Genomic DNA, 112,978 nt, shown 5'->3' with positions numbered 1-112,978 from the left:
TCGACCTTCGAGCTGTCGCTGGTGACCTCGGCCTATTTCCTCGGGTTCCTGGGCGGGTCGCGCGCGACGCCGGAAATGATCCGCCGGGTCGGCCATGTGCGGGTCTTCGCGGCGCTGGGGTCGTTCATCTCGGCGGTACTGATCCTGTTCCCGACGGTGACGGAGCCGTGGGCCTGGACGATCCTGCGGGTGGTGATCGGGTTCTGCTTTTCCGGCGTCTACGTCACTGCCGAGAGCTGGCTGAACAACGCCGCCACCAACGAGACCCGCGGGCAGACGCTGTCGATGTACATGGTGGTGCAGATGATGGGGATCATCGCCGCGCAGATGATTCTCGGCGCCGGCGATCCGGGCGGGTTCGTGATCTTCATCATTCCCTCGGTGCTGGTTTCCATCGCATTCGCGCCCATTCTTTTGTCGATCTCGCCGACACCGGCCTTCGGGACGACAAAGGCGATGAAACTCACGGAATTGTTCCACGCGTCGCCGCTGAGCTTCGTGGGGATGACCCTGATGGGTGGCGTGTTCGCGTCGATCTTCGGCATGTCCTCGGTCTATGCCTCGGAAATCGGGATGGAAGTGCGCGAAGTTTCCATCTTCGTCGCGTCGTTCTTCGTCGGCTCGCTGGTGATGCAGTATCCCATCGGCTGGGTGTCGGACCGGATGGACCGGCGCCAGCTGATCATGGTCGTGGCCGCGGTGGGGGGCGTGTTCGCACTGGGCGGTTACTTTCTGGCCGACAGCTTCCTGGTTCTGATCGTGGTGGCCTTTGCGATCGGTGGGTCTGCCAACCCTTTGTATTCATTGCTTATTGCTTATCTGAATGATTACATGGAACCCGACGACATGGCGGCGGCTTCGGGCGGGCTGATCTTCCTGAACGGGTTGGGCGCCATCGTCGGGCCGCTGCTGACCGGCTACCTGATGGGCCAGCTCGGGAACCATATCTTCTGGCTGTTCAATGCTACGCTGATGCTCGCGGTGGCGGCCTATTCGCTGTACCGGATGACGCAACGTCCGGCCACGCCGGTGGACGAAACGGTTGCCTATGTCGGTGTCATGCCTACCTCGTCCCTCGTCGCGGTCGAAGCGGCGCAGGAATGGGCGCACGAGCAGAGTGAGGCGGAAGAGGAACAGCAGGCGATATAACCAAAAGGTAAGGAATCGACTGCTTGTCAGAATGTAAGAATTTTGTAACGATTCCGGTTACCGAGGGGACGACCGGGTGAGGAGGTGCCGATGGCGAACCCTGAAGACATACTGGCCTACTGGCTGGACGAGGTAGGGCCCGAGGGCTGGTACCGGGGCGGCGAAGAGCTTGACGCGGAAATACGCGAACGGTTCGAGGCCGACTGGCACAACGCGATGGAAGGCTCCTACGCGATGTGGCTGACCTATCCGAGCGGGTCGCTGGCCTACATCATCCTGACCGATCAGTTTCCGCGCAACATGTTCCGCGACACCAAGCAGTCGTTCGCAAGCGACTCCGTGGCGTTGGCGGCGGCGAAACTGTCGATCAATCACGGCTTCGACATGAAAATCGACGAGCCGGCGCGGCAGTTCTTCTACATGCCGCTGATGCATTCGGAATGCCTGACCGATCAGGATCGCTGTGTGCGGCTGATGAAGACCCGGATGCCCGAGACCGGCGAGAACAACCTTCTGCATGCCCAGGCGCATCGCGAGGTGATCCGCAAGTTCGGACGGTTCCCGACGCGCAACGCGGCGCTGGAGCGGGCGTATTGCGGGGCCGAGGCGGCATATGTCGACGAAGGCGGCTATCGCAAGACGCTGGAAGCCTTGTCCGACCAGCCGGTGGCAGCGGAGTAAGAGCCGCAGTGAAAGGTGGCCGGGCAGGATGCCGCCCGGCCGGTCCGCCCTGTCAGAGCGACAGCGTGCGGGTGACCTCGACACCTTTGCCCAGCATCTCGATCCGGTCGTCGTAGACTTCCAGCGTCGAATAGGCGGTGGTGTCGGCCGTCTCGACCATCCCCCGGAAATTCACGAAGTGCTGGCTGCCGATCTGGCCGTAGTTGCCGGCGTGGTTGTGGCCATTCATGTAGAGCGCGAAGTTGTCGTGGCTGGTGAACAGGTCCACGAGGCGCGCGTCGTCCCACAGATTGTGCTCGTTGGCGGGGTAGACCGGATAGTGGCCCATCACGATGACCCGCTCTCCGGCGGATTGCGCATCCTTCAGCTCGCTTTCCAGCCAGCCGAACTGCGCGTCCGAGATGCCGCCGTTCCAGGTCTGCGCGTTGGCGGCGCCAGCCTCGTTCAGTTTGGCGAGACGTTCCTCGGCCAGCGCGTAATTCTCGCTGTCCTTCGGGTTGGCGAACAGGCTGATCTCGTTCCCGTCGAGCACGAGGAAGCGGTGGCCGCCGCCGGGGAAGGCGTAATAGGCGCGTTCCAGCCCGGTGGCGCGGAGGACAGAGCCGAGGTAATCGGAGGCGACCGAGAAGTCGTGGTTGCCGAGGATGAAGAAGTTCGGCACCGCTAGCTTGTCATAAAGCGGCAGGATGTGGCCGAAGCTTTCCCAGTGCCGGTCGATGATGTCGCCGAGGGTGACGACGAACTCGATCTCCTGCGTGTTGAAGTCCGCGATGGCGTCGCTGAGTTTCCACAGCGAGTTTGAATAGAAACGCGTGTTGCGCGGCGGGACCGGCGCATATTGCGGGTCGGCCACCACGCCGAAGCGGAACAGCGGCCCGCCGGACTGGGCGCGGGCGGGGCCGAAGCCGGCAAAAGGAGTCACGAGGGCAGCCGCGCCGGCGGCGCGGAGGAAGGAACGGCGGCTGAGCATGGTGCGCTCTCCATCTGTAATATTCCGGGACGTGAAGGGAATGCGGGGTTGCTGGCCCGCACGCGGATAGGGTGAAAGGTCCGGATGACATCGGCGCGACGCTTCGGTGAAGTTTGCGAGACCGGGAACCTGGCTGCGCTGCGTGGCGTTGGTCGGGCAGGAGGACCTTACCCATGACACGCATGCTTCCCTGGGTGATCGTGCTGCTGGCTGGGCTGGCCGTGATCGCCGTTTATCCGCTGATCCCGCAATCCGCCGAACCGATGGGCACCGGCATGTTCCCGGAATACCTGGTTCCTGCCGCCTATGCCGTCGCGGGCATCGGCGCCACAGGCATGTTCATTGCCTGGATCGTCCGGCGCGAGAAGAAGCGCGGTTAGCCGCGCGCGCCTGCATCCGAACACTGCGGTATCGGTCGCACCGTGTCCCGTGCTAAGGCATGCAACGCGGGCAACCCCGCAATTCGCCCGGCGGCATTGGATAATGACGCCGGGTCGGATATGTAGAAAATGGTTGAACGTTAAACAATCTGCCGGGCGGAGGAGTACATGGCGGCCAAATCCTTTGACATGATCGTAGTCGGTGCGGGCCCGGGCGGCTATGTCGCCGCGATCCGTGGCGCGCAGCTGGGGCTGAACGTCGCCATCGTCGAGCGCGAGCACATGGGCGGCATCTGCCTGAACTGGGGCTGCATCCCGACCAAGGCGCTGCTGCGCTCGTCGGAAGTGTTCCACCTGATGGAGCGCGCCAGTGAGTTCGGGCTGAAGGCCGAGAACATCGGCTACGACCTCGACGCGGTGGTCAAGCGCTCGCGGCAGGTGGCGAAGCAGCTGAATTCGGGCGTGAAGGGCCTGATGAAGAAGAACAAGATCACCACCTTCATGGGCGCGGCGACGCTGCCTGCGAAGGGCAAGGTCTCGGTCAAGATGGAAGACGGAAGCACCGAGGAGCTGGAAGCGAAGAACATCGTTCTCGCCACCGGCGCGCGGGCGCGGGAACTGCCGGGGCTGGAGGCCGACGGCGATCTGGTCTGGACCTACAAGCACGCGCTGCAGCCGCCGCGGATGCCGAAGAAGCTGCTGGTGATCGGCTCCGGCGCCATCGGGATCGAGTTCGCGTCCTTCTACAACACGCTCGGCGCCGAGACGACGGTGGTCGAGGTGATGGACCGGATCCTGCCGGTCGAGGATGTCGAGATCTCGAAATTCGCCAAGAAACAGTTCCAGAAGCAGGGCATGACCATCATGGAGAAGGCCGGGGTCAAGCAGCTGGACCGCGGCAAGGGCAAGGTCACCGCGCATATCGAAAGCGGCGGCAAGGTCGAGAAGGTCGACTTCGACACCGTGATCTCCGCCGTGGGGATTGTCGGCAATGTCGAGAACCTCGGGCTGGAAGCTCTCGGCGTGAAGGTCGACCGGACCCACGTGGTGGTGGACGAATACTGCCGCACCGGCGTCGACGGGCTGTACGCCATCGGTGACATCGCGGGCGCACCCTGGCTGGCGCACAAGGCGTCGCACGAGGGCGTCGTGGTGGCCGAACTTGTCGCGGGCAAGAACAAGGTGCACCCGGTGCGCCCCGAAAGCATCGCGGGCTGCACCTATTGCCAGCCGCAGATCGCGTCGGTGGGGTACACCGAGGCGAAGGCCAAAGACCTAGGCTACGACATCAGGGTCGGCCACTTCCCGTTCATCGGCAACGGCAAGGCTATCGCGCTGGGCGAGGCGGAGGGGATGGTGAAGACCGTTTTCGACGCCAAGACCGGCGAGCTGCTGGGCGCGCATATGGTTGGCGCCGAGGTGACCGAACTGATCCAAGGCTATGTGGTGGGCCGCACGCTGGAAACCACCGAGGAAGAGCTGATGGAGACGGTCTTCCCGCACCCGACGCTCAGCGAGATGATGCACGAGTCGGTGCTCGATGCCTATGACCGGGTGATCCATATCTAGGCAGATGCCCTGCGGCCCGGTCGTTTCCGGGCCGCTCACCTCGTTTCGCCCCTGACATTCCGGCGTCACATCGGCAGCGTTCGATGGGACGGGGGAATCGGGGTGACGCGATGAAGCTTCTGAAATGGGTGGCGTTTCTGTGGGCCGCCGCGGCCGGGATGGCGGCGGCGGACCCGATGGAAATCTGCCGGGCGAACAATCCGCAATATCCGCAGAGCTGCGGCTGTACCATCGAGACGGCGCGCGCACAGGGGATCGACGGGCCGGTGCTGGACAAGCTTCTGGCCAACGATACCGCCGGCGTTCCGATGGCGACATTCCAGGCCTACGGGCTGATCTTCGTGCAGTGCATCCAGCAGGTGGTGATGCAGGGAGTGCCGGGGGCAGCACCCGCCGCGCCTGCTGCGCCGCCGGTTGTCGCGGCGCCTGCCGCGCCTGCGCCGGGCTTGCCGGTGATCCCGTTGCCGGAAGTCCCGGCGGATGCACCCGCTGCGGGAACCTGGAGCAACGGCGCGCTGGCGCTGATGTATGGCGGGCGGATCGAGACGGCGGAGGTAACCGGCGCGGAGGGGCGGACACTCTACGCGATGTGTCATCCCGGCGGCGGGCTGCATGTGCTGGTGGACGGAATCTCGGCCGGGCCGGGCACCGCCTATGAAGGCACGTTCGAGGTGACGCGCGGCAACGGTGCATCGTTGTACAAGCGCATTCCCTACGTCTACTTCATCGAGGGCGACAAGCTGCGGACCGATCTGGACCAGTCGGGCGTCGACGCGCTGCAGGCGGGGGCGGAGGTGCTGTTCGAAAGCCCGGAACACGGGCTGTCGGCGCGGTTTACCCTGAAGGGATCGTCAAAGGCGCTGGACGCGCTTGACTGCCCGGCACGGCCGTATCCGGCGCCGCCGCTGGTGTTCTACCAGACCGGCGACTGGACGGTCTGGCCGGCGGAACCCTCGGCGGGCGGTATGCTGGGCGGGATCGATACCGCATCGCTGGGCGAACTGGGCGTGGCCTGCGACGGGTTCGTCTGGTCGGGCGAGTATCGCGGCACCGACCCTTCGCAGCCATACGAGTCGGTCTGGACATTCGATGACGATCCGGCGGAGCGGTTCCGGCTGGTGTTCGGCTTCAATCGCGGGTCCGCGGTTCTGTGGCAGGACGGGCTGGAGGCGGACCTCGCGAAACTGTGGGAGACGATGTGGCGGGCCGAGCGGCTGCAGGTCTGGGATAGCGCGCGGTCCTACGGGAACCGGCAGGTCTATGACCTGTCGAAGCTGCCGGAGGTGCTGCAGCGGATCGGCTGTGACCAGCCCGAAGCGCGCGGGGATCGCAAGGTGGCGACTGGCTGGCATGCTGCGGAGGGCAAGCTGATGAACGGCGAGTCCTTCCCGGTGGTCGAGACGGCGCTGCCCGGCGGGCGGACGCTGCAGGTGTCCTGTTACTTCGGCAACGAGATGCGGCTGTCCTACGGGCCGGTGGCGCGGCCCGAGGCGATGGTGGCGCCGGTGGCGTTCAGTGCTGGGGCGGGGGAAGTGGAACTGCCCGGGCGGTACCAGGAGCATGACGGGCGGATCGACATTCCCGGCGCCACGTCGTTGCAGCCGCTGCTTGCGGGCGGACCGCTGACCGTATCGGCGCCCGCCTTCGGGCTGGAGGCTGAGATCGCGATGGACGGCGCGGGGATCGCGGCGCTGGGCTGCCAGCCCGCGCCGGACCCGGTGGTGGTGAGCGATGGCGGCGAAGTGTTTTACGACGGCGTGATCGAACCACGCTGGGCGGTGGAGGTAGACGTGCCGGGGCTGGGGCCGGTGGCGGGCGAGGCGGGCGCCGGTCCGGCGGACTGGCTAGCGCATGTCGGCTGCGGCGGCTTTGCCTTTGGCGCCGGGGTGTTTCACACGCCGGAGGAAGAAGTACAGGTGCAGGTCTCGCTGGACGCCAACACCTATCCGCTGGGCGTGGTGACCTTCCGGCGCGCGGGCGACTGGTACGTGGCGGAGGCGCCGGAACTGGTAGCACATTTGCTGGAGGCGCGGATCGCGGGGTTCGAGGCGCTGCCGCCGGCGCGATTGAGCCAGACGCTGGCGCTCAACGGGCTGCCGGCGGTGCTGGGGGGCTGTGCCCGGTAACGTTCTGAAAACCGGGGAATCGTGCTAGGCTGCCGGAAACATTTTCAGGGAGGGACAGATGCCGGATCCATTTTCCGACATGAGCGCGGCTGGCGCTGATTTCATCGAACTGGCGGTAGAGGTGCTGGAGACGCGCGCGGCGGAACCGGCGATGTCCGAGGGCGTGGCGCGGTATCTCGCGGCGCTGCCGAAGGACGAGATTCGCAAGGCCGTGGAGGTCGGCGCAGGTTCCGGCCCGATTGCCCGGCAGGTGGCGGCCTGGGCGCCGGAGGCAGAAGTACTCGCGACGGAGCCAGCCGCCGAGTTCCTGCCGCATGCGCGGCGGCTGGCCGAAGGCATTCCGAACGTGACATTCGAGGCGCAGGACGGCACCGCGCTGGAGCTGGAGGACGGATCGGTCGATCTGGTGATCCAGCACACGGTGCTGAGCCATGTGCCCGATCCGGTGCCGCTGCTTGCCGAGGCGTTCCGCGTGCTGCGGCCGGGCGGCTGGCTGGTGGTGTTCGACGGCGACTTCTCGAAGGGCAGCCTGTCGGGTTTTCCCGGCGACCCGCTGTCGGCCTGCGAGACCTATTTCAAACAGAACTTCGTCGTCGATCCCCATGTGTGCAGCAAACTTGCCGGGCTGAGCGGCGCGGCGGGGTTCGAGGTCGCCGACTTCTGGATGATCCCGCGGCTGATCCGCAAGGATGACGGGATGCTGGCCTGGGTGAAGTTCACCACCGACATGATGCTGAAGAAGGGCGAGATCGGGCCGGAACTGGCCGCCGGGCTGCTGGCGGAATACGCGCGCCGGCGCGATGCCGGGACGCTGTTCGGCTTTCAGGCCTATGGCACGCTGATCGCGCGCAAGCCGGGTTAGATCCGGCTGCCCTGCACGGTGACCGTGGCGCTGCCGCCCGTCGGCACCCTGCGAAAGTTCATCTGGATCAGCTTGATGGCCCGCACCACGCCGGGAAGAAAGATCGGGTCGGTCTGGCCCCCGGCGGGAATGGCGGTGTTGACGGCGAGGGTCGACTGTTCGCCGCTCACGAAGTTGACCACCAGCGAGTTGATGAAGACCGGGCTGCCCGAGACCTGCAGCCTGAGGCTGGTGAACAGGCCCTGCTGCACCGTCACCGGGATGATGGTGAAGGTGTTGCGCAGGTTGACCTGCGCCGTGCCGAGGGTGACCCATTGCTGTTCGACGGCGCAGGCCGCGAGGGCAAGCGCGCTGGTCGAGAGCATGCCGGCGAGGAAGGTTCGGCGCGTGATCGGCATGGGCATCCTTTCGGGTCATCGTGATTCCGGTTGTGGCTGCCAGCTTTCCCGAAACCGGGGCGGATAGGAAGCCGCCATCGCCGGGGCGGCGGTTGGCGGCTTGACCCTGCCGGTGCTTGCGGCTCTACCGGCGGCATGGAACGCGAGGGAACCGACTGGCGGCTGGTTATGCTGCTCTGGGCCGCCGGTCTGGGGGCGGCCGCGCAATACGGCAAGATCAGCGTGATCTTCGACCGGCTGCCCGAGGTCTATCCGGACGCTGGCGCGTCACTGGGCTTCGCGGTGTCGCTGGTCGGGTTCCTCGGCATCCTGCTGGGCGTGATCGCGGGCGTGCTGGTAGCGCGGATCGGGTACCGGCGGGCGCTGCTGTCGGCGCTGGTACTGGGGGCGGGGATCTCGGTGTTCCAGGGGCTCTTTCCGGCGCTACCGCTGTTTCTGGGATCGCGCGTGCTGGAAGGTGCTGCACATCTGGCAATTGTGGTGGCGGGGCCTACGATGATCGCCGAGTTCAGCGACGCCAAGGGGCGCGGGCTGGCGCTGACGATCTGGAGCAGCTTCTTCGCGGTGGCCTTCGCGGTGCTGGCCTGGGTCGGGATACCGCTGGCACAGGCCTTCGGTCTGCGCAGCCTGATGTGGGCGCATGCGGTCTACATGGCGGTGATGGCGGCGGTGCTGTGGCCGATCCTGCCGAAGGTCTCGGGCGAGCGGCCGCGCCCGCCGCGCCTGGCAGAGCTTGTAACGGCGCACCGGCGTATCTATTTCGATCCATTCGTGGGGGCGGCGGCCTGGGGCTGGCTGTTCTACACGACCTGTTTCGTGGCCGTGCTGACGGTTCTGCCACCCTATCTGCCAGAAGGCAGCCGGGCGCTGGTGCTGGGCCTGATGCCGCTGATGTCGCTGGGCAGTTCGCTGACGCTGGGCGTCCTGCTGCTCCGGCGGGTGGAGGCGGTGAAGGTCAGCATCGCGGGCTTCGTGTGCTGCGCGGTTGCGTCGGTGGGGTTGTGGGTGTTGCCGGGCAACCCGGTGCTGTTCCTGGCGCTGGGCGCCGCACTGGGGCTGGTTCAGGGCTCTGGCTTTGCGCTGGTGCCGCAGCTGAATCAGGTGGCAGAGGACCGGGCGCTGGCCAATGGCGGCATGGCGCAGACCGGGAATCTCGGGAACACCGTCGGCACGCCTTTGCTGGTGGCGGTGATCGGGTTGGCGGGATATGGCGGGCTGCCGGTGGTGCTGGCGCTGCTGTTTGTGGGAGGTGCCGTGGCGCATCTGGTCCTGAAGCGCCGCCGCGGTGGGCATTATGCCTGACACGCCCTGACAGAACAGGGCCAAACGAGGCAATTAGCTGCGGATGTTCGCGTAATGTTCCATTTTTCGATTGGAGACTCGCGGGGCATGGGTTATTTCTTAACCGCTGGTGAAGAGGGCTTTGCATGGCGGATCTGAAGAAGATCGAAGTTCGCGGCGCGCGCGAGCACAATCTCAAGGACATCGACGTGGATATTCCGCGCGACGAGCTGGTGGTGATCACCGGTCTGTCGGGGTCGGGCAAGTCCTCTCTGGCCTTCGACACGATCTATGCCGAGGGGCAGCGCCGCTATGTCGAGTCGCTCTCGGCCTATGCACGGCAGTTCCTCGACATGATGGAAAAGCCGGATGTCGATCACATCTCGGGCCTGTCGCCGGCGATCTCAATCGAGCAGAAGACAACGTCAAAGAACCCGCGCTCCACCGTCGGAACGGTGACCGAGATCTACGACTATCTGCGGCTTCTGTTCGCGCGGGCTGGGACGCCCTATTCGCCGGCCACCGGGCTGCCCATCGAGGCGCAGCAGGTGCAGGACATGGTCGACCGGGTGATGGCGATGGAGGAGGGCACGCGCGGCTATCTCCTGGCGCCGATCATCCGGGACCGGAAGGGCGAGTACAAGAAAGAGTTCATTGAACTGCGCAAGCAGGGCTTCCAGCGGGTCAAGGTGGACGGCGCGTTTTACGAGCTGGACGAACCGCCCACGCTGGACAAGCGGTTCCGCCACGACATCGACGTCGTGGTCGACCGGATCGTCGTGCGCGAGGGGCTGGAGACGCGGCTGGCGGATTCGTTCCGCACCGCGCTGGACCTCGCCGACGGGATCGCCATTCTGGAAACCGCGCCGTCGGAAGGCGAGCCGGAGCGGATCACGTTCTCCGAGAATTTCGCCTGTCCTGTCAGCGGCTTCACCATCCCCGAGATCGAGCCACGGCTGTTCTCGTTCAACGCGCCCTTCGGCGCCTGCCCGAAATGCGACGGGCTGGGGGTGGAGCTGTTCTTCGACGAGCGCCTCGTGGTGCCCGACCTGAACCTGACCGTCTATAACGGCGCGCTGGCGCCGTGGCGGAAGGGCAAGTCGCCCTATTTCCTGCAGACCATCGAGTCCATCGCCAAGCACTACGGCTTTGACAAGAACATGAAGTGGAAGGACCTGCCGGAAGACGTGCAGCAGGTGTTCCTCTATGGCTCCGGCAAGGAGGAGATCCAGTTCCGCTATGACGAGGGCGGGCGGGTCTATCAGGTGTCGCGGCCGTTCGAGGGGGTGATCCCCAACATGGAACGGCGCTATCGCGAGACCGACAGCTCCTGGATCCGCGAGGAGTTCGAGCGCTACCAGAACAACCGGCCCTGCGGCGCCTGCAACGGCTTTCGCCTGCGTGAAGAGGCGCTGGCGGTAAAGATCGCGGGGCTGCATATCGGCGAAGTGGTGCAGATGTCGATCCGGGAGGCATATGCCTGGATCGAGACGGTGCCGGAGCAGCTGAGCCAGCAGAAGAACGAGATCGCGCGCGCGATCCTGAAGGAGATCCGCGAGCGGCTGGGCTTCCTGAACAATGTCGGCCTCGAATACCTGACGATGTCGCGGAATTCCGGCACCCTGTCCGGCGGCGAAAGCCAGCGGATCCGGCTGGCTTCGCAGATCGGGTCGGGGCTGACCGGCGTGCTCTACGTGCTGGACGAGCCGTCCATCGGCCTGCACCAGCGCGACAACGACCGGCTGCTGCTGACGCTGAAGAACCTGCGCGACCAGGGCAACACCGTCATCGTGGTCGAGCATGACGAGGAAGCGATCCGCGAGGCGGATTACGTGCTCGATATCGGGCCGGGCGCGGGCGTGCATGGCGGGTCGGTCGTGGCGCACGGAACCCCGGCGGAGATCGCGGCGAACCCGGCCTCTATCACCGGGCAGTACCTGACCGGCGCGCGGGAGATCCCGGTACCGGCCGAGCGGCGCAAGGGCAACAAGAAGGCGGTGACGGTGGTCAATGCCACCGGCAACAACCTCAAGAACATGACGGCGAAGTTCCCGCTGGGCAAATTCGTCTGCGTCACCGGGGTATCGGGCGGCGGCAAGTCCACCCTGACCATCGAGACACTGTTCAAGACCGCGTCCATGCGGCTCAACGGGGCGCGCCAGACGCCGTCGCTCTGCGAGACGATCAAGGGGCTGGAGCATCTCGACAAGGTGATCGACATCGACCAGCGCCCCATCGGGCGGACGCCGCGTTCGAACCCGGCGACCTATACCGGGGCCTTCACCCCGATCCGCGACTGGTTCGCCGGGCTGCCCGAGGCCAAGGCGCGGGGCTACAAGCCGGGCCGGTTTTCCTTCAACGTGAAGGGCGGCCGCTGCGAGGCGTGCCAGGGCGACGGGCTGATCAAGATCGAGATGCACTTCCTGCCCGACGTTTACGTGACCTGCGAGACCTGCGGCGGCGCGCGGTACAACCGCGAAACGCTGGAGGTGAAGTTCAAGGGCAAGTCCATCGCCGACGTGCTGGACATGACCGTCGAGGAGGCGCGCGAATTCTTCAAGGCGGTGCCGTCGATCCGCGACAAGATGGACGCGCTGCACCGGGTCGGGCTCGACTACATCAAGGTGGGCCAGCAGGCGACGACGCTCTCGGGCGGCGAGGCGCAGCGGGTGAAGCTGTCGAAAGAGCTGTCAAAGCGGTCCACGGGGCGGACGCTGTATATTCTCGACGAACCGACGACGGGGCTGCACTTCGAGGATGTGAAGAAGCTGTTGGAAGTGCTGCACGAATTGGTGGATCAGGGGAATTCGGTCGTGGTGATCGAGCACAACCTGGACGTGATTAAGACCGCCGACTGGCTGATCGATATCGGGCCGGAAGGCGGCGACGGCGGCGGTACCATCGTCGCCGAGGGCACGCCCGAGGACGTGGCGAAGGTCGAGGCGAGCCATACCGGTCGATATCTCAAGGATATGCTGAATCCGAAGCGGCGGGTCGCGGCGGAGTAGCTCTTGGCCAAGGATTTCATGGCCGGCGGGAGACCGCCGGCCGTGCCTTTTTGCAAAGGCAACATTCCGCGAAGATTGAATTGGTTCGCTTGACACGCATAAGTTGTGGCGAACGATTCGTCGCGCGGGGAGATAAAGCGGGCATTCCGTGCCTGTTAAACTACTGTAAATTTTGGGAAAGATTTCTAGTTACAGAAAGCATGCAATCGGGTAATGTGTTCACATGATTTCGAGCTGTGGGGGCTATTTGTGAAACTGATACGAAATATAATTGCGTCGGCAGCCATGTTGGCTGGCCTCGCAGGTGCGGCCAGTGCCACGACGTTTACGGGCAACTTCAGCATCAGCGGAAGCGCGTTCACCGATCCGGGCCTGGTGCTGCAGACGAGCACGACCTCGGGTGGCGGAAGCTTCGATCTGGAAGTCGGCGAATGGGCCTACTTCGAACTGTTCACCGTCTGGACGGAAGAGACGACGGTTAACGCGGACGACTTGGTCGGACAGTCCATCAACGTGGATTTCGTCTTTACCGATCCGGCTGTATCCGGCGGGCTCAGCGGGTCCTCGACCGGTGTGATCAGCTGCTTCGGCTTCTGCGAATACGGCGTGATCGACTGGGCAAACCCGCTCATCCTGACATTTGGCGGCACCGGCAAACTTCTGCTTTCGCTGTCTGATGTGACCTTCAACTTTGGCATCCTGGGCCTGCACGAAGGCGAAAAGCACGGTGCCTCGGTCAAGCTCAAGGTCAAATACCTTGAAGCGCCGTCTCAGGTACCGCTGCCGGCTGGCGGTGTTCTTCTGATCGGTGCGCTTGGTGGCCTTGCCATGGTGCGTCGTCGCCGGAAGAGCTGACGCTCTGAATACCCAAGGATAGATGAAGGGCGGCCCGTGGCCGCCCTTTTGCTTTTGGGTTCGCGGATATCTGCCTCCGGGACTAGTCCAGCAGGTCCGACAATGCCCCGACGAAGGCGAGCACTTCACGGGTCGTTTCGTTGACCTGATAGAAGCGGTCGCCAACGCGGTAGTAGCGCTGATGCGGATCGAGGCCGTAGCGGGCCGGGTCGTTGACCGCGCTGTAACCGTCCGGGATCCGTTCCCCTTTGTTGTAGACGTGGTCGGCCGGTTGCGGCTTCGGCGCGGGCGCTGCCTGCGCGCGTGCGGGCTGGTTGAGCGCACCCTGGCCGTTGTTGCCGCCCTGCGCCACGCACTTGCCGTCACGCTCTACCTGGTTCGGCGCGCAATGCGCCGCGGCGGGGGCGGGCTGACCGGGGGATGCCTTCGGTCCGCCGCCGCCCTGGGCGAGGGCGCCTGTCGCCGCCACCATCATGATCGCCGCGAGGGTGAGTTTGCCTGTTTTCATATCTGCCTCCTGCGCTGAACGAAGGGGTTTTCCTTCGCTTTCAGGAGTTCAACGGTTGCGCGTGCGGCTTCCGGCGGAATCAGTCGGGTGACATCACGTCAACGCTGCCGGGACGCTGCAGCGGTCGGGTTCGAACAAAAAGGGCGGCCGCGTGGCCGCCCCAGCACCGGTTGACGTGACCGTTCAGTTCAGCAGGTCGTTCAGTGCGCCAACAAACGCCAGCACTTCGCGCGTGTCTTCGTCCACCATGTAGAACCGGTCGCCGACGCGGTAGTAGCGATCGTACGGGTTCAGGCCGAAGCGCGTGGGGTTCTCCACCACGATATAGTCGCGCTGGATGACGTCGCCGGGCTGGTAGATGACGACACTGCCGTCGTTCAGACCGTCGCGATAGCCTTCGGCGTATCCGCCGTCATCATGGCGTCTGTCGGGAGCTGGCGTACGCGCCAGACCCGGCGGGACACAGGGCGGGTTCTTCTTGGCGAGGCCGGGAGGGCAGTTCGCCTGGACGACGATGTTTCCGCCATGGCCGGGCTTGCCGGCATGCGCGGATTTGCCGTGGCCCTTGCCCCCGGCGAAGCCAGCGGTGGCCATGCCGATCAGGGCGGCGGATAAAACAAGGGAACTCTTTTTCATAACCATCTCCGTTGGCCCGAAAACGCGCGGGGTAAAGACATGGTTCCTCGATTTCCGCGAAGCGGCGACTGTCCGCCTTTGTGGGCCGGGGGCGCGGCGCTATTCCGCCGCGCGGACGGGCAGGGTGCTGATCTCTGACGGATCGCGCGGTTTCTCCTGGCCAGGCTCCGCCGTGGGAGCATCGTCTGCCGCCTCCACGTCCCACAGGATCTCCGGCACCTCGGTCTTGCGCGCGGCCCGGCGCAGGGCCCAGTCGCGGGTCACGGCGCTGGAGCGCGACATCGACAGAACGCCGAGCAGCCGCGACAGGCCAAGCGCATAACGGTGGACCCAGACGCGGACGGCCAGCATCGAGGGCGTGAAGACCAGGGTCAGCATGGTTGCGATGCCGAGGCCGAAAACCACAGCGGTGGCGAGCTGCTTCCACCAGAGCGAGGTGGGCGAGTTCAGCGAGTACCCGCCGCCGATGAAGTCGAGCGACAGGCCCAGCATCATCGGCGTGAGGCCGGCCATGGTGGTCAGCGTGGTCAGGACCACCGGCCGCAGGCGCGCCTCGGCGGTGCGCGTGATCGCCTCGATCCGAGGCATGTAGCGGGAATACTCCTGATAGGTGTCGATCAGGACAATGTTGTTGTTCACCACGATCCCCGCCAGCGCGACGATCCCGGTCCCCGTCATGATGATCGAGAACGGCTGCTGCATGACCAGCATGCCGATCAGAACGCCCGCAGTGGACAGCACCACCGCCATCAGCACCAGCACGGAGTCGTAGAACGAATTGAACTGCGCCAGCAGGATGATGAACATCAGCGCCAGCGCGCCGCCGAAAGCCTGCACCAGGAAGGCCTGGCTGTCTGCCTGTTCCTCCTGGTCGCCGGTCCATTCCCAGGTGATGTCGGCGGGAAGGTCGACCTCGTCCTGCAGCCAATCGGTCAGGCTGGCGATGCGTTCAGTGGGCGTGATCAGAGCATAGTTGACACGTTCGTCCGCCACGGCCTCGCGCACCGAGGCAAGGTCGTGCCCGTTCTCGAACCGGTCGACGGCATAAAGCTTGTTGCCATCCTCGAACCCGGCAAGACGGCCGGCCTCGATATCGGCCGCCATCGTCGCACGCTCTTCGTCTGAGGTGGGGCTGCGCAGGTAGGCGGCGGTTTCCGGGCCGTTGTCGCCGCCGGTCACGTGCAGTGCCGTCAGCCCGGGCGCCACGCCGGCCTTGACGTCGTAAAAGCGTTTCTGGTCGACACGGTCGATCTGGGCGAGCTTTTCCACCGGGTGGCGGGTGACGAAGTTCGACAGCGGCACCAGCCCGTCGCTGGTGCGGACCTTGAGGGTGTCCAGTGTCGACAGCACCCGGTCCTCTTCCGGGAAGCGGACGCGGATCTCGATCTCTTCGTCCGAGGAGGGCACGCGCATTGTGTCGAGCAGCAGGCCGCGGGTGACAAGCTGCACCATGCCGCCGACGGTGGCGACGTCGGCGCCGTAGCGTCCGGCGGCCTCGACATCGACGTCGATCTGCCAGTCGATGCCGGGCAGGGGAAGCGTGTCCTCGATGTCGATCAGGCCCTCGGTTTCCTCGAACCGGGTGCGAACCATCTCTGTCGCCGCCTGCAACTCGTCAAAGTCCTCGCCCTTCAGGCGCAGGTGGACCGGCTTGGCAGAGGCCGGGCCCATCGACAGGTCGAGGATCTCGGCCTTGATGCCGGGCAGTTCCGCAAGGCGGCGCTCGATCTCGGCCAGCACGTTGTTGCCGTCGTATTCCTCGGCCACCGTTTCGGTCGGGATCAGGCCCAGGAAACTGTCACCGTGATCGCGCGGGCGCTGCTCCCACCGGGTCAGTTCGATCTGCACCTGGCCGACGGTGTCGCGCGGGCCCTGGCTGCCGCCGGTGTTCGTGTTCAGCCCGCCGGCACCGGCGAAGGCGAAAATGTTGTCGACGCCAGGCACCGACATGATCACGTCCTCGACCTGGCGCACGATCTCGTCCTTCTCGGCCAGCGACAGGTTGCCGCGCGCGCGGACATAGACGATGGCCTGTTCCGGTTCGCTTTCCGCGAAGAATTCGACGCCCAGGTTGTTCTCGCCGAAATAGGCGAAGGTGCCGACGACGAAGGCGATCACGCCGCCGATGGCGACCAGCGGCATGATCGGGTTGCCGACGATGAAATGGATGAACCAGCCGAAGGGCGTGTGATGGCGCCCGGTGCGGATGTGGTTCGGTTTCCGATCGATCCGGACCGACTGCATCGTGATGCCGGTCAGGATCGCGCCGAGGATGAACAGGATCGCGCCGGGCAGCACTGCCATGACGCCGGACATCGGGCTGGAGCCGCCAAAGAGATAGCCGGGATTCAGCGTCTGCATCGCGCCGAGGAAGACGAGATATGCGGCCGGGATCACCAGCGCGGCGCGGATCCACCAGCTGGGGATGGCGCTGCGCAGGCGCTGGCTGGAATGCTCGAACTTGCGGCTGATGCGGCCGGCGATGCCGCCCATGATAGGCAGGTAGATCAGCGCGACGATCAGCGAGGCCGACAGCACGAAGATCAGCGTCACGGGAAGCATCCCCATGAACTCGCCGGCGACGCCGGGCCAGAACAGCATCGGCAGGAAGGCGCAGAGCGTCGTGGCTGTGGAGGCGATGATCGGCCAGAACATCCGCTGCGCCGCCTCGACATAGGCATGCATCGGGCCGGTGCCTTCCTGGATGCGCTTGTCGGCGTATTCCACCACGACGATGGCGCCGTCCACCAGCATGCCGACGGCGAGGATCAGGCCGAACATGACGATGTTGGATACCGTCACGCCCATCATGCCCAGCAGCACGAAGCACAGCAGGAACGAGGTGGGGATCGCGAAGCCCACCAGCAGCGCCGAGCGGATGCCGAGCGCGGCCAGCACCACGATCATCACCAGCGAGATCGCGGTCAGGACCGAACCTTCAAGCTGGCTGACCATGGATTTCACGGTGAAGCTCTGGTCGTTCGAGGTGCCGACATGAATCGCGGCCTGCAGTTCCTCGGGCCAGTTCTCGCGGGCGGCATCGACCTCTGCCCGCACCAGTTCGGCGGTGTCGATGAGGTTGTAGCCCTTCTTCTTCACCACCTGCAGCGCGACTGTGGCTTCGCCGTTGAAGCGCGCGGTGCCCTCGCGGTCCTCGAAGGTCAGGCGGATATCGGCAAGGTCGCCCAGCGTGACCGAGCGGTCGCCGTCGCCGAGGACCTTGATATTGTAGATGTCCTGCTGGTTCTGCAGCGTCGCCGGGATCTTGACGGAGAACGCGCCCTGCGCGCTTTCCACCTCGCCGGCGGCGATCAGCAGGTTGTTCTGGGTCACCGCGCTGATCAGCTCGCCCGCGGTGACGTTGTAGGCTTCCAGCCGCAGCGGGTCGATCACGACCTCGAGCATCTCGTCGCGATGTCCGGCCAGCGCCGCTTCGAGCACGGGTTCAAGGCTTTCGAGCCTGTCCTGCAGATCCTTGGCGACCCGCAGCAGGGTACGTTCCGGCACCGGGCCGGTCAGGTCGACGATGACGATCGGGAATTCGGAGAAATTGATCTCGGAAATGGTGTACTGGTCGGCGCCGTCCGGGAAATTGCCCTCGGCCGCGTTCATCGCGTCGCGAACGTCGGCCAGCGTCTTGGTCTTGTCCCAGCCGAATTCGAATTCCAGCGCGATCCCGGCATAGCCCTCGGCCGCGGTGGAGGTCATCTTGTCGAGCCCGTCGAGATCGGACAGCTCCGTTTCCATCGGCTTGATCAGCAGCTTCTCGCTGTCCTCGGCCGAGATGCCGGCGAAGGGGACAGAGATAAAGACCGCCGGGATCTCGATATCCGGTTCGCCTTCCTTCGGGAGCGTGGCATAGGCGACCGCGCCGGCGGCGATGGACAGCACGATGAACGCGATAACCATCCGCGCGCGCGTCGCGGCGACGCCGACGATGCCGGTGAAGCCGCCGCTCATTTCGATGTATCCCTGAAGGTCGGTGCGACAGTCACACCCTCGGTCACGTATTCCTGGCCGACGATGATCACGTCCGCTTCCTCACCCAGACCGGAGACATAGACACCTTCGGGCGCGTCGCGCAGAATCTCGACGTGATGGAAGCCGACGACGTTGCCGTCCTCGACGGTACGCACGCCCAGCACACCCTCGTCATCCAGCGTCAGTGCGCTTTGCGGGATCAGGTGCGCGACCTGCCTATCGGCCTGGATGGCGATCTGTACGGTCTGGCCGTCGCGGATCTTGAGGTCGGCATTCGGCACCTCGATCTCGACCCGGAAGGTGCGGGTGGTGCTGTCGGCGGACCGCGACAGGAAGGCGACCTTGCCGATCACCTCGGTTCCGCCGGAGGCAAGGCGCGCCCCGGCCATGGCGCCCAGTTCCACCTTGTCGACCTGGGTTTCAGGGATGAAGGCCACCAGCTTGATCGGATCAAGCTGGATCACCGTGGCGCAGAGACCGCCGTTCTGCAGCAGGCTGCCAAGCTCTGCCGTGTCGGTTTCAAGCAGGCCGGCAAAGGGCGCGTGGATCGTCAGCCGGTCGATTTCCTTCTGGGCGGAGGCGACGGCGGTTTCGGCACTGCCGATCCCGGCCAGAGCGCTTTCAACGCCGGACTTGGCGGATTCGACCGCGGCCTTGGCGCTTTCCTGCGCCGAGAGGGCAGAAGCGACCCCGGCACTGGCCGATTCCACGCCGGATTTCGCCGACTGCACCGCCGCCTTGGCGCTTTCCACTTGGCCCTTGGCCGACTGCACCGAGGCCTTGGCGCTTTCGATCTGCTGCTTCGCGGATTCCACGGCGGCCTTGGCGCTCTCGACCTGGCCGCGGGCGGACACGACAGCGGCCTTGGCGCTCTCGACCTGGCCCTTGGCGGCCTGAACGCTCGCCTTGGCGCCTTCGACGGCGGAGAGGGCGTTCTGAACCGACGCTTTCGCGCCTTCGAGCGCGGAGAGGGCGCTTTGCAGCCCGGCCTTGGCAGATTCGGATGTGGCCACCGCACCGGCGACGCGGGTCTGCGAGGCAAAGCCGTTATCCGACAGCCGGCGCGCGGCTTCGAGGTTGATTTCCGCCTCTTCGATGCGGGCGCGGGCCTCCACGACTGCCGCCTCGGCGGCCGGCAGACCGGCGCGCGCCTGGGCTAGGCTGGCTTCGGCGGCGGGAACAGAGGCTTCCGCCTGGGCGAGATTGGCCTCGGCGGTCGGGACCGAGGCAAGCGCCTCCGCCAGCCGCGCCTCGGCGGTCGGAACACCGGCCTTGGCCTGCGCAAGGTTCGCCTCCGCGGCCGGGATACTGGCCTGGGCCTGGGCCAGATTGGCCTCGGCGGTGGGCACGCCGGCTTCTGCCTGCAGCAGGTTCGCCTTGGCCTCGGGCACGCGGGCGCGGGCTTCGAGGATCGCCGCTTCGGCGGCGGGAAGCTGCGCCTCGGCCTGCGCCTGCGACGCGCGGGCGGCGGGCAGGGCGGCGCGCGCCTCGGCCAGCCGCGCCTCTGCCTCGGAAAGGCTGACATTCCGGGTGCCCGGATCGATCTCGCACAGCGCGTCGCCGGCGGTGACGAAGGCGCCCTTGCGAAGCGGGTCGGAAACGACGGACCCCGCCGTCTCGGCGCGAACCTCGACGGTACGGGCGGCCTCGGTCCGGCCACGCAGCAGCACGATCTGTTCGATTTCCTTCGACAACGAGCTCATGGCCACGACGGGAACACCGGTCGGCGCCTCGGAGTCTTCGGCCGGGGCTTCGGTCTCCGCAGAGGCCAGAACCGTTTCTTCGCCTGTTTCCTGAGAGTTGTCGCCGGCGGCAAAAGCCAACAGTTCCTCCCGTTGAAAGATCAGGAGGTACAATGTCACCGTAACCAGGACTGCGATTACAATGGAAGAAAACCGCATAGCCGTCCTCAATAATCCATAACTATTGGCGTTTCGCGCCGGGGGTCAGATACGCATTGGGCTGGCCCATAACAAGATCTACGCGGGCGGTACGCGACTAAACTGTTCGGTTCAGTTTATAACTTTCCGCAGTGCAGAGCAAGCAAGACTGACATCAACGTCAGTTGGTGTCAGGAACGCGGGCGGGAAACCGCCCTATGCCCCCCTTTGCACCGCGCGCACGCATGTGTAAAAGCGGGCAGACTTTCGACTGGGGTGGAGACGCGCGTGAGCGACAGCGACAATTTCATCGACGAGGTGACCGAAGCGGTTCGCCGGGATCAGCTGTTCGGCTATTTCCGCCGTTATGGCTGGATCGCGCTGGCCGTGGTTCTACTGATCGTCGGCGGTGCGGCCTATAACGAATGGACCAAGGCGCAGCGGCGGGCCGCGGCCGAGGCCCGCGGCGACGCGATCCTGACGGCGCTGGACGCCGGCGACCCGGCGGCCCGCATGGAGGCGCTGGAAGCGGTCGATGCCGAAGGCGGCGCTCGTGCGGTGACGGGGATGCTCGAGGCGCAACAGGCGCTGGAGGCCGGCGACGATGACGCAGCAGTGGTGGCGCTGCGCGCTGTCGAGGAGGATGCGGAAATGCCCGCCCTCTACCGCCAGATGGCCACGCTGAAGCGGGTGATTCTGACATCGGACAGCACCACCCCCGCGGATCGAATCGCGGAACTGGAGCCGTTGGCGACGCCCGGCGCACCGTTCCGGGTGCTGGCGGAAGAGCAGATCGCCCTTGCAGAGCTGGAATCCGGCGACGTTGCGGGGGCGCTGGACCGGCTGCGCGCGCTGTCCGAGGATACCGAGGCGAGCGCGGGCTTGCGCCAGCGCGCATCTCAGTTGATCATGGCACTGGGTGGCGCGGCCGACGCGGCGTAAGTGTTTGACGCAGATGGGGACCATCCTGCAAAACACGGGCATCAGACCCGAGACGACGACGAGGAGTTGCAAGCCGTGCGGATGACCAGACAGTGGGTGTTTGCCCTCGGGATGACCGGCCTGCTTGCCGCCTGCGGCGAGCCGGAAGTGATCCTGCCGGGCGAACGGCTGGATCTGCGCGGCGGGCTGACCCCCGGAGAAGCGGCGCTGCCGATCGAAGAGGATCTGCCGGTCAGCCGCGCCTTCGCACTGCCTCCCCAACAGAACGTCGCCGCCTGGACCCATCGCGGCGGCAACGAGACCCACAACCTGACCCATGTCGCGCTGTCACAGGCGCCGTCCCGCATCTGGAGCGCCAAGATCGGCGAGGGCAACAAGCGCAAGGCCCGCATCACCGCCGATCCGGTCGTGGCCAACGGGCTGGTCTTCACCCTCGACAGCCAGAGCCAGGTCAGCGCCTTCACCACGTCGGGCGGCCGGGTCTGGTCGCGCAGCCTGGTACCGGCGTCGGACCGGCAGGGCGATGCCTCGGGCGGCGGCCTGGCCTATGGCGGCGGCAAGCTGTTCGTGACCACCGGCTTCGGCGAGGCCTTCGCGCTCGATCCGAGGAACGGCGGCGAATACTGGAAACAGAAACTCGACGCGCCCGCGACGGCGAGCCCGACGGTGCATGGCGATCTGCTGTACCTCGTGTCGCGCGACAATGTCGCCTGGGCGATCGAGACGGATGACGGCCGGGTGCGCTGGCGCCTGCCGGGCACGCCCTCTGAATCGGGCATGGTCGGCGGTGCCGGACCCGCGGTGACCGACAAGCTGGCGGTCTTCCCCTTTGCCAGCGGCGAGCTGGTGGCGGCCCTGCGCCAGGGCGGCGTGCGCCTGTGGGGCGGTACCGTATCCGGCGGGAACAGGCACGCGGCCTATGCGAACGTCACGGACATCATCGCCGATCCGGTGATCGCGGGCGGTGTGCTTTATACCGGCAACCAGTCGGGCCGGGCGGTCGCGATGGACGTGGATTCGGGCGAGCGGCTGTGGACCGCAGATGACGGCGCCTACGGTCCCGTCTGGGTCGCCGGCGGATCCGTCTTTCTGGTGTCCGACGATGCCAAGCTGGTGCGGCTCGACGCGGCGACCGGGCAGATGATCTGGGAGGTCGAGCTGCCTTATTTCCGCAATTCCAAGCCGAAACGGCGGGAAGCGATCTACGCCTATTATGGCCCGGTGCTCGCCGGCGGAAACCTCTGGATCGCCTCCGACGCCGGCCAGCTGATCGCCTTCGACCCGACCTCCGGCGCGATCCGTCGTCAGATCGACGTACCGGGCGGCGCGGCGTCCAACCTCGCAGTCGCGGGCGGCACGATGTACGTCCTCAGCGACAACGGTCAGCTTCACGCCTACCGCTGATCGGGCGGTGCGACCCGGCTACCACGGCGGCGAGCCGCGCCGGGCGCCTTCAATGCTTTTCGCGGCGCGAAATCGGGTATAGAAGCGGCGGTCTTACCGTTCCGGGAGCGCCCTGATGTTCACCCTCGCCATTGTCGGCCGGCCCAATGTGGGCAAGTCGACGCTGTTCAACCGCCTCGTTGGCAAGCGCCTCGCCCTGGTCGATGACCAGCCGGGTGTGACGCGCGACCTGCGCGAGGGCGAGGCGCGGCTGGCCGACCTGCGGTTCACCGTGATCGACACGGCGGGGCTGGAGAACGAGACCGGCGATACGCTGCCCGCGCGGATGCGGCGCCTGACCGAGCGCGCGGTGGAGATGGCCGATATCTGCCTGTTCCTCGTCGACGCGCGGGCGGGCATCCTGCCCGACGACCGCGTCTTCGCCGATATCCTGCGCAGGAAGAACGCCCACGTGATCCTGGCCGCCAACAAGGCCGAAGGCTCCGCCGCCGATGCCGGAGTGATCGAGGCATGGGAACTGGGGCTGGGCGAGCCGCTCAGGATCTCGGCGGAGCATGGCGAGGGCATGGGCGATCTGCTGTCGGCGCTGATGCCGCTGGCGGACGAATATTCCGCCCGCACCGCCGTCGCCGAAGCAGAGGCGCCGGAGACGGACGTCCTGCTGGAAGAGACCGATGAAGATGACGAAAGCGTCCCGGCCTACCGCGCGCCGACAAAGGCGCGGCCGCTGCAGGTGGCCGTCGTCGGGCGTCCCAATGCCGGGAAGTCGACGCTGATCAACAAGATCCTCGGCGAAGATCGCCTTCTGACCGGACCCGAGGCGGGGATCACCCGCGACGCGATCTCGCTGTCGATCGACTGGGACGGTACGCCGGTGCGGATCTTCGACACCGCCGGCATGCGCAAGAAGGCCAAGGTGCAGGAAAAGGTCGAGAAGCTGTCAGTGGCGGACGGCCTCCGCGCGGTGAAATTCGCCGAGGTGGTCGTGGTGCTGCTCGACGCGGCCATCCCCTTCGAGCAGCAGGACCTGCGCATCGCCGACCTCGCCGAGCGCGAGGGGCGCGCTGTGGTCGTCGCCGTCAACAAGTGGGACGCCGAGACCGACAAGCAGGAAAAGCTGCGCGCACTGAAGGAAGCGTTCGAGCGGCTCTTGCCGCAGCTGCGCGGCGCGCCGCTGGTGACGGTGTCGGCGCTGACGGGCAGGGGCCTCGACCGGCTGCACGACGCGGTGCTGAAAGCGCACGAGGTCTGGAACCGGCGCATCTCCACGGCCCGGCTGAACCGCTGGCTCGCGGATATGACCGCGCAGCATCCGCCCCCGGCGCCCGGCGGGCGCCGCATCAAGCTGCGCTACATGACCCAGGCCAAGACGCGACCGCCGGGCTTCGTGGTGATGTGCTCGCACCCCGACAAGCTGCCCGCGAGCTATTCGCGGTACCTTGTCGGCGGGCTCAGGGACGATTTCGACATGCCCGGCACGCCGATCCGGCTGCACATGCGCAGTCAGGCGGATCAGAACCCGTACAAGGACAGGAAAAAGTCCACGCCGTCGCGGCTGCGCAAGCATCTGGGAAAGAAATCCCCGCGCGACTGACGGTTATGTCCGCCGGTTCCTGACATCGTCCTGTCAGCATCCGACGGCATGCGCGCCTGGCCGCATTCCCGCGCCGCCTGACGCCGGTCATGGTGCCGGTGAAAGGAGATCGGCATGCAGGATTTCAACGGAACAACGGCCGTCGTGACAGGCGGCACCGAAGGCATCGGCGAGCGTGTGGCGGAAACGCTGTTCGCGCGCGGCGCGGCGGTGGTGCTGTGCGCGCGGAACGGCGACGCCGCGGAGCGGAAGGCGCAGGAGATTGATCCCACGGGCAAACGGTGCCTCGGTCTGGCCTGCGACGTATCGGACGAGGCACAGGTCGCCGCGCTGATAGCGGCGGCGGTCGAAAAGTTCGGTGGGCTGCACCTCGCCGTCAACAACGCGGGCACACCGGGTCCGGGTCCGGCGGAGCTGCCCGACATCCCGCTGGCCGACTGGCATATGGTGATCGCGACCAACCTGACCGGCACATTCCTGTGCCTGAAGCACGAGATACCGGCGATCATTGCCTCGGGCGGCGGCGCGATCGTCAACCTGTCGGCGGCGAACGGCATCGTCGGCGCGCCGGGCCTCGCGCCCTATACCGCCACCAAGCACGGCATCCTCGGCCTGACCCGCACGGCGGCGCTGGAATGCGCCGACAAAGGCGTAAGGATCAACGCGATCGGACCCGGCTATGTCGAAACGCCCAAGATCCGGCAGGCCCCGCAGGAACTGCAGCAGGTGTTTCACGCGGCACATCCGATGGGCCGCATGGGGCGCCGCAGTGAAGTGGCCGACCTGATCGCATTTCTGCTTTCGGAACAGGCATCTTTCTGCACAGGCGGCTTTTATCCGGCCGATGGGGGCTACACCGCGCAGTAGTGCGTTGCTGCCGACACACAATTATACGCAGAATTCAATTGGGAACGTTCCAAACGCTTTCCAATTCCCGAAGCCCATGTACAGATCCCAATAGCTTTAGAAGCCAACGCTGCATTTCATCATTCTGGGGCGCCGGACCGCACCGGCGGATTTTACAACGTGACACTCAGACAACGCACGCGCGCCTATACCGCACGCAACAACACCATTGCCGCCTGGAACATCGCCATCACGCTCGGGATTTACCTGAGCGGGCTTGTCATCGCGATCCTTCTCGCGCGCCGTGGCCACTGGCTGGCCGCCTTGCCCTTCATGTGCGTGACCGCGACCTGCGCGGTCCGGCTCTACATGCTGCAGCACGACTGCGGGCACGGCTCTTTCTTCACCAGCCGCAAGCTGAACGACCGGATGGGCACGCTGCTCTCGCCCTTCACGCTGACGCCGTACAAGGCGGTGCGCTACAATCACAACCTGCATCACGCCCATATCGGCAATCTCGACCGCCGGGATTCAACCGAGATCTACGTGATGACGGTCGACGAATACCTCGCCGCACCCTGGTGGAAGAAGCTGGGCTACCGGTTCTACCGCAGTTTCTTCCTGCTGTTCCTGGTGGGCCCGACACTGTTGTACGTCATCCGCTACCGCTTCCCGCGCAACGCGCTCAAATCCGGCATCGGCGACGTCGTTCTGCACGACGCGATGGTGGTGGGGTTTCTTGCGCTGCTCTGGACTCTGTGGGGACCGGTGGCGCTGGCGGTGTGGCTGGGTTCGGTGATTATCGGCGTGTCCTGCGGCGTTGTGATTCCCTACGTGCAGCACAATTTTGAAGAGGTGTTCTGGGCGCGGCCGAAGGATCTGCAGTTCGATCAGGCCGCGGTGGAAGGCTCGGCGGTGCTGGATTTCGGCGATTTCTTCGACCTCTGCACCGCGAACATCGCCTATCACGACCTGCATCACCTGAACGCCAACATCCCATGCTACAACCTGAAGCGGTGCTATCGCGAGCTGGAGCCGACGTTCAAATCCCGCCGGATCGGCTGGCGCGAGGCCGCTGGCACCCTGCGCTGGAAGCTCTGGGACGAAGAGACCGGCCGAATGGTGCCGTTCCCCTCAAGCCAATCGGCTCTGTCTGGACAATCCGTTACAAATCAGAATTATGAGGGGGTGCCATCGCCCGGAACCGGGCGCAGCTGAGACCGTCTCGACCGGGGGTGACCAAATGAGCGACACAGCGGCACCGGATTTCCGGAAGCACCTGCGCAACTATACCCACAAGAACGACTGGCTCGCCGCGGCGAGTTACTTCGGCACGTTCGCGGTCTTTTTCCCGGCGATGTACCTTGCGCTGACCCTCGTCGAGCGCAGCTTCCTGCTGGCGCTTCCCTTCATCGTCATCACCGCCTTCGCGGGCGTGCGGCTATACGTCCTGATGCACGACTGCGGGCACCATTCGCTGTTCTCGACGAAGCGCGCGAACGACATCGCGGGCCACGTGCTGTCGCCCTTCGCGATGACGCCGTACCGGGCGATGCAGTACAACCACAACATGCACCACGCCTATCTCGGCAATCTCGATCACCGCGAGACGACCGAGATATACACCATGACCCTGAGAGAGTGGAACGAGGCCGGCTTCTGGAAGCGGCTCTATTACCGCCTCTACCGCAACCCCTTCGTGCTGATCCCCGTGGGCGCGTTCTTCACCTATTTCATCGCCTATCGCTGGCCGGTAAACGCGCGCCGCATCGGCGCCGCCAGCGTCATCCTGCACAACATCGCCTTCTTCGCCTGGCTGACGCTGGTCTGGTATGTCTTCGGGACCAACGGGCTGCTGGTGTTCCTCGGGATCTCGCTGCTGTCTGGAATGATCGGAGTGTTCCTCGTCTACCTGCAGCACAATTTCGAAGACACCTACTGGGACCGCAAGCCCGAGCTTGATTTCCGCAAGGCGACGCTGCAGGGCTCGTCCTGCCTGAACCTGGGCTGGTGGTGGGACCTCGGCACCGGCAACATCGCCTATCACGACATCCACCACTTCATGCCGGCGATCCCGTCCTACCGTCTGCGCAAGGCGCATTTCGCGCTGCCGCCGGAACTGGACCTGCCGCGGATCGAGTGGCCCGAGGCGATCCGGTCCTTCCGGCTGAAGCTGTGGGACGAGGAGCGGGAGCTGCTGGTGCCGTTCCCGAAGGAAACCGCGACGGCGGCGGTGCCAGCCGAATAAAGGCGGTTTCAGCGGAGCGCTGCCGCGCAATCCTGTTCCGGACATCGTTGAAGTGACGCTTCAACCCAGCCACGCGACCAGCTGATATCTCAGGATTTTTGCCAATCGACCCCTGCGCCACGCTTTGCGCTTCGCAGACTCAACCGTTCGGGGAATCCCAGCGCCGCTGCGCGGACAGCGAGATGAGGCCCGCCGCCGCGACAATCGCGGCTGCGGTGATTGCGATGCGGTCGGTATTGTTCGCGGCGGCGATGCCGAACAGCGCCCAGGCGATCGGCACCGCGTAGGCCATGACCCGGCCTAGCGCCACCTGCACCAGCGCGGCGAAGATCATCAGACCGCCAAGCGCGATCCAGGCCCAGATCAGCGCGCCCGGGCCGATGCCCCAGCCGGCGCCGATCAGCGCGACAGACACCCAGCTCGCCGCCGTCAGCCATCCGGCATAGAAGGCGATGGGGAACTTCGCCCACCACGCGTCCTCTTCCGGTGCCGCGAACAGGGCGAACAGCGCGGCGACCAGCATCACCCAGATCAGCAGCGTCGCCCACAGCGGCGAGATCTGCGCCACCGGGATCCATGCCGCGCCGACCACGAGGCTGAAGATCATCGGCCAGCGGGTCCGGTCCCAGCCGGGATCGTCGGCGCGCCGCAGCAGGCCAAAGACCGCATGGGCCACAAGCCACGCATAGATCAGCGACCAGATAGAGAACGCCCATCCGGCGGGCTGCGCCGGCGGGCGTTCCTGAGGAACCGGGAATTGCGACGGGTCGTAGCCGCCGAAAGATCCCGAAGCCAGCGGCGAGACGACAAAGGCCACGGCCCCCACCGCCACGAACACCGCCTTCATCCGGGATCTGTCACTCACTCCAGCTCGCCTTCGGCCGTTACCCTTGTCTTTCCATTTAGATAGGGGTGCAGCACTTCTGGCAAGGCCACCGATCCGTCCTGCTGCTGGCCATTCTCCAGCACGGCGATCAGGCAGCGGCCCACGGCGACGCCGGAACCGTTCAGCGTATGGACGAATTCGGGCCGCCCGCCGCCCTCGGGACGGAACCGGGCATTCATCCGCCGCGCCTGGAAATCGCCGCAGACAGAGACAGAGCTGATCTCGCGATAGGTGTTCTGCCCCGGCAGCCAGACCTCGATGTCGTGGGTCTTCCGCGCCCCGAACCCCATGTCGCCGGTACACAGCACCACGGTGCGGTAGGGCAGGCCCAGCTTCTTCAGGATGCCCTCGGCACAGGCGGTCATGCGCTCATGCTCGGCCAGCGAAAGATCGGGATGGGTGATCGAGACCATCTCGACCTTCTCGAACTGGTGCTGGCGCAGCATCCCGGCGGTATCCTTGCCGGCCGATCCCGCCTCTGACCGGAAGCAGAGCGAATGCGCGGTCAGCCGGATCGGAAGCTGCGCCTCCTCCAGGATCTCCTCGCGCACCGTATTGGTCAGCGGCACCTCCGAGGTCGGGATCAGCCACCAGCCTTCGCGGGTCTGATAGCTGTCCTCGGCGAATTTCGGCAGCTGGCTGGTGCCGACAAGCGCTTCTTCACGCACCAGGACCGGAGTGTTGATCTCGGTCAGCCCGTTCTCGGTGGTGTGGGTGTCCAGCATGAACTGGGCCAGCGCCCGGTGCAGCCGCGCCATGGCGCCGCGCAGCACCACGAAACGCGAGCCGGACAGCTTGGCGGCGGTCGCGAAATCGAGCCCCGCGGCGGCGCCGGGGATCTCGTAATGCTCCTTCGGGTCAAAGTCGAAATTGCGCGGATTGCCCCAGCGCCGGATCTCGACATTGGCATCCTCGTCGGCGCCGTCGGGCACGTCGTCATAGGGCAGGTTGGGCAGGCCGAGCAGCAGGTCGCGCAGCTTTTCGTCACCCGCCTTCGCCTCTTCCTCGAGCCTTGCGATCTCGTCCTTTTTCTCGGCCACCAGCGCGCGGAGCCGTTCGAACTCCGCCTCGTCGCCCCTGGCCTTGGCCTGGCCGACCTCCTTGGAGGCGGCATTCCGCTCCGCCTGCGCCGTCTCTGCCTTCGCGATCGCCTCGCGCCGCGCTTCGTCCACGGCGAGGATCTCCGACGACGAGGACGCCACACCAAGCCGGGCCAGCCCGGCGTCGAAGGCCTGCGGGGTCTCGCGGATGAAGCGGATGTCGTGCATGTCCATGTCCTCGTCGTTTGACGAGCGGGGAGAAAGCAGGAATTGGGGGGCGGGTCAATCTGGAGGTTGGTACCGGTCGTAGCCGTGCTCGCGCTGCCAGGCGCGCCATTGGGTGTAGAATTCGTTCCAGTCGAGATCCCTGTCGGTCGGTGAGTCGGGGTGGAGAGAGACGCCTTCGGGTAGCTTGACCGTGGCGTCGCCGAAGGCTTCTGCCATGATCTGCGGATCCATGGTAACGTCGCTAAAATCGACCACCTTCAGCCCGGCACCTCGAAGAGTAGCTGGCTTGAAGAAGGTCGCAGCATCCATCCGCGCCCCGCTGAGATTTGCCCCCTCCATTCTCGCCTCGCCGAGGTACGCCGCTTCCATCCGCGCCCCGCGGAGGTCTGCCCCCTCCATCCGAGCCTCGAAGAGGTACGCCCCCTCCATCTGCGCCCCACTGAGGTCTGCCCGCTCCATCTGCGCCCCGCTGAGGTCCGCCCCCTTCATCCGCGCCTCTCTGAGGGACGCCCATTCCATCCGCGCGCCACCGAGGTCTGCCCCCTCCATCCGCGCCTCGAAGAGGTCCGCCCCCTCCATCCGCGCCCCGCGGAGGTTCGCCTTCTGCAAATTCGCTTCGAAAAGATCGAATCCCTGAAGGTTTGCGCTGCTAAGATCTATCGGGATGTCGTCGGGAACAATTCCGTCGATGAGTTTCAATCGACCGAGCGTTTGAACGGCTTTCTCGAGGTCGGAACGAATTGGAGTAAGGCTGCGGGTCCAGTCTCTCAACGCACTTACAGAAACCTCATCCTCGGCTAAACCTAAAGATTCCGCAGCCTCTGCAGGCGACTTCCGTTCATCTTCAACAAGGCGCAGGAATTCCACTCGCGGATGATCCAGGGCTTTGGTCATTTTGAAAGCTCCCGGACGTATACACTCAGCATCCTGGCAATTCGCGCGGTTGAATCTGGCCGTTCTTCCGCCAGCCCTTCGAGGCGATCGATACTTGCCGCTCGTTTGACAAGGTCGTCCTCCCACTCGGTCAATACCGCCTCGGAGCCATCATCGCTCTGGACAACACGGGTCACCTGTCTGCGCGAAGCCAGATCCTCGGACGCTGCGTTGATCTTGTCGTTGAACAAGGATTCTTCGGCGATGTTTGCTTGTTTGGCAGCGATCCATGACCGCCAAACTACAAAGGGAGCGCCCAACAGGGCAGCGAGTACCAGGCCAATGTTACTAACCGAAGCTGCCTCTTTGTCGCTGTCGTAAGGCGGTAACTGCAGGGTCGCTTTCATGAACTGGAACAGCGTCAAAACTGCCGCCACGATCAGCGCAAGGGCGACCAGGGCAGCAACGAGAAGCAATGGGGTAAACTCTTTGCCAAGACCCATCTTGGTACAAAGAGCCTCAAGGGGGGCTTTTCTTGGCGAGGGGCTTTGCTGGGAGACTGTGTTCAATAGTGACAGCACCACAACCAGCAACACCCCCACCCAGACAAGCGGCGAAGACAGAATCGTGAAGTAAAGGTCTTTCATCGAATTTCCCCTCTTCCCGCGGCAAACACTGCCACCGCCAACCCCATCTGCCAAGAATTCCCTGTCTCCCGCCTTGCACCCCTCCGCCGAATGCGTATCTAGCCCCCATGCGCCCGCAGGGAGGACCCCCGGTGCCTTGTGCATCCGGGACGCCGAAGATAGGGTGCGCGCCAAATTTCAGGGGGCCGGAGCGTCCTCGCCGATAAAGGAAGACCATATGTTCGCTACGCCTGCCTTCGCGCAAGCTGCCGGTGGAGGCGCGGGGGCCTTCACCTCGTTCATCCCGCTGATCCTGATCTTCGCGATCATGTATTTCCTGCTGATCCGTCCGCAGCAGAAGAAGGTGAAGGACCACCAGGCGATGGTGGCGGCGCTGCGGCGGGGCGACCAGGTGGTCACCCAGGGCGGCGTGATCGGCAAGGTCTCCAAGGTCAAGGACGACAACGAGATCGAGGTAGAGATCTCCGATGGCGTGAAGGTGCGGGTGGTCAAGTCGACCGTCGCGCAGGTGATGTCCAAGACCGAACCGGCCGAAGAATAGACCCCTTTCGGGAAAGGCTGTTACATGCTGCAAATCCCGCTGTGGAAACGGGTCGTCATCTTTGGCGTCGTGGTGTTCGGGCTTCTCTACGCGATGCCCAACCTGTTCTACGACCGCGTCGAACGCCATAACGACGCCGTCGCCGCGATAGAGGCGCAGGGCGCCACCCCCGAGCGCGAGGCGGACGCCGCGCTGTGGCCGAACTGGCTGCCCAACGGGCTGGTCAATCTCGGCCTCGACCTCCGGGGCGGCGCGCATCTGCTGGCCGAGGTCCAGGTCGAGGACGTCTATGCCGAACGGATGAACGCCTACTGGCCGGAGATTCGCGACGCGCTGCGCGACGAGCGCGAGACGGTCGGCACGATCCGGCGGCAGGACGCGCCCGCGGGCGAGCTTCACATCCAAATCAGCCAGCCCGACGGCATGGCCCGCGCGATGGAAGTCGTGCGCGGCCTGGCGCAGCCGGTGGTGTCGCTTACCGGTGTCGGGTCAACCGATATCGAGGTGGCCGGCGACGGCGACATGCTCATCGTGCGTCTGACCGATGCCGAGATGGCCGCGACCGACGACCGCACCATCCGCCAGAGCCTCGAGATCATCCGGCGCCGCGTCGACGAGGTCGGCACGCGCGAACCCACAATCCAGCGGCAGGGCACCGACCGGATCCTGATCCAGGTGCCCGGCATCGGCTCCGCCGACGAGCTGAAATCGCTGATCGGCACCACCGCGAAACTCACCTTCCATCCCGTGGTCGGCCGGACCTCGGATTCCGAGGAAGACCCCGGCGCGCGCAACGTGCTGCTGCCGTCGATGGAAGAGGAAGGTGTCTACTACATCCTCGAGGAAACCTCCGCCGTTTCGGGCGAGGAACTGACCGACGCCCAGCCGACCTTCAACCAGCAGGACGGCCGCCCGGCCGTCAGCTTCCGGTTCAACCCGGCGGGGGCACGGAAATTCTGCGAATACACCTCGGAAAACGTCGGCGCGCTGTTCGCCATCGTGCTGGACAACGAGGTTATCTCGGCCCCCCGGATTAACGAGGCGATCTGCGGCGGCTCGGGCATCATCACCGGCCAGTTCACCGTCGAGGAATCGACTGAACTCGCCGTGCTGCTCCGCGCAGGCGCTCTGCCCGCCGAGATGACCTTCCTCGAAGAGCGCACCATCGGACCGGAACTGGGCGCCGACAGTATCGAGGCGGGGCGGATCGCCTCCATGGTGGCCTTCGCCGCCGTGCTTGTCTTCATGGCGCTCAGCTATGGCTGGTTCGGCATCATCGCCAACATCGCGCTCCTGCTGAACGTGGGCATGATCTTCGGCCTGCTGTCGCTGATCGGGGCGACGCTGACGCTGCCTGGCATCGCCGGGATCGTGCTGACCATTGGCATGGCGGTGGACGCCAACGTGCTGGTCTTCGAGCGGATCCGCGAGGAACTGAAGACGGCCAAGGGCCCGGCGCGCGCCATCGAACTGGGCTACGAGAAGGCGCTGAGCGCCATTCTCGACGCCAACATCACCACATTCATCACCGCGGCGATCCTGTTCATCATGGGGTCCGGCCCGGTGCGCGGCTTTGCCGTGACGCTGGGGCTGGGCATCCTGACCTCGGTCTTCACCGCCATCTTCGTGACGCGGGCGATCATCGTGATCTGGTTCGACCGCCGCCGTCCGAAAACCATCGAGGTCTGACATGCGTCTGAGACTGGTTCCCGAAGAGACCCATATCGACTTCTTCAAGGCGCGGAAGGTCACCTTCGGCGCGTCGATGATCCTGATGGTGCTGTCGCTTGTGGCCTGGATGGTGATGGGGCTGAACTTCGGCATCGACTTCCGCGGCGGCACGACGATCCGCACGCAATCGGTCCATGCCGTCGACGTGGGCGCCTATCGCGACGCGCTGCAGCCGCTGAACCTGGGCGACGTGGCGATCTCGGAAGTGTTCGATCCGACCTTCGCCGAGGACCACAACGTCGCGATGATCCGCATCCAGGCGCAGGAAGGCGAGGAGAGCGTCACAAACGAGACGATCCAGTCGGTCGAAACGGCGCTGCAGGGGGTCGATCCGGATATCCAGTTCACCTCGGTGGAAAGTGTCGGGCCAAAGGTATCGGCAGAGCTGATACGAACCGCCGTTCTGGCCGTGGGCATCTCGCTGATCGCGATCATGTTCTACATCTGGCTGCGATTCGAATGGCAGTTCTCGCTGGGCGCGGTCGTGGCGCTGTTCCACGACGTGATCCTGACCATTGGTATCTTCTCGGTGCTGCAGATCCGGTTCGACCTTGCGACCATCGCGGCGCTGCTGACGATCGTCGGCTACTCGATCAACGACACCGTGGTGATCTTCGACCGGGTGCGCGAGAACCTGATCAAGTACAAGACCAAGCCGCTGCAGGACGTCATGAACCTGTCGGTGAACGAGACGCTGTCGCGGACGGTGATGACCTCTGGCACCACGCTGATCGCGCTGATCGCGCTGCTGATCCTCGGCGGCGACGTGATCCGCGGCTTTGTCTTTGCGATTACGTGGGGCGTGATCGTGGGTACCTACTCGTCCGTCTATGTCGCGAAGAACATCGTGCTGATGCTGGGCACCAAGCGCGACTGGTCGAAGCCGAGCAAGACCGAAGGCAACCAGTACGCCAATATCGACAACTGATCCGGTGACGGCTGACCGGTTCCTGACGGGTCCTGTTCCGGAGCCGGCCGTTAGGGCCCGCGCGCGGTGAGCGTGATCGCCGATATCGTCGCGATGGAAGGCTTCTGGCTGCTCGTCGCGGCGGCATTGCTGGCGGGGCTGGTGCGCGGCTTTACCGGATTCGGAACAGCCATGGTCTACCTCCCCTTCGCGGGTCAGGTACTGGATCCTGTATCGGCGCTGGTCACCATCATGGTGATCGATTTCTTCGGGCCGATCCCGGCGATCCCGCGCGCGATCCGCGAAAGCCACACGCGCGACGTGCTGCGGCTGGGGGCAGGGGCGCTGATCGGCACGCCGCTTGGTGTCGCGGTCCTGCTGATCCTGCAGCCCGAGTGGTTCCGCACCATCGTCTCTGTCCTGTCGCTGGCGCTGCTTGCGGCGCTGATCAGCGGTGTGCGCTATCGCGGGCATGTCGGACGGCCGCTGATCTACGGGATCGGCGCCCTGTCCGGCTTCCTCGGCGGCGCGGCGGGCCTGCCCGGACCGCCGGTCATCCTGCTCTACATGGCGCGCCCGCTGCCGGTGGAAGTGATCCGCGCCTCCGTCCTGCTGTTTCTGGTGCTGACAGACCTGATCATGATCGCCGTCTTCGGCCTGCGCGGGCTGCTTGCGCCCGAGGCGCTGCTGATTGGCATCTGCCTTGTGCTGCCCTACCTTGCCAGCGTGAGCCTGGGCGCGTGGATCTTTCATCCGAAGCATGCCAGCGTCTACCGGCTCATCGCCTATCTGATCATCGCGGGCTCCGCCCTGGGCGGCCTGCCGGTCTGGGACTGAAGGACGACCCATGCGCCTGAACGAGATCCGCAGCTATGACGGCCCGCCGGTCGAGGGCTACGGCCCCGGTTTCTTCCGGATCGGCGGCACCGTCTGGGAAGGGCCGGTGCTGGCGCTGCCCAAGGGCGCACAAGCCTGGGGCGGGTATGACGATATCGAACCGCTGCTGGCGTCGGTTGAACAGATCGACGTGCTGTTCGTCGGTACCGGCGCCGAGATCGCCCATCTGCCGGGCGACCTGCGCGCCCAGCTTGAAGAGGCCGGTCTGGGGGTCGAGGCGATGGCCTCTCCGCCCGCCGCGCGCACCTATAACGTGCTGCTCTCCGAAGGGCGGCGCGTTGGTGTCGCACTGCTGCCGGTCTGACTTCCCTGCCTTTCCGGGATCGGCTAAGCCGGTCCGGATGGTTCTGAACGTTTCCGATCTGACCGTGACGCGCGGCGGGGTGCCGGTGCTGGAGGGCGTGCGTTTCGCGCTCGCTCCGGGCGAGGTGCTGCTGCTGCGCGGCCCGAACGGGATCGGCAAGACGACGCTCCTGCGCACCATCGCCGGGTTGCAGAAACCGCTGGAAGGGCAGGTGGCCTGTGCCCCCGACGCGATCGCCTACGGCGCTCACGCGGACGGGCTGAAAACCGTGCTGACCGTGGCGGAAAATCTCGAATTCTGGGCCGGCGTTTACGGCGGCAGCGGAATCGAACCGGCGCTGGCGGCCTTCGACATTGCAGCACTCCGGGACCGCCCGGCGCAGAACCTGTCGGCCGGTCAGAAGCGGCGGCTCGGTCTGGCGCGCCTCCTCGTCACCGGCCGCCCGGTCTGGGCGCTGGACGAACCGACCGTGTCGCTCGACACCTCTGCCGTGCAACTCTTCGCCGATGCGGTGAAGGCGCATTGCGACGGCGGCGGTGCCGCGCTGATCGCGACCCATATCGACCTCGGCTTCGCGGCGCGGGAACTGGACGTGGCGCAGTTCCGCGCCGTCCCGCGCGAGACCGGCGGCTTCGACGAGGCATTCCTGTGATCCGGCTGTTCCTGCGCGACCTGAAACTTGCGGTGCGCGCCGGCGGCGGATTCGGCCTCGGCCTCGCCTTCTTCCTGATCGTCACCGTGCTGGTGCCGTTCGGGGTCGGACCCGAATCGGCGACGCTGCGGGTGATCGCGCCGGGGATCCTGTGGGTCGGCGCGCTGCTGGCCTGCCTGCTGTCCCTCGACCGGATCTTTCAGCTCGATTACGAGGACGGATCGCTTGACCTGCTCGCCACCGCGCCGATTCCCCTGGAAGGCGTCGTGGCAGTAAAGGCCGCGGCCCACTGGATGACGACGGGCCTGCCGCTGACGCTGGCGGCGCCGGTGCTCGGCGTGCTCCTGAACCTCGATACGCCGGGATATGGCTGGCTGGTGCTGTCGCTCGCCGTCGGCACCCCGGCGCTCAGCATGATCGGGGCCTTCGGAGCGGCACTGACCGTGGGTCTGAAACGCGGCGGTCTGCTGCTGTCCCTGCTGGTCCTGCCGCTCTACGTGCCGACACTGATCTTCGGGGCAGAGGTCGTGCGCCGCGGGGCAGGCGGCATGGCGGTGGAAACACCGCTGGTCTTCCTCGGCGCGATCACCCTTGGGGCGCTGGCGCTGCTGCCTTTCGCCGCCGCCGCGGCGCTGCGGGTGAACCTGCGCTAGCGCGCGGCCTCGATGTATTGCCGCACCGCGTCCTGCACGTGCCGGAACCTGTCGCCGCCCACGTGCTTGCCGCCATACCACCGCGTGACCACCACGATGTGATCGCGGAACCCCTCGCGCTTCAGCATCCGCAGGATCACCATGCCCGCGCCACTCTCGCCGTCATCGTTCTTCAGCGGCGTGTCTCCGGCCAGCAGGCCCCAGCTGTTGTGGGTCGCCTTGGCGAACTTCTTCTTCCGCTGCAGCTCCTTGAGGAAGGTTTTCGCCTCGTCCTCCGACCGGCACGGACCGCCGGAGACCGCGTAGCGCGACCCCCGGTCGCTGATGATATTCTCGAGCACGAGCATGGCGCGGACGTAACGGTGTCGCCGGGGCCGCGCAAGTCGGCACGCTTGGGGCTTTCCAGCCCCGGGCACATGCGCTAAGAGCGCTTGCGTCGGGGCGTAGCGCAGTCTGGTAGCGCACCTGTTTTGGGTACAGGGGGTCGTGAGTTCGAATCTCGCCGCCCCGACCACTTTCCGGATCACTACAAGATGTAGGGGGCGTGTTTCGCTTCATACCGGATATCCGGTTAAATACCGTGCGGTTATCCCGCCGGAAAGGCAGTCTGAAGAGGCTGCACAATTCGGCATCGGCAGCAGAGATTTCGGGGCCGTGTCCGGGCTGCAACGCCACCTCCCGCTGGCCCGTCCGCTGCTCGTCCGCGCAGGGGCGCCCGTCGCCCAGTTCAACCACGGCGTGAGACAGCCGGCGTAAAGCCCTATATATTGGGGGAAAATCGCACCGGCCAACCAGAGATTGAGAGCGCTATCAAACCGCTCCGCCGCGAGGGATGGAATCAGGCCCGAAAACGGGCTCTGTCCGTCAACCGAATTTTCCTGTGGGAAAGTTCAAATTTTCCGTTGACCCGACGGGCCCACTACGTAACCTTGTACGGGCCGGGCGGCGAACCACAACATATAGTGGATCGGGGCACGGAAAGGGACAGACACAAAAACAAGTGGGACTGTGGATAACCTCCGCAGGCAGAGTCGGGGCTCAACACCCGGACCCAAGGTCGATTTGCCCTTTTCAGATCCCGTCCGCCGGCACGAACGAGGACCGGATTGCGTGCAACGACGCGCGACCGGGTGGACGACAAAAACAACGCCACGGGGCATCCAACGAGATGAAAATCGAACGCAAGTTTACCAAGGCAGGTTTCGACGCGTACGCCGATATCGACTTCACCACGACCGTATCCGAGATCCGGAATCCCGACGGGACGGTCGTCTTCAAGAACGACTCCGTCGAGGTGCCCGCGAAATGGAGCCAGGTCGCCTCTGACGTCATCGCGCAGAAATACTTCCGCAAGGCGGGCGTTCCGGCCCGGCTGAAGAAGGTGCGCGAAAAGGGTGTGCCGGAATTCCTGTGGCGGTCCGTGCCCGATGACGAGGCGCTGGCGGACCTGCCGGAAGATCAGCGCAAGGTCGGCGAAAGCTCCGCGCGTCAGGTCTTCGACCGTCTCGCCGGCGCCTGGGCCTACTGGGGCTGGAAGGGTGGCTACTTCACCACCGAGGAAGACGCGCAGGCCTATTTCGACGAGATGCGCTTCATGCTGGCCGCGCAAAAGGCCGCCCCGAACTCTCCGCAGTGGTTCAATACCGGTCTGCACTGGGCTTATGGGATCGACGGGCCCAGCCAGGGCCATTTCTACGTCGACTACAAGACCGGCAAGCTGACGAAATCGAAGACCGCATACGAACATCCGCAGCCCCATGCCTGCTTCATCCAGTCGGTTCAGGACGATCTGGTGAACGAAGGCGGCATCATGGACCTGTGGGTGCGCGAGGCACGGCTGTTCAAATACGGGTCCGGAACCGGAACCAACTTTTCATCGCTTCGAGCAGAAGGCGAGAAACTGTCGGGTGGCGGCAAGTCGTCGGGTTTGATGGGTTTCCTGCGCATCGGTGATCGCGCAGCGGGGGCCATCAAATCCGGCGGCACAACCCGCCGGGCCGCCAAGATGGTGATCTGCGACGCCGATCACCCGGATATCGAGGACTTCATCAACTGGAAGGTCAAGGAAGAGCAGAAGGTCGCCAGCATCGTCGCCGGGTCGAAGATGCACGAGCGCCAGCTCAACGAGATCTTCGCCGCGATCCGCGCCTGGGACGGCAAGGAAGAAGACGCCTACGACCCCAACACGAACGACGCGCTGAAAAAGGCCGTTCGTGCCGCCAAGAAATGCGCCATACCCGAAACTTATATCAACCGGGTGCTGCAATACGCGCGGCAGGGCTATGCGTCGATCGAATTCCCGACCTATGACACCGACTGGGATTCGGAAGCCTACAACACCGTTTCGGGCCAGAATTCCAACAACTCGGTGCGCGTCACCGATGCCTTCCTGCAGGCCGTCAGGGACGATGCTAACTGGGAACTGATCCGCCGCACCGACGGCAAGGTCGCCAAGACCATCAAGGCGCGCGATCTCTGGGAACAGATCGGACACGCCGCCTGGGCCTGCGCCGATCCGGGCATCCAGTTCCACGACACCGTCAATGCCTGGCACACCTGCCCGGCAGACGGCCCGATCCGTGGCTCGAACCCGTGCTCGGAATACATGTTCCTCGACGACACCGCCTGTAACCTGGCCTCGATGAACCTGCTGACCTTCTGGAAGGACGGCAAGTTCCAGGCAGAGGATTACGTGCACGCCACGCGGCTGTGGACGCTGACGCTGGAAATCTCGGTGATGATGGCGCAGTTCCCGTCGAAGGAGATCGCGCAGCTTTCCTACGATTTCCGCACCCTTGGCCTCGGCTACGCCAACATCGGCGGCCTGCTGATGAACATGGGCCTCGGCTACGACTCCGACGAGGGCCGGGCGATGGGCGGCGCGCTGACCGCGATCATGACCGGCGTGGCCTATGCCACCTCGGCCGAGATCGCCGGCGAACTCGGCGCTTTCCCCAGCTACGACCGCAACGCGGCGCACATGCTGCGGGTCATCCGAAACCACCGCACCGCCGCCTACGGCATGACCGAGGGTTACGAAGACCTCGCGGTGAAACCGGTGGCTCTGGACCACGGCAACTGCCCGGACCAGGAGCTGATCGCTCTCGCGACCTCCGCCTGGGACGAGGCGCTGCGGCTCGGTGAAAAGCACGGCTATCGGAACGCACAGACCTCGGTGATCGCACCGACCGGCACCATCGGGCTGGTGATGGACTGCGACACGACCGGAATCGAACCGGACTTCGCCCTGGTGAAGTTCAAGAAACTCGCGGGCGGCGGATACTTCAAGATCATCAACCGCTCGGTGCCGGCGGCGCTGGAGACGCTCGGATATTCCTCCTCCCAGATTGAAGAGATCGTTTCCTACGCCGTCGGTCACGGCACGCTCGGGAACGCGGCCGGGATCAACCATACCTCGCTGATCGGCCACGGTTTTGGCCCGGCGGAAATCGACAAGGTAGAGGCGGCACTGCCGTCCGCCTTCGACATCCGCTTCGTCTTCAACCAGTGGACCCTGGGTGAGAGCTTCTGCAAGGAAACCCTTGGAATCCCGGCGGAAAAGCTGAACGATCCCAGCTTCGACCTGCTGCGTCACCTCGGCTTCACCAAGGCCGATATCGAGGCCGCCAACGACCATGTCTGCGGCACCATGACCCTCGAAGGCGCGCCGCATCTCGATCCGAAGCACTACAGCGTCTTCGACTGCGCCAACCCCTGCGGCAAGAAGGGCAAGCGCTTCCTGTCGGTGGACAGCCACATCACCATGATGGCGGCGGCGCAAAGCTTCATCTCGGGCGCAATCTCCAAGACGATCAACATGCCCAACGATGCCAGCATCGAGGATTGCCAGGCGGCCTACGAACTGTCGTGGTCGCTCGGTGTGAAGGCCAACGCGCTTTACCGCGACGGATCCAAGCTGTCACAGCCGCTGGCCTCGGCGCTGATCGAGGATGACGACGAGGCGGCGGAGGTGCTGGAATCCGGCACGCCGCAGGAAAAGGCCGTCGTCCTCGCCGAGAAGATCGTCGAGAAGATCATCGTCAAGGAAGTCTCCGCGGGCCGCTCCAAGATGCCGGAACGCCGCCGGGGCTACACCCAGAAGGCGGTGGTCGGCGGCCACAAGGTCTACCTGCGGACCGGCGAATACCAGGACGGCACGCTCGGCGAGATCTTCATCGACATGCACAAGGAAGGCGCCGGCTTCCGCGCGATGATGAACAACTTCGCCATCGCGGTGTCGGTCGGCCTGCAATACGGCGTCCCGCTCGAGGAATTCGTCGACGCCTTCACCTTCACCAAGTTCGAGCCCGCCGGGATGGTTCAGGGCAACGACACGATCAAGAACGCGACGTCGATCCTCGACTACATCTTCCGCGAACTGGCCGTGTCCTACCTCGACCGCACCGATCTCGCCCACGTCAAGCCCGAGGGCGTCTCCTTCGACGATCTCGGCCGGGGCGAGGAAGAGGGCAAGCGCAACTTCCGCGAAGTGCCGGACAGCCGCGGCGCCTCTCCCTTCGAGGTGCTCAAGCAGGTGGCGTCGGCCGGGTACACCCGCAACCGCCTGCCGCAGGAACTGATGGTGGTGCAGGGCGGCGCCTCGGGCGCGGTCGCACTGAACGGCGCCGGCGACGCGATGGCGACGCTCACCACGCTGGTGCCGGAGGTCGGCGAAAGCCGGGCCTCGACGGCGGTGGCCAGCGGCACCGTCTCGATGGACGCGCGCACCAAGGCCAAGATGCAGGGTTACGAGGGCGATCCCTGCGGTGAATGCGGAAACTACACGCTGGTGCGGAACGGCACCTGCATGAAATGCAACACCTGCGGGGCAACCTCCGGGTGTAGCTGACGAACCCTAGGCCCGGTTCCGCTGTACTTCCTGGGCGGGACCGGACCGACCCCGCTGGCCCGGCGGCTAAACGGGCACGAACAGGGCAGGTACGACCCCATCGTCCCCGCCCGACTTGCCGAGGGGCGGGTGCGCTCGCCCTGAACGCGGATCAGGCCGCAGGCAGAAAACCACCGGGCGGTAGTAAGGATGAGCCTGATCAGCGAAACTGGGGCCCTGTCCGGGGCCCCATTTTCTTTTCTGGGCAGGGCTCCGGCGGCGTACAGGCGGGAATCGCCGGGCGCCATATCCCGACCCGCGCAAATCGGGTTCCGCTAGGTCAGGAATACCTGAATCCCTGCGGTTACGGATTTGTCATAAACAGGCCTTCGCACATTTTTTTGCGCCCATTGGAGTTACTTAAATGATTAAGCGAACCATTCCCGAATTGCTGGGCAGCCGGCCGATTCCAAGCGTCCGCCCCGACATCGCCGTCAGCGAGGCCTGCGCCGTGCTGACCGACCTCGACATCGGCGCCGCCGTGGTAATGGAAGGCGACCGGCTGGTCGGCATCCTCAGCGAACGCGACGTGATCCGGAAATGCATCTGCCGCGGCCGATTGACGGCGGAGACGAAAGTGGCCGAGATCATGACCGCCGAGCTCAAGACCGTCTCCATCGACGATCCCGTCGCGACTGCGCTGGCGGTGATGCTCGACGGCGGGTTCCGGCACGTGCCGGTGATGCAGAACGGCAGGATCGCCGGCCTCCTGTCGATGCGCGACATTCCGGCCGAAAACCGGGTGCTGGTCGAGCGCTTCCGCGAATACACCGAGGTTCGGGCGGCCGGTCACACCGAGGACGCCTGATAAAGGCAGCCCGCGGGGCCGGGGGCCGCCCGGCCCCGCGGGAACTATGCTCGCCCTCTTCCAGCGCCAAATCCCAACCGAGCCACCAACTCAAAGCCGCACACCGACGGGCCGCGGCGCGGCGATCCCACCGATGAGCTGAGCACTTTATCTCCGCCGCACCCCTCACCCCTCAGAGCGACGCACCTGCGGCAGCCAATCGCCGGGCCCGGGGGCGGCCCGTCGATGCGCGGCGGCTTCGCCGCTGTTCGCGCGTGGGAAATGAAATTAGGTTGGAGCAACCGTCCGTAGCCTATACGGCGAAAAACTTCGTGGTTACTTGCGCGAGCAATACGGGATGACAGCCTTCAGCGTTGGACAGGTAAAGCCGTTTTTGGCTTCAGTCTGAAAGTACGATTCTGGGCAGCTTTCTATCTTCAATAGGAACAATATGCCCCGCTACTGTTGTGCGCGGAGTCATCGATCGTATTATGCTCTTCATGAATGTTGAGACGTCTGAGAAGTCAAAGCCGACCGTTCGCAAACGCGCGGATGCTATCCGGGACTTCCGTTGCAAGAACCTTATTGCAGTCATCGAAGACCCGGTGGACATTAGAAATATTGGAACCGTCATTCGCAATGTGAACGCGCTTGGTGTCGAGAAAGTCTACGTAATTGATCCGCGGCGTTCTCTTCCCGATGACTGGCAAGATATGCGCGAGCGTAAATCGCTTTCAAAAACGTCCGTCTCCGCCGTCAAGTGGACTTTTGTGAAACGCTTTGACAGCACAGAGGACTGTTTGGACCATTTGGAAAAGCATGGATATTTCTCGGTTGTGACATCTCCGCATGTGAAGGGCAAAACAAACGTTTACCTCCATGAAGGCGATTTTACACAGTACACGAAACTCGCAGTGTGGTTCGGCAACGAAAAGCGCGGGATAAGTGACATTGCGGTTAATCGCAGCGAAGCATGCGTTGCGATTCCGATGTTCGGTATGATCGAGAGCCTGAACCTTGGGACAAGTTCCGGCATAGTTCTGTACGAGGTCGCCAAACAGCGCCGCGATTACCAGAGCAGATATCGACGCGGTCGCAAGAAGGGCAAGCGCTCCGAGCCGCTACCCAACATTATGCCGAGAGAAGAAAGCTAGTCCCGTAGAGTCCATGCTCGCACGCACCATCCCTAGGGGTCAATCACCCCAGAACCCCCGTCCGGTACAGCACCACCTTCAGCCCCCCATGCGGCACCGGCGCCCCTGTCGGCAGAAACGGCAACCCGCTGGCCGTGGCCAGAGCCTTTTCGGACGTCACCATCCCCACGCGCCAGCCGGAAAACCGCGCCTTCAGCACCTCGCCCAGCTGCGCATAGACCCCGAACAGCAGCTTCTTGTTGCCGATCCGCGCGCCGTAGGGCGGGTTGACCATCACCAGCCCCGGCGGCCCGTCGGGCCGTTCCAGATCCGCCACGGAACGGCAGTCGAACCGGGTCCAGGCGGCCACGCCTGATCTCTCCGCATTCTCGGCGGCCATCCGGATCGCGCCCTGATCCCGGTCGGAGCCGTGGAACAGGACTCCGGGCGTGCGGATAGTGCCGGTGGTCTTCAAATGCGCCCAGGCTTCGGCGTCGAAACCAGCGAACCGCTCGAAGGCAAAGCTGCGCGTCCGCCCCGGCAGCAGCCCGGCGGCGATCTCCGCCGCCTCGATGGGGAAGGTGCCCGAGCCACACATCGGGTCCAGCACCGGCTCGGTTCCGTCGTAACCGCATTGCCGCAGGAACAGCGCGGCCAGCGTCTCGCGCATCGGCGCCTTGCTGACCGCCTGCTTGTGGCCGCGCCGGTGCAGCGGCTCGCCCGAGCTGTCGAGGCTGAGGATGACGAGATTGTCCTCGATCCGCGCCTTCAGGGTCACTCCGTCCTCGCCGATGGGCGCGCCGAGCGTGTCGGCGATCGCGCGTTCCAGACGCTGGGCGGCAGCGCCGGCGTGGTAGATCTTCGACTTGCGGTTGGTCGCGACCTCGACCTTCACCGGCACGTCGGGGCGCAGATAGTCGCCCCACGGAAACTTCCGTGCCCGCTTGTCGAGCTGGGCGAGGTGGAACGCGCGGAACTCGCCGATCCGCACCAGCACCCGCGAGGCGCCGCGCAGCACGAGATTGGCGCGCCAGACCTCGGACCAGCCGCCGCGGGTCTCGACGCCGCCGGGCACCGGGCGGGGCAGGGCAAAGCCCTCGGCCCGCGCCTCTTCGGCGAGCACCGGTTCCAGCCCCGGCGGGGCGGCAAGGAAGATCTCGAAATCGCCCGTCGTCATCGGGCGTCCTCACCCGACGTTTGCGCTAACACGCCTGGAATCAATGACTTGACCCCCCGTCCCCATGGGGACGCCCCGCTCAGTCCATCCCCCGGCTCAGCGCCGCGACCCCCGTCCGGGCCATCTCCACCAGCCCTAAGGGCCGCATCAGCTCGGCAAAGGCGTCGATCTTCTGAGGCGTCCCCGTCATCTCGAAAACGAAGCTCTCCAGTGTCGAGTCGACCACGTTGGCCCGGAAGATCTCCGCCAGCCGCAGCGATTCGATCCGGTCGTTGCCATTGCCCGACACCTTGAACAGCGCCAGCTCCCGCTCCACCGAAGCGCCTTCCACGGTCAGGTCGTGGACGTCATGCACCGGCACCAGCCGCCCCAGCTGCGCCTTGATCTGCTCGATCACCGAGGGCGTCCCGGTGGTCACCACGGTGATCCGGCTGACATGCCCGGTATGGTCCGTCTCGGCCACGGTGAGGCTCTCGATGTTGTAGCCCCGGCCCGAGAACAGGCCGATGACGCGAGCCAGCACGCCCGCCTCGTTGTCGACCACCACCGCCAGCGTGTGCCGTTCCTCGGTCTCGGCATGAGGGTCGCGCAGGTCGTAGGCCGAATGCCTCGACGTGCCCTTCTTGATCTTGAGTGCGGACATCCCGTCTCGTCCTTATGTTCGTCTTCTGGCCAAAAATATCCCGGTGGACCGGGGGGCTGGCCCCCCGGTCCACCGCGCTACACCAAAACGGCGCCCGAGGTCCCGATCACGTCCTGCGTCGGCGCGCCTTCGCCCAGCAGCATCTTGTTGTGTGCCTCGCCCGAAGGGATCATCGGGAAACAGTTCTCGTGCTTCTCCACCAGGCAGTCGAAGATCACCGGACCGTCATATTCGAGCATCTCCATGATCGCGTCGTCCAGGTCGGCGGGGTCCGAGATCATGATGCCCTTGGCGCCGAAGGCTTCCGCCAGCTTGACGAAGTCGGGCAGCGCCTCGGACCAGGAATGCGAATAGCGCTCGCCGTGCAGCAGTTCCTGCCACTGCCGGACCATGCCCAGACGCTCGTTGTTCAGGATGAACTGCTTGACCGGCAGGCGGAACTGAACTGCGGTGCCCATTTCCTGCATGTTCATCAGCCACGAGGCTTCGCCTGCCACGTTGATGACCAGCGCGTCGGGATGCGCGACCTGAACACCGATGGAGGCGGGGAAGCCGTAGCCCATTGTGCCGAGCCCGCCGGAGGTCATCCAGCGGTTGGGCTCGTTGAAACCAAGGAACTGTGCAGCCCACATCTGGTGCTGACCGACCTCGGTACAGATGTAGCGCTTCGGGTGGTCCTTGGTCAGCGCCTCCAGGCGGGTCAGGGCGTGCTGCGGCTTGATGGTCTTCTTCGACTGAGTGAAAGCGAGGCAGTCGACCTTCTTCCACTCCTTGATCTGGTACCACCATTTCTGGATCGAGTCGGCCCTGGTCTTCGATCCCCGGGACTTCCAGAGTATCAGCGCGTCTGCCAGAACCGATCCGACATCTCCGACGATGGGCAGGTCGACATGGATCACCTTGTTGATTGAAGAAGGGTCGATATCGATATGGACCTTCTGGGACTTCGGGCTGAAATCCTGCACCCGGCCGGTGATGCGGTCGTCGAAACGGGCGCCGACATTTATCATCAGGTCGCAACCATGCATCGCCAGGTTGGCCTCGTAGAGTCCATGCATGCCCAGCATGCCCAGCCAGTTCTTTCCGTTCGCCGGATAGGCGCCCAGCCCCATCAGGGTCGAGGTGATCGGGAAACCGGATGTATCTACGAATTCCCTCAGGGTCTCAGAGGCTTCCGGACCCGAGTTGATGACGCCGCCCCCGGTATAGAAGATCGGGCGCTCGGCCTGTTCGATCAGCTCGACCAGCGCCTCAATGGCTTCCGGGTCCCCCTTCGTCTTTGGCTGATAATGCAAGGTGCGTGCTTTTTCCGGCGGTGTGTAGGTGCCGGTGGCGAACTGCACGTCCTTCGGGATATCGACCAGAACCGGGCCGGGGCGGCCGTTTGTCGCGACGTGGAAGGCCTGATGGATTCGCCCGGACAGGTCTTCGGGGTCCTTCACCAGCCAGTTGTGCTTGGTGCAGGGCCGGGTGATGCCGACGGTGTCGGCCTCCTGGAACCCGTCCGTACCGATCAGGAAGGTGGGGACCTGTCCGGTCAGGACCACGATCGGGATCGAATCCATCAGCGCGTCGGTCAGGCCGGTGACTGCATTGGTTGCGCCGGGACCGGATGTGACCAGAACGACACCGGGTTTGCCGGTGGAACGGGCATAGCCCTCGGCCGCGTGAACTGCGCCCTGTTCATGGCGGACCAGATAATGGCGAATGTCGTTCTGGAGGAAGATCTCGTCATAGATCGGAAGGACGGCGCCGCCGGGATAGCCGAATACCGTATCCACACCCTGATCCTTCAGGGCCTGGACCACCATTTTCGCTCCGGTCATCTGACGTGTCATCTGTCTGTTCCTTGGCTGACGTCATCTTGCTTGTATCAGGCATGAAAAAGCCCCCGGCTTTCGGTCGGGGGCGCATGGGATCCTGGAAGGGTGTCCGGTTCTACCGGCCCATGCGCCTTACTCCTACGAGTACGAGAATGAGGCTCATGAACCTCTGGCTCCTTCGATTGCGTGCGCGGACATTATGCAGCACCGCCGGGGGCGTCAACCGTAAAGCGCAGATAATGTGTCGTAAAGCGGCTATTGCGCGAAACTTTATTATCGGGACCCTCACGGAAAATTGTGTCTTTCATGCACTAGGTAATCTTACGTAAATCTGAAGAAGAGCCGCGAAAGTGCTTTGAAACAGGTCTTTTCTCAACTAATGGACGCCGCTACTGTGCTTTCACTCAATGCGAACAAAACCGCGCCTGGAAGCGCGGTAGGCATGTAAGATCAACGGGAGGAAAATTACCTATGGATCGTCGTTCGTTTATCAAGAACTCCGCCCTCGGTGGCGCTGCGGCCGCTGGTGCGGCGCTGGCCGCGCCGGCTTATGCGCAGGGCAACCGGACCCTGACCATGGTCACCACATGGCCGCGCGGACTTGCCGGCGTGTGGGATTCGGTGGAGCGTGTTGCCAACAACATTACCGCCGCCACCGATGGCCAGATCACCGTCGAGCCGAAGGCCGCCGGTGAACTCGTCGGCGCCTTCGAGGTATTCGACGCGGTGACCGCCGGGCAGGCCGACATGTATCACGGCGCCGACTATTACTTCGTCGGTCAGCATCCGGCGTTCGCCTACTTCACTGCCGTGCCCTTTGGCATGACCGTGCCGGAACTGATGACCTGGTACTATGGCCAGGACGGCATGGCGCTGCACCACGAACTGGGCGAAATCTTCGGACTCAAGTCGTTCATCGCGGGCCAGACCGGCGCGCAGGGCGGTGGCTGGTTCCGTAGCGCGGTGAATTCTGCTGACGACTTCAACGGCCTGAAGTTCCGGATGCCCGGTCTTGGCGGCGAGGCTCTGTCGAAACTTGGCGCATCGGTGCAGAACGTGCCGGGTGGCGAGATTTACCAGGCGCTGTCGACCGGCGCACTGGACGCGACCGAGTGGATCGGCCCGTGGTCGGACGAGAAGCTTGGCCTCCAGGAAGTCTGCGACCACTATTATCCGGCCGGCTTCCACGAGCCCGGCGCGGCGCTGTCGGTGGCCACGAACCTCGAAGTATTCGAGGGCCTGACCCCGGCACAGCAGAAAATCATCGAAATTGCGTGCGCCGATGCACACCAGGCAAACTATGCCCAGTTCATCGCCAACAACGGTCCGGCGCTTGAGCGTCTGATCGCCGGAGGTACGCAGGTGCACGAGTTCTCGGACGACGTCTGGGACGCGTTCGGCAGCGCGTCGATGGAAGTGCTGAACCAGTACACCGGCGACGACATCTTCAAGAAGATCCACGAGTCGGCGCAGGCGTCGATGCGGTCGACTTCGGGCTGGCTGTCGCAATCCGACAGCGCCTATGCCGCACAGCGGAACCGCGTGCTCGCGGCGATGTAATCGACGCTGCACAATTAGGACAGGCCGTGCGCGTCACCACGCGCACGGCCGTTTCGGTTATCTAGGGCGGGGCGTATGGTCGACGCAATTCTCTGGTTCTTCACGCAGATCGGAATGGGCTTCGTCAACCTGTTCCAGGCGCTGTTTCAGCCGGCGCTCTGGCTGAACTGGTCCGACAGCGAAGCGATCATGCGGGTGATCTACTACGGCGGGTCGGTCGAATTCTTCTTCGTCGTCTTTGATATATTCCTGCTGGTGACCATCGCCGGTTTCATTTTCCGTCCCTTCATGTGGGGCTGTGTGCGGTTCCTCGAAGGTTTCGCCAATGTCACCGGGCGTTTCTTTGCCTGGGCCGGCCTGCTGATGGTTCTGCAGCAGGTACTGGTGGTGTTCCTGCAGTCGATCTTCCGGATGGGAAACCTGACCATCGCACCATTCGGCGTGGGGTTCACGCAATCGGTCGGCTGGTTTTCGGAAGAACTGAAGCTGTATAACGCGATGGTCGTGGCGCTGTGCTGCGCCTATACGTTCGTGCAGGGCGGGCATGTACGGGTCGACCTGTTCTACGCGGGTGCCAAGTTCCGCACCAAGCGCGTGGTCGACATGTTCGGATCGCTGTTCTTCATGCTGCCGATGGCTGTGCTGATCTGGATGTACGGCTGGTACTTTCTGTGGCGGCACCTGGTGGTGCCGAAGCCGTCGGCCTCGGACACGCTCGACCGTTTGATCCTGAAGGCCCGCGCGCTGCGGTGGAACGTCGAAACGATCGCGTTCTCTCCCAACGGGTTCAACGGCTACTTCCTGTTCAAGATCCTGCTTCTGGCCTTTGCTGCGATGGTGTTCCTTCAGGGGATCGCCTTCTTCTACCGCTCCTACCTTGAGTGGAAGGAAGGACCCGAGAGCGAGGGCAAGTACCTTGACCGGGATACGCTCGAACCAGGCGAAGAAGCCTATGACCACGCCGAGTTTTAAGGGGACGGGCGTATGATTTTCGGTTTGGATGGCATCGAGATCGGCCTGATCATCGTCTTTCTCTGCCTTTTCGGAGCAATCCTGTCGGGCTTCCCGGTGGCGTTCGCCATCGGCGGCGCGGCGGTTATCTCCTTCACGATCATTGCCGGGCTGGATGCGGCGGGGCTGCTGATACACCAGGCGATCGACACGTCATCGCAGGCGTACAGGGATCTGGTGGCGTCGGGGGCGAACCCGAACAACATATCCGTATTCCGAAATCCGGACTTGCCACGGATCGGCCATGCGGTGTTCGAGCAAGGCTGGCAGACGGCGCTGGATCGTAACATCAGTTTCATCGTGAACCGGATGAACGAGCGGGTGCTGGCCGGGCAGTCCATCGAGACGCTGCTCGCGGTGCTGATGTTCGTGATGATGGGCATCACGCTGGAACGCTCGAAGATCGCCGAGGATCTGTTGACGACTATGGCACGGGTTTTCGGCCCGATGCCGGGCGGCCTTGCAGTTTCTGTGGTCGTGGTGGGCGCTTTCCTTGCGGCCTCGACGGGCATCGTGGGCGCCACCGTCGTCACCATGGGGCTGCTGTCGCTGCCGACGATGCTGCGCAACAACTACTCGCCGGAACTGGCGACGGGCGTGATCGCGGCGTCGGGCACTCTGGGGCAGATCATCCCTCCGTCGATCGTGATCGTGCTGCTGGGAACCCTCGCCGGGGACCTTTATGCCACCGCGCAGGAGGCGCGGGCGGCGTCGGTCGGCTGTACCGACGCGCTGACCTATCTGGGCGAGCCCGCGGTTGTGTCTGTCGGCACGCTGTTCCAGGCGGCGATGCTGCCGGGGATCCTGCTGGCGATGCTCTACGGGCTGTATGCTCTGGGTTACGCGGTGCTGAACCCGTCCAAGGCACCGCCTGTGCTGGCGGAAGGCGGTCATGGGCCGGTCATTACCCGCCCGGATGCCCTGGGCTGGTTCATCGGCGCCCCGATCCTGCTGATCGGTGGCATTTTGCTGGCGGGGCAGGTCGGTCTGGTGGGCAGCCAAGACTTCACCGTCGCAAGCCATAGCGAGACGCTGCGTGTCGCAAGCCTGCGCACCAATGTCAGCCCGCAATGCCAGGAGGCGATGATCGAGCTGCACGGGCAGGCGGCCTGGGACCGGGCACTGGCCGAGCAGGCACAGATCAACGAGTCGGGCGGCGGCGACATTGTCGTGGACCTGACCGAAGAGGAAGTCGCGGCGGCGCTGGAAGCGAAGGTCGCCTCGGCTCCGTGGATCGGTCCCGGTATCGCGATTCTGTTCCTGATGGGCGCGCTGGTTCTGACCACGGCGCGCGGCGTGATGGCGCTGGCCGATCCGCGGCCGCTGCTGGTGGGCGCTGTGGGGCTGATCCTGCTGCTGGCGGTGGACATCCTGTTCATCACACCGCGGACGTCAGCGGGAGCTACCGTGCTGATCATGGCGATCCCGGTTGGGATCGCACTGATCGGGCTGGCCGAGGGTGCCAAGCGCATGGCGCAGAACGACCTGCTTCGTGTCGTGTTCCCGCCACTGGTGCTGATCGTGGCGGTGCTCGGCTCGATACTCGGCGGTATCACCAACCCGACTCCGGCGGCGGCGCTCGGGGCGGCGGGTGCGATCATGCTGGCGGCCTACCGCAAGCTGCGGGACGAGGACCGGTCCGGCCGGATCATCATCAACGCGACCTTCGCAATCGCGATCATGATCCTGCTTGGCGCGAACTTCGACCTGCGGATCAACCAGACGAATGTGAGCTTCGAGACCTGGGTGGCCTATCTGGTCGCGGCGGCCGCGTACATGTTCGCTTTCTTCGGCCTGCTCTTCGCGCTCTGGACCCTGCTGAGGACCCATGTGCTGGGGCCGGTGGTGCGGGAGACGGCGAAGGTCACTTCGATGGTTTTCACCATCCTGATCGGATCGCAGTTGTTGAACCTGGTGGTGATCAGCTTCGGCGGCGAGCATTACATCCAGGACTTCCTTAAGAGCTATGACAACGAGTTCACGGTGTTCCTGATCGTGATGCTGGTGCTGTTCATTCTGGGCTTCGTTCTCGACTTCCTCGAGATCATCTACATCGTGATCCCGATCGTGGGGCCAGTAATCTATGGCGGCACGATGGACCCGAAATGGGTGACGATCATGATTGCGGTGAACCTGCAGACGTCGTTCCTGACGCCGCCCTTCGGATTTGCACTGTTCTACCTGCGTGGTGTTGCGCCGCCGTCGGTGACGACCGGTCATATCTATCGCGGGATCATTCCCTTCGTGATCATACAGGTTGTCGGTCTGGCCCTGCTGTGGCTGTTTCCCGGGGTGGTCACGATCATACCGGATCTTATTCCGAACTAGGGTTGAAGATTTGTCAGATTGTGGGCGGCCGGGTGGTGGAAACCCCGGCCGCCCGTTGCCGTTTCTGGTGGCTGGATGGGAGCCATTACAGGCGCGCTGCACGCATGTTCTCAGCGACCGATTTCGGGTTGTCTCACCTCCTTCTTACAGCGACTCATCGGGTTCTGTGCCGCAACGGAAGACACGCTGCGCGATGGTGCGGGGTTGAACGCCGCAGCCGCTTCCACAGAGCCCTGTAACGCATTGTTTCGAAATGTTTCCAGTGCTCTCGGAAGGTCGTGTCATACGGTCCGGCCCGACCGTTCCGTCGCTGCTCTCACACCGATGTGAATCCCCCAGCGGGAACCTGCCGTCGGGTCCCCTGCGTAATGGGCATGTAAGCGCCGTCAAAAATGATGGCTCTGGCACATGCCGACTGGAACCCCAAGTTGGCATCGCAGGCGCCACGGCGAAGAGACGTGGCGAAGCAGAAAATACGAGGAGTGAATCCATGAAAACCCTGACACTTGCCGCTTCGGCTGTGGCCGCGCTGGCCGCTGTACCCGCCCTTGCCGGCGGCCCGACCATTGTCGAGCCGGACCCGGTTGTCGTGTCGCCGCCGCCGGCGGCGGTCGCCGCACCGATCACCTATGACTGGTCCGGTTTCTACGCCGGTGCGCAGCTTGGCTGGGGCCAGGTAAATGGCGATGACGGCACCGTCGAGGACGAAGGCAATGGCATCATCGGCGGTGTGCACGCCGGGTACGACTGGGACTTCGGCAATGTCGTCGTGGGTCTCGGTGCCGATTATGACGCCGCAGACATCGAATTCGACGATACCGACGGTTCGCTGGACAGTGTGACGCGCGCCAAACTGCGAGTTGGCTACGATGCCGGCAAATGGCTGTTTTATGGTACGGGCGGTCCCGCTTGGGCGACAGCGGACCTTGCCGGCACGGATTACAGCGACCAGGGCTGGTTCGCTGGCGCCGGTGCGGAATACCGGATCAACGAGAACGTCTCGCTGGCCGGTGAAGCGCTGTATCACCAGTTCGACGATTTCGACGACACGGGCATCGATGTCGACACGACCACCGTCCAGGCGCGTGTAAGCTACCGGTTCTGATACACATCCCCCTGTCCTGAACCGGATCTGGGCCGGAGCGGAGTTAATCTGCTCCGGCCTTTTTGTTGCTTACAGACCCTGCGCCAGTTCGGTTGCGACGGCATGGACCATCATCACGTCGTCGCGGGTACAGTTGAAGCTGCCGGTGGTCATGCGGATGACGAATTTGTCGTCATGCTTTGTCTGGGTCAGGTACACACGGCCGTCGTCGTTGATCCTTGCCAGCAGTTTCTCGGTCAGTGCGTCCGCATCGCCGCCTTCGGGCGCGTAGCGGAAGGTGAAAAGGGCGAGGCGCGGTTCGGTGACGATCTCGAAGCCTTGGGTGGCGCGGAATTTTTCCGCGAGTTCGGCGGTCCAGGCGACATGGTTGCGGATGCGGCCGCGCAGGTCTTCGAGACCGTAGGCGCGCAGCACGAACCACAGCTTCAGCGCGCGGAAGCGGCGGCCGAGCGGGACAGTCCATTCGTTGAAATTGACGATCTCTTCCTGGCCGATGGTCTGCAGGTAGTCGGGGCGCAGGCCGAGCGAGCGGATCTGCGGCGCCGGATCGGCGAGGAACTGGACGGCGCAGTCGAACTGCGCGCCGAGCCATTTATGCGGGTTGAAGACGATGCTGTCGGCCCGGTCGACGCCTTCCCAGAGGCGGCGGAACTCGGGGCAGATCATCGCGGAGCCGGCCCAGGCGGCGTCGACATGGGTGTAGAGGTCGTGGGCCTTGGCCACGTCGATGCAGGCGGAGATGGGATCGAACGCCCCGATCGAGGTGCCGCCGGTGCAAAGGACGACACCGGCGGGCTTGCGGCCGGCGGCGATGTCTTCGCGGATCGCCGTGTCGAGCGCCTGCGGATCCATCGCGTAATCGGCGTCGGTGGCGATCTTCACGAGGTTCTTCTGGCCGATGCCCGCGAGGCGCACCGCCTTGTCGACGGAGCTGTGGGTCTGGGCGGAGGCGTAGATGCGGAGCTGCTGGCCGCTTAGCCCGTCCTCGACGCTGGCCCAGCCGCTGGCACGGTCGCGCATGGTCAGGACGGCGCAGAGCGTGGCCGTGGTGGCGCTGTCGTGGATGGTGCCGGCGAAGTGATCGGCGAGGCCGAGGGCCTGGCGCAGCCAGTCCGTGGTGACCTGTTCGATCTCGGTCGCGGCGGGCGAGGTCTGCCACAGCATGCATTGCGCGGCCATGGCGTTGGCCAGCTGCTCGGCCCACATCGAGGCGGGCGAGGCGTTCGACGGGAAATAGGCGAAGAAACGCGGGTGCTGCCAGTGGGTCATCGCGTCTGGGACGATGCGCTTGAAATCCTCGAAGATGGCTTCGGGGCTTTCCGGCTGCTCCGGCGGGCTGGCGGGGAGCTTCGCGGCGGTTTTGCCGGGCGTGGTGTCGGCGCGGACCGGGCGATCGCGGAGTGTGGCGTGGTATTCATGCGCCCAGTCGGCGGCGCGTTTCGACCAGTCTTTCAGATCATCGTGGTTCATGGCGCGCATCTGCGCATGCGGCGGAGAGGTTGGCAAGCTGCGGGAACGCGCGCTTTGCGAGCCTCACGCCCACCCAGCCCTGCCCGCAAAGCGCGCGGGCGCCTGAAACGGACGGGCCGGGATATGCCTTGAACGGGAGAATTTGCCGAGAGACGCTTGAGGGGCAGGTCTGCCCTCAAGGCGCCTTGTCGAGTGTCGGGACGAGTCCCCGAAGCCTCAAGGACGCTGCGCGCGCCTGCGGCGGTGGCCCTTTGGGCCATCCTTGACCCTTCGCGGACTCACCCGGTCAGGAGTTCGTCGATCTTCTTGCCGGGGGCGCCCTGGGTCAGGGGGGTGAAATCGCCCGCCTCGAACATTGCCTTGGCGGCGTCGAGGATGACGCGGTGGGTTACGCGGGCGAGCGCCGAGCCGAGCGAGATGCGGGCGATGCCGATGGCGGCGAATTCTGCGCGGGAAACCTTGGCGAAGGGGCCGGCGGCGAGGGCGTTGACGGGTTTCGTCGTGGCTTTGACTACCTCGGCAAGGGCGGCCATGTCGGGGGGCATCGGCACATAGAGCCCGTCGGCGCCGGCCGCGTCGAAGGCGCGGATGCGGGCGAGGGCTTCGTCCATCCCGTAGCTGCCCTTCAGGACGCCGTCGGCGCGGGCGATAAGCACGAAATCCTTCGGCAGGGCGCGGGCGGCGGCAGCGGCGGCGCGGATGCGCTCGGCCGACAGGTCGGCCGGGTAGGTTTTTCCGGTATCGGAGGAAATGTCCTCGATGCAGATGCCGGCGAGACCCGCCTCGGCGGCGAGGCGGACGGTTTCGGCGCAGGTCTCGGGCGCCTCGCCGAAGCCGTCCTCGAAATCGCCGGAGACGGGGAGCGGCGTGGCGGCGACGAGGTCGGCGGCATGGGCCAGCGCCTCGTCCCGGGTGACGTTGCCGTCGGGCCGGCCGAGGGTGAAGGCATGGGCCGCCGAAGAAGTGGCGATGGCCTGCGCGCCAAGGGCGGCGAGCATCTTGGCCGAGCCCGCGTCCCAGGCGTTGGCGAGGATGAACGGATCGCCGGGCTTGTGCAGGGCGCGGAAGTCGGATCCGGGGTCATGCGGCATGGGCTAATCCTTCGGCAAAGCGGACGAGGCGGTGCAGGGCATCGGTGAGCTGGTCGTCGGGAACGGTTAGGGCGACGCGGATATGGCCGGCGGCGCATTTGCCGAAGCTTTCGCCGGGCATGACGCCGATATGCTCCGACTCGAGCAGGGCGTTGGCGAAGCCTTCGCCGGTCTGGCCGGTGCGCCGGATGTCGAGCATCAGATACATGGCGCCGCCCGAGGGGACTGGGACGATCCGGTTCGACTTCGCGACGATCGACAGGGCCAGATCGCGGCGGCGGCGGAACGGTTCGGCGATGCGCCTCTCGAACGCCGTGCCCTGTTCGAGGGCGAAGAGGGCGGCATCCTGAATGTAGCCGGGGACGCCGTAGGTGGTGTGGGTCGACAGGTTCGACAGGTGGTCGATGGCCTCCTCCGGTCCGGCGATCCAGCCGATGCGGCTGCCGGTCATCGCGTGGCTCTTCGACATCGAGCCGATGGCGAGGGTGCGGTCCTCCATGCCGGGCAGGGCGCGGGGGCTGAGGTGGTCGCCGTGCCAGACCTGCGTGTCGTAGACCTCGTCGGAGATCAGCCAGAGATCCTGATCGCGGCAGACGGCGGCGATGCCTTCGAGGGTGTCGCGGGAATAGATGACGCCGGTGGGGTTGTGGGGCGAGTTGATCAGGAGGGAGCGGGCGCCGGCCGCGGCGGCGGCGATGGGGCCGGGGCGGGGCTGGAAGCCATCCTCGGGCATGGCCGCGATGGCGCGGGGGACGGCGCCGACGGCGCGGATCGTGCCGGGATAGGTGACGTAGAACGGGTCGATGAAAAGGGCGGTGTCGCCGGGGTCGCAGACGGCGGAATGGGTGGCGAGGAGGGCGGCCTGGCCGCCGGCGGTGACGAGGATGTTGTCGCGGGCCGTGGCGACGCCGGTCCGCTCGGTGACGCGGGCGGCGATGGCGTCGCGCAGGGCGTTGGTGCCGGGGACGGAGGCGTAGCCGGTGTGGCCGGCGCGGGCGGCGGCGTGGAGGGCGTCGAGGATCGCCGGGTCGGTCGGGGTATCGTGCTCGCCGATGGTGAGCTCGATCACCGGGGTGCCGGCGGCGATCATGGCCTTGGCGCGGTAGTAGACGCCCCAGCCGTCGGAATCGGGGGTGAGGGTGGTGAGGCGGGTCGAGAGCTTCATGGCCGGACGGGGCCATGGGCGGGCGTTTTTGTCAATCGGCTGTCGGGCCGGACTCGGGCCGGTTTCCGGGGGCGTCCCCATGGGGACGGGGGGTCAAGTCATTGATTTCAGGCATGGTAGCGCAAACGTCGGTGGGGACGCGCAGTTTTCGGAATGGGGAGCATCACGGAAAATGATCGGTCGTTGAGGGTGCAGGTGGGTGCGGCCCCTGGCACGGTCGCGGTCCTGTTTGCGGGGTAGAACCGGAACCGTAGTGAGGGTGACGCGCTCAGCCGAGCTGGGCCTGTACCTTCTTGGGCAGCTTGTCGCGGATCAGGCGGTACGAGGTCTCGATGCGGTGGCGGGCCTCGTCGGGCGCGGTTTCCAGCGGGATCAGCACCCAGGAGCGGTGCATGTAGCGGGCCTTCTGCGCGAGGCCGGCGTCGATCAGCATCTCGGCGGTTTCGACCGAGTCGGTCTTGACCGCGATGCCGGGCTGCACCGCGCCGATGCAGGCGAACATCTTGCCGCCGACCTTCCAGGCGTCATGGCCGCCGCCCCATGGGTCGGAGACTTCGGCACCGGCCTGGGCGGCGCAGATGGCGTTGAGGTCGTCGCGGGTCATGGGAAGAGGATGCCGGAAACGGGGGGTGCGGGGAAGGGGGGGCGGCGATGTCTTGCCCGCGAAAATATGACGGGATACCGGCGTTGCGGTCCTTCGAACATGGTTGCAAGCCGGGCGAGCGGCTGCCCACGGGATGGCGCTGCTTCGGTCGAGCGAAGCGCTTTATGCCAGCCAAGTTCGCGCGCAGACCGATTGTCGCGCGCGGTCGGCAAAGCGCCAGCCCGTCGGGGCGGGCAGGCGCTATTCGGGCGGGTTGTGCTTTGCGAGAGCGCGGCGGGTTGTGCTTTGCGAGAGCGCGAGAGACAGGCTTTTCCGATCGTGTGTCGACGCCCGCTCTCGCATGCTCGTCGCGGAACCGTGCCAGCAAGGAAGCCCTAAGGCAGCGCCGCCCGCTCCGACGGGTTCAGGCTTTCGAGCGCCATCTGGTAGCTTTCGAGGATGCGGGACTTGAGCTCTTCCTCCCCGGTGGACAGGTCCAGCGTGGCCCAGTTGCCGTGCGGCAGGGTCGCGGCGCGGGCGGAGGCGGACAGGCTTTGCGCCGCGTCCTCGGCGCCGCTCTTGACCGATAGACGATCGGCGCCCTCGGCCATCATCGCGAAGACGCTGGGGCCGACGCGCCAGCAGTCGATGCCCTTGCCGAAGGACTGGTCGCGGGTCACCCCCTGCTGTGCCTCGCAGTAGGCGGCGATCTCTTCGCGGGTCATCGTGCCGTTTCTCCCGTGTTTTCAGGTGTCGGACGCACCTTTGCAGGGCGCCGGAGGCGGTGCAATGCTCTTGGCAGGACGAAGGCGCTCTGTTACGAGAACTTCATGAAGACCGGAATCATCATCTGCATCTGCTGCATTATCCGCTGACATCGTCAGGCGGGCCGGTCTTTTCGTTTCCTCTCATCTTCGAAATCGCCTAAGCCCGCCGCGGCTGCATTTGCGTGCGTGAAGGAAGCGACATGACCGATATTTGGCTCCACAACACCCGGACCCGGAAGAAGGAGCTTTTCGAGCCCCTCGATCCTGCCAATGTGCGGATGTATGTCTGTGGGCCGACGGTCTATGACCGGGCGCATCTGGGGAACGCGCGGCCGGTGGTCGTGTTCGACGTTCTCTACCGGCTGCTGCGGCATGTCTATGGCGAGAACCATGTCACTTATGTCCGCAATTTCACCGATGTAGACGACAAGATTAATGCGCGCGCGAAGGAGTCCGGGCGGCCGATCGGCGAGATCACGGCGGAGACGACGCAGTGGTATCTGGACGACATGGGCGCGCTTGGCGCGCTGGAGCCGGACGCGATGCCGCGCGCGACCGGGTTCATTCCGCAGATGGTGGCGATGATCGAGGGGCTGATCGCCTCCGGCCATGCCTATGAGGCGGAAGGTCACGTGCTGTTCCGGGTGAGGTCATACGAGGCTTACGGGAAGCTTTCGGGGCGGTCGGTCGACGACATGATCGCGGGCGCGCGGGTCGAGGTGGCGCCCTACAAGGAAGACCCGATGGATTTCGTGCTGTGGAAGCCGTCATCCGACGATCTGCCGGGGTGGGAGAGCCCCTGGGGCCGCGGGCGGCCGGGCTGGCATATCGAGTGCTCGGCCATGGCGTTCGAGTTGCTGGGGCCGTCGTTCGATATCCACGGCGGCGGCAACGACCTGATGTTTCCGCACCACGAGAACGAGATCGCGCAATCCTGCTGCGCGCATCCCGAAGGGGATTTCGCCCGTTACTGGCTGCATAACGAGATGCTGCAGGTCGAGGGGAAGAAGATGTCGAAATCGCTCGGCAACTTCTTCACGGTACACGACCTGCTGGAACAGGGCGTTCCGGGCGAGGTGATCCGGCTCGTCTTTCTCGGGACGCATTACCGGAAGCCGATGGACTGGACGGAGAAGAAGCGGGAGGAGGCTGAGGCCGTGCTGCGCGAGTGGCGCGGGCTGGTCGCGGGCGTGGAGCCGACCGGGCCCGATGCGGAGGTGGTGTCGCTGATCGCCGATGACCTGAACACGGCAGGGGCGATCACGCGGCTGCACGCGCTGGCCAAGGCGATCTCTGCCAACCCGCAGAAGGACTGCTTTTACGAGAAGGGTGTCTTCCTGGCCTCGGCGCAGGTGATGGGGCTGCTGACCGAGGCATTGAGCGGCTGGGACGCGGCGGTGGAAGTGTCGGGCGATGTCTCGGCGCTGGTCGAGACGCTGCTGACGGCGCGGGCCGAGGCGCGGAAAGCGAAGGATTTCGCGCGCGCCGATGCGCTGCGGGACGGGTTCGCGGAAGCGGGGCTGATCGTGAAGGACACCGCGGACGGTGCTGTCTGGGAGATGGGGCCGAAGTTCGACGCGGCGAAGCTGGAGGCGCTGAGATGACCTGTATGCTGAGAGACGAGGGCAGCGCCGGACCGCGCGGGGCGAGGTGGAACTGTGAGATGTCCGGCATCAAAGCCCCGGTGTCGCGAACTTGTCGGGGCCTTCGCCAGAAGCGCCGCCCCGTGTGGGGGCGGGTCGGCGCAGCCCGGCGTGAACACCGGGCGGGGCGTTTGGGTGGGGCGGTGACTCTGTTTTGCGGTGGTGCCGTTGGGCTGGTGTCGAGGGGGGCTTTCGTCTCGGCGACTTTCGCGGCGCCACCGGCGCCACGGTTCGCCTCGACCCCGCTCACCTGCGGTGAGCCCCCCCGAGGATATTTTCGACCAGAAGAAGGAGCCGGGGCATGACGCGGGAGCGGCTTTATCTCTTCGACACGACCCTGCGGGACGGGCAGCAGACGCACGGGGTGCAGTTCTCGATGCCCGACAAGGTGAAGATCGCCGAGACGCTGGATGCGCTGGGGATCGACTATATCGAGGGCGGATGGCCGGGGGCGAACCCGACCGACAGCGCGTTTTTCGCGGAGCGGCCGCAGACGCGGGCGACGTTTACCGCCTTCGGCATGACAAAGAGGGCCGGGCGGTCTGCGGAGAATGACGATGTGCTGGCGGGGGTGGTGAATGCGGGCACGCCGGCGGTGTGCCTCGTCGGCAAGACGCATGATTTCCACGTGACCACGGCGCTGGGGATCACGTTGGAGGAGAATGTCGAGAATATCCGGGCCTCGGTGGCGCATCTGGTGAAGCTGGGGCGCGAGGCGCTGTTCGATGCGGAGCATTTCTTCGACGGGTACAAGGCGAACCCGGAGTACGCGCTGGAATGCCTTGTTGCGGCCAGCGAGGCCGGGGCGCGGTGGGTCGTGCTGTGCGACACCAATGGCGGGACGCTGCCGGCGGAGGTGGCGCGGATCGTGGGCGAGGTGATCGCGGCGGGGATTCCGGGGGAGCGGCTGGGGATCCACACCCATGACGATACCGGGAATGCGGTGGCGAACACGCTGGCGGCGGTGGATGCGGGGGCGCGGCAGGTGCAGGGGACGCTGAACGGGCTGGGCGAGCGGTGCGGCAACGCGAACCTCGTGACGCTGATCCCGACGCTGCTGCTGAAGGAGCCTTATGCGAGCCGGTACGAGACCGGCGTGGGGATGGAACAGCTGGCGCGGCTGACGCGGGCGTCGCGGAGCCTCGACTCGATCCTGAATCGGGTGTCGCTGCGGTCGGCGCCCTATGTCGGGGCCAGCGCCTTTGCGCACAAGGCGGGGCTGCATGCGAGCGCGATCGTAAAGGATCCGTCGACCTACGAGCATGTGGAGCCGTCGCTGGTGGGGAATGCGCGGATCGTGCCCATGTCGAACCAGGCGGGGCAGTCGAACCTGCGCGCGCGGCTGGCGGATATGGGGCTGGAGACCGAGAAGGGCGATCCGCGGCTGGGCCGGATCCTCGAGACGGTGAAGGAGCGGGAGGAGCAGGGCTATGCCTATGACACCGCGCAGGCGTCGTTCGAGCTGCTGGCGCGGGGGGAACTGGGGCTGAAGCCGGATTTCTTCGATGTGCTGCGCTATACGGTGACGGTTGAGCGGCGGCCGAACGGGGTTGGGCTGAAAAGCCACTCGGAAGCGGTGGTGGTGGCGGATATCGCGGGGGAGCGGATGATCTCTGCCAGCGAATCGCTCGACGAGAAGGGCAGCGACCGGGGGCCGGTGAACGCATTGTGGAAGGCGCTGGGCAAGGATCTGGGGCCGTACCAGAAATTCATCGACGACATGGCGCTGCGGGACTTCAAGGTGCGGATCACGCAGGGCGGCACCGAGGCGGTGACGCGGGTCATCATCGACAGCGAGGATTCCGAGGGCCGGCGCTGGTCGACGGTCGGGGTCAGCCCGAACATAGTTGACGCGAGCTTCGAGGCGTTGCTTGATGCGATCAACTGGAAGCTGATCCGCGACGGAGCGCAGCCGGTATGAGGGACGCCTTCTACGAGCTCTATGCCGGGCTCGACAGGGAAGGGCCGGGAGAACCGGAGGATGTGATCTGGGCCGCCGGCGTGGCCGGGCTGGGGCCGGAGGCACGAATCTGCGACGCGGGTTCCGGTTCGGGGGGCGATATCCCGGCGCTGCTCGCAGTGGCGCCGGAGGGACATGTCACCGCGGTGGACAAGCACAAAGGGTTCGTCGACGAGGTGCTGGCACGGTTCGGCACCGACCGGCGGGTGACGGCCTACAAGGGTGATATCGCGAAGCTGAAGGGCCCATATGACTTCATCTGGTCGGCCGGGGCTGTGTATTTCCTGGGCGTTCCGCGGGCACTGAACTGCTGGCGGCCGGTTCTGGCGAAAGGCGGCGCTGTGGCGTTCTCCGAGCCCTGCTTCTTTGTCGAGGAACCAAGCGAGGCGGCGCGGCTGTTCTGGGACGATTACCCGACAATGGACGAGGCCGGGATCGCGATGCAGATCGAGTCCGCAGGCTACGAAGTGCTGGGCACCCGGCGGATCGCGGATGCGGCCTGGGAGCGTTATTACCAGCCGCTGAAGGCGCGGATCGCGTTGCTGCGGGATGGGGCGGAGCCGGTGATGACCGCGGTCCTTGACGCAACGGACACGGAAATCGCCACCTGGCGGACCGTGAAGGAAGAGACCGGTTACCTGATGAGTGTGGTGCGCCCCGCATGAGCCTGCAGGCCTGTGCGGATCTGGTGGGCCGGGCCGACCCGGACCGGTTCCTTGCGGCAATGGCGGCGCCGGTCGAGGCGCGGCGGGTGCTGTTTCCTGTTTTCGCATTCAATGTCGAAGTGGCCCGCGCTCCCTGGGTGACCGCCGAGCCGATGATCGCCGAGATGCGGCTGCAATGGTGGCGTGACGCGCTGGAGGAGATCGGTGGCGGTGGTGCGGTGCGGCGGCACGAGGTGGTCGATGCACTGGCGCCGGTACTGGATGCCGAAGGCGCCGCCCTGCTGGATGCGCTGATCGAGGCGCGGCGCTGGGATATCGGCGCGGACCCGTTTGAGGATGAGGACGCCTTCGGCAGGTACCTGGAAGCGACGGCGGGCCACCTGTTCTGGGCTGCGGCGCGGGCGCTGGAAGCGCCGGACAGCGACGAGCCGGGCACGCGGGGGCAGGCCTGGGCCGCCGGGCTGGCGAACTGGTTCCTCGCGATCCCGGATCTGGAGGCGCGCGGGAAAAAGCCGCTGCCGGACGGGCGCGTGGACGCGGTGCGGGCGCTGGCGGAGGAGGGGTTGCGCCGGCTGGATGCTGGTTCCGTGAGCGCGACCGCGAAGCCCGCGTTGCTGGCGACCTGGCGCGCCGGGGCGCTGCTGCGACAGGCGCGGGCGCATCCGGAGCGGGTTGGCGCGGGTGCGCTGCGGCAGTCGGAGTTCCGGCGGCGCGGCAGCCTGATCCTTCGGCGGAGCTTCGGATAGGTGATGTTACCGGGTGCCCCGCCGAACGCCCCTCTTTCCCCGCTGCGGGACAGCGATGTTTCGGCCACGAGAGTGACACGGGCCAAGCGGAGCGGCTGAAACGATTTGTAACGATCCGGCGAAGGGTTGCCTCGGGAGCGACCGTGGACTTTTCAACTCTGACGGGGTCGGCTAGAAGCAGCCAAAAGCGAAATATGGGGGCACTCCATGCGTCGAGTGGTCGTAACCGGGCTGGGGATGGTGACCCCCCTTGCCTGTGGCGTCGAGGAAAGCTGGAGCCGGATTCTGGCGGGTCAGTCGGGCGGTGGCCCGATCACCAAGTTCGATGCGAGCCGGGTGACCACGAAATATGCCTGTGAAGTGCCGCTTGGCGACGGGTCCGACGGCACCTTCAATGCCGACGACTGGATGGAGCCGAAAGAGCAGCGCAAGGTCGATGATTTCATCCTGTTCGGGATGGCCGCGGCGGAGCAGGCGGTGCGCGATTCCGGCTGGATGCCGGAGGACGAGGAAGAGCGCCTGCGCACCGGCGTGATGATCGGGTCGGGCATCGGCGGGCTGCAATCCATCGAGGCGACCACCCTGATGATGGCCGAGAAGGGCCCGCGCCGGGTATCGCCGTTCTTTATTCCCGGCGCGCTGATCAACCTTGTCTCTGGCCAGGTCGGCATCCGTTACGGTTTCAAGGGTCCGAACCACGCGGTGGTCACCGCCTGTTCGACCGGCGCGCATGCCATCGGCGATGCGGCGCGGCTGATCCAGTGGGGCGATGCCGACGTGATGATCGCGGGCGGCGCGGAAAGCTCGATCTGCGAGATCGGGATTGCCGGATTCAATGCCTGCAAGGCGCTGTCGACCAAGTTCGGAAACGAGCCGGAGCGGGCGAGCCGCCCCTATGACGCGGACCGCGACGGGTTCGTGATGGGCGAAGGCGCCGGCATCGTCGTGCTCGAGGAATATGAGCACGCGGTCAAGCGCGGCGCGAAGATCTATGCCGAGGTTCTGGGCTACGGCCTGTCGGGCGACGCCTATCACATCACCGCGCCGTCCGAGGATGGCGACGGCGCGCTGCGGTCGATGTCGGCGGCGCTGAAGCGCGCCGGTCTGGAGCCGGAGGAAGTGGATTACATCAACGCGCATGGCACCTCGACCATGGCGGACACGATCGAACTGGCCGCCGTTGAGCGGCTATTGGGCGACAAGGCGGGCGCGGCGACGATGTCCTCCACCAAGTCGGCCACGGGGCACCTGCTGGGTGCGGCGGGGGCGATCGAGGCGATCTTTTCGATCCTCGCGATCCGCGATCAGGTGGCGCCGCCGACCATCAACCTCGACAATCCGGCGGTGGAATCGCAGCTGGATCTGGCGCCCAATGCCAAGCGGGAACGCGAAGTGAAGGTGGCGCTGTCGAATTCCTTCGGGTTCGGCGGCACGAATGCGTCGCTGGTGCTGGGGCAGGCCCGCTAATGTGGCGATCCGTCGCCTCGAACGGCCTGACATTGCTGATCGTCCTGCTGGCGGTGGCGGCGGCGGCCGTCGGCTGGGGCCGGGCACAGTACAAGGGCGATGGGCCGCTGGCCGAGGCGATCTGCCTGCAGGTCGAGCCGGGTTCGAACATGACTGCGGTTGCGGATGACCTGGAGGCGCAGGGCGCGGTCAGCCATCCCAGCATCTTCCGGATCGGCGCCGATTACAGCGGCAAGGCGGGCGCGCTGAAGGCGGGGAACTTCCTGATCGACGAAGGCGCGTCGATGGAGCAGATCGTCGATGCGATCACCGCCAGCGGGCGCAATACCTGCGGGACCGAGGTGGTCTACCGGATTGGTGTGAACCACGAGACGTTCCAAGTGCGCGAGCTGGATCCGGGCACGAACCGGTTCGTGGACGTGGTGAACTATTCGCCATCCGATGAAGGTATCGAGCAGTCGCAGGAGCTGTACGAGCAGTACCGCGACGCGACCGGGACGCAGTTCCGGATCGTGGTGGCCGAGGGTGTCACCTCGTGGCAGGTGGTCAACGGGCTGAACGCGGTGGACGTGATGACCGGCGAGGTCACCGAGGTTCCGGCCGAAGGATACCTGGCGCCGGACAGCTACGAGATCCTGAAGGGCGACGACAGGGGCGAGCTGCTGGCGCTGATGGAGACGCGGCAGGCGGACCGGATCGACGCGGCGTGGCAGAACCGGTCGGACGACCTGCCGTTCGAGACCAAGGAAGAAGCGGTGACGCTGGCCTCCATCGTCGAGAAGGAGACCGGCGTGGACGAGGAGCGCGAGAAGGTGGCCTCTGTCTTCGTGAACCGGCTGGAGCAGGGGATGCGGCTGCAGACGGACCCGACGGTGATCTACGGGATCACGGGCGGGCAGGGTGTGCTTGGGCGCGGGCTGCGGCAGAGCGAGCTGCGGGCGCGGAATGAGTACAACACCTATGTCATCGAGGGGCTGCCGCCGACGCCGATTGCGAATCCGGGCGTGGCGGCGCTGGAGGCCGCGCTGAACCCGGCGGATACGAAATTCCTGTTCTTCGTGGCGGACGGGACCGGCGGGCATGCTTTTGCCGAAACCCTGGACGAGCACAACGCCAACGTCGCCAAGTGGCGCGCCATCGAGGCGGAGCAGAGCGGGAACTAGGGTCGGAGCTGTTGCCGGATCCCGGTTCTGAACCCAGCGATACAGGCCAGGGGCCTCCGGCGGATTTCCGCGAAACTTTCCTGTTCCGGGAGGATAGCAGGCGGCTGGGACCGGGCGGTGCCTCTTGAGGTGCCCGGTTCCCGGAGGTAGCATTTCCTGACTGTAAACGGTGCCGTTGCATATGCATCCGAAAGATATTGCCCTTCTTCCTTTCCAAACGCTTGCCGTCGCAAGCGGGTCGAAGTCGTTCCGCCACAACAGGGTGATCGGCAGTCCGGCGCTGAACCGGCGGGGACTGCATGTGCAGCGCGTCAAGCTGGCGGAGCAGATCGCGGACGCGCGGCGGCGCAGGCTGCGGCGGCTGGCGTCGCCGGAGCATCGCGAGATGTTCGGGGAGCTGGGTTACATCTCCGTCGAGAACGCGCTGCCGGACGAGCTGTTCGCCGCGGTGACGGAAGAGGTGGAGACGACGCCGTTTCCGGCGCGCGAGATGAAGCAGGGCAATGCCGTCACCCGGTTCATCACCCTGTCGCCGGAGGTCCTGCGCAAGACGCCGGCACTGGCGCAGACGATCCGCGGCGACCTGTTTCAGGGGCTCATGCGCTATGCCGGGGCGTCGAATACCGATCCTCTGGTGACGCTGCACACCGTGCTGACCAATCCCGGCAAGGGACGTCCCGATCCGCAGACCGCGTTCCATTCCGATACCTTTCACCCGACCTCGAAATGCTGGCTGTTCCTGCGGGAGGTCGAGATGGAGGACGGGCCGTTCTCTTACGTGCCCGGCTCGCACCGGATGACGCCGGGGCGGCTGGAATGGGAGTACGAGCAGAGCCTGACTGCCCGGGAACACGTGAATGGCCATCATTCCGGGGGATCCTTCCGGGCAAGCGAAGACGAGTTGCGCGCAATGGGCTATCCGGCGGCGGTGCCGTTTCCGGTGAAGGCAAACACTCTGGTGGTGGCGGATACTCATGGGTTCCACGCGCGACAGCCGAGCGCGCGGCCGTCGACGCGGCTGGCGCTATATGCGTCGCTGCGGGTGAACCCATTCAACCCGCTGGCGGGGCCCGACATCATGGATCTGCCTGGGCTGCGCGGCCGGAAGGCGCAGTTGCTCGACATGTACCGGGCCGCAGAGGCGCGCATCTCGGGCAAGAAGGAAAGCCAGCCGCTGGTCGGCGAGGTTCTGGCCGCGTCTCCCGCCGTGCGGTGAGACGGCGGGCCACGCCGGAATAGCGAGGCGACCGCAAATGCGCTAGGCTGAGGGAGACGGGAATCCATGCGGCCGGGAGGTGCCGCTGCGAATCCCGCAGGTTGCCGAATTGATCGTATTCGTACTGGGAGGTGTGCGATGACCGAAAAATCCAAGCAATCCGCCGCGAAGGCCCCAAAGGGATCAGATACCGGGATCGTGGTGGAGGCCGAAGGACAGGTTCCGGAGGCCGACGAGAATTTCGAACATACCCTGCGGCGCCTGGTGCTCGAACGGGAGCAGCAGCGGGCCAAGAACTTCGGGCTGTACCGATGAGGACGACGGCGAGACCGATGATACTGGGCGACCATGTTTTCACCGAGGATGGGGCGTTCGACGGCATGATCGGCGGCGACGCGACCGTCGCCGAAGGCGTGGAACTGACCCTGAAGGGAATGGTTGGTGGCGATCTGCTGGTCGAGGCGGGCGCGGTGGTCCGGCTGACGGGCATGGTTGCCGGCGATACGATCAATCGCGGCGGGTCGGTCATCGCGGATTGGTAAGCCGGGGTTCGCGTGATGCGCTGCCCGTGGTCGGGGCCGCGTGTGGGGGGGCGGCTTTGCTTAACCAAGGTTACGCGTTTATGAACGCGCGGATCGGTAACGCATTGTAAACAATAAACTTCTTGACCCGGCGCGCGGTCTTTTGTAGAAATCCGACATGCTGGAAGAAATGGGCGAGCGGCCCCCGGGATACCCGGGCGGCCGTTTTTTCGTTTCTCTCGTGCGGAGCAGCATGAGAGGCGGGCGTTATGACTTTGATCAGGCTGACGGGCGATGGCGACGATTCCGAACGGGATGCCGGCGTCGAGATCGCGGAACGGATGTTCCTGGATGCGCTCAGCGCGGTTGAGGCGATTACCGAGAAGATCAGACGACAGGAACTGGACGCGTTGCGGGAGATGCCGAAGGCGGCTTCCGAGGCGGGCGCGGCAACACGACAACTGCTGACGGAGAAGAACCGTGTACTTGAGCAGAAGAAAAGAACTTCCGGACTTGTCCATGGCTTTGCCATCGACTTCGACGCCGCCAGAGCTGAGATCGGGCGCCGCCTGGCTCGCCTCCGCGCCGCCGGAGGTGGCTGAGCAATTCCTGCGAGACCTGAGCGAGGGAGCGCTGCTGGCGCTCCCTTTTCTTTTCGAATTCTGGGCGCTGCCGCATCAATTGCCGCCGGAGGGTATGTGGCGGTCCTGGGTGATCCTCGGCGGGCGCGGCGCCGGCAAGACGCGGGCCGGGGCGGAATGGGTGCGGTCGCAGGTCGAGGGCGCGCGGCCGCTGGACGAGGGCCGGGCGCGGCGCGTTGCGCTGATCGGCGAGACGCTGGATCAGGTGCGGGACGTGATGGTGTTCGGGGACAGCGGGATCCTGGCCTGTTCGCCGCCGGACCGGCGGCCGGAATGGGAAGCGACGAAGCGGCGGCTGGTCTGGCCGAACGGGGCGGTGGCGCAGGCGTTCTCGGCGTCGGAGCCGGAAACGCTGCGGGGGCCGCAGTTCGATGCGGCCTGGGCGGATGAGCTTGGGAAATGGAAGCGCGGCGAGGAAGCCTGGGACATGCTGCAGTTCGCGCTGCGGCTGGGCGACGATCCGCGGCAGGTGGTGACGACGACGCCGCGCAATGTCGAGGTGCTGAAACAGCTACTGGACGCGCCTTCGACGGTGCGGACCCATGCGCCGACCGCGGCGAACCGGGCGTTTCTGGCGGAGTCCTTCCTGGCCGAGATGCAGGCCCGCTATGGTGGGACGCGGCTGGGGCGGCAGGAGCTGGACGGGGTTCTGCTGGAGGATGCGGACGGGGCGCTTTGGACCGGGGCGGCGCTGGAGGCGCTGCGGGTCGGGGAGGCGCCGGAGCTGGACCGGGTGGTGGTGGCGGTGGACCCGCCGGTGACCGGGCATGACGCGTCGGACGACTGCGGGATCGTGGTGGTCGGCGCGGTGACGCAGGGCCCGCCGCAGGAATGGCGGGCCTGGGTGCTGGAGGATGCGAGCGTCTCGGCGGCCTCGCCCAAGGTCTGGGCCGAGGCGGCGATTGCGGCGCGGGATCGCTGGGACGCGGAGCGGCTGGTGGCCGAGGTGAACCAGGGCGGGGATCTGGTGGAGAGCGTGCTGCGGCAGGTCGATCCGCTGGTGCCCTACCGGTCGGTGCGGGCGGCGCGCGGCAAGGCGGCGCGGGCGGAACCGGTGGCCGCGCTTTACGAGCAGGGGCGGGTGATGCACCTGCCGGGGCTGGGCGCGCTGGAGGAGCAGATGTGCCGGATGACGGCGCGGGGATTCGAGGGCAAGGGCTCGCCGGACCGGGTGGATGCGCTGGTCTGGGCGCTGCATGAGCTGATGGTCGGCCCGGGGGCGGCCTACCGGCGGCCGCAGATCCGGGCGTTGCGGTAGGGGCGCTGTCCCGGCGGAGGGTCTGGTGGCGGGTGCGGGAGCCTCCGGCGGGGATATTTTCGACCAGAAGAAGCAGGCGGTCCGCCCTTGCCAGAGCGCGCGTGGGGTCGGGTTTCTGAACAAGGCATGCGGTGCGGGCGCCCCGGGGCGGCTGCGGGCGCGTGTCGGATGGTTACGAGGAAGGGGCGGCGATGTTCGAGTTTCTGAAACGGCGCACGGACGAGGCGCCGGAACGCAAGGCCTCGGCCACTGGGCGTGTGGCGGTCTGGCCGGGCGCGGGGCGTGTGGCCTGGTCGGCGCGGGACACGGCCAGCCTGACGCGGACCGGGTTCGCGGCGAACCCGGTGGGGTTCCGCTCGGTCCGGCTGATCGCGGAGGCGGCGGCGGCGCTGCCGCTGCTCTGCCAGGACGGGACGCGGCGGTACGAGGCGCATCCGGTGCTGGCGCTGCTGGGACGCCCCAATGCGGCGCAGGGGCGGGCGGAAATGCTGGAGGCGCTTTATGCGCAGCTGCTGCTGAGCGGGAACGGCTATGTCGAGGCGGTGGGCGGCGAGGCGGGGCTACCGGTGGAGCTGCATGTGCTGCGCTCCGACCGGATGAGCGTGGTGCCGGGGGCGGATGGCTGGCCGGTGGCGTTCGAATATGCGGTGGGCGCGCGGAAACACCGCTTTGCGGTGGGCGACGGGGTGTCGCCGGTCTGCCATGTGCGCAGCTTCCATCCGCAGGACGACCATTACGGGTTTTCGCCGATGCAGGCGGCGGCGCAGGCGGTCGACGTGCACAATTCGGCGTCGCGCTGGTCGAAGGCGCTGCTCGACAATGCGGCGCGGCCTTCGGGGGCGATCGTCTACAAGGGCGCGGACGGGCACGGGACGATGGCGGCGGACCAGTACGACCGGCTGCAGTCGGAGATGGAGAGCTATCATCAGGGCGCGGCGAATGCCGGGCGGCCGATGCTGCTGGAAGGCGGGCTGGACTGGAAGCCGATGGGCTTCTCTCCGTCGGACATGGAGTTCCAGAAGACCAAGGAAGCGGCGGCGCGGGAGATCGCGCAGGCCTTCGGGGTGCCGCCGATGCTGATCGGGATTCCGGGGGACGCGACCTATGCGAACTATCAGGAGGCGCATCGGGCGTTCTACCGGCTGACGGTGCTGCCGCTGGCGGCGAAGGTGACGGCGGCGCTGGCGCACTGGCTGAGCGCCTATGCCGGCGACGAGGTGGAGCTGAAACCCGACCCGGACCAGGTGCCGGCGCTGGCGGCGGACCGCGATCAGCAGTGGAAGCGGGTCTCGGAAGCGCCGTTCCTGTCGGACGAGGAAAAACGGGCGCTGCTGGGGCTGCCGCGGGTCTGCGGCGCGGACTGAGCTTTCGGGCTGCGGTTCAGGTTCGAAGCGGCTTGGGCGCGTCGGGTACGCGACGGCTGTTACGCAACGGCGGGCGGAGCGCGATCAGGGAAAGGGTAGGGGCATGTTGGACGAGATGGCGGGTGCGCTGGAGCACAAGTTCTGCCGGCTGGGCGGCGATCTGACGGTGAAGGATGGCTGCGAGATCGAGGGCTATGCCTCGCTGTTCGGGCAGGCGGATCAGGGCGGCGATATCGTCGGGGCGGGCGCCTATGCGAAATCGCTGGCGGCGCTGCAGGCGAAGGGCGGACGGGTGAAGATGCTGTGGCAGCACGATCCGGTCCAGCCGATCGGAGTCTGGGACGAGGTGCGCGAGGACGGCAAGGGGCTGTACGTCAAGGGACGCATCCTGACCGATGTGGCGCGCGGGCGCGAGGCGGTGGCGCTGCTGGGGGCCGGCGCAATCGACGGGCTGTCGATCGGCTACCGGACCGTGCGGGCGGAGAAGGATGGCAAGGGCCGGCGGCTCTTGTCCGAGCTGGAGCTTTGGGAAGTGTCGCTGGTGACCTTTCCGATGCTTCCGGGCGCGCGGGTCGGCGCGAAGGGGGACCAGCCCGCTTCGGCAGAGGACCTGATGCGCGAAGTGGCGGTGGCGCTGATGACGGCGCGCCGGAAGCTGGCCCAGGGCTGAGTCAGCGGAGCGATCCCAACAGAGGAGAGGCGGGATGAGCAAGACCGAGTGCGGGGCTCGGCCCGGGCGAGATGTGCCGGGCGGGCTGTCGCCGGCCGAGGCGGTGAAGACCGAACTGGCCGGGCTGGTGGACGACCTGGGGAGTTTCCAGGCCGAGATGAAAGCGAAGTTTCAACAGCAGGAAGAGCGTATCATGATGCTTGATCGGAAATCCCTGACCCGGGCACGCCCGGTACTGGCGTCTGCCGCCGAGGAAGAGCCGCCCCACAGCAAGGCCTTTGCCGCCTATGTCCGCACCGGCGACGATGACGGGCTGCGCGGGCTGGCGCTGGAAGGCAAGGCGCTGGCGACGAGCGGCGACGGCGGATACCTGGTGGATCCGCAGACCTCGGAGACGATCCAGAGCGTGCTGAACGCCACGGCGTCGCTGCGGCGCGTGGCGACGGTGGTGAATGTCGAGGCGACCTCCTACGACGTGCTGATCGACACCACCGAGGCCGGGGCCGGCTGGGCCACCGAAACCGATCCGAGCGCGGAGACCGGCACGCCGACCATCGAGCGCCGGGTGATCCCGCTGCACGAGCTGAGCGCGCTGCCGAAGGCGTCGCAGCGGCTGCTGGACGACAGCGCCTTCGACCTTGAAAGCTGGCTGGCGGGGCGGATCGCGGAGAAATTCGCGCGCGCCGAGGCGGCGGCCTTTATCGGGGGCGACGGCAACGACAAGCCGACCGGGTTCCTGGACTACACGACCGCGACGAACGGGACCGAGACCTGGGGCGAGCTGGGGCACGTGATCACCGGGGCGGATGGTGCGTTCGACGGGACCGATCCGGCGGATGCGATAGTCGATCTGGTCTATGCGCTGGGCGCGCAGTACCGGGCGAACGGTACCTTCGTGATGAACTCGAAGACCGTGGCGTCGGTGCGCAAGCTGAAGGACAGCGACGGCCGGTTCCTGTGGTCGGACGGGCTGGCGGCGGGCGAGCCCGCGCGGCTGATGGGGTATCCGGTGCTGGTAGCGGAGGACATGCCGGATATCTCCACCGGAAGCCTGTCGATTGCCTTCGGCGATTTCCGCGCCGGCTATACCATCGCGGAGCGCCCGGACCTGCGGATCCTGCGCGATCCGTTCTCTGCCAAGCCGCATGTGCTGTTCTACGCGACCAAGCGCGTGGGCGGCGATGTGGCCGATTTCAACGCCATCAAGGTGCTGAAGTTCTCGGCCTCCTGACCGGAGGCCGGGTAAGGCGTTCCGCGGGGCATCGCGCCTCGCGGGGCGTGCGGGCGCGCGCCGGGAAGCCGTGCTGTCTAGCTGTTTCCCTCTGTCCGAGCGGTGCGGTGGCGCGCGTCCGCTCCATGTGAGTGCGGCGCGGGAGAGGTAACGACCGTCCACCGGGGCGGGACCCGATTTCGGAGACAATCCATGATGTTAGTGGAACAGACCACCGTGGCGACCGAGGCGTTGCCGGTGACGGAATTCAAGGACCATTTGCGTCTGGGCAGCGGGTTTTCCGATGACGGGGTGCAGGACACGGTGCTTGAAGGCTATGTGCGTTCCGCCCTGGCGGCGATCGAGGCGCGCACCGGCAAGGTGCTGTATTCGCGGGTCTTCGTCTGGACGCTGGACCGGTGGCGGGAGCTGGCGCGGCAGGCGCTGCCGGTGGCGCCGGTGACGGCGGTCAGCGGGGTCAGGCTGTTCGACCGGGACGGGGCCGAGACGGTGATCGCGGCGGATAAATACAGGCTGCAGATGGATAGCCAGCGGCCGCGGCTGGTGTCGACGGTGCTGCATCTGCCGCTGATCCCGACGCATGGGACGGCAGAGGTGACGTTCACGGCAGGGTTCGGCACGTCCTGGGACGATATTCCGGCAGACCTGTGCCAAGCGGTGCTGCTGCTGGCGGCGCATTACTACGAGAACCGGTCGGCGGTTCTGGCCGGGGAAGCGCCGGTGCCGTTCGGGGTGAGCCTGCTGATCGACCGGTACCGGACGGTCCGGCTCTTCGGGGAAGGCGGTGCGCGATGACGCGGCCGGTGCTGAACCGGCGGCTGACGCTGGAGCGGCCGCTGCGTACGCGGGACGAGGCGGGCGGCTATGTGACCACGTGGGGTGTGCTGGGCACGCTCTGGGCTTCGATCAGGCCCGGGACCGGCCGGGATGCGGAGAGTGCGGGGCTGACCGTGTCGACGGTGCCTTACAGGATCACGGTGCGGGCGGCGCCGGTGAGTTCGCCGCAGCGGCCCGTGCCGGGGCAGCGGCTGCGCGAGGGGACGCGGATGTTCGCAGTGCTGGCGGTGACCGAGGCGGATGACGACGCCCGCTACCTGACCGTGTTCGCGCGGGAAGAGGAGGTGGCGTCATGACATATGCCATGGGGTCGGCGCTGCAGGAGGCGGTGTTTCAGCGGCTTGAGGCGGATGCGGTGCTGGCGGCACTGGTGGGTACGTCGATCTACGACTCGGCGCCGCAGGGGCCGGTGCCGGGGCTTTACGTAACGCTGGGGCCGGAGGATGTGCGCGACCGGTCGGACGGGACCGGCGGCGCGGCGATCCACGATTTCACGGTCAGCGTGGTGACGGACGAAACCGGGTTTCAGGCGGCGAAGGCGGCTGCCGCGGCGGTGTCGGATGCGCTGGTGGATGCCGGGCTGGCGCTGGCGCGCGGGCGGCTGGTGTCGCTGAGCTTCCTGAAGGCGCGGGCGCGGCGGGTGTCGAAGAGCGCGCAGCGGCAGATCGACATGACCTTCCGCGCGCGTGTCGAGGACGACTGAGTTTTCAAACGGTTGGAGTGACGGATATGGGTGCCCAGAACGGCAAGGACCTTCTCATCAAGCTCGACATGACCGGGGGCGGGTCGTTCTCGACCATTGCCGGGCTGCGGGCGACGCGGATCTCTTTCAACGCCGAGAGCGTCGATGCGACCAGCCTGGAGAGCGCGGGCGGGTGGCGCGAGCTGCTGGCGGGCGCGGGGGTGAAATCGGCGGCGATCTCGGGTTCGGGCGTGTTCCGCGACGAGACCACGGACGAGCGGGCGCGGCAGATCTTCTTTGACGCCGAGATGCCGGATTTCCAGGTGATCATCCCGGATTTCGGCACCATCGAGGGGCCGTTCCAGGTGACCTCGATCGAATATGCCGGGACGCATAACGGCGAGGCGACGTACGAGCTGTCGATCGCCTCGGCGGGTGCGCTGACCTTTACGGCGGCGTGATGGCGAACCCTTGGGCGGGCGAGGTGGCGCTGGTCGTCGATGGCAAGCGTCACGTGCTGAAGCTGACACTGGGAGCGCTGGCGGAGCTGGAGGCGACGCTGCTGGCGGACACGCTGGTCGGGATGATCGAGCGGTTCGAGGCGGGGCGGTTTTCGACGCGCGACGTGCTGGCGCTGGTGGTCGCGGGGCTGCGTGGCGGCGGGTGGCGCGGGGCGGCTGCGGATCTGCTGAGCGCGGAGATCGAGGGCGGGCCGGTGGAGGCGGCGCGGGTCGCCGGGCAGCTGCTGGCGCGGGCGTTTGCCCTGCCCGAGAGGGCGGAGTGAGCGGCTTCGACTGGCCGCTGCTGATGCGCGCGGGGATGCGCGGGCTGGGGTTGAGGCCGGGCGAGTTCTGGGCGCTGACCCCGGCGGAGCTGGTGCTGCTTCTGGGCGGTGGTGAAGGGACGGCGCCGCTGACGCGGGACCGGCTGGAGGAGCTGGCCGCGGCCTATCCGGATGCGAATGGAGGGACGGATGGACGAGATTGACGCGCTGGAAGACCAGATCGACGCGCTGGAGCGGTCTCTGGGAGGGGCGGCGGCGGTGGCCGCGGCATTCGACGGCGAATTGCGGTCGATGGGATCGACCATCGCCGATACGGGTCGCGAGGTGCGGGTGCTGTCGGGCGGGATCAGCCGTGGGCTGCGCAATGCGTTCGACGGCCTGATCTTTGACGGCATGAAGCTGTCGGACGCGCTGCGGGGCGTGGCGCAGTCGATGGTAGATGCCGCGTACAGCGCAGCGATCCGGCCGGTGACGTCTCATTTCGGCGGTATGCTGGCGCGGGGCGTGGAGAGCATCGTTCAGGGCGGGTCGCTGTTCGAGAAGGGCGGCGCCTTTACCCAGGGGCGCGTGGTGCCGTTCGCAAATGGTGGCGTGGTGTCGGGGCCGGTGTCTTTTCCGATGCGCGGCGGCATGGGGCTGATGGGCGAAGCGGGGCCGGAGGCGATCCTGCCGCTGGCGCGCGGAGCCGACGGGCGTCTGGGTGTGCGGAGCGACGCGGGCGGGCGACCCGTCAGCGTTGTCATGAACATCCAGACGCCGGATGCCGAGAGCTTCCGGCGCAGCCAGTCCCAGATCGCGGCGCAGATGGGCCGGGTGCTGGCGCGCGGCCAGCGCAATCGCTGAGGAGGGCGCGATGCAGTTTCACGAGGTACGGTTCCCGGCGTCGCTGAGCTTCGGCTCTGTCGGCGGGCCGGAGCGGCGCACGGAGATCGTGACGCTGGCGAACGGATTCGAGGAGCGCAACACGCCCTGGGCGCATGCGCGGCGGCGCTATGATGCGGGCGTTGCGATGCGCTCGATGGACGATGTCGAGACGCTGATCGCGTTTTTCGAGGCACGGCAGGGGCAGCTTTACGGGTTCCGGTGGAAGGACTGGTCGGATTACAAGTCCTGCCCGCATTCCTCGGCACCGGGGTATGAGGATCAAGAGATCGGCGTCGGCGACGGAGTGACCACGGCGTTCCAGCTTCAGAAGGTCTATGCCTCGGGGGCGCAGAGTTATGCGCGGCCGGTGAAAAAGCCGGTGGCGGGGACGGTGCTGGTTGGACTGAACGGCGTGCTGCAGGCGGCGCCGGGCAATTATTCCGTGAATGACGCCACGGGGGTGATCACCTTTGTATCGGCGCCGGCGCTGGATGCGGTGGTGACGGCAGGGTTCGAGTTCGACGTGCCGGTGCGGTTCGATACCGACCGGGTGCAGGTATCGGTTGCCTCGTTCAACGCGGGCGAGATGCCGGATGTGCCGGTCGTCGAGGTGCGGGTCTGATGGCGTTTCCCGAAGATCTGAAGGCGCATCTGGAAACCGGCGTCACGACGGTGTGCCGCTGCTGGTCGGTGGTGCGCGGGGATGGCGTGTCGTTCGGGTTCACGGATCACGACGAGGGGCTGGCCTTTGGCGGGACGACCTTTGTGCCGGACAGCGGGATGACGGCGGCGGCGATCCAGTCGGGCACCGGGCTTGCGGTCGACAATACCGAGGCGGTGGGTGTGCTGAGCGATGCCTCGCTGTCGGAGGCGGATATCCTGGCGGGGCGGTTCGATGGGGCCGAGGTGACTGCCTGGCTGGTGAACTGGCGGGACGTGGCGCAGCGGGTCGTATTGTTCCGCGGGTCCATCGGCGAGGTGAAGCGGGGCGGTGGCGCGTTTCAGGCGGAGCTGCGGGGGCTGGCGGAGGCGCTGAACCAGCCGATGGGACGGGTGTACCAGACGCCCTGCGCGGCGGTGCTGGGGGATGCGGAGTGCGGGTTCGACACCGGGGCGAGCGGGTTCTTTGCCGAGGTGGCGGTGGAGAGCGTGGAGGACCGGAAGCGGTTCACCTTCACATCGCTGGGGACCTTCGCGGACCGGTGGTTCGAGAAGGGGCGGTTCACGGTATTGGATGGCTCGGCGGAGGGTCTGGTGGCGGTCGTGAAGAACGACCGGCGGCGGACCTCGGACCGGATGGTGGAGATCTGGGAGAGTCTCGGGGCCGAGGTTTCGCTTGGCGACACCGTGCGGATCGAAGCCGGGTGCGACAAGCGGGCGGCGACGTGCCGGGACAAGTTCGCGAACTTCGTCAATTTCCGGGGGTTTCCGCATATTCCGGGTGAGGACTGGCTGATGGCCTATCCGAGTTCGGCGCGGCCCAGCGACGGCGGGAGCCGGCAGCGATGAGCGGCGTGGGTGAGGCGGCGCTGGCGGAGGCGCGTGGGTGGATCGGGACGCCCTACGTGCATCAGGCGTCGGCGCGCGGGTTCGGGGCGGACTGCCTCGGGCTGGTGCGCGGGGTCTGGCGGGTGCTGTATGCGACCGAGCCGGAGATGGTGCCGGCCTATACGCAGGACTGGTCCGAGGCGGGCAGGGTGGAGCGGCTGTGGGCGGCGGCTATGCGGCATCTGGCGGAGGCGCCAGGCGCGGAAGCCTCGGGCGACGTGCTGCTTTTCCGGATGCGGGACGGCGGGGTGGCCAAGCACCTGGGAATTCAGGGAGACGTAGGGGCGGCGCCGACCTTCGTGCATGCCTATTCGGGGCATGCGGTGATGGAAAGCCCGCTGTCCGCGCCGTGGCGGCGGCGGATCGTGGCGCGGTTTCGGTTTCCGGAAAGGGGCTAGGGTATGGCGACGATAGTTCTGTCGGCCGTGGGCTTCGCGGCCGGACAGGCCGTTGGCGGCAGCGTGCTGGGCCTGTCCTCTGCCGTGATCGGGCGCGCCATCGGCGCGACGATTGGCCGGGTGATCGACCAGAAGCTGCTGGGGCAGGGGTCGGATCCGGTCGAGCACGGCAAGGTGGACCGGTTTCGGCTGAGCGGGGCGAGTGAAGGCGCCCTGGTGGCGCAGATGCACGGCCGGGGTCGCGTGTCGGGGCAGGTGATCTGGGCGACGGAGTTCCTGGAGACGGCGACGACCTCTGGCGGCGGCAAGGGCGGGCCGCCGAAGCCGAAGGTGACGGAGTATTCCTACAGCGTGAGTCTCGCCGTGGCGCTGTGTCGTGGCGAGATCTCAGGCGTGGGGCGGATCTGGGCGGACGGGCGGGAGCTGGCCGCGGATGAGATCTCGCTGCGGGTCTATCATGGGGCTGAGGATCAGCTGCCCGATCCGAAGATCGAGGCGGTGGAGGGCGCCGGGATGGCGCCCGCGTATCGCGGGACCGCCTATGTGGTGATCGAGGATCTGGAGCTGGGGCCGTTCGGCAACCGTGTGCCGCAATTCAGTTTCGAGGTGTTCCGTCCGGCGCCGTCGGGGTTGCCGGGGGTGGTGGATGATCCGTCGCGTGCGGTGAAGGCGGTGGCGCTGATCCCGGGGACCGGGGAATACGCGCTCGCGACGACGCCGGTGCATTTCGAGATCGGTCCGGGCGAGAACCGGTCGGCAAATGTGAATTCGCCGGTCGGGAAGCCGGATCTGCTGGTGTCGCTGGACGGGCTGAAGGCTGAACTGCCGAACTGCGGCTCGGTCTCGCTTGTGGTGTCGTGGTTCGGCGACGATCTGCGCTGCGGGGCGTGCGAGATCAAGCCAAAGGTGGAGCAGAAGCTGCAGGACGGGGCGGGGATGCCGTGGGTGGTCTCCGGGCTTGGCCGGTCGGGTGCCACGGATGTGCCGAAGGGCGCGGAGGACCGGCCGCTTTATGGCGGAACGCCGACGGATCGCTCGGTGATCGAGGCGATTCAGGCGTGCAAGGCTGCGGGGCAGGACGTGGTGTTCTATCCGTTCATCCTGATGACGCAGCAGGCTGAGAACGGGCTGACCGATCCGTGGACCGGGGATGCGGATCAGCCTGAATTTCCCTGGCGGGGGCGGATCACGTTGTCCGTGGCGCCGGGGGAGCCGGGGAGCCCGGATCAGAGCGCGGTGGCGGACGCTCAGGTGGCGGCCTTCTTCGGGTCGGCGGCGACGGGAGATTACTCGCAGACCGCCGATGGAGTGGATTATTCGGGTCCGGCGGAATGGTCGTTCCGGCGGTTCATCCTGCATTACGCGAACCTCTGTGCGGTTGCGGGTGGGGTGGATGCGTTCTGCATCGGATCCGAGATGCGCGGGCTGACGCAGATCCGGGGGGCGAGCGGCTTTCCGGCGGTGGCGGCGCTGCGTGTGCTGGCTGGTGAGGTGCGCTCGATCCTGGGGGCCGGTTGCAAGATCGGCTATGCGGCGGACTGGTCGGAGTATTTCGGGTATCATCCTCAGGACGGGTCGGGTGATGTTTACTTCAACCTCGATCCGCTGTGGGCGGATGCCGATATCGATTTCGTCGGGATCGACAATTACATGCCACTGTCCGACTGGCGCGACGGGGACGCGCATGCGGATGCTGGGTGGGGATCAGTCTACAACCTCGATTACCTGACAGGGAATATTGAAGGCGGGGAAGGGTACGACTGGTACTATTCCGACGGCGCGGCGCGGGAGTACCAGGTGCGGACGCCGATCACCGACGGGGCTCATGGCGAGCCGTGGGTGTTCCGGTACAAGGATCTGCGCAACTGGTGGACCAATGCGCATCACGAGCGGATCGGGGGCGTGCGGCAGGGCTCGCCTACGGTTTGGGTGCCTGAGAGCAAACCGATCTACTTCACCGAGTACGGCTGCGGCGCGGTCGAGTACGGGACCAATCAGCCGAACAAGTTCCTCGATCCGAAGTCGTCGGAATCCTCCTTGCCGTATCATTCGAGCGGCCGGCGGGACGACTTTGTCCAAATGCAGTACCTGCGCGCGATGACATCGTATTACGCGTCTGTGGCAAACAATCCTGTGTCGTCGGTTTACGGCCAGCGGATGGTCGACATGTCGCGCGCGCATGTCTGGGCCTGGGACACGCGGCCTTACCCGTCTTTCCCGGCGCGGGATGAATTGTGGAGCGACGGGGAGAATTACCTGCGCGGTCATTGGCTGAACGGGCGGGCGTCGGCGCGGTCGCTGGCGGGGCTGGTGGCGGAGGTGTGTCTGGCCGCCGGGGTCACGGATTACGACGTCGAGAAGCTCTACGGGCTGGTGCGCGGTTATGCCGGGGATGCCGAGACCGGGCGGGCGGCGTTGCAGCCTCTGATGCTGGCCTATGCGTTCGACGCGCTGGAGCGGGAAGGCAAGCTGATCTTCCGCTGCCGGGACGGGCGGGCGGTGGCGGCGGTTGCTGCGGAAGGGCTGGCTGTGTCGCCCGAGGCAGAGACCGATCTGGCGCTGGTGCGGGCGCCGGGGGCGGAGACCTCGGGGCGGTTGCGATTGTCGTTCATCGAGGAAGGCGCGGATTACGAAACGCGGGCGGAAGAGGCGGTGCATCCTGATGAGGCGACGCAGAGCGTGGCGGGGTCCGAGCTGCCGCTGGTTCTGACTCGGACGGAGGCGCGCGGGATCGTTGAGCGCTGGCTTGCCGAGGCGCGGGTTGCGCGGGATACAGCAGCTTTCGCTCTGCCGCTGTCGCAGATGTCTTTGGGTGCGGGCGACGTTGTGTCTCTGCCGGGGGAGGCCGCGTCTTATCGCATCGACCGGGTCGAACTGGCGGAGTTTCAGATGATCGAGGCGGTGCGGGTGGAGCCGAAGCTCTACACACCGTCCGATGCGGTGGAACTGGGGCCGCGGGCGCGGCCTTACGTGGCTCCGGTGCCGGTTTATCCGTTGTTCCTGGACCTGCCGCTCCTACGTGGGGATGAGGTGCCGCATGCGCCCTACGTGGCGGCGGCGGCGCGTCCCTGGCCGGGGTCAGTCGCGGTCTACGACTCTTCGGCCGACGAGGGATACGAGCTGAACCGGGTGCTGTCTTCGGCTGCGGTGATCGGGACGACCGAGACGGTGATGGCGGCGGCAGAGCCGGGTGTGCTCGACCGCTCGGCGGCGCTGCGAGTGAAGCTGGTATCGGGGGTGCTGGCTTCGGCAAGCCTGGCGGAGGTTCTGAACGGCGCGAACGTGGCGGCGATCGGGGACGGGACGCCGGGGAACTGGGAGGTGTTCCAGTTCGCCGATGCCGAATTGGTGGATGAGCGTACCTACGAGCTGTCATCGCGGTTGCGCGGGCAGGCGGGCACCGACGGGGTCATGCCGGCGAGCTGGCCTGCGGGCAGCATTTACGTGCTGCTGAACGGATCGGCGCAACAGATCGACCTGGCGCTGTCGAAGCGAGGACTGGCGCGGCATTACCGCATCGGGCCGGCGCGGCGCGGGTATGACCATCCGTCCTACACGCATGTGGTGGAGGCATTCGACGGGATCGGGCTGCGGCCCTATGCGCCGGTGCATTTGCGGTGGGTGCGTGACGGATCCGGGAATGATGTCGTGAGCTGGGTGCGGCGGACGCGGGTGGATGGCGACAGCTGGCAGTCGACGGAGGTGCCGCTGGGCGAGGAGAGCGAGAGCTACCTTGTGCGGGTCATCGAAGGGGGTTCGGTGGTGCGCGAGGTCAGTGTTTCGGCGCCGTCCCATTCGTATTCGGCTGCCGCCAGGTCGGCGGATGGTGTGAGCGGCAGTTACCAGTTGGATGTGGCGCAGGTGTCGGCCCGGTTCGGGCCCGGGCCTTTCAGGAGGATCGTGATCGATGGATGAGACCTTGCAACTGGCGCTGCCGCTGCTGCAGCCGGCGCAGGCGCAGAAACATGTGACGGTAAACGAGGCTCTGGTTCGGCTGGACGGGCTGACGTATCTGACGTTGCAGTCGATGGATACCAGCACGCCGCCGGGTTCGGCGGAGGATGGCGAGAGCTACGGCGTGCCGTCGAGTGCGACTGGCGACTGGGCGGGGCATGCGGGAGAGGTTGCGATCTGGTCGAATGGCGGCTGGGTTTACGTGCAGCCGCGCACGGGATGGCGCGGCTGGGTCGTGGATCGGCACGCGAGCGCCTTGCATGACGGTTCGGGATGGGTCGAAGGCGGAGTTGCGGTTTCTGTCAACCGGGCTGCATCGGCGCTGCGGGTGCTGGAGTTCGACCATACGATTTCGGCCGGGGCGACATCCACCACCAGTGTCGAGATCCCGCAATACGCTTTGGTTTTCGCGGTGACCGCCCGGATCAAGACGGCGTTCAGCGGGGCACTTGCCAGCTGGGATTTTGGTGTGTCTGGGGCGACAGACCGGTATGGGTCCGGTCTTGGGCTGGCGCAGGGATCGTGGGTGTCGGGGATTACCGGACAGCCGGTGACCTATTACGCCGACACGCCGCTAGTCCTGACCGGGAACGGCGGCGATTTCTCGGGCGGAGAGCTGCGGGTGGCGATCCATTATTACAGCGCGACGCCGCCGGAGGTCTGAGTTTGCGGCCGGTATTGCATGGGGACCTGATTGCAGCGGCGCGGGTCCTCTACGGGGTACCGGTTCCGGAACGTGGGGCGGTTCTGGGCCGGTTAATGCGCGCGGCGGGGTGGGCGGATCGGTTTCGCCGCCACCACCGCCGCGCGCATCCCGTCTGGGGGGATGGCAGTCTGATGGCGGCGGCGCTTTCGGAAGGTCCGCCGCCGGAGCCATCATTGGAGGATGCGGATTACTGCCTGTGTCTGGCGCAGGTCCTGCAGGAAGTGGCCGCATGCGGTGGACAGGTTCGGGAGTACTAGCCGGCCGCGCAGGAAACGCATATCGGGACGGTCGGGTCGAACTCCAGCCGCTTAAGGTCGATTTCCTCGCCACAGCCGATGCAGTAGCCGTATTCATCCTCGTCAATCCGGATGAGTGCCGCGCCGATGCGTTGCCGCATTTGCGCGCGGCGCGATGCGGTGGCCTTCGCCATTGCCTGTTGCTGCATGGCGTCCATGCGTGACAGGCGACCCACGGATTGCTGGTCCAATGTGACGGCTTTCTGACCGTCCGAGCCTGCGGAATCCTGCGCATCCAGATCCTCCAGCATTTCCAGCAGCCTTTGCCGGAACCGGGATATCTGCGACTCATTCATCCTTGGAATTTACTCCATCACGCCTTTGCGTTTGTTCCGGCGTACCTATTTGGTGTAAAACGCTCGCGCATTGGAGGGAAGACCGATGGCAGAAACGCGCAAGGCAGTCGCTGAACTGGACCCGGTCTGGAGCCGGATTCGAAGCGAAGCACAGGATGCCGTGGCGGCGGAGCCGCTTCTGGGCGGTCTGGTGCATTCGTCCATCCTGCACCACCCGTCTCTGGAGCGGGCGCTGGCGTATCGCATCTCGCTGAAGCTCGCATCCGGCGAGATGTCGGAGCAGATCCTGCGGGAGATCGCGGATGAGGCCTATGGCGCGGACCCGTCGCTCGGCCAGTCGGCGCGGGCGGATATCGTCGCGGTCTACGAGCGCGACCCGGCCTGCCACCGGTTCATGCAGCCCGTGATGTACTTCAAGGGCTTCCAGGCGCTGCAGGCGTACCGGGTGGGCCACTGGCTATGGCGTCAGGACCGCAAGGACCTTGCCTATTTCATCCAGATGCGCGTGTCCGAAATGTTCGGTGTCGACATTCATCCCGCCTCCAAGGTCGGAAAGGGGATCATGATCGACCACGCGCATTCCATCGTGATCGGTGAGACGGCAACCGTTGGCGACAACGTGTCGATGCTGCACTCGGTGACGCTGGGTGGCACCGGCAAGGAAGAGCAGCGGCGGCATCCGACGATCGAATGCGGCGTGCTGATCGGTGCCGGTGCGAAGGTGCTGGGCAATATCACCGTGGGGTCCTGCAGCAAGATCGCGGCGGGTTCGGTGGTTCTGCACGACGTGCCCAAGCGCAAGACCGTCGCCGGTGTTCCGGCGAAGGTCGTGGGCGAGGCCGGGTGTGACCAGCCGTCGGTGATGATGGATCAGTTGCTGAACGGCGAACTCTGATCGCCGTTCAGTCGTCGATAAGCTGATCGTAGGCTTCCAGCGCCTTTACTCCGTACATGTAGGCCGGCCCGCCGCCCATGACGATTGCCACGCCGATGGTCTCGGCGATGTCGTCGCGGTTTGCGCCGGCCTTGGCAGCGGCCTGGACATGGAAGCCGATGCAGTCCACGCACTGCTTCGAAATGCCGATGGCCAAGGCGATCAGCTCCTTTTCCCGCCTGGTCAGTGCGCCTTCGGCCATGCCGCCGCGATGCATGGCGGTGAAGCCTTTGGCGGCGTCCTCGTGCGTCTTTCGAAAGGCGGCGAGGTTGTTGCTGGTATCTTCCAGGTGCTCTTTCCAGTCCACTGTTCTCAATCCATGTGCTGAATGCGTCTTCGCGCGGTAGGTATGCCGTGGAGCGGGCCGGCGCCTTGCGCTGGATCAAGCCGTTATGCCGCGGCGGACCGTCCGCAAGGAGCGGTACAGGCCAGAGGAAACGTGTCGGAAAAAGTTGACATGTCGGAAATATCCGACATGATATCCGCATGAGTCGAGAGCACGTCTTTTCCGCACTTTCGAACCCGGTCCGCCGGGAATTGCTGGAGTTGCTGATCGAGGGGGAGGAAACCCCCGGCAGGTTGGCGGAGAGTTTCTCTCTCAGCAGGTCGGCAGTGTCCGAGCATCTGTCGATCCTGCGCGAGGCGGGCCTTGTGACCGAGGAAATTATAGGGCGTGAACGGCTTTATTCGCTGAACGTGGAGCCTTTGCGGCAGATCAGCAGCTGGCTGCGCCCGTTCGAACACTACTGGCAGCAGCGTCTTGCCGCACTCGGTGCAATGCTGGAAGAGGATGACGAAGAATGACGACGACCACCGAGACCGTGACAGTTATCCAGCGTATCGCGCGTCCGCCGGAAAAGGTGTGGGCGGCACTGGTCACCCCGGAACTGCTGGCGAAATGGTGGGGCGCGGGAGATATCCGGCCCGAGGTTGGCCATTGCTTCACAATGGACATGCCGCAGTGGGGGCAGGTGCCTTGCGAGGTACTGGAGGTCGTGCCCGAGCGGCGGCTCGTGTTCACCTTTCACGACTGGCGGCTGGTCTGGACGCTGGAACCTGTCGAGGACGGCACACTGCTGCGCCTGGATCACGAAGGGTTCGACATGGAGAACCCGCAGCACCGGTTCGCCCACGAAAACATGGGAAGGGGCTGGAAATCGGCGGTGCTACCGAGGCTGGCGGCTCTGGTCGAAGGGGGCGCCTGAGCGGCGCCCCTTGGCACTTAGGCCAGCATCGCGACCGGATTTTCGAGGTTTTCCTTGATGGCGGCCAGAAGCTCTGCGCCGAGGGCGCCGTCGATGACACGGTGATCGACGGACAGGGTCACGGACATCACCGTCGCCACGCCGACTTCGCCGTCATCCTTCACCACAGGCTTCTTCACACCCGCGCCGACCGCGAGGATTGCGCCGTGGGGCGGGTTGATGACGGCGTCGAAGTTGTCGATGCCGTACATGCCGAGATTGGAGATCGCGAAGGACCCGCCGACATACTCATGCGGCGCGAGTTTGCGGTCGCGGGCGCGCGCAGCGAGGTCCTTCATCTCGGCGGACAGCGCCGACAGCGTCTTCTGGTGAGCGTCCTTGATTACCGGAGTAAACAGGCCGCCATCGATGGCCACGGCCACCGCGACATCGGAAGGCTTCAGCTTGATGATCCGGTCGCCGGCCCAGACGGCATTGGCGGCCGGGACCTCCTGCAACGCGTTCGCGCAGGCCTTGATGATGAAGTCGTTGACCGACAGTTTCACGCCCTTCGATTCCAGCTGTTTGTTCAACTGGCTGCGGAATTTCAGCAGGTCGTCGAGATATATGTCCCGGCGCAGGTAGAAATGCGGGATTGTCTGCTTGGCCTCGGTAAGTCGGCTGGCGACCGTGCGGCGCATGCCGTCGAGCTTGACCTCTTCGTAGTCGCGGCCTTCGTACATCCGGACCACCTGCTCGTAGCCGGGACCGGCGGGCATGGCGCCGGCGGCGGCAGGTGCCGCGGCAGCCGGCTTTTCTTCTGCCTTCGCGGGCGCAGCGCCGGGTTTGGCGGCTTCGACATCCGCCTTGACGATGCGGCCCTTGGGGCCGGAGCCCTTGATCTGGCTGAGATCGAGCCCCTTGTCCTCGGCGATGCGGCGCGCGAGCGGCGAGGCGAAGATACGTGTGCCGTCGGCGGCTTCGGGGGCTGCCGGGGCAGGTGTGGTGGATTTCTCCGGACCCGATTGTGCCTCTTTCGGTGCGGGTGCGGCGTCCTTGTTTTCCGGCTCAGACGAGGCGGCAGGTTTGGAAGAGCCCGACGACCCCTCCTTGATATCGTCGGCGCTCTCGCCATCGTCGAGCAGCACCGCGATGGGCGTATTCACCTTCACCCCTTCGCTGCCTTCCGCGACGAGGATCTTGCCGACGGTGCCTTCGTCGACGGCCTCGAATTCCATCGTCGCCTTGTCGGTCTCGATCTCGGCCAGCAAGTCGCCGGAGGAGACCGTGTCGCCCTCCTTCACCAGCCATTTCGCCAGCGTGCCTTCCTCCATCGTGGGGCTGAGGGCGGGCATCAGAATCTCTGTTGGCATCTCTTTACTCCTCCACGAGCGACAGCCGGTCGAACGGCGCGCGTATCCGTGTGTCGCCACGGGACAATTTGGTCAGGGCTTTCTCGATCTGGCTGCGGTGCAGGGCGATCCACTTGTAGACGTCCTCGTGCTCGGGCCGGGGACCGGACTTGAGCAGCCACTCCGTCACCAGCGTTTCGGGCACCAGGCCGCGGATCGTGCGGCCCTTTGCCTGAAAGCTGACGCGGTAGGCGCCTTGTTCCATGTCTATCCCGTGGACCTCCACCGCATATCCTCAGCGATAGGTGACGGCTTTCACCGCGTCGATGACTTCCTTGGTCGATGTCAGCGCCAGCTTTTCCAGGTTCGCTGCGTATGGCATCGGGACATCCTTGCCGGCGCAGTTGATGACCGGCGCGTCAAGATAGTCGAACGCCTCCTGCATCAGCACCGCCGAGATGTGGTTGCCGATGGAGCAGACGGGGAAGCCTTCCTCCACGGTCACGCAGCGGTTGGTCTTCATCACCGATTTCACCACCGTGTCGGTATCCATCGGGCGGATGGTGCGCAGGTCGATGACCTCAGCTCCGATGCCTTCCTTGGCCAGTTCATCGGCGGCTTCCAGCGCGTAGTTCATGCCGATGCCGAAGCTGACGATGGTCACATCGTCGCCCTCGCGCCAGATCCGCGCCTTGCCCAGCGGAACCGTCCAGTCATCCATCACCGGCACGTCGAAGGACCTGCCGTACATGATCTCGTTTTCCAGGCAGATCACCGGGTTCGGGTCGCGGATCGCGGATTTCAACAGACCCTTGGCGTCTGCGGCGGAGTATGGCTGAATCACCTTCAGACCGGGGATTTGCGCGTACCAGGCGGCGTAGTCCTGGCTGTGCTGGGCACCGACGCGGGCGGCGGCGCCGTTGGGGCCGCGGAACACGATGGGACAACCCATCTGGCCGCCGGACATGTAGAGCGTCTTGGCAGCCGAGTTCACGATCTGGTCGATGGCCTGCATCGCGAAGTTGAAGGTCATGAATTCGACGATCGGCCGCAGACCGCCAAAGGCCGCGCCGACGCCGAGACCGGCAAAGCCATGCTCGGTGATCGGCGTGTCGATGACGCGCTTGGCAGAGAACTCGTCGAGCAGGCCCTGCGTGATCTTGTAGGCGCCCTGGTACTCGGCGACCTCCTCGCCCATGACGAAGACATTCTCGTCGCGGCGCATCTCTTCGGCCATGGCGTCGCGCAGAGCTTCGCGGACCGTGGTCGATTTCATTTCGGTGCCCGCCGGGATCTCTGTTTCCTCGGGAACCTTCACCTCGACCGGGGATTTCGCCTGCGCCGGGGCAGGGGCTTCCTCGGCCTTCGCCGGTGCGTCTTCGGCGGGCGTGGACGAGGCGGATGCCTCGCTCATGTCCTCGCCTTCTTCACCGATGACGGCTATGGGCGTGTTCACCTTCACACCCTCGGTGCCTTCGGCGATCAGGATCTTGCCGATCACCCCCTCGTCGACGGCTTCGAATTCCATCGTCGCCTTGTCGGTCTCAATCTCGGCCAGGATGTCGCCGGAAGATACGGTATCCCCCTCCTTGACCAGCCATTTCGCCAGCGTGCCCTCTTCCATGGTGGGGCTCAGAGCCGGCATCAGGATTTCCGTCGCCATTTATTCGGCCTCCGCAATCGCTTTGATCGTCAACTCAGGCAGCCTGCCCCTCGGGCAGCTCCTTGGCATAGATGTCGGTCCACAGTTCCTCGACCGCCGGTTCCGGGCTTTCCCGGGCGAAGTCTGCCGCGTCGTTGATGATGTCCTTGATTTCCTTGTCGATCGCTTTCAGGTCGTCCTCCGACGCGTGCTTGCCGTCGAGGATCAGTTTGCGCACGCCCTCTATCGGGTCGCGTTCCTCGCGCATCTTCTGCACTTCCTCGCGGGTCCGGTACTTGGCCGGGTCCGACATGGAGTGGCCGCGATAGCGGTAGGTCATCATTTCAAGGATGTAGGGGCCGTTGCCGTCGCGGCAGTGCTTCACCGCCTTTTCGCCTGCGGCTTTCACCGCAAGCACGTCCATGCCGTCGACCGCCTCGCCCGGCATGCCGTAGGCCGCGCCGCGTTCCCAGAAGTCCTTGGACCGGGTCGCGCGTTTCACGGCGGTGCCCATGGCGTACTGGTTGTTCTCGATCACGAAGATCACCGGCAGATCCCAGAGTTCGGCCATGTTGTAGGTTTCGGCCACCTGGCCCTGGTTCGCCGCGCCGTCGCCGAAATAGGTGAAGGTGACGTGGTCCGTGCCCTTGTACTTCTCGGCGAACGCCAGACCCGCGCCGATCGGGACGTTTGCGCCGACGATGCCGTGGCCGCCGTAGAAGTTCTTCTCTTTCGAGAACATGTGCATCGAGCCGCCCTTGCCTTTGGAGTAACCTCCCTCGCGGCCGGTCAGCTCTGCCATCACGCCTTTTGGGTCCATGCCGCAGGCCAGCATGTGGCCGTGGTCACGGTAGGTGGTGATGCGGTTGTCACCTTCCTTCGTCGTTGCCTCGAGCCCGACGACGACGGCCTCCTGGCCGATGTAGAGGTGGCAGAACCCACCGATCAGCCCCATGCCGTAGAGCTGGCCGGCCTTTTCCTCGAACCGGCGGATCAGCAGCATTTCACGATAGTAGTGGAGCAGGTCCTCTTTCGAGGCAGCGGGTTTCTTCGCACGACTGCGGGTGGCCATTTCGGCGTCTCCTCCCTCTTGCGACAGATAGTTTAGTATTAAACAATCCCATACCGCACGGCGCTGGCGAAATCGACCGCATTTTTCGCTGCGTCACGCCAAGCTGCTATGCGCCGCGCGAATATGTGTGGCGGGACAGCATGATTTCCAGAGAATTTAGCAGTTTTCGGAGATCAGCGCAGGATCACTTCGTCGCTGCGCACCATGCCAAGCACCTCGCGCGCCTGCTGGTCCAGCAGGTCGAGGTCAAGGTAGTCGTCGGACAGCCGCCGGGTCTTGTTTCGCAGAACCTCGACCTCGGCGCGCAATTCCTTCGCTTCGGCTTTCAGTTCCTGCGCCTCTGCTTCGATCTGAATGCGGCGGAACAAGCCGTAATCGCCCTGCACGCTGGCAAAGGTGAAGTAGCCGCCAAGGCAGAAAACAACCGCGAAAAACACGATCACACTTAACGCCGGAGTCTTGCGGGGTCTGCCCATCACGTGCCTCATTGCCGCCTCTTGCGGGCGGTCCTCGGGCAACATCGCACATCGATTCGCCTTTGTGAATCCCATAAATTCAATGCATGTTGCGGTTGAATCAAATGTGATCGCCATGTCTGCCCCCCGTTCCGAACTTCAGACCCATCAGGTGGAGAACCAGCCCGCGCCAAGGGAGATATCCCTGTGGGATGATGACCTTCCGATGCGCGAGGCGATTGCGGCGAATAACGGCAATGAAGTCGCAGTTAAGGCCTATGCGGAAACGCTTTCGGACCCGGAAATGCTGGAGGCGGGCCGCGCCGCAAACCGTTTTCCGCCGGAACTGAAGCTCTTTGACCGCGGCGGCCGGCGGCTGGACGAGGTGTCGTTTCACCCGGCGTATCATCAGCTCATGCAAGCGGGTCTGGAAGCCGGCTATTCAGCGATCGCGTGGGAGGGCGGATCGGGCGGGCATGTCGCCCACGCCGCCATGGTCTACCTTCTCAGCCAGGTCGAGCCGGGCACGTGCTGCCCGATGACGATGACCTACGCGGCGGTGCCTGCGCTGGCCGGATCGGACCTGGCCGACATGTGGCTGCCGAAGCTGACCGCGCGTGCCTATGATCGGTCCACCGAGCCCGTCACGCAGAAGTCCGGTGCCACCCTCGGCATGGCGATGACGGAAAAACAGGGCGGTTCGGACGTCCGCGCCAACACCACTCGTGCTGAACCGAATGGCGACACCTATCGGCTAACCGGTCACAAATGGTTCTGCTCGGCGCCAATGTCCGACGGGTTCCTGACACTGGCTCAGGCACCCGGCGGACTGACCTGTTTCCTGGTGCCGCGCTGGTTGGAGGGAGAGCGCAACGCGATCAGCCTGATGCGGCTGAAGGACAAGCTTGGCAATCGGGCGAATGCGTCTTCGGAGATCGAATACAACGGCGCGCTCGCACACAGGATCGGCGAGGAAGGGCAGGGCGTTCGCACCATCATCCGCATGGTGCATCATACCCGTCTCGACACTGCCATGGCGCCGGCCGGCCTGATGCGTGCCGCATTGGCGGAAGCCGCCTATTGGTGCCGCCACCGCACCGCCTTTCAACGCAAGCTGATCGATCAGCCGCTGATGCAGACCTTGCTGGCCGACCTCGCACTCGATGCCGAAGGCTCGCTGGCACTCGGCCTCCGCGTCGCCCGAGCCTTCGATGAGCGCGACGAAGCATTCGCTCGCATCGCGGTCGCGCTGGCGAAATACCTGTCGAACAAGCGCGCGCCCGGCATGATCTACGAAGCGATGGAAGCGTTAGGGGGCATGGGCTATGTCGAGGATACGCCGCTGCCGCTTCTTTACCGCGAGGCGCCTTTGAACTCGATCTGGGAAGGGTCTGGTAACGTTATCTGCCTCGACATCCTGCGCACTCTGGCGCGCGATCCGGATGCGGGCGAAGCGCTGGCGCAGGCGCTCGATGCGGGGAAGGGTTCCGACAGCCGCTACGACGCCGCGCTTTCGGACCATCGGACGCGCTGGTCGTCGCTTCCGCCAGAGGCCGAGGCTCGTTTCTTCGCAGAGCGCACAGCAACGCTTCTGACTGCTGTCACTCTCATGGAGACGGCTCCCGCTGTTGCGGGGACGTATCTCGCGACGCGGCTGACCTTCGATCGCGGTCTTACTGCTGGCGCTGTGTCCGCTGTAGACACAGCGCAACTTTTGGATCGTGTGCTGCCCGGCTGAACGCTAGGCGCGGCGTCGCCGAGTCAAGCCAAACACGCCAAGCCCTGACAGAAGAAGAAGCACGGATGCGGGCAGAGGGACCGCGGCAGTTTCGATGACGTAGTGCCCGCCGGGACCGTTTTCCAACGTTTCGAGGTCGATCATCTGGAACGTATATTCATCGGGAGGGCCCAGGATGACCTTCTCGAAAAACACTTCGCAGTTAAGTGGTTCGCAGACACCCTGTGCGGCGGAGTTGAAGAACCGCGCGAAGATACCCTCAGAGGGACCAGTCAGGTCGTTGGTAACGGGACGGTACTCGGGATTGTCCAGCGGATCGAATGTATCGAACGTGACCCCGCCAATCACGAAATTTGCCGCGGTCACCTGACCTCCGGCAGCCGGTGCTTCGAATGTGCCGAGAAAATTGCTGAAATCGTCGAACACCTTGAAGGTTGACGCCATTGCAGATGCACCGACCGTTGAGAGCATACATGCAGCGGCAAAAGCTACACCCGCTTGGCGGGGTAATGTGCGAATTGAATTCATGAGTATCTCCAAAATCAGTTGGGTCGAAAAAAAACATGTGTTGTTCACGAGAATCTGTGTGCAATCAATCAACAAAGGATACACTCAGGTTGCCCTTACGGCAAGAAAACGACGCTAACGATTTTGAATGATGAATTCAGTGACCGACCCAGCAGATGGGCCGGTCAAAGCTTTTAAGGCCTCAAAGGGTTACTCGATCACTTCGACATCCGCCATGACGTCCGGCTGACCGATCACCGCTCCGTTGGGTCCTTCGCCAAGCTTGATCGAATCCAGTACGTCCAGCCCGGAAGTCACCCGACCCACCACGGTATATTGTCCGTTCAGGTGCGGTGCCGGGGCGAACATGATGAAAAACTGCGAGTTTGCGGAGTTCGGGTCCGCGGTGCGCGCCATGCCCACGACGCCACGCTCGAATGATTCGCCGGAGAACTCGGCCGGAATGTCCGGCATCTCCGACCCGCCGGTCCCCGCGCGGTTCATGTCGCCGCCTTCGAGCTTGCCGAACTGGCCGTCACCGGTCTGCGCCATGAAGCCGTCGATGACACGATGGAACACCACGCCGTCGTAATAGCCTTCCTCGGCCAGGGCCTTGATCTGGGCGACGTGCTTCGGCGCCAAGTCTTCCAGCAGATCGATTTCGATCACGCCGTTGGCCTCGCCCTCGACAGTGATCCGCAGGCCCGTGGCGCCCGCCGGGGCGGCCAGCAGGCAGAGTGCAAATGCAAGTTTACGCATCGGCCGCAACCTTCATGCTGAGCATCTTGTCCGGATTCGCCGGTGGTTCGCCGCGCATGATTGCGTCGACGAACTCCATTCCTTCGATCACGCGGCCGTAGACGGTGTACTGCCGATTCAGGAAATGGTTGTCCGAGAAGTTGATGAAGAACTGCGAGTTCGCGGAGTTCGGATTCTGCGACCGGGCCGCGCCCAGCGTGCCGCGGTCATGCGGGATGCCGGAAAATTCGGCCGGAAGGTCCGGCTTGTCCGAGCCGCCGGTGCCGGCACGGCGAAGGTCGAAGTTGTCTTCGGTATTGCCATGCGCAACGTCGCCAGACTGTGCCATGAAGCCGTCGATCACCCGGTGGAAGATCACGTTGTCATAGGCGCCGGCGCGGGCCAGTTCCTTGATCCGCGCGCAATGCTGGGGGGCGATGTCGGGCAGCAGCTCGATCGCAACGGTGCCGTCCTTCAATTGGATCAGGATGGTGTTCTCTGGGTCTTTGTACTCTGCCATGGGATCCTCACCTAAAAGTCGGCGGCAACCTAGGGGCTGTCGCCCCCAAGGGAAAGGCGCAATCGTGTGATCCCTTGCGCGTGCTGCCTCAGGCGCTAGACGTGTTAACAAGATTGCGGCGCATCAGGAGGCCCCCATGAGCTGGAAGACCATTGACGACATGGAAATGGACGGAAAGGTCGTCCTGACGCGTGTGGACATCAACGTGCCCGTGGAAAACGGGCAGGTGACCGACACCACCCGGATCGACCGCATCGTACCGACGGTGAAGGACATTCTTGCAAAGGGCGGCATGCCGGTCCTGATGGCGCATTTCGGCCGTCCGAAGGGGCAGGTGGTGCCGGACATGTCGCTGAAACAGGTCGTTCCGGCGCTCGAGGCGGCGCTCGGTCAGTCCGTGACCTTTGCCGAAAGCTGTATCGGTGGTCCTGCGAAGACGGTCGTTGCAGCGATGAAACCCGGCGAGGTCGTTCTGCTGGAAAATACCCGCTTTCATGCCGGTGAAGAGAAGAACGACCACGTGTTTGCGGCGTCGCTTGCAGCACTTGGCTCAATCTACTGCAACGACGCGTTTTCTGCCGCGCACCGCGCCCACGCCTCGACCGAAGGCATCGCACGCCTGCTGCCCTCCTGCGCCGGACGCCTGATGCAGGCGGAACTCGAAGCGTTGCAGGCGGCGCTTGGCGATCCCAAGCGGCCGCTCGTTGCCGTGGTCGGCGGCGCAAAGGTGTCCACCAAGCTGGAACTGCTGGGCAACCTGATCGAGAAGGTGAACACGCTGATCATCGGTGGTGGCATGGCCAACACATTCCTTGCCGCCAAGGGCATCGATGTCGGCAAGTCGCTGGCCGAGCATGATATGGCCGGCACCGCGAAGGAAATCCTCGATAAGGCATCCGGCAGCGGCTGCACCATCCTGTTGCCCTCCGACGTCGTGATTGCCAGGGAATTCAAGGCGGGTGCGGACAGCGAGGTTGTGGCCGCCGATTCCTGCCCGTCAGACGCGATGATCCTCGATGCCGGGCCGGCGACCGTGGTCGAGATCGGCGAGATTCTACAGGAAGCGAGCACGCTGATCTGGAACGGGCCGCTTGGCGCCTTCGAAATTGCGCCCTTCGATGCCGCCACGGTTGCTGCCGCGATGAAAGCAGCGGAATTGACGGACGATGGCAAACTGATTTCCGTGGCTGGCGGCGGCGATACCGTTGCCGCGCTGAACAAGGCCGGCGTGGCGGAACGTTTCACCTATGTCTCGACCGCTGGCGGCGCGTTCCTTGAGTGGATGGAAGGTAAGACTTTGCCCGGAGTGGCCGCTCTGGAGGGTTGATTTTTAACACCTTTCCGAGTCCTATGCCCCTCGCCAAATCACTTCATTTGACGAGAGGATTTTCCGAATGCGCCGTCTGCTTGCAACCGCCGCCGCAACCGCACTCCTGCCTGCCGGAGCCATCGCCCAGGACAGGGTGACATTGTGGGACGTGTTCTCGCTCGACCGCATCGCGCAGTCGCTTGCGCAAAGCGGAATCCAGATGCTGCGCACGCAGATGGACCTGAAATACGGCGACCTCTCGGTGGACCTGCGCCGCAGCCGTGCGACCATGTCGGATATCACCGCCTGGCCCTTCTTCGACTGGGACGAAAACTTCGAGTGTGAGATCGGGATTGACCGGATCACCCTGCTGACGACGCCAATCGACACGGTCGAGCGGTTCAAGCTGACAGCGCGGGTATCCGGACTGACGCTCCAACCGGCCTGCCTGCCGGAAGAAGCGCGTGAGGGGCTGCAATTCGTCGGTCTCGACACAATCGAGGTGCCGCGCATGACGATAGACATCAATTACGGAATGCCGGCCTCCGACGCTTTGATCCACATCTTTGCAGACGTGACGGACGTCGCAACGCTCGATGTGACCGGGGATTTCGCCTATTTCTGGTTCGACGGACGCGATGACATGGAACAGCCCGAGCCGGTGTGGTTTCTCGATAGTGCCGTTCTGGAGATCGAGAACCGCGGCATCTGGGAGGCGGTTAAGGATCAGTTGCCGCCACCGATCACCGGCGAGGGTGCCGCGCTGACCATAGAGGGCATGCTGGGTGACGCGCTGATCGATCTGAACCGCAAGGCAGATCCCGAAACAAGCTCGATGACCGATGACCAGCGTGCCTTCGTCAAGTCGGCAGCGGAGGCGTGGCCCGCCTTTCTCGCGTCACCGGAAACCCTCGTGCTGGAGACAGGAATAGATGGAGATGTCTACATAGATATGTATGCCATCGAGGATGATCCGCGTGAACTCTTTACCGCCCTACGGCCGCGTGTTGCACTTGCACCGGCGCGGACAAGCGAACTGCTCTCCGTCGACCTGCTGACGCGGGCCAGCGGCGACGCTGCCGATGCGCTTTCGGACGAGGAGAAGCTCCAGGTGGGCGAAGCGTTGATCCTGGGAACGGGCGCTCCGCGCAATGTGGCGAAAGGGATGGATCTGCTTCAGCCGCTGGCAGAGGGCGGTAGTGGTGCCGCTGCGCTTTTGGTGGCCAAAGCACTGCTGCCGACTGAACCCGATGCTGCCTACCTGTGGGCACTGCGCGCGGGCGCGGCAGGTGAGACGGGCGCGACAGCTTTGCTTGATCGGCTGGAAAAGGACATGGCCTTTACCCGTGTTCTGGAACTACAGGCAGAGATCTCGGGCAGCGACGAACACCCGGGCTCGGCGCTCCGGACACTCAGCGGCATTCGTGAGCAGGCGACGATGCGGATGTCGGGCAACGGCTTGGCGCGGTCCTATGGCATCGCGGCGATGTGGGCGATCCTCGCGAAGGCGGCGGGTGATCCGGAAGCCTCCGCCATTGTCGATGAAATCGATGAACTTGTGCGGCTGGAAGGCGCCGAGGCGCGGGCCGCCTGGGCCGAGACCGAGTCAGCCTATGCCGATCTCGCAATGGAAGTCTGGATCGGCCAGAACCTGCCCGCGCGCTACGCGGAATAGTCCTTTTGCCAGGTGATCGGTCGGGCTTTGGGCACATTAGCCGGCGATACTTCGCAAAAAGCTCGCACCGCGGCATAGGTTAGCGCAACCAGAGATTGGCCTTCCCGCGCGCATTTCGTAGGGAAGTCCAGACAACGTCTGACGCAGAGGAGCCTCACCGATGAAAGCCACCGGTACCGTCAAGAAAATCCTTGCCAAATACGAAGGCGAAAATCCCGGGGTCAAAGGCAAGCTGTGCCAGATGCTGATGCACGGCAAGCTGGCTGGCACCGGCAAGATGATCATCCTGCCGGTCGACCAGGGGTTCGAGCATGGCCCGGCACGGTCCTTCGCGCCGAACCCGGCCGGCTATGACCCGCATTACCACTACCAGCTTGCCATCGACGCAGGGCTGAACGCCTACGCGGCACCGCTTGGCCCGCTCGAGGCTGGGGCCGACACCTTCGCCGGCCAGATCCCGACGATCCTCAAGGTGAACTCCGCGAACTCGCTGATGTCGGACACCGCCGGCAAGAACCAGGCTGTTACCGCCTCTGTCGATGACGCGTTGCGGCTCGGATGTGCCGCCATCGGGTTCACCATCTATCCCGGCTCCGACATGGCGCTCGACATGTTCGAAGAGATCGTGGAGATGCGGAAGGAGGCGGCCTCTAAAGGTGTCGCCACCGTGATCTGGTCCTATCCCCGCGGCGAGGCGATTTCGAAGGACGGCGAGACCGCCATCGATATCGGCGCCTATGCCGCCCATATCGCGGCGCTACTGGGCGCGCATATCATCAAGATCAAGCTGTCGACCGATCACCTGGAACAGCCGGAAGCCAAGAAGGCGTTCGAATCCGCCGGCATCGACATTTCGACCCAGGCCGCCCGCGTGTCCGAATGTGTCCGCTCTGCCTTCGACGGCCGCCGCATCATCGTCTTTTCCGGCGGTGCCGCGAAGGGCGCCGATGCGGTCTATGACGACGCCCGCGCGATCCGTGATGGCGGCGGCAACGGCTCGATCATCGGTCGCAACAGTTTCCAGCGTTCACGCGAGGACGCGCTGGATATGCTGGGCAAGCTGATCGACATCTACAAGGGCAAGGACTGAGCCTTTCGTGGCCGTCCCGTTCAGGGACGGCCATTTTCGTTCGGGAGGGTCTGATGCCGGCGATAGATATCCAGGTCCTGGAAGGCGTGTTCTCCGACGAGGAGAAGGCTGAGATCATTCGCAAGGTCACCGACGCTTTTGGTGATGTGGCGGGCAAAACGATACGCGCGGGAACCTCTGTCCGGATCCACGAGGTGAAAAGCGGCTCCTGGGGCTATGCCGGGAACGTGCTGACCACGGCGGATGCAAAGGCGATGCGAGACCGCGGCTGACCTCAGCCACGCGGAATGTCGAAGCCCGGGTCTGCCAGTTCAAACCCCTCGAACCGGAAAGCTGGCGACACCGTGCATCCGACAAGCGTCCAGGCGCCCGTCGTCTCTGCGGCCTGCCAGTGTCCCAGCGGAACGATCCGCTGCGGCGCCTCGGCGGATGCGAGGTTGGGCCCCAGCTTCCACGTTTTCGCCGGCCCGGCCTCCGTCGCAGCGATATGCAGGTTCAACGGCGATCCGGCGTAGTAGTGCCAGATCTCGGTCGCATCGACGCGGTGCCAGTGGCTGCGTTCTCCGGACTGGAGCAGGAAATAGATGCATGTTCCGGCAGGGCGTGCACCGTCCTCGGCCTCGGCAATCCACGTTTGCCTAAACCACCCGCCCTCGGGGTGAGGCGACAGGTTCAGCCGGTCGATGATCTCTTGCGCTTCCATGTCGGGACAGTAGCTTCGCCGGGACCAACAGGGAAGGTGTGGGTATGGTGGAACGCGTGGTAATCGTCGGGGCGGGGATCCTTGGTGCGATGGCGGCTTACAGGCTGGCACGGGCCGGGTACGCCGTGACGGTTCTCGATGCGGCCACGCCTGGTGGGGTGGCCACTGCCGCGACGTTCGGCTGGATCAACGCCAGTTTCTACCTTGATGACGCCCACCACCGGCTGCGGGTAGAGGCGATTGCCGCCTGGCACCGCCTGCAGGCGGAGTTGACAGGACTGCCGGTTGCCTGGCCGGGGTGTCTTTGGTGGGAGGAGAGTGGTGCGGATTTCGACGCCATGGAAGCACGGCTGACGGCGCTGGGGTATCCACTCGAGCGATGGAATAGCGATCAGGTATCGAAGGCAGTTCCCGGCCTCGGCGAGGTGCCGGAGGCCGCGCTGCATTTCCCCGGCGAGGGCGTCGCCGAGGGCACCGGGACGGCGCGTTATGTCCTGCACGCAGCAGCTGATCTAGGTGCTCGTATCATTGGTGGTACCGCCGTGCGCTCCGTGGAAACGGACAACGGCCGTGTCACCAGCCTTCGGCTCGCGGGCGGAACGATCCCGGCTGACCACGTCCTGATCGCCGCCGGGCGGGGCAGTGCGGCTCTGCTGTCACCCTTTGGCATCGACATGGGGCTTCTGCCGCGCCCTGCCGTGACCCTGCGCACCAATCCGGTCGCTGCTGTCATGGACAGGCTGATTGTGCCGCCCGGTATGGAAATTCGGCAGGATGCCGAGGGCCGCATCGTAGCCCCGACGTCCCCGAAACATCAGGAGGACGCGACCGAGGAATTGCCGGAGACACCGGACAAGCTGGCGGACGCGACCATGGTGCGATTGAAACGCATGTTCCCCGGCCTTGACCTGCGTTGGGAAGATGCGCTTCTCGGCTGGCGCCCCATGCCCCAGGACGGCTTTCCCGCAGTAGGGCCGGCGGGGCCAGACGGGCTCTACGTCGCCGTGATGCACTCGGGCATGACGCTTGCCGCGCTCATGGGCGAGCTTGTTGCCGCCGAGATCGGCGGCAAGATGTCTGATTGGCTGCAACCGTACAGGTTGGAACGGTTCGTAACCTGACTGAACGACGAATGGAAGACGGGGCGCAATCGCCCCGCCGAAAAGTCAGCGCAGGATCGATGTTCCGGCGTATTGTGCCGTCTCACCCAGCATCTCCTCGATCCGGATCAGCTGATTGTATTTGGCCAGCCGGTCCGACCGTGCCAGCGAACCGGTCTTGATCTGCCCGCAATTGGTTGCCACCGCTAGGTCGGCGATGGTCGCGTCTTCGGTCTCGCCCGAACGGTGCGACATCACGCAGGTGTAGCTGGCGCGGTGTGCCATATCGACGGCTTTAAGAGTTTCCGACAACGTCCCGATCTGGTTGACTTTTACCAGAAGGGAGTTGCCACAACCGCGCTTGATCCCGTCTGACAGGCGGTCAGGGTTCGTCACGAACAGGTCGTCGCCCACCAACTGGATCTTGCCGCCGAGCGCATCGGTCAGCTTGGCCCAGCCGTCCCAATCATCCTCGGCCATGCCGTCTTCGATCGAGATGATCGGATAGTCGGCGACCAGCGATTGCAGGTAGGCCACGTTCTCGTCGGAAGTCAGAGTTTTCCCTTCGCCTTCCATGACATACTTGCCGTCCTTGAAATATTCGGTCGAGGCGCAGTCGAGCGCGATATAGACATGCTCGCCGGGCTTGTAGCTGGCCTTCTCGATCGACTTCAGGATGAAATCCAGCGCGTCGCGGGTGGAACCAAGCTCCGGCGCAAAGCCGCCTTCGTCGCCAAGTCCCGTCGACATGCCGGCGTCGGACAGCTCTTTCTTCAGCGTGTGGAAGATCTCCGAGCCCATCCGCACCGCGTCCTGCATCGTGTGCGCGGCCACCGGCATGATCATGAATTCCTGGATGTCGATCGGGTTGTCCGCGTGCTCACCGCCGTTGATGATGTTCATCATCGGCACCGGCAGGATGCGGGCAGAGGTCCCGCCTACATAGCGAAACAGCGGCTGCACACAGAAATCCGCGGCCGCTTTCGCCGCCGCCAGCGACACGCCGAGGATGGCGTTCGCCCCGAGCCGGCCCTTGTTGTCCGTCCCGTCCAACTCGATCATGGCGGCGTCCAGCGCCTCCTGTTCGGTAGCGTCGTAACCCACGAGCGCCTCTGCGATCTCGCCGTTGACCGATGCCACAGCTTCCCGCACGCCCTTGCCCTTGTACCGCGCCGGATCGCCGTCGCGCTTTTCGACCGCCTCATGCGCGCCGGTCGAGGCGCCGGATGGGACTGCGGCGCGGCCCATCGTGCCGTCTTCGAGGATGACGTCGACTTCGACCGTCGGGTTGCCGCGGCTGTCGAGGATTTCACGGGCGTGGATGTCGATGATGGTGCTCATTGGCGCGGTCTCCCTGCGTAAGACGAGTTGGTTTCCGCTATAGCAGGCGCGCCACGGATGTAAACGCGCGGGAGGTCTCAGGCGACCCGGCGACGGGCAAGTTGCCGCTCGCGCAGGAAAGTGTAGAGCCCGGCACACAGGATGATGGCAGCGCCGGTCAGCGTCAGTGCATCGGGCCGTTCACCGAAAACCAGTATGCCAAGGCCCATGGTGAAGATCAGTCGCGCATAGCGGAATGGCGAGACGACAGAGGCCGGCGCGACCCGCATCGCAGTGGTGATCGCGTAGTAACCCGTCGTGGTTACCACGATGGCGCCCAGTACCGGCCAGTGCGCTTCCATGTTGTAGACCGGCGGCGTGCCCATAAGCATCATCAACAGTGCACCGGCCGGCATCGTCGCCGCGAACCCCCATGTCGACAGCGTGACGGACGGCAGGTTCGCCGGCGCAAGCCGGGTTACCAGGTCGCGTAGCGCCAGTGCCGTCACACCCAAGACTGCGAAAAGCGCCAGAGGCGTGAACCCCTCCATGCCCGGCCGCACCACTAGCAACATGCCGACGATTCCCGCGGCCACTGCCATCCACCTCCGAGGGCCGACATCTTCCTTGAGGATCACGGCGGCGCCCACAGTCACCACAAGCGGCGCCATCTGCATGATCGCGGCAAAGACCGACAGGGGCACGTAGGCGATTCCGGTGATCAGGCCGATAGCGCCGATGACCTCGAAGAAGTTCCGCCACAGGACCATCGGATGCCGGGCTTCCGGCACGAACAGCTTTACGCCCTGCGCTTTGGCGATCAGCACGAAGAACAGGGTGCCGCCGATCGACAGGCCCAGCATCACCTGGCCCACCGGCAAACCGCGCGCGCTCAGCTTGATGAACATGTCGCTGACCGCCAGCAGAGCCATGGCCAGCACCATCAGCCCGATTCCGCGCAGGGCATGCGGTGGGGGCAGGGCGGTGGTCGTGCTCACCTCGGCGCCTTTTTGGGTACGCCGTAAAGCTCCAGCCTGTGTCCGCGAAGATCATAGCCGAGCTTTTTCGCGATCTTTTCCTGCAGCGCCTCGATTTCCGGATCGCAGAACTCGATCACCTCGCCGGTGTGCATATCGATCAGATGATCATGGTGCTCGCGATCCGCATCCTCGTACCGGGCCCGGCCATCGCCGAATTCCAGTTTCTCGATGATGCCGGCTTCCTCGAACAGCTTCACCGTTCGGTAAACCGTGGCAAGTGAGATCCTGGGATCAACGGCACTGGCGCGGGCGTGCAGTTCCTCGACATCCGGGTGGTCCGATGACGCCTGCAACACCGTCGCGATGACGCGCCGCTGCTCGGTCATCCGAAGCCCCTTGGCTTCGCATCGGTCCAGAATGGTGTCGGTCATCCGCATCTCCCCGTGTCCGGGTTATCTAGGCCAAGGACGGCGCGACCGGAAGACCGGATGCGCCCGCCGAGGTGCCACCCCAAAAAGATTGAACCCATGGCGCGCTGCCAACGACACATCTTCGAAGCCGCACATTGCGGTCACTGGGAAGGGGCGAGACAATGACGATCGTCATAACAATCCTGCTGATCGCGCTGGCCTGTTAACCCCTCGTCGCGGCGCTATCGCTGCTCCGATCCGGAGGAAGGAAGTGAGACATTTCAAGCAGAACGGATAGACCCGAAATCCATCAAGAGATGACCAGAACCTTTTCGATGACCTAATCATTTTCTTTTTCGATTGCTTGCCTGCCTGCCATGTCCCTTGTCCTTCAGGCAGAGCAGCCGGCGCTGGGCCTAGTCCTCCCATGCGCCCCACCGCGCGGCCGATAGTCTCTATGGCCGCGCGGTGTCTTTTCGGGTCAAACGAGATCCGGTTGCCGTCCGACACGCGCCGCAAGGCGTCCGACCGTCAGTCCCTGGACCACGATCGAGAACACCACGACCATGTAGGTGCAGGTCAGGATCAGCGGTTTCCATTCGCTATCGGGCAGACTCAGGGCCAGTGCGACGGAGATGCCGCCTTTCAGCCCGCCCCATGTCATGATGGGTATCGTGCCCTGCTCAAATCCACGAAATGGCTTCAGCATCAGCACCGGGATCGCGACTGCGGTCAGACGTGCCACCAACGACAGGACGATGGACAATACCCCGGCAACTGCAAAATCGAGCGAGAAGGCGACTGCAAAAACCTCCACACCGATCATCAGGAACAGCACTGCGTTCAGTATCTCGTCAATCAGCTTCCAGAACGCGTCGACATAGCGCCGCGTTTCCTCGCTCATCCCGTGGCGCGCGCCGATATCGCCGATCAGCAGACCTGCGCAGACCGCCATGATCGGCGCCGAGACATGCAGGGCCACGGCCAGTTCATAACCGCCGAAAGCGAGGCCAAGCGTCAGCAGGACCTCCAGCGAGTAGTCATCGATCTGCCGCATGACGCGAAACACAAGCCAGCCAAGGACCACGCCAAGAACCGCACCACCAACGGCTTCGCGCAGGAACAGCATTGCGGCGCCCTGCAGACCCTCGGCGTGGTGTTCGCCGCTGGGAAAGGCCAGCCCGACCAGGATCAGGAAAACGACATAGCCGACCCCGTCATTGAACAGCGATTCCCCTGCAATCTTGGTTTCCAGCGATTTCGGCAGATGCGCCTCGCGCAGAACGCCCAGTACCGCCACCGGGTCGGTGGGCGAGATCAGCGCGCCGAAGACCAGCGCGACAAGCAGGGGCGTACCGGTGACCCAGCTGAAACCGACGCCAGCCACAGCCGTCGAAAGGGCGACGCCAATTGTCGCCATCAGCACAACCGGCCGCCACTGATCCCGAAGGTCGGCAACCTTCACATGCAACGCACCAGCGAACAGCAATAGCCCCAACATCCCGTCCAGCAACGCGTCGGAGAACTCGATCTGGATCACCTCTGCCCGGATCGCGCTGGTCATGTCGATGCCGGGCAGCAGCGCATCCAATCCCATCACGGCAAAAGACGCGACCAGTGCGACGACAAGAATGCCGATAGAGGAGGGCAGGCGCAGGAACAGGTAGTTCACCGCGCCGAACGCACCGGCAAGAACGATCAGAAGTGCTGCGATCTGGAGTGCCGTCATGATCTTGCCCCTGCTTGGTTTTTCCGGTCCTGTAGCATGCAGACCGCCTTGCCGGAACTGCCGGAGTTGTGCGGAGGCGGAGGAACATGCAGCGCAAAGACAACATCGACGCCTTCGGGGCGGTCGCCCTGATCGGTTTTTCCGGGCTTTTGGGGCTGAACTAGGTCGTGGTGAAGCTGGTCAACCTGGGCCTGCAGCCGGCTTTCAACGCGGGCCTGCGTTCGCTGTTTGCCGCGCTGGTGTTGGCGGCTTGGATGCGAATGCAGGGGCGTTCCGTTGCGGTGGCGCGGGAAACGATTCCTTCGGGCCTGCTGGCCGGGGTCCTGTTCGCGGCAGAATTTCTTCTGCTCTTCATCGCTATCGACCTGACGACCGTCGCCCGAGTATCGGTCATGTTTTACACGATGCCTGTCTGGCTTGCGGTCATGGCGCATCTTCTCGTGCCCGGCGACCGGCTAAACCTGCGCAAACTTGTAGGTCTTGCGCTTGCAATGGGTGGCGTGGCCTGGGCGATCCTCGACAGGCAGCCCGGCGGCGGCGGAAGCCTGGCGGGTGACCTTATGGCTCTGACGGCAGCCCTCGGATGGGCCGGCATTGCCATCATCGCAAGGACGACGCCCTTCGCCCGGATCGATCCGGAAATGCAGCTGATGTGGCAAGTGACGGTGTCCGCCGTGCTGCTTCTGTTTGCCGCGCCTTTCTTCGGACCGCTATTTCGTGAATTCGTGCCGTGGCACCTGGCTGGCTTCGCCTTCCAGGTCGGCGTCGTCTCAATCGGCTTCGTGGGCTGGTTCGTGCTGCTAAAGATTTACCCGGCGTCGGGCGTCGCGTCCTTCGCCTTCCTTGCCCCGGTTTTCGGAGTGGTCTTTGGCTGGCTGATCTTGGGCGAAACGGTACGCTGGCCACTCTGGGCGTCGCTCGCGCTCGTTGCCGTCGGTTTGACGCTAATCAACCGGCCGTCCCGCGCCGCGATGTCAGCCCAAACCGGCAAGTGATCCGAAGCCGTCCGCGCCGGCTGACTTTCCACAACGCCTGCATCGCGCAGTTCCAGGCCGTTGCTCAAAGCGATCCGGTCCAATGCGGCGATGGGGCGTGCGGCGTGAAAACTGCGGCCCGGCGAATACACGTGGAACCGATCGTCCAGTGCCTCCAGCCCGACCTGCCGCCACTCGTTGAAATCGCCAAGGATCACTGTCGGGATGTCGTCGTCGAAACGATGGGCGATCTTCGCCAGCTGCCGTCGACGGTCACTTCGCAAAAGCCCAAGATGCACGCCCACGATCCGGAGCGCGTTTCCGATTTCAACCGCGACCGCGCCACGCGGCTCGGTTCCGGGCAGGTCGATATGATGGACAGCGCTCGCCTCCAGCCCTTCCCTCAAAAGAACCGCATTGCCGTGCCAGCCGAGAGACACGGAGTTCCGCGCCAGCGGCACGAAATCGAAGTCCGTCTCGGCCTCGACCATTTCGTGGGGCAGAGCTGCCGGACGCGCTCCCAGACGCTTGTCGACCTCCTGCAGCACGACGACGTCAGCCTGCAGATTGTTGATGACGTGGATGATCCGGCCCGGATCCCTGCGACGGTCCAGGCCCACGCATTTGTGGACATTGTAGCTAGCCAGTCGCACCCGTGCCGATCCGATCCTTTCGCTTTACATCGTATCTAGGCAATGCAGCGCGCGATTGCAAAACCGGGAGGGAGGTGCCCGCCACCGCATGGTGGATTGGTCGATGCCGTGGGTTTCCTCTGGGCAACCGCTATTCCGCGCCGGTCTGCGCGGTGCAAAGCTGCCGCGTTCAGGTGCCACAAAAGGTCCGGCGAACTTCCTGCTCCGGGCGAGGTGGCGCAGCGAAATCGCTATTATCTGGCGCTAGGTCGAAGGGGCGATACAATACGTCATTCAACTTGAAGAATGGCGCATAATTCCCCTCGACGGCAGCGGAAATCATTTCCTCTACCCGGTGGTTGCGCGGGATCACCGCCGGATTCGCCCGGCGCATCAGTGCCTTCTGAGTTGCCGGGTCCGCCCCGTCCCGATCCAGCCGGGCGCTCCATTCCGCAGCCCACTCCGCGAGCACCGGATTTGTGCTCAGAAAACCGTCAGCATCATCGGTCAGCGCCCGGAAGCTGTTGGTGAAATCCATCCCGGCCTCGGCCATGTGTGTCAGCAGCCGGGCGATCAGGTTTGCATCCGCTTCTTCCTCGCCGGACAGACCCAATTTGCCCCGGAATACCCGCAGCCAGGCCGCCGCATAGAGATCCGGAAATCGGTTTACGACCTCTGTCGCCTTGTCCACTGCGATGTTGGTGTCTTCATCGATCACCGGCAGCAGTGCTGTCGCCAGTTGCGCGAGGTTCCAGATCGCGATCTCTGGCTGGCGGCCATAGGCATAACGGCCCATGTGATCGATGGAGCTGAAGACCTTTCCCGGATGATAGGCATCCATGAAGGCGCACGGCCCGTAGTCGATGGTTTCGCCCGCGACATGGGTATTGTCGGTGTTCATCACGCCATGGATGAACCCGACACCCATCCACTGCGCCACAAGGTGCGCCTGACGCTCGACCAGTGCATCCAGCATGCCGAGCGGTCCGTCGATCCCGGGATAATGCCGCTCGATGACATAATCCATCAGCTTTCGGATGGCATCGATGTCGTTCCGGGCGGCGAAATACTGGAATGTGCCGACCCGGATATGGCTCGACGCGACGCGGGTCAGGACGGCTCCGGGCAGCTGCCTTTCGCGGATTACGGGTTCACCCGTCGCCACGGCGGCCAACGCTCGGGTCGTCGGTATGCCGAGCGCATGCATTGCCTCCGACACGACATATTCGCGCAATACCGGTCCAAGCCATGCACGGCCATCTCCCCTACGAGAGTAGGGTGTAGGTCCGGATCCCTTCAGCTGAAGGTCGCGGCGTACTCCCTTGGAATCTATCACTTCGCCAAGCAGAATCGCGCGCCCGTCGCCAAGCTGCGGATTCCAGCCGCCGAACTGATGACCTGCATAGACCTGCGCCAGAGGATCGGCCCCATCGGGAACTGCATTGCCAGCCAGTGCCGCAACGCCTTCATTCGACCGTAACGCTTCCGCGTCGAGCCCCAGTTCTTTCGCCAAAGCGGCATTAAGTGCGATCAGCGAAGGTTCTGCGACGGGCGTCGGCGCGACGCGCGTGAAGAACCGGTCCGGCAGTTTGCCATAGCTGTTGTCGAAAGGGACATGCAGAGTCATGCAGATAAGGTAAGTCTCGTGGCCGCCGCTGCAAAGGGGTCAGGGCTGCCAGGTCATTAGGTGGAACTGATCCCGCACCTTGAACCCGCGGGCGGCGTAGATCTTCCGCGCGTTTGCATTCTCCGGGGACACTTCCAAATGTACGGCCTTCACGCCCGCCTGTGCTAGTTGCGGAAGCAGGGTCGTCAGAACCTCAGTTCCCATGCCGCGCCCGCGCACATTCTCGCGAATGAAGAACTCGTCGATGAAGCTGTCCATCCCGCCCAGTTCGATGGACCAGCCGAAGGATATCGCGATGTATCCGACAGGAGCCCTGCGCAGACCGATCAGCCAGATAGCCCCATGAGGTGAGCCCTGAAGCATCGGCAGAACGGCGGTCCGCCGCGTTTCATCGTCCTGCTGGATGCCTTCGAAAGCATGGTAGGCTTCGATCAGCGGCAACAGGCGCACCAGATCGTCCTCGCCGGCAAGGTGCAGGCGCGCAGTCACAGCCGGGCCAGCCTTTCGATTAGCAGAGCGTAGAACCCGTCGGCGTCGATGGTCCCCATGAAGGTCACGTTCGGTTTCCGGTCCGTCACCCGCCACCAGTCGGCGACGGTCATGCCAAGCGTCAGCTGCGACTGCGTTTCGATTTCCACATTGATGTGGCGTCCGGTGAACAGCTCCGGCTTCAGCAGGTACGCGATCACTGTCGGATCATGCAGCGGTCCGCCCTCTGCGCCGTATTTCTCCATGTCATAGCGCTCGAAGAAATCGAGCCATCCGGCCACCGCATCGCCAACGGGGGTCCCGATGCTCCGAAAGTCGGCCAGACGAGACGGAAGGATAAGCGCCTTATGCGTGATATCGAGCGATTGCATCACAATCGAACAGCCAGATTTCAAAACGATGTCAGCGGCTTCCGGGTCGACGTATATGTTGAACTCGGCTGCCGGTGTGACATTGCCGACTTCGAAATAGGCTCCGCCCATGATGACGACCTCGGCAACCTTTTCCACGATGTCAGGCGCGCGGTGGAAAGCCGTGCCAACATTGGTCATCGGGCCAAGCGTGCACAGCGTAACCATACCCGCCGGTTCTGCCCGCAAGGTGTCGATGATGAAGTCGACGCCGTGTTTGTCCTGCAGCGGCATTGCCGGTTCCGGCAGGTCGGCGCCATCCAGCCCGGTCTTGCCGTGAATGTATTCCGCCGTCAGCAAGTCGCGCGTCATCGGCTTGTCGCAGCCGGCGAAGATGGTCACTTCAGGTTTACCCGCCAACTCGCAGACAACTCGGGCATTTCTGGACGTCAGCGCAAGCGGAATGTTACCCGCGACGGTCGTAACACCCAGCACGTCCAGTTCGTCCGGGCTTGCGAGCGCCAGAAGGATCGCAATGGCGTCGTCCTGTCCCGGATCGGTATCGATGATGATCTTGCGCGGCATGTATGCTTCCCGATTTTCCGGGACACTGTCGAAGCGCGCGAGGGAAGTAAAGCGGTCGGCTCAGGTCGTGCCGGTCCAGGCGGCGCGGTCAAACCGGTGAACGGCGGCAGCTTCGCCGCTCAGCACCTCGTGGCCGGTAAACCGGAAGCCCAGGCTTTGGAAAAAGGAGATTGCCGCGTCGTTGTCGGGCCGGGGATCGACAAGAAGTGCATGCACGGTTGGGTCGGCGAAACAGCGTTCGATGACGAGACGCATCGCGCGGGTGCCGAAACCCCGCCCGATCATCTCGGCATCGCCGATCCAGATATCGATGGCACGCAGGCCGGGCGGCCGGTCCTGTCCCCAATAGGCCGAGGGTTCCTTGGCGGGGTCTGTCACCTCGAAATACGCAAAGGGACGGTCGTCGAGGAGCGCCAGAAGATGCTCGATGTAAACGGTCGGCACCAGCATCTCTGCCCAATCATGCTCGGGGTCTACTTGCGGGTCTCCGGTAATGGCACGGCGCACATGCGGCGCCGTGTCCCAGCGTTGCAGAAGCGGAATGTCGCCCTGTTCGGCCCGGCGCAGGGTGATCTGGGGCGACAATTGCCTTCTATCCGTCGAAGTTCACCTCTTCCATGATCCGCAATGCAGCGGCACGGTGCTCGGCTATCGTGGTCAGATCCATGACATCCGGTGTGAAGGTGCCCCAGCTTTCGACGAGTTCGGAAAGCTGTGCACCCGGCAGCACCGGGTATTCGTGGTTCACCTCGGCATAGATCGCCTGCGCCTCGGGAGAAGCCAGGAACTCCATCAGCATCAGCGCATCGTCGTGGTTCGGCGACGCTTTCGTCATCGCGATGCCGGAGATATTCAAGTGGGTTCCGCCATCCTCGAATTCGGGGAAGACGATCCGAACCGAGTCTGCCCATTCACTTTGCTCGGCATCGCTCAGCATCAGACCCATGTAATAGGTGTTGCCCAGCGAGATATCGCATTCCCCGGCCCAGATGGCCCGCACCTGTGCCCGGTCGTTGCCCTGCGGCTTTCGGGCCAGGTTGTCCCGAACGTTGGCAGCCCATTCCTTTGCATATTCCTCGCCGTGATGGGCGATGATCGCCGACAGGAGGGCCAGGTTGTAGTTATGGGTGCCCGAACGGGTGCAGATCCGCCCCTCCCATTTGTCGGAGGCGAGATCCTCGTAGGTCGTAACTTCGCCATCGGCGACACGGTCCTCGGAGGCATAGACAATCCGTGCGCGGGAGGTCAGGCCGAACCAGCGGTCCTCGGAATCGCGCAGCTCGGCGGGAATGTGCGCTTTCAGTGCGTCGCTGTTTACGGGCTGGATCACATCCGCATCAACGATCTGCTTCAGGTTGGCAATGTCCACTGTCATCACCAGATCGGCCGGCGACCGGGCCCCTTCGGCTTTCAGCCGCTCAACAATGCCGCTGTCGATATAGGCCAGGTTCACGTCGATGCCGGTCTCTTCAGTGAAGGCGGCCATCACAGGCTCGATTAATACTGGCTGGCGCGTGGTGTAGACGTTTACTTCGGCAACGGCAGGCGCGGCGGCAAGTGAAGCTGCCGCGAGCAGCATGGCTCGTTCGATCATCGGAGTCCTCCCGGAATTTGACGCAACGGAAACACGGGTTACTGGATCAGTAAAATCCGAGCATTTCAGTCAGGTCAATTGCCTATGAAAAGAGTCAGGGATTGCCGTGGTCACGATGCCGTTATCGCTTCTCCTCCGCCTTCGCGGCATCCCACAGCGCGTCCATCTCGGCGAGGTCGCTGTCCTCCGGCCGCTTGCCGTGTTCGGCCAGCTTCGACTCGATCCGAGCGAACCGTCGGGTGAACTTGGCGTTAGCTTCACGTAACGCGGCCTCCGGGTCGATCTTCAGATGCCGGGCAAGGTTCGCCGTAACGAAAAGGAAATCGCCGAATTCTTCCACCAGATCCTCATGGCTGGCGGTCTCCCGCGCCTCGGTAATCTCGTGCGCTTCCTCGACCAGCTTCTCCAGAACCTGGTTCACGTCGGGCCAGTCGAACCCGACCCTCGCCGCGCGTTTCTGTAGCTTGACCGCGCGCAACAGGGCAGGGAGCCCGACCGCGACATCGTCCAGCACGCCCTTTGCCCCGCGCGACGCGCGCTCGGCGGCCTTAACCGTTTCCCAGTCCACCGTCTGCTGATCCGCCGACTTGTCGCGGCTCTCGTCCCCGAACACATGCGGGTGCCGGGCAACCATCTTGTCCGACATAGTGTCGGCCACATCGTCGAAGGTGAAAAGCCCGGCTTCCTCGGCCATCTGCGCGTGGAAGACCGATTGGAACAGCAGGTCGCCCAGCTCGCCCCGCAACTCGTCCCATGCTTCCCGTTCAATGGCGTCAGCCACCTCGTAGGCTTCCTCGATCGTATAGGGCGCGATCGTTGCGAAGTCCTGCTCGATATCCCACGGGCAACCGGATTCCGGGTCGCGCAGCCGCCGCATTATCTCGCGCAGCCTGGCAATGCCTCCCGTCGGGTCATGCACCAGGGAATCGCTGTCTTTCGCCATTGTCGGCCCTCGGCTTTTCTGGGATCGTTCGTCCGTCTTATCCGTCAACACCGCCTGGAGAGTCCACATGCCCATCGTCAACCGCATCGGCGATTACGCCAACGAGATGAAGGAGTGGCGGCGATGGATGCATCGCAATCCGGAACTGGGGTTCGAGTGTCACAAGACCGCGGCCTTCGTGGCCGACCGGCTGAAGGAATTCGGCGTGGACGAGATCCACGAAGGGATCGCGACGACCGGCATCGTGGCAATCATCGAAGGGCAGGGCGATGGTCCCGTGATCGGCCTGCGCGCCGACATGGACGCCCTGCCGATGAGCGAGGAGTCGGGCGTGGAACACGCCAGTGAGACGCCCGGCAAGATGCACGCCTGCGGCCATGACGGACATACGACGATGCTGCTCGGCGCGGCGAAGTACCTTGCGGAGACGCGCAACTTCAAAGGCAAGGTCGCGCTGATCTTCCAGCCGGCGGAAGAAGGCGGAGGCGGCGGCGACGTCATGGTGAAGGAGGGCATCATGGAGCGCTTCGACATTCGCCAGGTTTACGGCATCCACAACGCCCCGCACTACACCGAAGGCACGTTTCACACGACCGTCGGCCCGCTGATGGCCGCAGTCGATGAATTCTCCGTCCGTGTCAAAGGCACCGGAGGTCACGCCGCCTGGCCGCATGATACGGTTGATCCGACCGTTGCCATCGTGGCCATCGCGCAGGCGATCCAGACCATCGTAAGCCGCAACCACAAGCCGCTGGACGACCTTGTGATTTCGATCACCCAGATCCATTCCGGGACCGCATACAACGTCATCCCGGAAACCGCGTGGCTTGGCGGCACGATCCGCACCTTCGATCCCGAGGTGCGCGCGATGGTCTTCAAGCGCCTGCGGGAAATCGTCAACGGCCATGGACCCGCATTCGGAGTCGAGGCAGAGCTCGAAATCGACGAAGGCTATCCGGCTACGGTCAATGCCGAGGAACCGACCTTCTTCGCCTCGGCTGTGGCCGCAGAGATCGTCGGCGAAGACGCCGTGATAACCGACGCGCAGCGCGAGATGGGGGCAGAGGACTTTTCCTTCATGCTCAACGCGCGTCCCGGATCCTACCTGTTCCTGGGGCAGGGCGACGGCCCGTCGGTCCACCACCCCGCCTACGATTTCAACGACGAGATTGCGCCTATCGGCGCCTCCTTCTTTGCCCGCCTTGTCGAGCGGGCACAGCCGCTGGGGTAAGCGATGGGACTGGAAGACGCCGTCAAGCAGGTCGACACCGCCGTAACGCGCAAAGGGTTCAAGGGCAGAAGCTTCGAGAACACTTTTGCCGGCGTGCCGTCCTTCCTGCGCCGGACCTATTCCAAGGATCTGACGGGCGTAGATATCGCCGTCACGGGCATACCCTTCGATCAGGCGGTCACCAACCGTCCAGGGACACGGCTGGGACCCCGCGCAATCCGCGAAGCCTCAGCACTCCAAAGCCCTGACGCCCCGTATGGTTGGGGTTTCGACGTGATGGAGGAGTTCGCCATTGCCGATTACGGCGACATGCCCTTCGACTATGCCGCTCCTGCCGATGTGCCAGCCGCAATCGAGGCGCACGCTGACGCGATTCTCGATCAGGGCGCGGCGATGGTCACGCTCGGCGGTGATCACTCGATCTCGCTTCCCATCCTGCGTGCGCATGTGAAAAAACACGGGCCGCTGGCGCTACTGCAATTCGATGCCCATACCGATACCTGGGCCGACGATGATACCAACCGGTTCGACCACGGCACCGGTTTCTACAAGGCGGTGAAGGAAGGGCTGATCGATGTCGAACATTCGGTTCAGGTCGGCATCCGCACCGACAACCCGGACACGCTTGGAATCACCGTCATCGACGCACCGGAGCTGCATCGGACGGGCGCCGATGCGGTGGCAGAAAAGATCCGGGCCACTGTAGGCGATGCGAAATGCTACTTTAGCTTCGACATCGATGCACTGGACCCGGCCTTCGCCCCGGGCACGGGAACGCCGGTCTGGGGCGGCATGTCCTCGGCGCAGGTTGCGGCGATTCTGCGTGCGATTGCCGGGCTGAATATCGTTGGTGGCGATGTGGTCGAGGTCTCGCCTCCATTTGACACGTCAGGGATTACTGCAATTGCAGGCGCACACGTTGCAGTTGAATTGCTGTGCCTTTTGGCCTGGAAACGACGTTAGTGTTTCGCTGTCGG

At 64.9% G+C, this 112,978-nt stretch carries 108 protein-coding genes, 1 tRNA gene and 1 pseudogene (1 of these 110 only partly in view); 69 read left to right on the top strand and 41 right to left on the bottom strand.

The window, feature by feature from the left end:
• Both HCO70_RS11355 and HCO70_RS11350 read left to right on the top strand, forming a co-directional pair.
• On the top strand, positions 1–1,149 hold the 3' portion of the coding sequence (locus HCO70_RS11355; protein ID WP_172295932.1) for an MFS transporter. 114 nt of this gene lie to the left of the window's left edge; the window shows 1,149 of its 1,263 coding nt (coding positions 115–1,263); its start codon lies off the left edge, out of view; it ends in the stop codon at positions 1,147–1,149.
• 90 nt (positions 1,150–1,239) lie between these two features.
• Positions 1,240–1,830, top strand: a complete 591-nt coding sequence (locus HCO70_RS11350) for a DUF924 family protein (RefSeq protein WP_172295930.1) — start codon at positions 1,240–1,242, stop codon at positions 1,828–1,830.
• A 52-nt stretch (positions 1,831–1,882) separates the two neighbouring features.
• Here HCO70_RS11350 and HCO70_RS11345 read toward each other — a convergent pair whose 3' ends face one another.
• Positions 1,883–2,800 (bottom strand): metallophosphoesterase, encoded by a 918-nt coding sequence (locus HCO70_RS11345; RefSeq protein ID WP_172295928.1) that lies wholly within the window; start codon positions 2,798–2,800, stop codon positions 1,883–1,885.
• A 173-nt stretch (positions 2,801–2,973) separates the two neighbouring features.
• Here HCO70_RS11345 and HCO70_RS11340 point away from each other — a divergent pair, with 173 nt between their 5' ends.
• From HCO70_RS11340 to HCO70_RS11325, 4 genes are all read left to right on the top strand, one after another.
• Complete coding sequence (locus tag HCO70_RS11340) at positions 2,974–3,180, top strand: hypothetical protein (RefSeq protein WP_172295926.1); 207 nt, start codon at positions 2,974–2,976, stop codon at positions 3,178–3,180.
• Between the two features lie 168 nt (positions 3,181–3,348).
• A complete protein-coding gene (gene lpdA, locus HCO70_RS11335) occupies positions 3,349–4,749 on the top strand; it encodes a dihydrolipoyl dehydrogenase (RefSeq protein WP_172295924.1) in 1,401 nt (466 codons plus the stop codon).
• Positions 4,750–4,859: 110 nt separating this feature from the next.
• Positions 4,860–6,875, top strand: a complete 2,016-nt coding sequence (locus HCO70_RS11330; protein WP_172291865.1) for a hypothetical protein — start codon at positions 4,860–4,862, stop codon at positions 6,873–6,875.
• Positions 6,876–6,933: 58 nt separating this feature from the next.
• Positions 6,934–7,737 (top strand): methyltransferase domain-containing protein, encoded by an 804-nt coding sequence (locus tag HCO70_RS11325; RefSeq protein WP_172295922.1) that lies wholly within the window; start codon positions 6,934–6,936, stop codon positions 7,735–7,737.
• On the opposite strand, the gene HCO70_RS11320 is transcribed toward HCO70_RS11325, so the two are convergent.
• Positions 7,734–8,141, bottom strand: a complete 408-nt coding sequence (locus HCO70_RS11320) for a hypothetical protein (RefSeq protein WP_216665330.1) — start codon at positions 8,139–8,141, stop codon at positions 7,734–7,736. The genes HCO70_RS11325 and HCO70_RS11320 overlap by 4 nt on opposite strands.
• Positions 8,142–8,270: 129 nt before the next feature.
• Here HCO70_RS11320 and HCO70_RS11315 point away from each other — a divergent pair, with 129 nt between their 5' ends.
• The 3 genes from HCO70_RS11315 to HCO70_RS11305 all read left to right on the top strand — a co-directional run bounded on the left by HCO70_RS11315 (position 8,271) and on the right by HCO70_RS11305 (position 13,279).
• Positions 8,271–9,437 (top strand): MFS transporter, encoded by a 1,167-nt coding sequence (locus HCO70_RS11315; RefSeq protein ID WP_172295918.1) that lies wholly within the window; start codon positions 8,271–8,273, stop codon positions 9,435–9,437.
• A 125-nt stretch (positions 9,438–9,562) separates the two neighbouring features.
• Positions 9,563–12,424 carry an excinuclease ABC subunit UvrA gene (gene uvrA / locus HCO70_RS11310; protein WP_172295916.1) on the top strand — a complete coding sequence of 954 codons (2,862 nt, stop codon included), beginning with the start codon at positions 9,563–9,565 and terminating at the stop codon, positions 12,422–12,424.
• Between the two features lie 285 nt (positions 12,425–12,709).
• On the top strand, positions 12,710–13,279 hold the full coding sequence (locus tag HCO70_RS11305; protein ID WP_216665329.1) for a VPLPA-CTERM sorting domain-containing protein: 570 nt from the start codon (positions 12,710–12,712) through the stop codon (positions 13,277–13,279).
• Between the two features lie 82 nt (positions 13,280–13,361).
• Here HCO70_RS11305 and HCO70_RS11300 read toward each other — a convergent pair whose 3' ends face one another.
• The 4 genes from HCO70_RS11300 to HCO70_RS11285 form a co-directional block, all read right to left on the bottom strand.
• On the bottom strand, positions 13,362–13,787 hold the full coding sequence (locus HCO70_RS11300) for a hypothetical protein (protein ID WP_172295912.1): 426 nt from the start codon (positions 13,785–13,787) through the stop codon (positions 13,362–13,364).
• A 183-nt stretch (positions 13,788–13,970) separates the two neighbouring features.
• A complete protein-coding gene (locus HCO70_RS11295) occupies positions 13,971–14,423 on the bottom strand; it encodes a hypothetical protein (protein ID WP_216665328.1) in 453 nt (150 codons plus the stop codon).
• A gap of 99 nt (positions 14,424–14,522) precedes the next feature.
• Positions 14,523–18,383, bottom strand: a complete 3,861-nt coding sequence (locus tag HCO70_RS11290; protein ID WP_172295910.1) for an efflux RND transporter permease subunit — start codon at positions 18,381–18,383, stop codon at positions 14,523–14,525.
• A complete protein-coding gene (locus HCO70_RS11285) occupies positions 18,380–20,227 on the bottom strand; it encodes an efflux RND transporter periplasmic adaptor subunit (RefSeq protein WP_253913160.1) in 1,848 nt (615 codons plus the stop codon). The genes HCO70_RS11290 and HCO70_RS11285 overlap by 4 nt, the downstream gene beginning before the upstream one ends.
• 345 nt (positions 20,228–20,572) lie before the next feature.
• Between HCO70_RS11285 and HCO70_RS11280 the strand changes: the two genes are divergently transcribed.
• The 6 genes from HCO70_RS11280 to HCO70_RS11255 all read left to right on the top strand — a co-directional run bounded on the left by HCO70_RS11280 (position 20,573) and on the right by HCO70_RS11255 (position 27,318).
• Positions 20,573–21,226: a tetratricopeptide repeat protein gene (locus tag HCO70_RS11280; RefSeq protein ID WP_172295908.1), complete on the top strand. Its 654-nt coding sequence runs from the start codon at positions 20,573–20,575 to the stop codon at positions 21,224–21,226.
• Positions 21,227–21,307: 81 nt separating this feature from the next.
• A complete protein-coding gene (locus tag HCO70_RS11275; protein WP_172295906.1) occupies positions 21,308–22,630 on the top strand; it encodes a PQQ-like beta-propeller repeat protein in 1,323 nt (440 codons plus the stop codon).
• Between the two features lie 112 nt (positions 22,631–22,742).
• A complete protein-coding gene (der, locus tag HCO70_RS11270; protein ID WP_172296266.1) occupies positions 22,743–24,224 on the top strand; it encodes a ribosome biogenesis GTPase Der in 1,482 nt (493 codons plus the stop codon).
• Positions 24,225–24,338: 114 nt separating this feature from the next.
• Positions 24,339–25,091: an SDR family NAD(P)-dependent oxidoreductase gene (locus HCO70_RS11265; protein ID WP_172295905.1), complete on the top strand. Its 753-nt coding sequence runs from the start codon at positions 24,339–24,341 to the stop codon at positions 25,089–25,091.
• A 159-nt stretch (positions 25,092–25,250) separates the two neighbouring features.
• On the top strand, positions 25,251–26,288 hold the full coding sequence (locus HCO70_RS11260; RefSeq protein WP_172295903.1) for a fatty acid desaturase: 1,038 nt from the start codon (positions 25,251–25,253) through the stop codon (positions 26,286–26,288).
• Between the two features lie 25 nt (positions 26,289–26,313).
• Positions 26,314–27,318, top strand: a complete 1,005-nt coding sequence (locus HCO70_RS11255; protein WP_172295901.1) for a fatty acid desaturase — start codon at positions 26,314–26,316, stop codon at positions 27,316–27,318.
• 139 nt (positions 27,319–27,457) lie between these two features.
• Here HCO70_RS11255 and HCO70_RS11250 read toward each other — a convergent pair whose 3' ends face one another.
• Genes HCO70_RS11250 through HCO70_RS11235 form a run of 4 tightly spaced genes read right to left on the bottom strand, consistent with a single transcriptional unit; the run spans position 27,458 to position 30,992 of the window.
• Positions 27,458–28,183 carry a hypothetical protein gene (locus HCO70_RS11250; protein ID WP_371742189.1) on the bottom strand — a complete coding sequence of 242 codons (726 nt, stop codon included), beginning with the start codon at positions 28,181–28,183 and terminating at the stop codon, positions 27,458–27,460.
• On the bottom strand, positions 28,180–29,472 hold the full coding sequence (gene serS / locus HCO70_RS11245; RefSeq protein WP_172295899.1) for a serine--tRNA ligase: 1,293 nt from the start codon (positions 29,470–29,472) through the stop codon (positions 28,180–28,182). Before serS ends, HCO70_RS11250 begins: the two co-directional genes overlap by 4 nt.
• Before the next feature lie 54 nt (positions 29,473–29,526).
• Positions 29,527–30,366: a pentapeptide repeat-containing protein gene (locus HCO70_RS11240; RefSeq protein WP_172295897.1), complete on the bottom strand. Its 840-nt coding sequence runs from the start codon at positions 30,364–30,366 to the stop codon at positions 29,527–29,529.
• Positions 30,363–30,992 (bottom strand): hypothetical protein, encoded by a 630-nt coding sequence (locus tag HCO70_RS11235; protein WP_172295895.1) that lies wholly within the window; start codon positions 30,990–30,992, stop codon positions 30,363–30,365. The genes HCO70_RS11240 and HCO70_RS11235 overlap by 4 nt, the downstream gene beginning before the upstream one ends.
• A 217-nt stretch (positions 30,993–31,209) precedes the next feature.
• Between HCO70_RS11235 and yajC the strand changes: the two genes are divergently transcribed.
• The 7 genes from yajC (at position 31,210) to ccmB (ending at position 36,677) form a co-directional block, all read left to right on the top strand.
• Entirely contained in the window at positions 31,210–31,533 is a 324-nt protein-coding gene (gene yajC / locus HCO70_RS11230) for a preprotein translocase subunit YajC (protein ID WP_172295894.1), read from the top strand.
• A gap of 24 nt (positions 31,534–31,557) precedes the next feature.
• Positions 31,558–33,222 (top strand): protein translocase subunit SecD, encoded by a 1,665-nt coding sequence (gene secD / locus HCO70_RS11225; protein WP_172295892.1) that lies wholly within the window; start codon positions 31,558–31,560, stop codon positions 33,220–33,222.
• A 1-nt stretch (position 33,223) separates the two neighbouring features.
• Positions 33,224–34,192 (top strand): protein translocase subunit SecF, encoded by a 969-nt coding sequence (gene secF, locus HCO70_RS11220; RefSeq protein ID WP_172295890.1) that lies wholly within the window; start codon positions 33,224–33,226, stop codon positions 34,190–34,192.
• Positions 34,193–34,258: 66 nt separating this feature from the next.
• A complete protein-coding gene (locus tag HCO70_RS11215; RefSeq protein ID WP_371742188.1) occupies positions 34,259–35,008 on the top strand; it encodes a sulfite exporter TauE/SafE family protein in 750 nt (249 codons plus the stop codon).
• Between the two features lie 10 nt (positions 35,009–35,018).
• Positions 35,019–35,372 (top strand): Mth938-like domain-containing protein, encoded by a 354-nt coding sequence (locus HCO70_RS11210; protein WP_172295888.1) that lies wholly within the window; start codon positions 35,019–35,021, stop codon positions 35,370–35,372.
• Between the two features lie 37 nt (positions 35,373–35,409).
• The gene (gene ccmA, locus HCO70_RS11205) at positions 35,410–36,024 is read left to right on the top strand and encodes a heme ABC exporter ATP-binding protein CcmA (RefSeq protein ID WP_172295886.1); all 615 of its coding nucleotides are present in this window, start codon (positions 35,410–35,412) and stop codon (positions 36,022–36,024) included.
• Positions 36,021–36,677, top strand: a complete 657-nt coding sequence (ccmB, locus tag HCO70_RS11200; RefSeq protein WP_172295884.1) for a heme exporter protein CcmB — start codon at positions 36,021–36,023, stop codon at positions 36,675–36,677. The genes ccmA and ccmB overlap by 4 nt, the downstream gene beginning before the upstream one ends.
• Here ccmB and HCO70_RS11195 read toward each other — a convergent pair.
• Positions 36,674–37,024, bottom strand: a complete 351-nt coding sequence (locus HCO70_RS11195) for a YigZ family protein (protein ID WP_172295882.1) — start codon at positions 37,022–37,024, stop codon at positions 36,674–36,676. The genes ccmB and HCO70_RS11195 overlap by 4 nt on opposite strands.
• A gap of 90 nt (positions 37,025–37,114) precedes the next feature.
• Here HCO70_RS11195 and HCO70_RS11190 point away from each other — a divergent pair.
• From HCO70_RS11190 to HCO70_RS11175, 4 genes are all read left to right on the top strand, one after another.
• Positions 37,115–37,191, top strand: a tRNA-Pro gene (locus HCO70_RS11190).
• 654 nt (positions 37,192–37,845) lie between these two features.
• The gene (locus HCO70_RS11185; RefSeq protein ID WP_172295880.1) at positions 37,846–41,526 is read left to right on the top strand and encodes a vitamin B12-dependent ribonucleotide reductase; all 3,681 of its coding nucleotides are present in this window, start codon (positions 37,846–37,848) and stop codon (positions 41,524–41,526) included.
• 403 nt (positions 41,527–41,929) lie between these two features.
• Positions 41,930–42,373, top strand: a complete 444-nt coding sequence (locus tag HCO70_RS11180; protein WP_172295878.1) for a CBS domain-containing protein — start codon at positions 41,930–41,932, stop codon at positions 42,371–42,373.
• Positions 42,374–42,852: 479 nt separating this feature from the next.
• Positions 42,853–43,506, top strand: coding sequence for an RNA methyltransferase (locus HCO70_RS11175; RefSeq protein ID WP_172296261.1), 654 nt, complete (start codon positions 42,853–42,855; stop codon positions 43,504–43,506).
• 43 nt (positions 43,507–43,549) lie between these two features.
• Here the strand turns inward: HCO70_RS11175 and HCO70_RS11170 are convergent, their stop codons facing one another.
• The 3 genes from HCO70_RS11170 to HCO70_RS11160 all read right to left on the bottom strand — a co-directional run bounded on the left by HCO70_RS11170 (position 43,550) and on the right by HCO70_RS11160 (position 47,143).
• The gene (locus tag HCO70_RS11170; protein ID WP_172295876.1) at positions 43,550–44,662 is read right to left on the bottom strand and encodes a class I SAM-dependent RNA methyltransferase; all 1,113 of its coding nucleotides are present in this window, start codon (positions 44,660–44,662) and stop codon (positions 43,550–43,552) included.
• Between the two features lie 79 nt (positions 44,663–44,741).
• The gene (gene ilvN / locus HCO70_RS11165) at positions 44,742–45,305 is read right to left on the bottom strand and encodes an acetolactate synthase small subunit (protein WP_172295874.1); all 564 of its coding nucleotides are present in this window, start codon (positions 45,303–45,305) and stop codon (positions 44,742–44,744) included.
• A 77-nt stretch (positions 45,306–45,382) separates the two neighbouring features.
• Positions 45,383–47,143, bottom strand: coding sequence for an acetolactate synthase 3 large subunit (locus HCO70_RS11160; RefSeq protein WP_172295872.1), 1,761 nt, complete (start codon positions 47,141–47,143; stop codon positions 45,383–45,385).
• 456 nt (positions 47,144–47,599) lie between these two features.
• On the opposite strand from HCO70_RS11160, the gene HCO70_RS11155 reads away from it, so the two are divergent.
• The 4 genes from HCO70_RS11155 to HCO70_RS11140 all read left to right on the top strand — a co-directional run bounded on the left by HCO70_RS11155 (position 47,600) and on the right by HCO70_RS11140 (position 53,132).
• Positions 47,600–48,688 (top strand): TRAP transporter substrate-binding protein, encoded by a 1,089-nt coding sequence (locus HCO70_RS11155; RefSeq protein WP_172295870.1) that lies wholly within the window; start codon positions 47,600–47,602, stop codon positions 48,686–48,688.
• Positions 48,689–48,763: 75 nt separating this feature from the next.
• Positions 48,764–49,660 (top strand): TRAP transporter small permease subunit, encoded by an 897-nt coding sequence (locus HCO70_RS11150; protein WP_172295868.1) that lies wholly within the window; start codon positions 48,764–48,766, stop codon positions 49,658–49,660.
• Between the two features lie 12 nt (positions 49,661–49,672).
• Complete coding sequence (locus HCO70_RS11145; RefSeq protein WP_172295866.1) at positions 49,673–52,027, top strand: TRAP transporter large permease subunit; 2,355 nt, start codon at positions 49,673–49,675, stop codon at positions 52,025–52,027.
• A gap of 490 nt (positions 52,028–52,517) precedes the next feature.
• Complete coding sequence (locus HCO70_RS11140; RefSeq protein WP_172295864.1) at positions 52,518–53,132, top strand: outer membrane protein; 615 nt, start codon at positions 52,518–52,520, stop codon at positions 53,130–53,132.
• Positions 53,133–53,201: 69 nt separating this feature from the next.
• On the opposite strand, the gene HCO70_RS11135 is transcribed toward HCO70_RS11140, so the two are convergent.
• From HCO70_RS11135 to HCO70_RS11115, 5 genes are all read right to left on the bottom strand, one after another.
• Positions 53,202–54,602 carry an aminotransferase class I/II-fold pyridoxal phosphate-dependent enzyme gene (locus HCO70_RS11135; protein WP_172295862.1) on the bottom strand — a complete coding sequence of 467 codons (1,401 nt, stop codon included), beginning with the start codon at positions 54,600–54,602 and terminating at the stop codon, positions 53,202–53,204.
• 278 nt (positions 54,603–54,880) lie between these two features.
• On the bottom strand, positions 54,881–55,693 hold the full coding sequence (locus HCO70_RS11130) for an isocitrate lyase/phosphoenolpyruvate mutase family protein (protein WP_172295860.1): 813 nt from the start codon (positions 55,691–55,693) through the stop codon (positions 54,881–54,883).
• Positions 55,683–56,858 (bottom strand): pyridoxal phosphate-dependent aminotransferase, encoded by a 1,176-nt coding sequence (locus HCO70_RS11125; protein ID WP_172295858.1) that lies wholly within the window; start codon positions 56,856–56,858, stop codon positions 55,683–55,685. Before HCO70_RS11125 ends, HCO70_RS11130 begins: the two co-directional genes overlap by 11 nt.
• Before the next feature lie 268 nt (positions 56,859–57,126).
• A complete protein-coding gene (locus HCO70_RS11120) occupies positions 57,127–57,462 on the bottom strand; it encodes an MmcQ/YjbR family DNA-binding protein (RefSeq protein ID WP_172295856.1) in 336 nt (111 codons plus the stop codon).
• Between the two features lie 374 nt (positions 57,463–57,836).
• Positions 57,837–58,166, bottom strand: coding sequence for an MmcQ/YjbR family DNA-binding protein (locus HCO70_RS11115; RefSeq protein WP_172295854.1), 330 nt, complete (start codon positions 58,164–58,166; stop codon positions 57,837–57,839).
• 242 nt (positions 58,167–58,408) lie between these two features.
• On the opposite strand from HCO70_RS11115, the gene cysS reads away from it, so the two are divergent.
• The 27 genes from cysS (at position 58,409) to HCO70_RS10980 (ending at position 82,783) form a co-directional block, all read left to right on the top strand.
• Positions 58,409–59,812 carry a cysteine--tRNA ligase gene (gene cysS, locus HCO70_RS11110; protein WP_172295852.1) on the top strand — a complete coding sequence of 468 codons (1,404 nt, stop codon included), beginning with the start codon at positions 58,409–58,411 and terminating at the stop codon, positions 59,810–59,812.
• A gap of 340 nt (positions 59,813–60,152) precedes the next feature.
• Positions 60,153–61,772, top strand: coding sequence for a citramalate synthase (gene cimA, locus HCO70_RS11105; RefSeq protein ID WP_172295850.1), 1,620 nt, complete (start codon positions 60,153–60,155; stop codon positions 61,770–61,772).
• Positions 61,769–62,476, top strand: coding sequence for a trans-aconitate 2-methyltransferase (locus HCO70_RS11100; RefSeq protein ID WP_172295848.1), 708 nt, complete (start codon positions 61,769–61,771; stop codon positions 62,474–62,476). The genes cimA and HCO70_RS11100 overlap by 4 nt, the downstream gene beginning before the upstream one ends.
• The gene (locus tag HCO70_RS11095) at positions 62,473–63,222 is read left to right on the top strand and encodes a squalene/phytoene synthase family protein (RefSeq protein WP_172295846.1); all 750 of its coding nucleotides are present in this window, start codon (positions 62,473–62,475) and stop codon (positions 63,220–63,222) included. Before HCO70_RS11100 ends, HCO70_RS11095 begins: the two co-directional genes overlap by 4 nt.
• 207 nt (positions 63,223–63,429) lie before the next feature.
• A complete protein-coding gene (fabF, locus tag HCO70_RS11090) occupies positions 63,430–64,689 on the top strand; it encodes a beta-ketoacyl-ACP synthase II (protein WP_172295844.1) in 1,260 nt (419 codons plus the stop codon).
• Positions 64,689–65,852, top strand: a complete 1,164-nt coding sequence (mltG, locus tag HCO70_RS11085) for an endolytic transglycosylase MltG (RefSeq protein ID WP_172295842.1) — start codon at positions 64,689–64,691, stop codon at positions 65,850–65,852. The genes fabF and mltG overlap by 1 nt, the downstream gene beginning before the upstream one ends.
• 181 nt (positions 65,853–66,033) lie before the next feature.
• Complete coding sequence (locus HCO70_RS11080) at positions 66,034–67,068, top strand: phytanoyl-CoA dioxygenase family protein (protein ID WP_172295840.1); 1,035 nt, start codon at positions 66,034–66,036, stop codon at positions 67,066–67,068.
• Positions 67,069–67,206: 138 nt separating this feature from the next.
• Positions 67,207–67,383: a hypothetical protein gene (locus HCO70_RS11075; protein ID WP_172295838.1), complete on the top strand. Its 177-nt coding sequence runs from the start codon at positions 67,207–67,209 to the stop codon at positions 67,381–67,383.
• 17 nt (positions 67,384–67,400) lie between these two features.
• A complete protein-coding gene (locus tag HCO70_RS11070; protein WP_172295836.1) occupies positions 67,401–67,610 on the top strand; it encodes a hypothetical protein in 210 nt (69 codons plus the stop codon).
• Positions 67,611–67,858: 248 nt separating this feature from the next.
• The gene (locus tag HCO70_RS11065; protein ID WP_172295835.1) at positions 67,859–68,191 is read left to right on the top strand and encodes a permease; all 333 of its coding nucleotides are present in this window, start codon (positions 67,859–67,861) and stop codon (positions 68,189–68,191) included.
• Entirely contained in the window at positions 68,109–69,488 is a 1,380-nt protein-coding gene (locus HCO70_RS11060) for a DNA-packaging protein (protein ID WP_172295833.1), read from the top strand. Before HCO70_RS11065 ends, HCO70_RS11060 begins: the two co-directional genes overlap by 83 nt.
• Before the next feature lie 191 nt (positions 69,489–69,679).
• Entirely contained in the window at positions 69,680–70,852 is a 1,173-nt protein-coding gene (locus HCO70_RS11055) for a phage portal protein (RefSeq protein WP_172295832.1), read from the top strand.
• A gap of 103 nt (positions 70,853–70,955) precedes the next feature.
• Complete coding sequence (locus HCO70_RS11050) at positions 70,956–71,522, top strand: HK97 family phage prohead protease (protein ID WP_172295830.1); 567 nt, start codon at positions 70,956–70,958, stop codon at positions 71,520–71,522.
• Positions 71,523–71,556: 34 nt separating this feature from the next.
• Complete coding sequence (locus tag HCO70_RS11045) at positions 71,557–72,753, top strand: phage major capsid protein (RefSeq protein WP_172295829.1); 1,197 nt, start codon at positions 71,557–71,559, stop codon at positions 72,751–72,753.
• Positions 72,754–72,945: 192 nt separating this feature from the next.
• Positions 72,946–73,548: a head-tail connector protein gene (locus HCO70_RS11040; RefSeq protein ID WP_172295827.1), complete on the top strand. Its 603-nt coding sequence runs from the start codon at positions 72,946–72,948 to the stop codon at positions 73,546–73,548.
• Positions 73,545–73,886: a phage head closure protein gene (locus HCO70_RS11035; protein WP_172295825.1), complete on the top strand. Its 342-nt coding sequence runs from the start codon at positions 73,545–73,547 to the stop codon at positions 73,884–73,886. Before HCO70_RS11040 ends, HCO70_RS11035 begins: the two co-directional genes overlap by 4 nt.
• Positions 73,883–74,293 (top strand): DUF3168 domain-containing protein, encoded by a 411-nt coding sequence (locus HCO70_RS11030; RefSeq protein ID WP_172295824.1) that lies wholly within the window; start codon positions 73,883–73,885, stop codon positions 74,291–74,293. Before HCO70_RS11035 ends, HCO70_RS11030 begins: the two co-directional genes overlap by 4 nt.
• Before the next feature lie 26 nt (positions 74,294–74,319).
• A complete protein-coding gene (locus HCO70_RS11025; RefSeq protein WP_172295822.1) occupies positions 74,320–74,733 on the top strand; it encodes a phage major tail protein, TP901-1 family in 414 nt (137 codons plus the stop codon).
• Positions 74,733–75,056 (top strand): gene transfer agent family protein, encoded by a 324-nt coding sequence (locus HCO70_RS11020; protein ID WP_172295820.1) that lies wholly within the window; start codon positions 74,733–74,735, stop codon positions 75,054–75,056. The genes HCO70_RS11025 and HCO70_RS11020 overlap by 1 nt, the downstream gene beginning before the upstream one ends.
• Positions 75,053–75,259 (top strand): rcc01693 family protein, encoded by a 207-nt coding sequence (locus HCO70_RS11015; RefSeq protein WP_172295819.1) that lies wholly within the window; start codon positions 75,053–75,055, stop codon positions 75,257–75,259. Before HCO70_RS11020 ends, HCO70_RS11015 begins: the two co-directional genes overlap by 4 nt.
• Positions 75,246–75,899, top strand: coding sequence for a phage tail tape measure protein (locus HCO70_RS11010; RefSeq protein ID WP_172295817.1), 654 nt, complete (start codon positions 75,246–75,248; stop codon positions 75,897–75,899). Before HCO70_RS11015 ends, HCO70_RS11010 begins: the two co-directional genes overlap by 14 nt.
• A 10-nt stretch (positions 75,900–75,909) precedes the next feature.
• The gene (locus tag HCO70_RS11005) at positions 75,910–76,542 is read left to right on the top strand and encodes a DUF2460 domain-containing protein (RefSeq protein WP_172295815.1); all 633 of its coding nucleotides are present in this window, start codon (positions 75,910–75,912) and stop codon (positions 76,540–76,542) included.
• A complete protein-coding gene (locus HCO70_RS11000; RefSeq protein WP_172295814.1) occupies positions 76,542–77,429 on the top strand; it encodes a DUF2163 domain-containing protein in 888 nt (295 codons plus the stop codon). Before HCO70_RS11005 ends, HCO70_RS11000 begins: the two co-directional genes overlap by 1 nt.
• On the top strand, positions 77,426–77,866 hold the full coding sequence (locus HCO70_RS10995) for a peptidase (protein ID WP_172295812.1): 441 nt from the start codon (positions 77,426–77,428) through the stop codon (positions 77,864–77,866). The genes HCO70_RS11000 and HCO70_RS10995 overlap by 4 nt, the downstream gene beginning before the upstream one ends.
• A gap of 3 nt (positions 77,867–77,869) precedes the next feature.
• Positions 77,870–81,781 carry a glycoside hydrolase/phage tail family protein gene (locus HCO70_RS10990; protein WP_172295811.1) on the top strand — a complete coding sequence of 1,304 codons (3,912 nt, stop codon included), beginning with the start codon at positions 77,870–77,872 and terminating at the stop codon, positions 81,779–81,781.
• Entirely contained in the window at positions 81,774–82,484 is a 711-nt protein-coding gene (locus HCO70_RS10985; protein ID WP_172295809.1) for a DUF2793 domain-containing protein, read from the top strand. Before HCO70_RS10990 ends, HCO70_RS10985 begins: the two co-directional genes overlap by 8 nt.
• Before the next feature lie 2 nt (positions 82,485–82,486).
• Positions 82,487–82,783, top strand: coding sequence for a hypothetical protein (locus tag HCO70_RS10980; RefSeq protein ID WP_172295807.1), 297 nt, complete (start codon positions 82,487–82,489; stop codon positions 82,781–82,783).
• On the opposite strand, the gene HCO70_RS10975 is transcribed toward HCO70_RS10980, so the two are convergent.
• Positions 82,780–83,073, bottom strand: a complete 294-nt coding sequence (locus HCO70_RS10975) for a TraR/DksA C4-type zinc finger protein (RefSeq protein WP_253913159.1) — start codon at positions 83,071–83,073, stop codon at positions 82,780–82,782. The two genes, HCO70_RS10980 and HCO70_RS10975, sit on opposite strands and share 4 nt — an antisense overlap.
• A 130-nt stretch (positions 83,074–83,203) precedes the next feature.
• Here HCO70_RS10975 and cysE point away from each other — a divergent pair, with 130 nt between their 5' ends.
• Positions 83,204–84,013: a serine O-acetyltransferase gene (gene cysE, locus HCO70_RS10970; protein ID WP_172295803.1), complete on the top strand. Its 810-nt coding sequence runs from the start codon at positions 83,204–83,206 to the stop codon at positions 84,011–84,013.
• Positions 84,014–84,020: 7 nt separating this feature from the next.
• Here cysE and HCO70_RS10965 read toward each other — a convergent pair whose 3' ends face one another.
• Complete coding sequence (locus tag HCO70_RS10965; protein WP_371742187.1) at positions 84,021–84,359, bottom strand: carboxymuconolactone decarboxylase family protein; 339 nt, start codon at positions 84,357–84,359, stop codon at positions 84,021–84,023.
• Between the two features lie 179 nt (positions 84,360–84,538).
• Here HCO70_RS10965 and HCO70_RS10960 point away from each other — a divergent pair, with 179 nt between their 5' ends.
• Entirely contained in the window at positions 84,539–84,856 is a 318-nt protein-coding gene (locus HCO70_RS10960; RefSeq protein ID WP_172295801.1) for a helix-turn-helix transcriptional regulator, read from the top strand.
• Positions 84,853–85,257 carry an SRPBCC domain-containing protein gene (locus tag HCO70_RS10955; protein WP_172295799.1) on the top strand — a complete coding sequence of 135 codons (405 nt, stop codon included), beginning with the start codon at positions 84,853–84,855 and terminating at the stop codon, positions 85,255–85,257. Before HCO70_RS10960 ends, HCO70_RS10955 begins: the two co-directional genes overlap by 4 nt.
• A 17-nt stretch (positions 85,258–85,274) precedes the next feature.
• On the opposite strand, the gene HCO70_RS10950 is transcribed toward HCO70_RS10955, so the two are convergent.
• The 5 genes from HCO70_RS10950 to HCO70_RS10930 all read right to left on the bottom strand — a co-directional run bounded on the left by HCO70_RS10950 (position 85,275) and on the right by HCO70_RS10930 (position 89,778).
• Positions 85,275–86,609 (bottom strand): pyruvate dehydrogenase complex dihydrolipoamide acetyltransferase, encoded by a 1,335-nt coding sequence (locus HCO70_RS10950; protein WP_172295797.1) that lies wholly within the window; start codon positions 86,607–86,609, stop codon positions 85,275–85,277.
• Positions 86,610–86,613: 4 nt separating this feature from the next.
• The gene (locus HCO70_RS10945; protein ID WP_172295795.1) at positions 86,614–86,853 is read right to left on the bottom strand and encodes a hypothetical protein; all 240 of its coding nucleotides are present in this window, start codon (positions 86,851–86,853) and stop codon (positions 86,614–86,616) included.
• 30 nt (positions 86,854–86,883) lie between these two features.
• On the bottom strand, positions 86,884–88,251 hold the full coding sequence (locus tag HCO70_RS10940; protein WP_172295793.1) for a pyruvate dehydrogenase complex E1 component subunit beta: 1,368 nt from the start codon (positions 88,249–88,251) through the stop codon (positions 86,884–86,886).
• 34 nt (positions 88,252–88,285) lie between these two features.
• Complete coding sequence (pdhA, locus tag HCO70_RS10935; RefSeq protein ID WP_172295791.1) at positions 88,286–89,302, bottom strand: pyruvate dehydrogenase (acetyl-transferring) E1 component subunit alpha; 1,017 nt, start codon at positions 89,300–89,302, stop codon at positions 88,286–88,288.
• A 173-nt stretch (positions 89,303–89,475) separates the two neighbouring features.
• Positions 89,476–89,778 carry a septum formation initiator family protein gene (locus HCO70_RS10930; protein ID WP_172295789.1) on the bottom strand — a complete coding sequence of 101 codons (303 nt, stop codon included), beginning with the start codon at positions 89,776–89,778 and terminating at the stop codon, positions 89,476–89,478.
• Between the two features lie 115 nt (positions 89,779–89,893).
• On the opposite strand from HCO70_RS10930, the gene HCO70_RS10925 reads away from it, so the two are divergent.
• Positions 89,894–91,495: an acyl-CoA dehydrogenase family protein gene (locus HCO70_RS10925; RefSeq protein ID WP_172295787.1), complete on the top strand. Its 1,602-nt coding sequence runs from the start codon at positions 89,894–89,896 to the stop codon at positions 91,493–91,495.
• A gap of 3 nt (positions 91,496–91,498) precedes the next feature.
• Here HCO70_RS10925 and HCO70_RS10920 read toward each other — a convergent pair whose 3' ends face one another.
• The 3 genes from HCO70_RS10920 to HCO70_RS10910 all read right to left on the bottom strand — a co-directional run bounded on the left by HCO70_RS10920 (position 91,499) and on the right by HCO70_RS10910 (position 93,260).
• Positions 91,499–92,023 (bottom strand): VPLPA-CTERM sorting domain-containing protein, encoded by a 525-nt coding sequence (locus tag HCO70_RS10920; protein WP_172295785.1) that lies wholly within the window; start codon positions 92,021–92,023, stop codon positions 91,499–91,501.
• 189 nt (positions 92,024–92,212) lie between these two features.
• Positions 92,213–92,761: a peptidylprolyl isomerase gene (locus tag HCO70_RS10915; protein WP_172295783.1), complete on the bottom strand. Its 549-nt coding sequence runs from the start codon at positions 92,759–92,761 to the stop codon at positions 92,213–92,215.
• Entirely contained in the window at positions 92,754–93,260 is a 507-nt protein-coding gene (locus tag HCO70_RS10910; RefSeq protein ID WP_172295781.1) for a peptidylprolyl isomerase, read from the bottom strand. The genes HCO70_RS10915 and HCO70_RS10910 overlap by 8 nt, the downstream gene beginning before the upstream one ends.
• Before the next feature lie 136 nt (positions 93,261–93,396).
• Here HCO70_RS10910 and pgk point away from each other — a divergent pair, with 136 nt between their 5' ends.
• The 4 genes from pgk to HCO70_RS10890 all read left to right on the top strand — a co-directional run bounded on the left by pgk (position 93,397) and on the right by HCO70_RS10890 (position 97,606).
• The gene (gene pgk, locus HCO70_RS10905) at positions 93,397–94,587 is read left to right on the top strand and encodes a phosphoglycerate kinase (protein WP_172295779.1); all 1,191 of its coding nucleotides are present in this window, start codon (positions 93,397–93,399) and stop codon (positions 94,585–94,587) included.
• 67 nt (positions 94,588–94,654) lie between these two features.
• Positions 94,655–96,244: a hypothetical protein gene (locus tag HCO70_RS10900; RefSeq protein WP_172295777.1), complete on the top strand. Its 1,590-nt coding sequence runs from the start codon at positions 94,655–94,657 to the stop codon at positions 96,242–96,244.
• Between the two features lie 160 nt (positions 96,245–96,404).
• Positions 96,405–97,334, top strand: coding sequence for a class I fructose-bisphosphate aldolase (locus HCO70_RS10895; RefSeq protein WP_172295775.1), 930 nt, complete (start codon positions 96,405–96,407; stop codon positions 97,332–97,334).
• Between the two features lie 53 nt (positions 97,335–97,387).
• Positions 97,388–97,606: a tautomerase family protein gene (locus tag HCO70_RS10890; RefSeq protein ID WP_172295773.1), complete on the top strand. Its 219-nt coding sequence runs from the start codon at positions 97,388–97,390 to the stop codon at positions 97,604–97,606.
• 2 nt (positions 97,607–97,608) lie between these two features.
• On the opposite strand, the gene HCO70_RS10885 is transcribed toward HCO70_RS10890, so the two are convergent.
• Entirely contained in the window at positions 97,609–98,037 is a 429-nt protein-coding gene (locus HCO70_RS10885; protein ID WP_172295771.1) for a cupin domain-containing protein, read from the bottom strand.
• 44 nt (positions 98,038–98,081) lie between these two features.
• On the opposite strand from HCO70_RS10885, the gene HCO70_RS10880 reads away from it, so the two are divergent.
• Positions 98,082–99,158 carry an FAD-binding oxidoreductase gene (locus tag HCO70_RS10880; protein ID WP_172295769.1) on the top strand — a complete coding sequence of 359 codons (1,077 nt, stop codon included), beginning with the start codon at positions 98,082–98,084 and terminating at the stop codon, positions 99,156–99,158.
• A gap of 45 nt (positions 99,159–99,203) precedes the next feature.
• Here the strand turns inward: HCO70_RS10880 and eno are convergent, their stop codons facing one another.
• The 4 genes from eno to HCO70_RS10860 form a co-directional block, all read right to left on the bottom strand.
• The gene (gene eno, locus HCO70_RS10875; RefSeq protein WP_172295767.1) at positions 99,204–100,478 is read right to left on the bottom strand and encodes a phosphopyruvate hydratase; all 1,275 of its coding nucleotides are present in this window, start codon (positions 100,476–100,478) and stop codon (positions 99,204–99,206) included.
• A 77-nt stretch (positions 100,479–100,555) separates the two neighbouring features.
• Entirely contained in the window at positions 100,556–101,455 is a 900-nt protein-coding gene (locus tag HCO70_RS10870) for a DMT family transporter (RefSeq protein ID WP_371742186.1), read from the bottom strand.
• A complete protein-coding gene (locus HCO70_RS10865) occupies positions 101,452–101,868 on the bottom strand; it encodes a Fur family transcriptional regulator (protein WP_172295765.1) in 417 nt (138 codons plus the stop codon). Before HCO70_RS10865 ends, HCO70_RS10870 begins: the two co-directional genes overlap by 4 nt.
• 460 nt (positions 101,869–102,328) lie before the next feature.
• Positions 102,329–103,576 carry a sodium:proton antiporter gene (locus HCO70_RS10860; protein ID WP_172295763.1) on the bottom strand — a complete coding sequence of 416 codons (1,248 nt, stop codon included), beginning with the start codon at positions 103,574–103,576 and terminating at the stop codon, positions 102,329–102,331.
• A gap of 170 nt (positions 103,577–103,746) precedes the next feature.
• On the opposite strand from HCO70_RS10860, the gene HCO70_RS10855 reads away from it, so the two are divergent.
• Positions 103,747–104,571, top strand: coding sequence for a DMT family transporter (locus tag HCO70_RS10855; protein ID WP_371742185.1), 825 nt, complete (start codon positions 103,747–103,749; stop codon positions 104,569–104,571).
• Between the two features lie 56 nt (positions 104,572–104,627).
• On the opposite strand, the pseudogene HCO70_RS10850 reads toward HCO70_RS10855, so the two are convergent.
• The 7 genes and pseudogenes from HCO70_RS10850 to mazG form a co-directional block, all read right to left on the bottom strand.
• Positions 104,628–105,170, bottom strand: a pseudogene (locus tag HCO70_RS10850) (endonuclease/exonuclease/phosphatase family protein); the annotation flags it as partial.
• Between the two features lie 202 nt (positions 105,171–105,372).
• A complete protein-coding gene (locus HCO70_RS10845) occupies positions 105,373–106,809 on the bottom strand; it encodes a YdiU family protein (RefSeq protein ID WP_172295761.1) in 1,437 nt (478 codons plus the stop codon).
• Between the two features lie 39 nt (positions 106,810–106,848).
• Positions 106,849–107,298, bottom strand: a complete 450-nt coding sequence (locus HCO70_RS10840; RefSeq protein WP_172295759.1) for a GNAT family N-acetyltransferase — start codon at positions 107,296–107,298, stop codon at positions 106,849–106,851.
• Positions 107,295–108,233, bottom strand: coding sequence for a nucleoside hydrolase (locus HCO70_RS10835; RefSeq protein WP_172295757.1), 939 nt, complete (start codon positions 108,231–108,233; stop codon positions 107,295–107,297). Before HCO70_RS10835 ends, HCO70_RS10840 begins: the two co-directional genes overlap by 4 nt.
• Before the next feature lie 60 nt (positions 108,234–108,293).
• Positions 108,294–108,818, bottom strand: a complete 525-nt coding sequence (locus HCO70_RS10830; protein ID WP_172295755.1) for a GNAT family N-acetyltransferase — start codon at positions 108,816–108,818, stop codon at positions 108,294–108,296.
• 7 nt (positions 108,819–108,825) lie between these two features.
• Positions 108,826–109,827, bottom strand: coding sequence for a Fe(3+) ABC transporter substrate-binding protein (locus tag HCO70_RS10825; protein ID WP_172295753.1), 1,002 nt, complete (start codon positions 109,825–109,827; stop codon positions 108,826–108,828).
• Between the two features lie 121 nt (positions 109,828–109,948).
• A complete protein-coding gene (gene mazG / locus HCO70_RS10820) occupies positions 109,949–110,770 on the bottom strand; it encodes a nucleoside triphosphate pyrophosphohydrolase (protein WP_172295751.1) in 822 nt (273 codons plus the stop codon).
• Positions 110,771–110,837: 67 nt separating this feature from the next.
• Between mazG and HCO70_RS10815 the strand changes: the two genes are divergently transcribed.
• Both HCO70_RS10815 and speB read left to right on the top strand, forming a co-directional pair.
• Positions 110,838–112,001 carry a M20 aminoacylase family protein gene (locus HCO70_RS10815; protein ID WP_172295749.1) on the top strand — a complete coding sequence of 388 codons (1,164 nt, stop codon included), beginning with the start codon at positions 110,838–110,840 and terminating at the stop codon, positions 111,999–112,001.
• A 3-nt stretch (positions 112,002–112,004) separates the two neighbouring features.
• Complete coding sequence (speB, locus tag HCO70_RS10810; RefSeq protein ID WP_172295747.1) at positions 112,005–112,964, top strand: agmatinase; 960 nt, start codon at positions 112,005–112,007, stop codon at positions 112,962–112,964.
• Positions 112,965–112,978: the final 14 nt, after the last annotated feature.

The organism is Pseudoruegeria sp. HB172150, assembly GCF_013184805.1.
Taxonomy (GTDB): domain Bacteria; phylum Pseudomonadota; class Alphaproteobacteria; order Rhodobacterales; family Rhodobacteraceae; genus Psychromarinibacter.
This window is presented reverse-complemented; position numbering and strand designations above follow the sequence as displayed.

Excerpts from the sequence above, each read along its gene's own strand:
- HCO70_RS10985 (WP_172295809.1), top strand. The coding sequence starts at position 81,774 with ATGGATGAGACCTTGCAACTGGCGCTGCCGCTGCTGCAGCCGGCGCAG.
- yajC (WP_172295894.1), top strand. The coding sequence starts at position 31,210 with ATGTTCGCTACGCCTGCCTTCGCGCAAGCTGCCGGTGGAGGCGCGGGG.
- HCO70_RS11120 (WP_172295856.1), bottom strand. The coding sequence starts at position 57,462 with ATGACCCGCGACGACCTCAACGCCATCTGCGCCGCCCAGGCCGGTGCC.
- HCO70_RS11325 (WP_172295922.1), top strand. The coding sequence starts at position 6,934 with ATGCCGGATCCATTTTCCGACATGAGCGCGGCTGGCGCTGATTTCATC.
- HCO70_RS11265 (WP_172295905.1), top strand. The coding sequence starts at position 24,339 with ATGCAGGATTTCAACGGAACAACGGCCGTCGTGACAGGCGGCACCGAA.
- HCO70_RS11195 (WP_172295882.1), bottom strand. The coding sequence starts at position 37,024 with ATGCTCGTGCTCGAGAATATCATCAGCGACCGGGGGTCGCGCTACGCG.
- HCO70_RS11295 (WP_216665328.1), bottom strand. The coding sequence starts at position 14,423 with ATGAAAAAGAGTTCCCTTGTTTTATCCGCCGCCCTGATCGGCATGGCC.
- HCO70_RS10925 (WP_172295787.1), top strand. The coding sequence starts at position 89,894 with ATGTCTGCCCCCCGTTCCGAACTTCAGACCCATCAGGTGGAGAACCAG.
- HCO70_RS11115 (WP_172295854.1), bottom strand. The coding sequence starts at position 58,166 with ATGACCCGCGAAGAGATCGCCGCCTACTGCGAGGCACAGCAGGGGGTG.
- HCO70_RS10945 (WP_172295795.1), bottom strand. The coding sequence starts at position 86,853 with ATGGAACAAGGCGCCTACCGCGTCAGCTTTCAGGCAAAGGGCCGCACG.
- HCO70_RS11000 (WP_172295814.1), top strand. The coding sequence starts at position 76,542 with ATGGCGTTTCCCGAAGATCTGAAGGCGCATCTGGAAACCGGCGTCACG.
- secF (WP_172295890.1), top strand. The coding sequence starts at position 33,224 with ATGCGTCTGAGACTGGTTCCCGAAGAGACCCATATCGACTTCTTCAAG.
- HCO70_RS11180 (WP_172295878.1), top strand. The coding sequence starts at position 41,930 with ATGATTAAGCGAACCATTCCCGAATTGCTGGGCAGCCGGCCGATTCCA.
- lpdA (WP_172295924.1), top strand. The coding sequence starts at position 3,349 with ATGGCGGCCAAATCCTTTGACATGATCGTAGTCGGTGCGGGCCCGGGC.
- HCO70_RS11240 (WP_172295897.1), bottom strand. The coding sequence starts at position 30,366 with ATGACCAAAGCCCTGGATCATCCGCGAGTGGAATTCCTGCGCCTTGTT.
- HCO70_RS11080 (WP_172295840.1), top strand. The coding sequence starts at position 66,034 with ATGCATCCGAAAGATATTGCCCTTCTTCCTTTCCAAACGCTTGCCGTC.
- HCO70_RS11025 (WP_172295822.1), top strand. The coding sequence starts at position 74,320 with ATGGGTGCCCAGAACGGCAAGGACCTTCTCATCAAGCTCGACATGACC.
- HCO70_RS10990 (WP_172295811.1), top strand. The coding sequence starts at position 77,870 with ATGGCGACGATAGTTCTGTCGGCCGTGGGCTTCGCGGCCGGACAGGCC.
- HCO70_RS11060 (WP_172295833.1), top strand. The coding sequence starts at position 68,109 with ATGGCTTTGCCATCGACTTCGACGCCGCCAGAGCTGAGATCGGGCGCC.
- speB (WP_172295747.1), top strand. The coding sequence starts at position 112,005 with ATGGGACTGGAAGACGCCGTCAAGCAGGTCGACACCGCCGTAACGCGC.
- ilvN (WP_172295874.1), bottom strand. The coding sequence starts at position 45,305 with ATGTCCGCACTCAAGATCAAGAAGGGCACGTCGAGGCATTCGGCCTAC.
- HCO70_RS11030 (WP_172295824.1), top strand. The coding sequence starts at position 73,883 with ATGACATATGCCATGGGGTCGGCGCTGCAGGAGGCGGTGTTTCAGCGG.
- HCO70_RS10950 (WP_172295797.1), bottom strand. The coding sequence starts at position 86,609 with ATGCCAACAGAGATTCTGATGCCCGCCCTCAGCCCCACGATGGAGGAA.
- HCO70_RS10845 (WP_172295761.1), bottom strand. The coding sequence starts at position 106,809 with ATGACTCTGCATGTCCCTTTCGACAACAGCTATGGCAAACTGCCGGAC.
- HCO70_RS11065 (WP_172295835.1), top strand. The coding sequence starts at position 67,859 with ATGACTTTGATCAGGCTGACGGGCGATGGCGACGATTCCGAACGGGAT.
- HCO70_RS11100 (WP_172295848.1), top strand. The coding sequence starts at position 61,769 with ATGAGGGACGCCTTCTACGAGCTCTATGCCGGGCTCGACAGGGAAGGG.
- HCO70_RS11255 (WP_172295901.1), top strand. The coding sequence starts at position 26,314 with ATGAGCGACACAGCGGCACCGGATTTCCGGAAGCACCTGCGCAACTAT.
- HCO70_RS10975 (WP_253913159.1), bottom strand. The coding sequence starts at position 83,073 with ATGCTGGAGGATCTGGATGCGCAGGATTCCGCAGGCTCGGACGGTCAG.
- secD (WP_172295892.1), top strand. The coding sequence starts at position 31,558 with ATGCTGCAAATCCCGCTGTGGAAACGGGTCGTCATCTTTGGCGTCGTG.
- HCO70_RS11150 (WP_172295868.1), top strand. The coding sequence starts at position 48,764 with ATGGTCGACGCAATTCTCTGGTTCTTCACGCAGATCGGAATGGGCTTC.
- HCO70_RS10860 (WP_172295763.1), bottom strand. The coding sequence starts at position 103,576 with ATGACGGCACTCCAGATCGCAGCACTTCTGATCGTTCTTGCCGGTGCG.
- HCO70_RS11010 (WP_172295817.1), top strand. The coding sequence starts at position 75,246 with ATGGACGAGATTGACGCGCTGGAAGACCAGATCGACGCGCTGGAGCGG.
- HCO70_RS11210 (WP_172295888.1), top strand. The coding sequence starts at position 35,019 with ATGCGCCTGAACGAGATCCGCAGCTATGACGGCCCGCCGGTCGAGGGC.
- mazG (WP_172295751.1), bottom strand. The coding sequence starts at position 110,770 with ATGGCGAAAGACAGCGATTCCCTGGTGCATGACCCGACGGGAGGCATT.
- HCO70_RS11160 (WP_172295872.1), bottom strand. The coding sequence starts at position 47,143 with ATGACACGTCAGATGACCGGAGCGAAAATGGTGGTCCAGGCCCTGAAG.
- HCO70_RS11155 (WP_172295870.1), top strand. The coding sequence starts at position 47,600 with ATGGATCGTCGTTCGTTTATCAAGAACTCCGCCCTCGGTGGCGCTGCG.
- HCO70_RS11290 (WP_172295910.1), bottom strand. The coding sequence starts at position 18,383 with ATGAGCGGCGGCTTCACCGGCATCGTCGGCGTCGCCGCGACGCGCGCG.
- HCO70_RS11275 (WP_172295906.1), top strand. The coding sequence starts at position 21,308 with ATGACCAGACAGTGGGTGTTTGCCCTCGGGATGACCGGCCTGCTTGCC.
- HCO70_RS10955 (WP_172295799.1), top strand. The coding sequence starts at position 84,853 with ATGACGACGACCACCGAGACCGTGACAGTTATCCAGCGTATCGCGCGT.
- HCO70_RS11340 (WP_172295926.1), top strand. The coding sequence starts at position 2,974 with ATGACACGCATGCTTCCCTGGGTGATCGTGCTGCTGGCTGGGCTGGCC.
- HCO70_RS10900 (WP_172295777.1), top strand. The coding sequence starts at position 94,655 with ATGCGCCGTCTGCTTGCAACCGCCGCCGCAACCGCACTCCTGCCTGCC.
- HCO70_RS11185 (WP_172295880.1), top strand. The coding sequence starts at position 37,846 with ATGAAAATCGAACGCAAGTTTACCAAGGCAGGTTTCGACGCGTACGCC.
- HCO70_RS10835 (WP_172295757.1), bottom strand. The coding sequence starts at position 108,233 with ATGCCGCGCAAGATCATCATCGATACCGATCCGGGACAGGACGACGCC.
- HCO70_RS11020 (WP_172295820.1), top strand. The coding sequence starts at position 74,733 with ATGGCGAACCCTTGGGCGGGCGAGGTGGCGCTGGTCGTCGATGGCAAG.
- eno (WP_172295767.1), bottom strand. The coding sequence starts at position 100,478 with ATGAGCACCATCATCGACATCCACGCCCGTGAAATCCTCGACAGCCGC.
- HCO70_RS11135 (WP_172295862.1), bottom strand. The coding sequence starts at position 54,602 with ATGAACCACGATGATCTGAAAGACTGGTCGAAACGCGCCGCCGACTGG.
- HCO70_RS11055 (WP_172295832.1), top strand. The coding sequence starts at position 69,680 with ATGTTCGAGTTTCTGAAACGGCGCACGGACGAGGCGCCGGAACGCAAG.
- HCO70_RS11320 (WP_216665330.1), bottom strand. The coding sequence starts at position 8,141 with ATGCCCATGCCGATCACGCGCCGAACCTTCCTCGCCGGCATGCTCTCG.
- HCO70_RS11040 (WP_172295827.1), top strand. The coding sequence starts at position 72,946 with ATGATGTTAGTGGAACAGACCACCGTGGCGACCGAGGCGTTGCCGGTG.
- HCO70_RS10920 (WP_172295785.1), bottom strand. The coding sequence starts at position 92,023 with ATGAATTCAATTCGCACATTACCCCGCCAAGCGGGTGTAGCTTTTGCC.
- HCO70_RS10930 (WP_172295789.1), bottom strand. The coding sequence starts at position 89,778 with ATGGGCAGACCCCGCAAGACTCCGGCGTTAAGTGTGATCGTGTTTTTC.
- HCO70_RS11345 (WP_172295928.1), bottom strand. The coding sequence starts at position 2,800 with ATGCTCAGCCGCCGTTCCTTCCTCCGCGCCGCCGGCGCGGCTGCCCTC.
- HCO70_RS10885 (WP_172295771.1), bottom strand. The coding sequence starts at position 98,037 with ATGGAAGCGCAAGAGATCATCGACCGGCTGAACCTGTCGCCTCACCCC.
- HCO70_RS11045 (WP_172295829.1), top strand. The coding sequence starts at position 71,557 with ATGAGCAAGACCGAGTGCGGGGCTCGGCCCGGGCGAGATGTGCCGGGC.
- HCO70_RS11035 (WP_172295825.1), top strand. The coding sequence starts at position 73,545 with ATGACGCGGCCGGTGCTGAACCGGCGGCTGACGCTGGAGCGGCCGCTG.
- pdhA (WP_172295791.1), bottom strand. The coding sequence starts at position 89,302 with ATGGCCACCCGCAGTCGTGCGAAGAAACCCGCTGCCTCGAAAGAGGAC.
- HCO70_RS11050 (WP_172295830.1), top strand. The coding sequence starts at position 70,956 with ATGTTGGACGAGATGGCGGGTGCGCTGGAGCACAAGTTCTGCCGGCTG.
- cysE (WP_172295803.1), top strand. The coding sequence starts at position 83,204 with ATGGCAGAAACGCGCAAGGCAGTCGCTGAACTGGACCCGGTCTGGAGC.
- HCO70_RS10910 (WP_172295781.1), bottom strand. The coding sequence starts at position 93,260 with ATGGCAGAGTACAAAGACCCAGAGAACACCATCCTGATCCAATTGAAG.
- HCO70_RS11140 (WP_172295864.1), top strand. The coding sequence starts at position 52,518 with ATGAAAACCCTGACACTTGCCGCTTCGGCTGTGGCCGCGCTGGCCGCT.
- serS (WP_172295899.1), bottom strand. The coding sequence starts at position 29,472 with ATGCACGACATCCGCTTCATCCGCGAGACCCCGCAGGCCTTCGACGCC.
- HCO70_RS11305 (WP_216665329.1), top strand. The coding sequence starts at position 12,710 with ATGTTGGCTGGCCTCGCAGGTGCGGCCAGTGCCACGACGTTTACGGGC.
- uvrA (WP_172295916.1), top strand. The coding sequence starts at position 9,563 with ATGGCGGATCTGAAGAAGATCGAAGTTCGCGGCGCGCGCGAGCACAAT.
- HCO70_RS11315 (WP_172295918.1), top strand. The coding sequence starts at position 8,271 with ATGGAACGCGAGGGAACCGACTGGCGGCTGGTTATGCTGCTCTGGGCC.
- HCO70_RS11095 (WP_172295846.1), top strand. The coding sequence starts at position 62,473 with ATGAGCCTGCAGGCCTGTGCGGATCTGGTGGGCCGGGCCGACCCGGAC.
- HCO70_RS11075 (WP_172295838.1), top strand. The coding sequence starts at position 67,207 with ATGACCGAAAAATCCAAGCAATCCGCCGCGAAGGCCCCAAAGGGATCA.
- ccmA (WP_172295886.1), top strand. The coding sequence starts at position 35,410 with ATGGTTCTGAACGTTTCCGATCTGACCGTGACGCGCGGCGGGGTGCCG.
- fabF (WP_172295844.1), top strand. The coding sequence starts at position 63,430 with ATGCGTCGAGTGGTCGTAACCGGGCTGGGGATGGTGACCCCCCTTGCC.
- HCO70_RS11350 (WP_172295930.1), top strand. The coding sequence starts at position 1,240 with ATGGCGAACCCTGAAGACATACTGGCCTACTGGCTGGACGAGGTAGGG.
- pgk (WP_172295779.1), top strand. The coding sequence starts at position 93,397 with ATGAGCTGGAAGACCATTGACGACATGGAAATGGACGGAAAGGTCGTC.
- HCO70_RS11300 (WP_172295912.1), bottom strand. The coding sequence starts at position 13,787 with ATGAAAACAGGCAAACTCACCCTCGCGGCGATCATGATGGTGGCGGCG.
- mltG (WP_172295842.1), top strand. The coding sequence starts at position 64,689 with ATGTGGCGATCCGTCGCCTCGAACGGCCTGACATTGCTGATCGTCCTG.
- HCO70_RS11125 (WP_172295858.1), bottom strand. The coding sequence starts at position 56,858 with ATGAAGCTCTCGACCCGCCTCACCACCCTCACCCCCGATTCCGACGGC.
- HCO70_RS11130 (WP_172295860.1), bottom strand. The coding sequence starts at position 55,693 with ATGCCGCATGACCCCGGATCCGACTTCCGCGCCCTGCACAAGCCCGGC.
- cysS (WP_172295852.1), top strand. The coding sequence starts at position 58,409 with ATGACCGATATTTGGCTCCACAACACCCGGACCCGGAAGAAGGAGCTT.
- cimA (WP_172295850.1), top strand. The coding sequence starts at position 60,153 with ATGACGCGGGAGCGGCTTTATCTCTTCGACACGACCCTGCGGGACGGG.
- HCO70_RS10815 (WP_172295749.1), top strand. The coding sequence starts at position 110,838 with ATGCCCATCGTCAACCGCATCGGCGATTACGCCAACGAGATGAAGGAG.
- HCO70_RS11175 (WP_172296261.1), top strand. The coding sequence starts at position 42,853 with ATGAATGTTGAGACGTCTGAGAAGTCAAAGCCGACCGTTCGCAAACGC.
- HCO70_RS10825 (WP_172295753.1), bottom strand. The coding sequence starts at position 109,827 with ATGATCGAACGAGCCATGCTGCTCGCGGCAGCTTCACTTGCCGCCGCG.
- HCO70_RS10880 (WP_172295769.1), top strand. The coding sequence starts at position 98,082 with ATGGTGGAACGCGTGGTAATCGTCGGGGCGGGGATCCTTGGTGCGATG.
- HCO70_RS10890 (WP_172295773.1), top strand. The coding sequence starts at position 97,388 with ATGCCGGCGATAGATATCCAGGTCCTGGAAGGCGTGTTCTCCGACGAG.
- HCO70_RS10995 (WP_172295812.1), top strand. The coding sequence starts at position 77,426 with ATGAGCGGCGTGGGTGAGGCGGCGCTGGCGGAGGCGCGTGGGTGGATC.
- HCO70_RS10960 (WP_172295801.1), top strand. The coding sequence starts at position 84,539 with ATGAGTCGAGAGCACGTCTTTTCCGCACTTTCGAACCCGGTCCGCCGG.
- HCO70_RS11170 (WP_172295876.1), bottom strand. The coding sequence starts at position 44,662 with ATGACGACGGGCGATTTCGAGATCTTCCTTGCCGCCCCGCCGGGGCTG.
- HCO70_RS10895 (WP_172295775.1), top strand. The coding sequence starts at position 96,405 with ATGAAAGCCACCGGTACCGTCAAGAAAATCCTTGCCAAATACGAAGGC.
- HCO70_RS11330 (WP_172291865.1), top strand. The coding sequence starts at position 4,860 with ATGAAGCTTCTGAAATGGGTGGCGTTTCTGTGGGCCGCCGCGGCCGGG.
- HCO70_RS10915 (WP_172295783.1), bottom strand. The coding sequence starts at position 92,761 with ATGCGTAAACTTGCATTTGCACTCTGCCTGCTGGCCGCCCCGGCGGGC.
- HCO70_RS11235 (WP_172295895.1), bottom strand. The coding sequence starts at position 30,992 with ATGAAAGACCTTTACTTCACGATTCTGTCTTCGCCGCTTGTCTGGGTG.
- HCO70_RS11070 (WP_172295836.1), top strand. The coding sequence starts at position 67,401 with ATGATACTGGGCGACCATGTTTTCACCGAGGATGGGGCGTTCGACGGC.
- HCO70_RS11005 (WP_172295815.1), top strand. The coding sequence starts at position 75,910 with ATGCAGTTTCACGAGGTACGGTTCCCGGCGTCGCTGAGCTTCGGCTCT.
- HCO70_RS10865 (WP_172295765.1), bottom strand. The coding sequence starts at position 101,868 with ATGACCGACACCATTCTGGACCGATGCGAAGCCAAGGGGCTTCGGATG.
- HCO70_RS10940 (WP_172295793.1), bottom strand. The coding sequence starts at position 88,251 with ATGGCGACGGAAATCCTGATGCCGGCTCTGAGCCCCACCATGGAAGAG.
- HCO70_RS11145 (WP_172295866.1), top strand. The coding sequence starts at position 49,673 with ATGATTTTCGGTTTGGATGGCATCGAGATCGGCCTGATCATCGTCTTT.